At 31.4% G+C, this 115343-nt stretch carries 116 protein-coding genes, 2 pseudogenes and 2 riboswitches (2 of these 120 running past the window's edge); of the genes and pseudogenes, 84 read left to right on the top strand and 34 right to left on the bottom strand.

What is annotated here, in order from left to right; genetic code table 11:
- The 3 genes in view from FH779_RS12065 to FH779_RS12055 are tightly spaced (at most 3 nt apart) and all read right to left on the bottom strand, a layout consistent with a single transcriptional unit that may run on beyond the window.
- Window positions 1-264, bottom strand: the start of a protein-coding gene (locus FH779_RS12065) for a response regulator transcription factor (RefSeq protein WP_180904882.1). Its footprint begins 420 nt before the window's first position; the window shows 264 of its 684 coding nt (coding positions 1-264); the start codon lies at window positions 262-264; its stop codon lies beyond the left edge, outside the window.
- A 3-nt stretch (window positions 265-267) separates the two neighbouring features.
- Window positions 268-1155 (bottom strand): diacylglycerol/lipid kinase family protein, encoded by an 888-nt coding sequence (locus FH779_RS12060; RefSeq protein WP_180904881.1) that lies wholly within the window; start codon window positions 1153-1155, stop codon window positions 268-270.
- A complete protein-coding gene (locus FH779_RS12055; protein WP_221627910.1) occupies window positions 1145-3109 on the bottom strand; it encodes an LTA synthase family protein in 1965 nt (654 codons plus the stop codon). The genes FH779_RS12060 and FH779_RS12055 overlap by 11 nt, the downstream gene beginning before the upstream one ends.
- A 192-nt stretch (window positions 3110-3301) precedes the next feature.
- Here FH779_RS12055 and FH779_RS12050 point away from each other — a divergent pair, with 192 nt between their 5' ends.
- From FH779_RS12050 to purM, 5 genes are all read left to right on the top strand, one after another.
- Window positions 3302-3547, top strand: a complete 246-nt coding sequence (locus FH779_RS12050; protein ID WP_038332385.1) for a hypothetical protein — start codon at window positions 3302-3304, stop codon at window positions 3545-3547.
- Between the two features lie 194 nt (window positions 3548-3741).
- A riboswitch (purine riboswitch) is annotated at window positions 3742-3840 on the top strand.
- Between the two features lie 104 nt (window positions 3841-3944).
- Window positions 3945-7652 carry a phosphoribosylformylglycinamidine synthase gene (locus FH779_RS12045; protein ID WP_180904880.1) on the top strand — a complete coding sequence of 1236 codons (3708 nt, stop codon included), beginning with the start codon at window positions 3945-3947 and terminating at the stop codon, window positions 7650-7652.
- A 420-nt stretch (window positions 7653-8072) separates the two neighbouring features.
- Window positions 8073-8795, top strand: a complete 723-nt coding sequence (purC, locus tag FH779_RS12040; protein WP_038332381.1) for a phosphoribosylaminoimidazolesuccinocarboxamide synthase — start codon at window positions 8073-8075, stop codon at window positions 8793-8795.
- Window positions 8796-8814: 19 nt separating this feature from the next.
- Window positions 8815-10320 (top strand): amidophosphoribosyltransferase, encoded by a 1506-nt coding sequence (purF, locus tag FH779_RS12035; RefSeq protein WP_180904879.1) that lies wholly within the window; start codon window positions 8815-8817, stop codon window positions 10318-10320.
- Window positions 10321-10374: 54 nt separating this feature from the next.
- Window positions 10375-11367, top strand: a complete 993-nt coding sequence (purM, locus tag FH779_RS12030) for a phosphoribosylformylglycinamidine cyclo-ligase (protein ID WP_038332376.1) — start codon at window positions 10375-10377, stop codon at window positions 11365-11367.
- 258 nt (window positions 11368-11625) lie between these two features.
- Here purM and FH779_RS12025 read toward each other — a convergent pair whose 3' ends face one another.
- The 7 genes from FH779_RS12025 to FH779_RS11995 form a co-directional block, all read right to left on the bottom strand.
- Entirely contained in the window at window positions 11626-12579 is a 954-nt protein-coding gene (locus FH779_RS12025) for a DUF6620 family protein (RefSeq protein ID WP_180904878.1), read from the bottom strand.
- A gap of 13 nt (window positions 12580-12592) precedes the next feature.
- Window positions 12593-13612, bottom strand: coding sequence for a hypothetical protein (locus tag FH779_RS12020; RefSeq protein WP_180904877.1), 1020 nt, complete (start codon window positions 13610-13612; stop codon window positions 12593-12595).
- The gene (locus FH779_RS12015; protein ID WP_180904876.1) at window positions 13612-13860 is read right to left on the bottom strand and encodes a hypothetical protein; all 249 of its coding nucleotides are present in this window, start codon (window positions 13858-13860) and stop codon (window positions 13612-13614) included. Before FH779_RS12015 ends, FH779_RS12020 begins: the two co-directional genes overlap by 1 nt.
- Window positions 13861-13866: 6 nt before the next feature.
- On the bottom strand, window positions 13867-14067 hold the full coding sequence (locus FH779_RS12010; RefSeq protein ID WP_180904875.1) for a hypothetical protein: 201 nt from the start codon (window positions 14065-14067) through the stop codon (window positions 13867-13869).
- Between the two features lie 19 nt (window positions 14068-14086).
- Window positions 14087-15070: an SPFH domain-containing protein gene (locus FH779_RS12005; protein WP_180904874.1), complete on the bottom strand. Its 984-nt coding sequence runs from the start codon at window positions 15068-15070 to the stop codon at window positions 14087-14089.
- A gap of 80 nt (window positions 15071-15150) precedes the next feature.
- A complete protein-coding gene (locus FH779_RS12000) occupies window positions 15151-16233 on the bottom strand; it encodes a hypothetical protein (protein ID WP_180904873.1) in 1083 nt (360 codons plus the stop codon).
- Between the two features lie 22 nt (window positions 16234-16255).
- A complete protein-coding gene (locus FH779_RS11995; RefSeq protein WP_180906851.1) occupies window positions 16256-17362 on the bottom strand; it encodes an SPFH domain-containing protein in 1107 nt (368 codons plus the stop codon).
- Between the two features lie 165 nt (window positions 17363-17527).
- On the opposite strand from FH779_RS11995, the gene FH779_RS11990 reads away from it, so the two are divergent.
- The 6 genes from FH779_RS11990 (at window position 17528) to purD (ending at window position 23961) form a co-directional block, all read left to right on the top strand.
- A complete protein-coding gene (locus FH779_RS11990; RefSeq protein WP_180904872.1) occupies window positions 17528-19207 on the top strand; it encodes an AAA family ATPase in 1680 nt (559 codons plus the stop codon).
- A gap of 128 nt (window positions 19208-19335) precedes the next feature.
- The gene (locus FH779_RS11985) at window positions 19336-19836 is read left to right on the top strand and encodes an FKBP-type peptidyl-prolyl cis-trans isomerase (RefSeq protein WP_180904871.1); all 501 of its coding nucleotides are present in this window, start codon (window positions 19336-19338) and stop codon (window positions 19834-19836) included.
- Between the two features lie 159 nt (window positions 19837-19995).
- Window positions 19996-20556 carry a phosphoribosylglycinamide formyltransferase gene (gene purN / locus FH779_RS11980; RefSeq protein ID WP_180904870.1) on the top strand — a complete coding sequence of 187 codons (561 nt, stop codon included), beginning with the start codon at window positions 19996-19998 and terminating at the stop codon, window positions 20554-20556.
- Window positions 20557-20645: 89 nt separating this feature from the next.
- A complete protein-coding gene (gene purH / locus FH779_RS11975) occupies window positions 20646-22157 on the top strand; it encodes a bifunctional phosphoribosylaminoimidazolecarboxamide formyltransferase/IMP cyclohydrolase (protein ID WP_180904869.1) in 1512 nt (503 codons plus the stop codon).
- 102 nt (window positions 22158-22259) lie between these two features.
- Window positions 22260-22619, top strand: coding sequence for a four helix bundle protein (locus FH779_RS11970; RefSeq protein ID WP_180904868.1), 360 nt, complete (start codon window positions 22260-22262; stop codon window positions 22617-22619).
- Between the two features lie 49 nt (window positions 22620-22668).
- Complete coding sequence (purD, locus tag FH779_RS11965) at window positions 22669-23961, top strand: phosphoribosylamine--glycine ligase (RefSeq protein WP_180904867.1); 1293 nt, start codon at window positions 22669-22671, stop codon at window positions 23959-23961.
- A gap of 58 nt (window positions 23962-24019) precedes the next feature.
- Here the strand turns inward: purD and FH779_RS11960 are convergent, their stop codons facing one another.
- The 3 genes from FH779_RS11960 to FH779_RS11950 are packed head-to-tail and all read right to left on the bottom strand — an operon-like array spanning window position 24020 to window position 25623.
- Window positions 24020-24406 carry a hypothetical protein gene (locus FH779_RS11960; protein WP_180904866.1) on the bottom strand — a complete coding sequence of 129 codons (387 nt, stop codon included), beginning with the start codon at window positions 24404-24406 and terminating at the stop codon, window positions 24020-24022.
- Window positions 24406-24627 (bottom strand): VF530 family protein, encoded by a 222-nt coding sequence (locus tag FH779_RS11955; protein ID WP_038332359.1) that lies wholly within the window; start codon window positions 24625-24627, stop codon window positions 24406-24408. Before FH779_RS11955 ends, FH779_RS11960 begins: the two co-directional genes overlap by 1 nt.
- 51 nt (window positions 24628-24678) lie before the next feature.
- Window positions 24679-25623, bottom strand: a complete 945-nt coding sequence (locus FH779_RS11950; protein ID WP_180904865.1) for an ADP-ribosylglycohydrolase family protein — start codon at window positions 25621-25623, stop codon at window positions 24679-24681.
- Window positions 25624-25831: 208 nt separating this feature from the next.
- On the opposite strand from FH779_RS11950, the gene FH779_RS11945 reads away from it, so the two are divergent.
- The 5 genes from FH779_RS11945 (at window position 25832) to FH779_RS11925 (ending at window position 29021) form a co-directional block, all read left to right on the top strand.
- Window positions 25832-26728, top strand: coding sequence for a DnaJ C-terminal domain-containing protein (locus FH779_RS11945; protein WP_180904864.1), 897 nt, complete (start codon window positions 25832-25834; stop codon window positions 26726-26728).
- Window positions 26729-26732: 4 nt separating this feature from the next.
- Window positions 26733-26990, top strand: coding sequence for a chaperone modulator CbpM (locus FH779_RS11940; protein WP_125349027.1), 258 nt, complete (start codon window positions 26733-26735; stop codon window positions 26988-26990).
- A 67-nt stretch (window positions 26991-27057) separates the two neighbouring features.
- Window positions 27058-27972, top strand: coding sequence for a 23S rRNA (adenine(1618)-N(6))-methyltransferase RlmF (gene rlmF, locus FH779_RS11935; protein ID WP_114999549.1), 915 nt, complete (start codon window positions 27058-27060; stop codon window positions 27970-27972).
- 111 nt (window positions 27973-28083) lie between these two features.
- The gene (locus FH779_RS11930) at window positions 28084-28599 is read left to right on the top strand and encodes a c-type cytochrome (RefSeq protein ID WP_180904863.1); all 516 of its coding nucleotides are present in this window, start codon (window positions 28084-28086) and stop codon (window positions 28597-28599) included.
- Window positions 28600-28688: 89 nt separating this feature from the next.
- A complete protein-coding gene (locus FH779_RS11925) occupies window positions 28689-29021 on the top strand; it encodes a hypothetical protein (protein ID WP_180904862.1) in 333 nt (110 codons plus the stop codon).
- 66 nt (window positions 29022-29087) lie between these two features.
- On the opposite strand, the gene FH779_RS11920 is transcribed toward FH779_RS11925, so the two are convergent.
- Window positions 29088-30167, bottom strand: coding sequence for a TerC family protein (locus FH779_RS11920; protein ID WP_180904861.1), 1080 nt, complete (start codon window positions 30165-30167; stop codon window positions 29088-29090).
- A 111-nt stretch (window positions 30168-30278) separates the two neighbouring features.
- On the opposite strand from FH779_RS11920, the gene FH779_RS11915 reads away from it, so the two are divergent.
- From FH779_RS11915 to FH779_RS11885, 7 genes are all read left to right on the top strand, one after another.
- Window positions 30279-32033, top strand: coding sequence for a glycoside hydrolase family 3 protein (locus FH779_RS11915; protein ID WP_244957955.1), 1755 nt, complete (start codon window positions 30279-30281; stop codon window positions 32031-32033).
- Window positions 32034-32077: 44 nt separating this feature from the next.
- On the top strand, window positions 32078-33160 hold the full coding sequence (locus tag FH779_RS11910) for a serine hydrolase domain-containing protein (RefSeq protein ID WP_244957954.1): 1083 nt from the start codon (window positions 32078-32080) through the stop codon (window positions 33158-33160).
- A gap of 23 nt (window positions 33161-33183) precedes the next feature.
- The gene (gene bshA, locus FH779_RS11905; RefSeq protein WP_180904859.1) at window positions 33184-34320 is read left to right on the top strand and encodes an N-acetyl-alpha-D-glucosaminyl L-malate synthase BshA; all 1137 of its coding nucleotides are present in this window, start codon (window positions 33184-33186) and stop codon (window positions 34318-34320) included.
- Between the two features lie 47 nt (window positions 34321-34367).
- Window positions 34368-35537, top strand: coding sequence for a hypothetical protein (locus FH779_RS11900; protein WP_180904858.1), 1170 nt, complete (start codon window positions 34368-34370; stop codon window positions 35535-35537).
- Between the two features lie 54 nt (window positions 35538-35591).
- Entirely contained in the window at window positions 35592-36200 is a 609-nt protein-coding gene (locus FH779_RS11895) for a hypothetical protein (RefSeq protein WP_180904857.1), read from the top strand.
- A gap of 189 nt (window positions 36201-36389) precedes the next feature.
- On the top strand, window positions 36390-38828 hold the full coding sequence (gene lon / locus FH779_RS11890; protein ID WP_180904856.1) for an endopeptidase La: 2439 nt from the start codon (window positions 36390-36392) through the stop codon (window positions 38826-38828).
- An 86-nt stretch (window positions 38829-38914) separates the two neighbouring features.
- Complete coding sequence (locus FH779_RS11885; RefSeq protein ID WP_180904855.1) at window positions 38915-40693, top strand: WG repeat-containing protein; 1779 nt, start codon at window positions 38915-38917, stop codon at window positions 40691-40693.
- 46 nt (window positions 40694-40739) lie between these two features.
- On the opposite strand, the gene FH779_RS11880 is transcribed toward FH779_RS11885, so the two are convergent.
- The 4 genes from FH779_RS11880 to rlmD are packed head-to-tail and all read right to left on the bottom strand — an operon-like array spanning window position 40740 to window position 43687.
- Entirely contained in the window at window positions 40740-40979 is a 240-nt protein-coding gene (locus FH779_RS11880) for a hypothetical protein (protein WP_038332337.1), read from the bottom strand.
- Between the two features lie 15 nt (window positions 40980-40994).
- Entirely contained in the window at window positions 40995-41681 is a 687-nt protein-coding gene (locus FH779_RS11875; RefSeq protein WP_180904854.1) for a DUF6048 family protein, read from the bottom strand.
- Entirely contained in the window at window positions 41635-42252 is a 618-nt protein-coding gene (locus tag FH779_RS11870; RefSeq protein ID WP_180904853.1) for a DUF6452 family protein, read from the bottom strand. Before FH779_RS11870 ends, FH779_RS11875 begins: the two co-directional genes overlap by 47 nt.
- A 16-nt stretch (window positions 42253-42268) precedes the next feature.
- Window positions 42269-43687: a 23S rRNA (uracil(1939)-C(5))-methyltransferase RlmD gene (gene rlmD, locus FH779_RS11865; RefSeq protein WP_180904852.1), complete on the bottom strand. Its 1419-nt coding sequence runs from the start codon at window positions 43685-43687 to the stop codon at window positions 42269-42271.
- 420 nt (window positions 43688-44107) lie between these two features.
- Between rlmD and cysD the strand changes: the two genes are divergently transcribed.
- The 7 genes from cysD (at window position 44108) to FH779_RS11830 (ending at window position 52819) form a co-directional block, all read left to right on the top strand.
- Complete coding sequence (gene cysD, locus FH779_RS11860) at window positions 44108-45016, top strand: sulfate adenylyltransferase subunit CysD (protein WP_180904851.1); 909 nt, start codon at window positions 44108-44110, stop codon at window positions 45014-45016.
- A 51-nt stretch (window positions 45017-45067) separates the two neighbouring features.
- Window positions 45068-46303 carry a sulfate adenylyltransferase subunit 1 gene (locus FH779_RS11855; RefSeq protein ID WP_180904850.1) on the top strand — a complete coding sequence of 412 codons (1236 nt, stop codon included), beginning with the start codon at window positions 45068-45070 and terminating at the stop codon, window positions 46301-46303.
- 197 nt (window positions 46304-46500) lie between these two features.
- A complete protein-coding gene (gene cobA, locus FH779_RS11850; RefSeq protein ID WP_180904849.1) occupies window positions 46501-47313 on the top strand; it encodes a uroporphyrinogen-III C-methyltransferase in 813 nt (270 codons plus the stop codon).
- Window positions 47303-48961: a diflavin oxidoreductase gene (locus FH779_RS11845; protein WP_180904848.1), complete on the top strand. Its 1659-nt coding sequence runs from the start codon at window positions 47303-47305 to the stop codon at window positions 48959-48961. The genes cobA and FH779_RS11845 overlap by 11 nt, the downstream gene beginning before the upstream one ends.
- A gap of 19 nt (window positions 48962-48980) precedes the next feature.
- Complete coding sequence (locus tag FH779_RS11840) at window positions 48981-50633, top strand: NADPH-dependent assimilatory sulfite reductase hemoprotein subunit (RefSeq protein ID WP_180906849.1); 1653 nt, start codon at window positions 48981-48983, stop codon at window positions 50631-50633.
- Window positions 50584-51387, top strand: a complete 804-nt coding sequence (locus tag FH779_RS11835; protein WP_180904847.1) for a DUF2490 domain-containing protein — start codon at window positions 50584-50586, stop codon at window positions 51385-51387. The genes FH779_RS11840 and FH779_RS11835 overlap by 50 nt, the downstream gene beginning before the upstream one ends.
- Window positions 51377-52819, top strand: coding sequence for a TSUP family transporter (locus FH779_RS11830; RefSeq protein WP_180904846.1), 1443 nt, complete (start codon window positions 51377-51379; stop codon window positions 52817-52819). The genes FH779_RS11835 and FH779_RS11830 overlap by 11 nt, the downstream gene beginning before the upstream one ends.
- Window positions 52820-52877: 58 nt before the next feature.
- On the opposite strand, the gene FH779_RS11825 is transcribed toward FH779_RS11830, so the two are convergent.
- Window positions 52878-53660, bottom strand: a complete 783-nt coding sequence (locus FH779_RS11825; protein WP_180904845.1) for a hypothetical protein — start codon at window positions 53658-53660, stop codon at window positions 52878-52880.
- 355 nt (window positions 53661-54015) lie between these two features.
- On the opposite strand from FH779_RS11825, the gene FH779_RS11820 reads away from it, so the two are divergent.
- From FH779_RS11820 to FH779_RS11810, 3 genes are all read left to right on the top strand, one after another.
- Window positions 54016-54171: a hypothetical protein gene (locus FH779_RS11820; protein WP_180904844.1), complete on the top strand. Its 156-nt coding sequence runs from the start codon at window positions 54016-54018 to the stop codon at window positions 54169-54171.
- Window positions 54172-54234: 63 nt separating this feature from the next.
- On the top strand, window positions 54235-55935 hold the full coding sequence (locus FH779_RS11815; protein WP_180904843.1) for a tetratricopeptide repeat-containing sensor histidine kinase: 1701 nt from the start codon (window positions 54235-54237) through the stop codon (window positions 55933-55935).
- 14 nt (window positions 55936-55949) lie between these two features.
- Window positions 55950-56615, top strand: a complete 666-nt coding sequence (locus FH779_RS11810) for a response regulator transcription factor (RefSeq protein WP_180904842.1) — start codon at window positions 55950-55952, stop codon at window positions 56613-56615.
- Here the strand turns inward: FH779_RS11810 and FH779_RS11805 are convergent.
- The gene (locus FH779_RS11805) at window positions 56612-57523 is read right to left on the bottom strand and encodes a LysR family transcriptional regulator (RefSeq protein WP_180904841.1); all 912 of its coding nucleotides are present in this window, start codon (window positions 57521-57523) and stop codon (window positions 56612-56614) included. The genes FH779_RS11810 and FH779_RS11805 overlap by 4 nt on opposite strands.
- Window positions 57524-57535: 12 nt before the next feature.
- Window positions 57536-57922, bottom strand: coding sequence for a hypothetical protein (locus FH779_RS11800; RefSeq protein ID WP_180904840.1), 387 nt, complete (start codon window positions 57920-57922; stop codon window positions 57536-57538).
- Window positions 57923-58014: 92 nt separating this feature from the next.
- On the opposite strand from FH779_RS11800, the gene FH779_RS11795 reads away from it, so the two are divergent.
- A complete protein-coding gene (locus tag FH779_RS11795) occupies window positions 58015-58629 on the top strand; it encodes an NAD(P)H-dependent oxidoreductase (RefSeq protein WP_180904839.1) in 615 nt (204 codons plus the stop codon).
- Between the two features lie 48 nt (window positions 58630-58677).
- Here FH779_RS11795 and FH779_RS11790 read toward each other — a convergent pair whose 3' ends face one another.
- From FH779_RS11790 to FH779_RS11780, 3 genes are all read right to left on the bottom strand, one after another.
- On the bottom strand, window positions 58678-59334 hold the full coding sequence (locus tag FH779_RS11790) for an SCO family protein (RefSeq protein ID WP_180904838.1): 657 nt from the start codon (window positions 59332-59334) through the stop codon (window positions 58678-58680).
- A complete protein-coding gene (locus FH779_RS11785; RefSeq protein ID WP_180904837.1) occupies window positions 59327-59623 on the bottom strand; it encodes a YHS domain-containing protein in 297 nt (98 codons plus the stop codon). Before FH779_RS11785 ends, FH779_RS11790 begins: the two co-directional genes overlap by 8 nt.
- Before the next feature lie 169 nt (window positions 59624-59792).
- Window positions 59793-60098, bottom strand: a complete 306-nt coding sequence (locus FH779_RS11780) for a hypothetical protein (protein ID WP_180904836.1) — start codon at window positions 60096-60098, stop codon at window positions 59793-59795.
- Window positions 60099-60352: 254 nt separating this feature from the next.
- Between FH779_RS11780 and ppk2 (FH779_RS11775) the strand changes: the two genes are divergently transcribed.
- The 4 genes from ppk2 (FH779_RS11775) to rplS all read left to right on the top strand — a co-directional run bounded on the left by ppk2 (FH779_RS11775) (window position 60353) and on the right by rplS (window position 63282).
- Window positions 60353-61159 (top strand): polyphosphate kinase 2, encoded by an 807-nt coding sequence (gene ppk2 / locus FH779_RS11775; RefSeq protein ID WP_375730949.1) that lies wholly within the window; start codon window positions 60353-60355, stop codon window positions 61157-61159.
- Between the two features lie 17 nt (window positions 61160-61176).
- Window positions 61177-61995 (top strand): polyphosphate kinase 2, encoded by an 819-nt coding sequence (gene ppk2 / locus FH779_RS11770; protein WP_180904835.1) that lies wholly within the window; start codon window positions 61177-61179, stop codon window positions 61993-61995.
- A gap of 17 nt (window positions 61996-62012) precedes the next feature.
- Window positions 62013-62816, top strand: a complete 804-nt coding sequence (gene ppk2, locus FH779_RS11765; RefSeq protein WP_180904834.1) for a polyphosphate kinase 2 — start codon at window positions 62013-62015, stop codon at window positions 62814-62816.
- Between the two features lie 115 nt (window positions 62817-62931).
- On the top strand, window positions 62932-63282 hold the full coding sequence (rplS, locus tag FH779_RS11760) for a 50S ribosomal protein L19 (RefSeq protein WP_180904833.1): 351 nt from the start codon (window positions 62932-62934) through the stop codon (window positions 63280-63282).
- Between the two features lie 79 nt (window positions 63283-63361).
- Here the strand turns inward: rplS and FH779_RS11755 are convergent, their stop codons facing one another.
- Window positions 63362-64228, bottom strand: coding sequence for a cupin-like domain-containing protein (locus FH779_RS11755; RefSeq protein ID WP_180904832.1), 867 nt, complete (start codon window positions 64226-64228; stop codon window positions 63362-63364).
- Between the two features lie 84 nt (window positions 64229-64312).
- The gene (locus FH779_RS11750) at window positions 64313-65554 is read right to left on the bottom strand and encodes an NAD(P)/FAD-dependent oxidoreductase (RefSeq protein WP_180904831.1); all 1242 of its coding nucleotides are present in this window, start codon (window positions 65552-65554) and stop codon (window positions 64313-64315) included.
- 88 nt (window positions 65555-65642) lie between these two features.
- On the opposite strand from FH779_RS11750, the gene FH779_RS11745 reads away from it, so the two are divergent.
- The 31 genes and pseudogenes from FH779_RS11745 (at window position 65643) to FH779_RS11600 (ending at window position 94531) form a co-directional block, all read left to right on the top strand.
- Complete coding sequence (locus tag FH779_RS11745) at window positions 65643-67148, top strand: HAL/PAL/TAL family ammonia-lyase (protein WP_180904830.1); 1506 nt, start codon at window positions 65643-65645, stop codon at window positions 67146-67148.
- A gap of 10 nt (window positions 67149-67158) precedes the next feature.
- A complete protein-coding gene (locus FH779_RS11740; RefSeq protein ID WP_180904829.1) occupies window positions 67159-68271 on the top strand; it encodes a WG repeat-containing protein in 1113 nt (370 codons plus the stop codon).
- 22 nt (window positions 68272-68293) lie between these two features.
- Window positions 68294-69025 carry a 3-oxoacyl-ACP reductase FabG gene (gene fabG / locus FH779_RS11735; protein WP_180904828.1) on the top strand — a complete coding sequence of 244 codons (732 nt, stop codon included), beginning with the start codon at window positions 68294-68296 and terminating at the stop codon, window positions 69023-69025.
- A 5-nt stretch (window positions 69026-69030) separates the two neighbouring features.
- Entirely contained in the window at window positions 69031-70257 is a 1227-nt protein-coding gene (locus tag FH779_RS11730; protein ID WP_180904827.1) for a beta-ketoacyl-[acyl-carrier-protein] synthase family protein, read from the top strand.
- A 1-nt stretch (window position 70258) separates the two neighbouring features.
- Entirely contained in the window at window positions 70259-70507 is a 249-nt protein-coding gene (locus FH779_RS11725; RefSeq protein ID WP_114999643.1) for a phosphopantetheine-binding protein, read from the top strand.
- A 5-nt stretch (window positions 70508-70512) separates the two neighbouring features.
- Window positions 70513-71382: an LpxL/LpxP family acyltransferase gene (locus tag FH779_RS11720; RefSeq protein ID WP_180904826.1), complete on the top strand. Its 870-nt coding sequence runs from the start codon at window positions 70513-70515 to the stop codon at window positions 71380-71382.
- A 50-nt stretch (window positions 71383-71432) separates the two neighbouring features.
- The gene (locus tag FH779_RS11715; protein ID WP_180904825.1) at window positions 71433-72344 is read left to right on the top strand and encodes a dialkylrecorsinol condensing enzyme DarA; all 912 of its coding nucleotides are present in this window, start codon (window positions 71433-71435) and stop codon (window positions 72342-72344) included.
- Window position 72345: 1 nt separating this feature from the next.
- Window positions 72346-73485, top strand: a pseudogene (locus FH779_RS11710) (beta-ketoacyl-ACP synthase III).
- A gap of 3 nt (window positions 73486-73488) precedes the next feature.
- Window positions 73489-73929, top strand: a complete 441-nt coding sequence (locus FH779_RS11705) for a hypothetical protein (RefSeq protein ID WP_180904824.1) — start codon at window positions 73489-73491, stop codon at window positions 73927-73929.
- 4 nt (window positions 73930-73933) lie between these two features.
- A complete protein-coding gene (locus FH779_RS11700) occupies window positions 73934-74389 on the top strand; it encodes an ABC transporter permease (protein WP_180904823.1) in 456 nt (151 codons plus the stop codon).
- Complete coding sequence (locus FH779_RS11695) at window positions 74386-74790, top strand: hypothetical protein (protein WP_180904822.1); 405 nt, start codon at window positions 74386-74388, stop codon at window positions 74788-74790. The genes FH779_RS11700 and FH779_RS11695 overlap by 4 nt, the downstream gene beginning before the upstream one ends.
- Window positions 74774-75775 carry a BtrH N-terminal domain-containing protein gene (locus FH779_RS11690; RefSeq protein WP_180904821.1) on the top strand — a complete coding sequence of 334 codons (1002 nt, stop codon included), beginning with the start codon at window positions 74774-74776 and terminating at the stop codon, window positions 75773-75775. Before FH779_RS11695 ends, FH779_RS11690 begins: the two co-directional genes overlap by 17 nt.
- Before the next feature lie 6 nt (window positions 75776-75781).
- Window positions 75782-76507, top strand: a complete 726-nt coding sequence (locus FH779_RS11685) for an ABC transporter ATP-binding protein (RefSeq protein WP_180904820.1) — start codon at window positions 75782-75784, stop codon at window positions 76505-76507.
- 1 nt (window position 76508) lies between these two features.
- Window positions 76509-77786 carry an ABC transporter permease gene (locus tag FH779_RS11680; protein WP_180904819.1) on the top strand — a complete coding sequence of 426 codons (1278 nt, stop codon included), beginning with the start codon at window positions 76509-76511 and terminating at the stop codon, window positions 77784-77786.
- The gene (locus FH779_RS11675; RefSeq protein ID WP_180904818.1) at window positions 77761-78198 is read left to right on the top strand and encodes an acyl-CoA thioesterase; all 438 of its coding nucleotides are present in this window, start codon (window positions 77761-77763) and stop codon (window positions 78196-78198) included. Before FH779_RS11680 ends, FH779_RS11675 begins: the two co-directional genes overlap by 26 nt.
- Window positions 78198-79319: a beta-ketoacyl-[acyl-carrier-protein] synthase family protein gene (locus tag FH779_RS11670; RefSeq protein ID WP_244957953.1), complete on the top strand. Its 1122-nt coding sequence runs from the start codon at window positions 78198-78200 to the stop codon at window positions 79317-79319. The genes FH779_RS11675 and FH779_RS11670 overlap by 1 nt, the downstream gene beginning before the upstream one ends.
- A complete protein-coding gene (locus FH779_RS11665) occupies window positions 79312-79851 on the top strand; it encodes a 3-oxoacyl-ACP synthase (protein ID WP_180904816.1) in 540 nt (179 codons plus the stop codon). The genes FH779_RS11670 and FH779_RS11665 overlap by 8 nt, the downstream gene beginning before the upstream one ends.
- A 29-nt stretch (window positions 79852-79880) precedes the next feature.
- Window positions 79881-80138, top strand: a complete 258-nt coding sequence (locus tag FH779_RS11660; RefSeq protein WP_180904815.1) for a phosphopantetheine-binding protein — start codon at window positions 79881-79883, stop codon at window positions 80136-80138.
- Complete coding sequence (locus FH779_RS11655; protein WP_180904814.1) at window positions 80138-81334, top strand: beta-ketoacyl-[acyl-carrier-protein] synthase family protein; 1197 nt, start codon at window positions 80138-80140, stop codon at window positions 81332-81334. The genes FH779_RS11660 and FH779_RS11655 overlap by 1 nt, the downstream gene beginning before the upstream one ends.
- The gene (locus FH779_RS11650; protein ID WP_180904813.1) at window positions 81331-82320 is read left to right on the top strand and encodes a beta-ketoacyl synthase chain length factor; all 990 of its coding nucleotides are present in this window, start codon (window positions 81331-81333) and stop codon (window positions 82318-82320) included. Before FH779_RS11655 ends, FH779_RS11650 begins: the two co-directional genes overlap by 4 nt.
- On the top strand, window positions 82317-83087 hold the full coding sequence (locus FH779_RS11645) for a polysaccharide deacetylase family protein (protein WP_180904812.1): 771 nt from the start codon (window positions 82317-82319) through the stop codon (window positions 83085-83087). The genes FH779_RS11650 and FH779_RS11645 overlap by 4 nt, the downstream gene beginning before the upstream one ends.
- Window positions 83077-83703, top strand: coding sequence for a LolA family protein (locus FH779_RS11640; protein ID WP_394368123.1), 627 nt, complete (start codon window positions 83077-83079; stop codon window positions 83701-83703). Before FH779_RS11645 ends, FH779_RS11640 begins: the two co-directional genes overlap by 11 nt.
- The gene (locus tag FH779_RS11635; protein WP_180904810.1) at window positions 83681-84304 is read left to right on the top strand and encodes a DUF3261 domain-containing protein; all 624 of its coding nucleotides are present in this window, start codon (window positions 83681-83683) and stop codon (window positions 84302-84304) included. Before FH779_RS11640 ends, FH779_RS11635 begins: the two co-directional genes overlap by 23 nt.
- A gap of 56 nt (window positions 84305-84360) precedes the next feature.
- Complete coding sequence (locus FH779_RS11630) at window positions 84361-84732, top strand: 3-hydroxyacyl-ACP dehydratase (protein WP_038332261.1); 372 nt, start codon at window positions 84361-84363, stop codon at window positions 84730-84732.
- Complete coding sequence (locus tag FH779_RS11625) at window positions 84732-85214, top strand: hypothetical protein (RefSeq protein ID WP_180904809.1); 483 nt, start codon at window positions 84732-84734, stop codon at window positions 85212-85214. The genes FH779_RS11630 and FH779_RS11625 overlap by 1 nt, the downstream gene beginning before the upstream one ends.
- A 3-nt stretch (window positions 85215-85217) precedes the next feature.
- Window positions 85218-86401, top strand: a pseudogene (locus FH779_RS11620) (DUF2062 domain-containing protein).
- On the top strand, window positions 86394-88823 hold the full coding sequence (locus FH779_RS11615) for an MMPL family transporter (RefSeq protein ID WP_180904807.1): 2430 nt from the start codon (window positions 86394-86396) through the stop codon (window positions 88821-88823). Before FH779_RS11620 ends, FH779_RS11615 begins: the two are co-directional and overlap by 8 nt.
- A gap of 7 nt (window positions 88824-88830) precedes the next feature.
- A complete protein-coding gene (locus FH779_RS17580; RefSeq protein WP_185655226.1) occupies window positions 88831-90051 on the top strand; it encodes a lysophospholipid acyltransferase family protein in 1221 nt (406 codons plus the stop codon).
- Window positions 90026-91597, top strand: a complete 1572-nt coding sequence (locus FH779_RS11610; RefSeq protein ID WP_180904806.1) for a phytoene desaturase family protein — start codon at window positions 90026-90028, stop codon at window positions 91595-91597. The genes FH779_RS17580 and FH779_RS11610 overlap by 26 nt, the downstream gene beginning before the upstream one ends.
- Window positions 91584-93245 (top strand): C45 family autoproteolytic acyltransferase/hydolase, encoded by a 1662-nt coding sequence (locus tag FH779_RS11605; RefSeq protein ID WP_180904805.1) that lies wholly within the window; start codon window positions 91584-91586, stop codon window positions 93243-93245. The genes FH779_RS11610 and FH779_RS11605 overlap by 14 nt, the downstream gene beginning before the upstream one ends.
- On the top strand, window positions 93224-94531 hold the full coding sequence (locus FH779_RS11600; protein ID WP_180904804.1) for a phenylacetate--CoA ligase family protein: 1308 nt from the start codon (window positions 93224-93226) through the stop codon (window positions 94529-94531). Before FH779_RS11605 ends, FH779_RS11600 begins: the two co-directional genes overlap by 22 nt.
- Before the next feature lie 52 nt (window positions 94532-94583).
- On the opposite strand, the gene FH779_RS11595 is transcribed toward FH779_RS11600, so the two are convergent.
- The 5 genes from FH779_RS11595 to FH779_RS11575 form a co-directional block, all read right to left on the bottom strand.
- A complete protein-coding gene (locus FH779_RS11595) occupies window positions 94584-96146 on the bottom strand; it encodes a M20/M25/M40 family metallo-hydrolase (protein ID WP_180904803.1) in 1563 nt (520 codons plus the stop codon).
- Window positions 96147-96274: 128 nt separating this feature from the next.
- Window positions 96275-97306, bottom strand: a complete 1032-nt coding sequence (locus FH779_RS11590; protein WP_114999692.1) for a hypothetical protein — start codon at window positions 97304-97306, stop codon at window positions 96275-96277.
- Between the two features lie 242 nt (window positions 97307-97548).
- Complete coding sequence (locus tag FH779_RS11585) at window positions 97549-97974, bottom strand: Hsp20/alpha crystallin family protein (RefSeq protein ID WP_244957952.1); 426 nt, start codon at window positions 97972-97974, stop codon at window positions 97549-97551.
- A 205-nt stretch (window positions 97975-98179) separates the two neighbouring features.
- Entirely contained in the window at window positions 98180-98971 is a 792-nt protein-coding gene (locus FH779_RS11580) for a S1/P1 nuclease (RefSeq protein WP_180904801.1), read from the bottom strand.
- A gap of 65 nt (window positions 98972-99036) precedes the next feature.
- On the bottom strand, window positions 99037-99693 hold the full coding sequence (locus tag FH779_RS11575; RefSeq protein ID WP_180904800.1) for a hypothetical protein: 657 nt from the start codon (window positions 99691-99693) through the stop codon (window positions 99037-99039).
- Between the two features lie 236 nt (window positions 99694-99929).
- Between FH779_RS11575 and FH779_RS11570 the strand changes: the two genes are divergently transcribed.
- The 10 genes from FH779_RS11570 (at window position 99930) to FH779_RS11525 (ending at window position 108522) form a co-directional block, all read left to right on the top strand.
- The gene (locus FH779_RS11570) at window positions 99930-100271 is read left to right on the top strand and encodes a PadR family transcriptional regulator (RefSeq protein ID WP_038332243.1); all 342 of its coding nucleotides are present in this window, start codon (window positions 99930-99932) and stop codon (window positions 100269-100271) included.
- A complete protein-coding gene (locus FH779_RS11565) occupies window positions 100264-102060 on the top strand; it encodes a PspC domain-containing protein (protein WP_180904799.1) in 1797 nt (598 codons plus the stop codon). The genes FH779_RS11570 and FH779_RS11565 overlap by 8 nt, the downstream gene beginning before the upstream one ends.
- Window positions 102061-102207: 147 nt before the next feature.
- The gene (locus FH779_RS11560; RefSeq protein ID WP_038332240.1) at window positions 102208-102768 is read left to right on the top strand and encodes a 1-acyl-sn-glycerol-3-phosphate acyltransferase; all 561 of its coding nucleotides are present in this window, start codon (window positions 102208-102210) and stop codon (window positions 102766-102768) included.
- 3 nt (window positions 102769-102771) lie between these two features.
- Window positions 102772-103194, top strand: coding sequence for a PaaI family thioesterase (locus tag FH779_RS11555; RefSeq protein WP_180904798.1), 423 nt, complete (start codon window positions 102772-102774; stop codon window positions 103192-103194).
- Entirely contained in the window at window positions 103187-104224 is a 1038-nt protein-coding gene (locus FH779_RS11550; protein ID WP_180904797.1) for an isochorismate synthase, read from the top strand. The genes FH779_RS11555 and FH779_RS11550 overlap by 8 nt, the downstream gene beginning before the upstream one ends.
- Before the next feature lie 80 nt (window positions 104225-104304).
- Window positions 104305-105138, top strand: coding sequence for a 1,4-dihydroxy-2-naphthoyl-CoA synthase (locus tag FH779_RS11545; RefSeq protein WP_125350193.1), 834 nt, complete (start codon window positions 104305-104307; stop codon window positions 105136-105138).
- Between the two features lie 92 nt (window positions 105139-105230).
- Complete coding sequence (locus FH779_RS11540) at window positions 105231-105986, top strand: prolipoprotein diacylglyceryl transferase (protein ID WP_180904796.1); 756 nt, start codon at window positions 105231-105233, stop codon at window positions 105984-105986.
- On the top strand, window positions 105983-106216 hold the full coding sequence (locus FH779_RS11535) for a hypothetical protein (RefSeq protein WP_180904795.1): 234 nt from the start codon (window positions 105983-105985) through the stop codon (window positions 106214-106216). The genes FH779_RS11540 and FH779_RS11535 overlap by 4 nt, the downstream gene beginning before the upstream one ends.
- A 269-nt stretch (window positions 106217-106485) precedes the next feature.
- Entirely contained in the window at window positions 106486-107895 is a 1410-nt protein-coding gene (locus tag FH779_RS11530) for a radical SAM protein (protein WP_180904794.1), read from the top strand.
- Window positions 107896-107901: 6 nt separating this feature from the next.
- Entirely contained in the window at window positions 107902-108522 is a 621-nt protein-coding gene (locus tag FH779_RS11525) for an SGNH/GDSL hydrolase family protein (protein WP_180904793.1), read from the top strand.
- A gap of 32 nt (window positions 108523-108554) precedes the next feature.
- Here FH779_RS11525 and FH779_RS11520 read toward each other — a convergent pair whose 3' ends face one another.
- Window positions 108555-109328 carry a T9SS type A sorting domain-containing protein gene (locus tag FH779_RS11520; protein ID WP_180904792.1) on the bottom strand — a complete coding sequence of 258 codons (774 nt, stop codon included), beginning with the start codon at window positions 109326-109328 and terminating at the stop codon, window positions 108555-108557.
- 158 nt (window positions 109329-109486) lie between these two features.
- A riboswitch (FMN riboswitch) is annotated at window positions 109487-109614 on the top strand.
- Between the two features lie 131 nt (window positions 109615-109745).
- Here FH779_RS11520 and ribB point away from each other — a divergent pair.
- The 3 genes from ribB (at window position 109746) to FH779_RS11505 (ending at window position 112588) form a co-directional block, all read left to right on the top strand.
- Window positions 109746-110408: a 3,4-dihydroxy-2-butanone-4-phosphate synthase gene (gene ribB, locus FH779_RS11515; RefSeq protein WP_180904791.1), complete on the top strand. Its 663-nt coding sequence runs from the start codon at window positions 109746-109748 to the stop codon at window positions 110406-110408.
- 153 nt (window positions 110409-110561) lie between these two features.
- The gene (locus tag FH779_RS11510) at window positions 110562-111815 is read left to right on the top strand and encodes an MFS transporter (protein ID WP_180904790.1); all 1254 of its coding nucleotides are present in this window, start codon (window positions 110562-110564) and stop codon (window positions 111813-111815) included.
- A gap of 92 nt (window positions 111816-111907) precedes the next feature.
- On the top strand, window positions 111908-112588 hold the full coding sequence (locus FH779_RS11505) for a hypothetical protein (RefSeq protein WP_180904789.1): 681 nt from the start codon (window positions 111908-111910) through the stop codon (window positions 112586-112588).
- Here FH779_RS11505 and FH779_RS11500 read toward each other — a convergent pair.
- Window positions 112585-113430 (bottom strand): glycoside hydrolase family 25 protein, encoded by an 846-nt coding sequence (locus FH779_RS11500; protein ID WP_180904788.1) that lies wholly within the window; start codon window positions 113428-113430, stop codon window positions 112585-112587. The two genes, FH779_RS11505 and FH779_RS11500, sit on opposite strands and share 4 nt — an antisense overlap.
- Window positions 113431-113518: 88 nt before the next feature.
- Here FH779_RS11500 and menA point away from each other — a divergent pair, with 88 nt between their 5' ends.
- Both menA and FH779_RS11490 read left to right on the top strand, forming a co-directional pair.
- Window positions 113519-114445, top strand: a complete 927-nt coding sequence (gene menA / locus FH779_RS11495; RefSeq protein WP_180904787.1) for a 1,4-dihydroxy-2-naphthoate octaprenyltransferase — start codon at window positions 113519-113521, stop codon at window positions 114443-114445.
- Window positions 114446-114462: 17 nt separating this feature from the next.
- A complete protein-coding gene (locus FH779_RS11490) occupies window positions 114463-115143 on the top strand; it encodes a metal-dependent hydrolase (RefSeq protein WP_180904786.1) in 681 nt (226 codons plus the stop codon).
- Window positions 115144-115193: 50 nt separating this feature from the next.
- Here FH779_RS11490 and FH779_RS11485 read toward each other — a convergent pair whose 3' ends face one another.
- Window positions 115194-115343, bottom strand: partial view of a tetratricopeptide repeat protein gene (locus FH779_RS11485; protein ID WP_180904785.1) — the end only. 825 nt of this gene lie beyond the right edge of the window; the window shows 150 of its 975 coding nt (coding positions 826-975); the start codon falls outside the window, past its right edge; the stop codon is at window positions 115194-115196.

The following is a 115343-nucleotide window of genomic DNA, read 5'->3' as shown; positions in this document are numbered from 1 at the left end:
ATCTTTCGCTGTAATGAAAATAATGGGCGTTTTTTTATTTGGATTTTCAGTAGATCGCGTTGTTTGACAAACTTCTAATCCAGAAATATTTAACATCATCCAATCCAATAAAATAACATCAAATTTCTCGTTATTTATTTTCACTAAGGCATCTTCGCCGCTTAAACAGTGCGTTGGCGATAAATTTTCTTCTTCTAAACCTTGAAGCATAAAATTGGCAATTCCCAATTCATCTTCAACAATTAAAACTTTTGGTTTGTTCATTTTCTAATTTGGAACAATAACATTTAAAGCATTCGGGATAATCGAAACTTCAATAGAATTTTGGTTAAAAATAACAGCTTCACCATCAACTTGTGCAATGGTTTTTGTTTGTTTGGAATTGAATTTTACTGAATTAACTTGCAATACTTTTGCTTGCTTCATTTTTTCAATTCGTTTTCCTAAAACATTCGCCGAAAACTGAATTTGTTGGATAAAATTAAGCTTTTTTACCGCAAGAAAGTCTAATTTTCCATCATTTAATTTTGCATTGGGCGAAAATGAGATGCCGTAACCCGCTTCGTTAGAGTTGGAGCAGAACACAAAATAGAAATCATCATCTAATGTATGTTCGTTGTCTAATTCGATGCTAAATTTTTTCGGTTGAAAGTTGAAAATTGCTTTTGTACTGGCGGTTACATATCCCAAAAAGTTTCTTGTTTTGGTTTGTGCGTAATTGTTAATCACATCTGCATCAATTCCCAATCCCATATTGCTGAAAAAGTATTTTTCGTTGATTTTTCCTGCATCAATTTTATTGATTTTTGCATTCAGAATCATTTCAAAAGCTTTTTCAGTAGATTTAGGAATATGCAAATTAGCAGCTAATCCATTTCCAGAGCCAATCGGAATAATTCCCAAAGCAACATTGCTACCAACCAAAGCTTGAGCGACTTCGTTTATTGTTCCGTCGCCGCCACAAGCTACTATTATATCAGGATTTTTTGTGAGAACTTGATTCGTAATTTCGGTTGCATGACCAATACTTTCAGTCAAAAATGTTTCGAAATCAATATTTTTCTGACTAAAATAACTTTGAATTTCAGTTTCAATCATTCGTCCTTTTCCCTTTCCAGCAATTGGATTGATGATAAAAATGATTTTATTTTTCATTTAATAAATGATTGCTAAATAAATAATCGGCTGTTTGATAATTAGATATGATAGAACGCTCGAAAATAGGATCAACCTTTGTATCAATTAAATTTTTATCAATCCATTTGTATTGATTAATTTTCTTTTGATCGGATAAAATTGAAACATCTTCTCCTTTTTTCATTCCTAATTTAATATACGTACCAACAAAAGAACGCGATTTGTATTGCGGATCGAAAATGTCTTTTCCATAGAATTGAGATGTATACTTCCAATTAAACAACGAAAATAACGTTGGGAAAATATCAATTTGAGAAACTTCTTTTGTGACATTTTCGTTTGCATGCGATTTCAAATTATAGATAAATGCAGGAATGTGATGATTTTTTACATCAATTGCATCTTTACCCGCGCTACTTGCACAGTGATCGGCAATAAATACAAAAACGGTATTACTGAACCAAGGTTTTGTTTTCGCTTTTGTAATTAAATCTCCAATCGCATAATCGGCATATTTCACCGCACCAGGACGACCAGTTCCAGACGGAATATCAATTTTTCCATCTTCGTATGAATAAGGTTTGTGGTTAGAAGTAGACATTACGAAAGCAAAAAATGGTTGTTTTGTTTTGTATTTTTCATCGGCAACTTTGATTACTTTTCTGTAAATATCATCGTCTGCAATTCCCCAAGCATTTTCAAAAGTAACTTCATCATCATTAATATTGAAACGATTGGTGTTGATTTTATCACTCAAAACACTACCACGACCACGATCGTAAATATCAAAACCATTTCCACCATAAAACGCATTCATATTATCAAAATATCCATCGCCACCATAAAAGAACATATTGTGATAACCTTTTGCTTTGAAAACGTTCGAAATAGTATATAAGTTTTGATTATCAACACGTTTCACAATACTGTTTCCAGGAGTAGGAGGAATTGATAATGTAACAGCTTCCATTCCGCGTACTGTACGCGTTCCGTTGGCATACATATTCGAAAAATAGATGCTGTTATTTGCAATATCATTAAGGTTTGGAGTGATTGATTTTCCGTTGAATTGCTCTTGCAAAAATGAAGCGCTCATACTTTCCATCAATACAAAAATCACGTTTGGTTTTTGCTCTGCTTGTGACGGATTACTTGCTAAAATTGTTCTTCGTATTGGATTTTTGAATTGTTGATCGAAAACAGTTTTCGAATCTTGCAATTCAGATTTCATTACTGCAAAAGCATCTTCAATCGGAATAGATTTATAATGTTCGTCGTATTTTAAGTGATTATTTCGGAAAGCTGAAAAGAATGAAAAGATTCCAGCTTTAGAAATTTCATTGTTGTATCGGTTTTCAGAAGTTGAACTACTATCGTTGTTTAAAAGGAATAATGAACCAACCGCAAGTAATAAATTGAACACAAAAACGCCAACTTTTTGACTTGTTTTTGGTTTGTTATGAAATGTATTGTAGAAGAAATAACCTTTTTTTGTTGCGAAAATTGTCAAGCCTGTAATCAACACAATTCCGCCAATTAAAACAGGTAATGGATATGATTCTTGAATGTTTTTGACAACTTCGTATGTATAAATTAAATAATCGACTGCAATAAAATTGAATCGACTTTTGAATTCGTCCCAAAATGTAACTTCGGCAAAAAATGTAAAATAAATGATTACCAAATACAATGTATAAACGAAATACACGAAAATTCGATCAAATAAAGAATTGACGAATTTGTTTGGTAAAATTATAAAATAAAATGATAAGAATAACGTGAAACAGCTTACAACACTAATGTCGTACACTAATCCATAAAAAATAGTGTGTAATAACGAGCCGATATTCCAATCGAAATCGCTTTTTACCCAAATCGCAAAAATTAGGCGTAGAATAAATGAAATTAGAATAAATAACGAACTGAAAAATAGTAAAATACTGTAACGTCCTTTTAAATTATTTGTAAACATTTTGTTTTTGAATTATTGTTCAAATGTCTTGATATTTAATAGATTATTAACATGGAAAAGTGAATCTTAAGCGAATCTTAAGTTTGCGATTCTTGAATGAAAGATAGAAGCTGAAAACGTTAATAATTCGTGAAAAAATGGTTTTGATTAGAAATAGTTGTAAATTTGTAATTGGTTTATAAAGTAGGTATAATGGAAGAGATATTAATCAATGAAAAAGAAGAAAAGTTTTTAACATATTGGGAGAAAAGATTCTCTACAATTTTTAAAGACAATACAAGTTGGACAACTTTGTTTATGACAGTTAACAAAGCTACTTTTCCAGATTCATTAAATATAGAAACGTTTTGCAAAAAGTTTATGCAAGATTTCAATATGAAATTATCATATAAATATGATGAATCAGACAACGAATACGATTTGACAATTACAAGATAATTACGGAAAACGAAAAATCCTTATCAATTTTGATAAGGATTTTTTTTGTTGTAAAAAGGGACATTTGATTGATAATCATGCTTAAATTTTAAGAAAAATATTTAACCAAAAAATTAAATAAAATATTGTTGATTTAGATTTGATTTTACTAATTAAAATGTTTAATTTTGCAGTTCACTTTTAAAGGTGATTTAGTTTTTAAAGTTTACAACATTTGTATAGCTCATAATAAGGTTGAGCGTCTCTACGGCAGACCATAAAAAATTGCCACTACAAATGAATTTTTTTTCTACAAAATGAGTCTTGAACCACTCTTGTTAGAAAATAGTTTGTTTGTTGATGTAGATGATACAAATGGTTTAAACACATTAAACCAAATAGTACAGCAAACAATACAATGAACCACAGACTTTTCATTCAGAAGAAATCGAATTTTGACGTTATCAGTCAGAAGACTACAATAGAACTCAAAAACCTTGTACCTACAATTGTGTGCAAGGTTTTTGTTATTTATGATCTATTTAATATAGAAGAAAGCCAATTACAAGAGGTTCAAAATAAGGTGTTTGTCGATCCTGTGACAGACGTTGTTTTCAAATACGTAGAAGACGCAGTTAACGAAAGTATTCCTTATTCTAAAAACTATTTTGCAACCGAATTTTTACCTGGTCAATATAATCAACGCGATGATTCTTCGGAACAATGTTTAGTGTTGATGAATGTTGAAAATGTAACCGTAAAATCTGGTTTATTATATGTTTTCAATGATGATTTGTCTGCAGAAGATTTAAAGAAAATAAAAGATTACTTAATCAATCCAATTGAGTCGCGCGAGAAAGATCTTTCTAAAATGGAAATTCCAGCTAATCCAGAAGCGACAGAAGTTCCAATTATTGAAGGTTTTATTTCTGCTGACGAAAATAAACTACAAGACATTTACAACCAATTTGGGTTATCGTTAGAGATGGATGATTTAGTTTTTATTCAAGACTATTTCAAATCGATTAATCGTAATCCAACCGAAACTGAGTTAAAAGTTTTAGATACATATTGGTCTGATCACTGTCGTCATACAACTTTTGAGACGGAGATTACAGATGTTCAATTTAATTCTAAATTTAACGAAACACTTCAAAAAACATTCAATTATTACCAACAAGTTCGTCAAGAATTAGGAATTACAAAACCAATTCGTTTGATGGATTTAGCAACTGTGATGGGAAAATATCTTTCTCGTACAGGAATTGTGAAAAATATTGATGTTTCAGAAGAAATCAATGCATGTTCTATTGTCGTTCCAATCGATGTAGATGGAGTTGAGGAAGAATGGTTATTACAATTCAAAAACGAAACACATAATCACCCAACAGAAGTTGAGCCATTTGGTGGAGCTTCGACATGTGTTGGTGGAGCAATTCGCGACCCTTTGAGTGGACGTTCTTACGTTTTCCAAGCGATGCGTATTACAGGAGCTGCAAATCCTTTAGAAAAGATTGAAGATACGTTACCAGGTAAATTACCACAACGTAAAATCTCGAAAGAAGCAGCAAACGGATATAGTTCATATGGAAATCAAATTGGTTTAGCGACAACTTTTGTGAAAGAAATTTACGACGAAGGGTACAAAGCAAAACGCATGGAAGTTGGTTTTGTGGCTGGAGCTGTAAAAAAAGAATATGTCCGTCGTGAAGAACCAGTTGCAGGTGACCGAATTATTTTATTAGGTGGAGCAACAGGTCGTGATGGAGTAGGTGGAGCATCAGGGTCATCTAAAACACACGATGGTTTAAAATTAGACGATTTATCAGCAGAAGTTCAAAAAGGAAATGCAATTGTTGAACGTAAAATTCAACGTTTATTCCGTAATCCAGACGTTTTAGCATTAATCAAAAAATGTAACGACTTTGGTGCGGGAGGTGTTTCTGTTGCAATTGGTGAAATTGCACGCGGAATTAATGTTAATTTAGATTTAGTCCCACTGAAATATGCTGGATTAAACGGAACAGAATTAGCGATTTCTGAATCTCAGGAACGTATGGCTGTTGCGGTTGAGGCAAAAGATGTGGAAACATTTATCGCATTAGCAAAAGAAGAAAATCTTGATGCGACTTGTGTTGCTGAGGTAACGGGAGATGATACAATGACTTTGGTTTGGAAAGGAACAAAGATTGTTGAATTAGACCGTAAATTTTTAGATACAAACGGTGTTCGTAAACAAGCTAAAATCGAAGTTACGGACGAAGAATATACAAACCCTTTTGAGAATAAAGCTTTCAATAAAGAAGCGTTTATTGAAATGATGCAAGAGTTAAATCATGCGTCGCAAAAAGGTATGGTAGAAATGTTTGATAACAACGTTGGTCGTTCTACTATTTTGAATGCTTTTGGTGGACAAACAATGGATACGCCAGAAGATGTTTCAGTACAAAAATTCCCAACAGACGGATTTACAAATGCGGTTTCTATCGCATCATTTGGTTACAATCCTACAATTTCGCGTTGGTCAAATTATCACGGAGCTTATTTTGCGGTAATTGATTCGATGACAAAAATTGTTGCTGCTGGTGGAAATTACGCTGATATTCGTTTAACTTTTCAAGAATATTTTGAAAAATTACGTGATGAAGCAACGCGTTGGGGAAAACCATTTGCAGCTTTATTAGGAACGATTGAAGCTCAAAAACAATTCGGAATTCCTGCAATTGGAGGAAAAGATTCGATGTCGGGTTCTTACCAAGATATTGATGTTCCGCCAACGTTAATTTCTTTTGCAGTTGCGCCTTCTAAGGCTGAAAAAATTGTACAAGGAACTTTAGTTGAAAAGAATTCTAAACTTTCAGTTTTTATTCCAACATTGACTGAAGACTATTTAATCGACGAAACAAATACAAAAGCTGTTTTTGATTTTATCGGAACAATTAATGATGATGTAAAATCAATGATGACGGTTAAATTTGGTGGAATTGCAGAAACTGTAGCGAATATGGCTTTTGGTAATGAAATCGGATTTGAAATCAAGACTGATTTAGATTTAGGAAAATATTATCCAGCTTCGATTGTGATTGAACATTCAGAAGAATTAAATATTCCTGCTGAAATTGCTCAAAATTACCACGTTGTAGGTCAGACAAATGATTCAACTTCATTCAACTTTAATGGAGAAGAAATCAATTTAATTGAATTGAAACAACAATGGAAAAAAACATTCAATTCATTGTTTCCATATAAATCAACTTCTGAAACAGTTGTAGAGGAAAAAGATTTGAAAGCTGAACAAATTTGTTTTGCATTCGCAGATCAAAAAGTGGAGAATCCGAAAGTTTTCATTCCAATTTTTCCAGGAACAAATTCAGAATATGATTCAGCAAAAGCGTTCCGTAGAGAAGGAGCAATCGTTTCGACTTTGCCTTTCCGTAATTTAACACAACAAGATGTTGAAGAATCGGTAGATGCTTTTGTAAATGAAATCAATCAAGCCAATATTTTCTTTGTACCAGGCGGTTTTTCAGCTGCTGATGAGCCAGATGGATCAGGTAAATTTATTGCAACGGTTTTACGTAATGAGAAAATCAAAAATGCAATTCACAATTTATTGGAGCGTGATGGACTAGTTTTAGGAATCTGTAATGGTTTCCAAGCCTTGATTAAATCTGGATTATTGCCTTATGGACGTATTCAAGATTTAGAAGAAGATACACCAACATTAACGTTCAACGAAATTGGTCGTCACATTACACAATTAGCGAAAGTGAGAGTGAATAAATCGCATTCACCTTGGTTAAAAGGAATGGAAGGACAAGAATATTGGATTCCGTTTTCGCATGGAGAAGGTCGTTTCGTAGCAAATGAGGTTGAATTAGAAAAGTTAATTGATAAAGGACAAATTGCCACTCAGTTTGTTGATTTGGATGGGAAATTAGCTGGGAAAATGCCTTATAATCCAAATGGATCTACGTTTGCGGTAGAAGGAATTGTATCGCCTTGTGGAAAAGTTTATGGACGAATGGGACATCCAGAGCGTTACGAAGAAGGATTATTCAAGAACATTCCAGGAAATGGATATATGAATATCTTCAAAAATGCGGTGGAGTATTTTAGAGGGTAGTTTATAGATATGAGATATTAGATGTTAGATTTGAGAAAATTTAACTTCTAAAAATTAAATAAAAACTTGTCATTCCGAGCTTATCGAGGAATCTAAAAAAGATTCTTCATTACGCTAAAGCTTCATTCAGAATGACAATTGGAAATAAAATAACGAATTTCGAATCTCGCATTTCGAATTTCTAAAAAAGAAACAAACAACAAACTAATACCAATTTCGATCCTGAACCAATCGAAATTAATCTCGAAAGTTAACCTTGAACAAGTTAATTTTCAAAACAAACAACAAACACGAAGTGGACTTTTTCATTTCAAACAAAACAAAAAAAACGATGTAATGAAGTTAGAAACTAGAAACTAGAAGTTAGATGAATTTTAACTTCGAATTTCGAAAATCGAGCTTCGAAAAAAACAAACAACGATGAGCTTAACAAAAAAAGACTTCATTTACGAAGGGAAAGCAAAACAAGTTTACTCAACAGAGGAAGCAGACAAAGTAATTGTGTATTACAAAGATGACGCGACTGCATTTAATGCACAAAAGCGTGGAACTGTTGAGGATAAAGGAGAAATGAACAACAAAATTTCGACTTTAATTTTCAACTATTTGATTGAAAAAGGAGTGAAAACTCACTTCATCGAGCAGTTGAATGATCGTGAGCAATTGGTAAAAAAAGTATCAATTATTCCAATTGAAATGGTTGTGCGCAATTATGTTGCTGGGTCTATGGCTCAACGTTTAGGATTAGAAGAAGGAGCGAAATCTCCAGTTACAATCTTTGATATCTGTTACAAAAAAGATGAATTAGGAGATCCATTAATCAACGATCATCATGCAGTTTTATTAGGTGCTGCAACGTACGATGAGTTAGATGAAATGTACACACAAACAGAAGTAATTAACGAAGCGTTGAAAGAATTGTTCTTAAAAGCTGGTTTAATTTTAGCTGATTTCAAAATTGAGTTTGGTAAAGATGTTGATGGTAATATCATTTTAGCTGACGAAATTTCTCCAGATACATGTCGTTTATGGGATGTTGAAACAGGTAAAAAATTAGATAAAGACCGTTTCCGTCGTGATTTAGGTGATGTTTCTGAAGCTTATCACGAAGTATATAATCGTTTGACAGAAGTTTTAAAATAAACATTTTTTTCATTCTATAATGATTGATAAAAAATTACATAAAAGCCAATTAAAAGCTGAATATTTAACGAATTTCTACGAAAGAAATTTATTGAAAAAATATGCAGCCGATACTGTGGATAGTGTAAACGAAGAATGTGGTGTTTTTGGGGTTTATTCGCCAAAGAACATCAACACGTATTCTATTGCGCAGTTTGGTTTATTTGCGCTTCAACACCGTGGACAGGAAGCGTGTGGTGTTTCTTTCTTGAAAGATGGAAACATCAAAACGGTGAAAAAAACAGGTTTGGTATTAGACGTTTTCAAAACAATGGAAGCCGAAATTGAAGAATACCAAGGAAATGCTGCGATCGGACATACACGCTACACAACTGCTGGAGGTGGAAGTCGTCGTAACATTCAGCCACTTTACACGTACAATATTTACGGAAAACCTCATTTCTCTATTGCTCACAACGGAAATTTGATTGAAGTTGAAGAATTGAGAGCTGAATTAGAAGCAGAAGGATTACCATTTTTAGCAACTTCGGATACGGAGGTTTTATTACGTTCTATTCAAAAATATTCGCATTTAGATATTGTAGAAGCTATTCAGAAAGGAACAGAAAAGGTAAAAGGAGCTTATTCGGTTTTGTTATTAGCGAATAATCAAATGGCAGCTTTTCGCGATCCAAATGGTATTCGTCCTTTATGTTTAGGTAAATTAGATGATGCGTATGTTTTCTGTTCAGAAACATGTGCATTAGACGCTGTCGGAGCAGAGTTTATTCGTGATGTAGAGCCAGGAGAATTGATTGTTGTAAATGAACAAGGTTTGAAATCTTATTCATTAAATCAACCAACGCAACGAAATATTTGTGCTTTTGAGTACATTTATTTTGCACGTCCTGACTCGAATATAGAAGGAAATGAAATCTACGATTTACGTGTAGAATCTGGTCGAAAATTATACGAACAATCTCCTGTTGATGCCGATATTGTAATTGGTGTTCCAGATTCTGGAATTCCGTCTGCAATTGGTTATTCAGAAGCTTCGGGTATTCCTTACGAACCAATTTTGATTAAAAATCGTTATATGTCTCGTTCGTTTATCGTGCCTTCGCAAGAAATGCGTGAGCGTGTGGTAAATTTAAAATTGAATCCCATCAAAAATAAAATCAAAGGAAAACGTTTGGTTGTTTTAGATGATTCGATTGTACGTGGAACAACTTCGAAATTATTAATCAAAATCTTAAAAGAAGCAGGAGCAAAAGAAATTCATTTCCGTTCTGCTTCGCCTCCGATTATTGCGCCTTGTTATTTAGGAATTGATATGCCTTCTAAAGCAGATTTAATTTCAGGAAACAAGTCAATTAAAGAGGTTGAAGATTATTTGAATGTCGATTCGTTAGATTTCTTAACAGTTGATAATCTGATTGATTTATTAGGAAGTAAAGAACATTGTTTTGGATGTTTTACAGAAAAATATCCCGTAAATTATTCTAATGAAGAATGTAAAGCGGTAAAACCTTTGCATATAGATTAATAAGTTATACGAATTTCGAATCTCGTATTTCGAAAAAACTAAATCATAATTAAAATGAGCAATACATATAAACAAGCCGGAGTAGATAAGGAAGAAGGTTATCAAACGGTATCGAAAATTAAAGATGCAGTTGCAGCAACACACAATTCAAATGTGTTGAATGGAATTGGAAGTTTTGGTGCATTTTACCAATTAGGAGGTTACAAAAATCCTGTTTTGGTATCAGGAACCGATGGTGTAGGAACTAAACTACGTGTGGCTTTAGATTCTAAAGTTTACGATACAGTTGGGATTGATTGTTTCGCAATGTGTGCAAATGATATTTTGTGTCATGGTGCAAAACCATTATTTTTCTTAGATTATTTAGCTTGTGGAAAATTAGATTCTGATATCGCAGCAGAAATTGTAGGTGGAATTGCACAAGCGTGTAAAGAAACTGGAACAGCATTAATTGGTGGAGAAACAGCAGAAATGCCAGGAATGTACCAAGTTGGTGATTATGATGTTGCAGGATTTTGTGTTGGAGTGGTAGAGCGCGACGAAATTATCGATGGTTCTAAAATAAAAGCTGGACAAGTAATTATTGCGTTACCATCAAGTGGTTTCCATTCGAATGGATTCTCTTTGGTTCGTAAAGTTTTCCCAGATTTTAACGAAGAATTTGAAGGTAAACCTTTGTTCGAAACATTATTAGTTCCAACAAAATTATATCAAAATGATATTTTCAAAATCAAAGATGCTGGAATCGAAATGTCTGGAATTGCTCATATTACAGGAGGTGGATTAATCGAGAATGTTCCTCGTATTATAAATGACGGTTTGACGGCTGTAATAGAAAAAACAAAAATAAATGTACCAACAGTGATGCAAGAATTAGCAAAACGCGGAGGAATTGCAGAAAACGAGATGTTTGGAACATTTAATATGGGTGTCGGAATGGTTGTCATCGTTGACCAAACTGACGCTGAAAAAGTATTGAATATTATTGATGGAAGTGCGTTGATTGGAGAAATTCAAGAAGGTGCTGACAAAATTATATTGAAATAGTAGATTAAATAGTTTAAAAAAGCCGGATAAGATCTCTTATCCGGTTTTTTTGTTTTAGGTAGAATATTAAAACTCGATATCATCAGCGATTGTTCCGCCCATTTCGTTTTGAAATTGTTTTAAATATTCTTCTTTCTTTTCCATTTGATAAGTAATCATCGAAGAATAATTACCAGAACGAGTCCAAATAACAGCTTGAGCTTGAAAATCTACAATTCCGATTCCGTATTTATCTAGAATATATTGCGCACCATCTTTTCAAACTTCTATTGCAGCATCTCTTTCGGCAGCTAAATCATAAAAGAAATGTTCGTCCGTTTTCAAACGTTCTAAGTTTGGATTTGAAGCTGTATCAGCAGAAAGATTTCCGTTATTTCCTAATGTTGGATGTTCATCAATTTTTGTGAAATATTGGCTATATAAGGTCATTACAGTCATTTCTGTATCTTGTTCCATACGTTGATTCCAAATCAAACTTGCTTCGTCCCATTGCGGTTTATCAACTCCCAAAGCTTTCAAAACATCAGTTTCAGGAACATTAGAACCAATTTTCACAACTCCTGCAGCATAATCGTACAAAGAAATTCCATGAATCGGCTCTAACAAAGGATTATCTTTTGAATCTTCAAGCACTTTTGCGTCATGTTGTTGATACATTTGTTCAATTCCAATATCCGAATTTTTATCATCATATTTTTGCACAAACTTTTCTAACTGATCATTAATACGATCATACAAAGCCATTTTATTGTTTTCAGCTCTGTCATATAACTCTTGTTGATTTGGGGCATCCGTTAAAAAGGCTTCTGCATATTTCTCAAAATCATTTTCGATGTTTTTTATTTTATCATCAAAATATGCAATAGCATGTTGTTGCAAAGAATCATCGCCTTCGTAAGGTCCCATTTTACGCACTTGCTCTTTATATTTTTCAAGATCGATTTTCCAAATCGAAATCGAATTTTCAACTTTTTGACGATTATTAGAATTTAAAGCATTGTAAAAATTCTCGTAATTGTCTACATAATGTTCATCAATTTCTGGAATGATGTTACTATAATCGATGTAATCTTCAAAATAAATAGGTTCTGGTTGATAAGTACTTTCTGCAGATTCATTCTCTGAATTTGACGATTGCGTTGTGTTATTTTCTTGTAAATTTTCAATTGCTTCTTCTGCTTTATTGAAAATGCTTTTTAATTTTCCGAACATAGTTTTGAGTTGTTTAATTATAATTATTTTGTTGTTTTAATGATTGATAATGGTTTTCTAAATCAGTCAGAATTGTAGTTTTTTCTACAGCTTCTTTCATGAAATTCATACTGAGTAATTCTTTGTTTAAAAGTGTTTCAAAAGCAAGTTGATCTATTTTTTCTAAATCATTTATAGTCGAATTTTGATTGATAAATTTTGTTCCAAATTGATCGATAATACTTTGATAAAAAGCCGCTTCTGTTTCCGTTTCATGCTGAAAAGTTTGTACAAAATCATTAATTTCTCTTTTATAAACTTCTTTGTAAGAATCGGTTAATTCTGGAATTAGATTCTTTTTGATAAAGAATTGTTGTCTTGCATGTTTTTCATTGTTCAAAAATTTTTCAAAAACTGAATTTCCAGGAATTGGATAATCTAAAATCCCTGTTTTTTCTGTCGCAATTTCTCTTGCCAAATCAGGTAAAAGTGACATTCTCGTTGACGGAATAAATGTGTTTTGCGTTTGACAAAATTCGCATGTAACATAAGCAGAAACAAAATAGACTTTCTCGATTTTTAGGTTCGCTCCACATTGCGCACAACAAAAATTGTTCTTCGTTGTTTCGTATTCTACTAATAATTTTTTGAGTTTATCTTCAGAACTTTCAGCTTTTACTTGACTAAAAATATTTCCCAAAATCGAATCAATTTTATCATCAAAATCATCTAACAAAAGCGAAGTTTCATAAATCTTAGCATCATGAGAATACATATAATCATCTGCTCTTACATCTTTATCTGAGTAATAATATGAAAAAGATTTTTTCTCAATTTGCTCTTTGAAAACTTCTTTAGCTTTAACTTTTAATGTTTCATATTGCCCTGTAATTCCAGCTTTGAAATGAATAAATCTTAATTCATCCAAATCATTTATTTGTTGTCCAGCTTCTATCGTTTCAGTTTCTAATTCCAAAGCACGCTGTTCTAATTTCAATAAAAAGCTTTTGAAACGATCAATTAAGTTGTCTAATTCTACAAAATTATTTTCCATTATTCTTTCGAATTATCTGAGGTTTTAATATGTATTCCATCGTCCAATTTTCCACTAATAAATTCGTAATTGCAATAGGCGCATTTGGTAACACCATCTTGTTTTGCACGACCAGCACCGCAATTTGGGCAATCTACAGTTTCTAGCTTTGATTGATTTTTCATGAAATCTCCTCCAAGATTCGTTTGATTCTCTGCTTGAAGTTTCAATTTTTCAATCAATGATAATTTTGGCTTTTCGTCATTCATATCATTTTAATTTGCGATATTTTCTTCTTGTTTTCTTCCCATAAAATAGAGAATAGCACCAACGATAACGAACGCAATTTTAATTCCCCACGCAACGCCTTCGCCCCAATTGTAGATCCAAGCCAAAAGACGAGGAACAGCATTAAAAAAGTTCAAAACGATTGCTAATAATCCAAAAATAGCCATGTAAGTTCCAATAGTTTTCATAAAATTTAGTTTTTAGTGGTTATAATTTATCTAATAATTCAGCTTTTTTTGACTGATATTCAGTATCTTCAATCAAGCCTAAATCATAGATTTCTTTTAATTTTTTTAGTTTATCTATAACAGATTCTTCTTGATTTTGAGTAGGTTGTTGAGGTGTGTTCTGTTGAATGTTTTGTTGCGTAATTCCTTGCATCATCAATCCAAGCGCAGCTGTATCTTGCACACTTTGTTGCATCGGATTTCCATCTTTTCCAATCGCTAAAGAAGTATTGAATTGTTGAAACTTGTTCATATCATCAATCATATTCATACTACTTATTTTATCAATATTGTCGTTTACTTCTTTTGGTAAAGTCGCCGAACTAATGGTAAATTGAGTAACATCGATTCCGAATTGCTCGAAATGTGGAGCGATTAACGGTTGTATTTTTTGATTAAGCGCAGTCAAATTTCCCGCAATATCAAGCGCAGAAATATTTGCTTGAGCCAAAACTTCGGCAAAAATAGGTGCGATAAAATCACGTAATTGATGCTCTAATTCGAAAACAGTCAGGATAGGAAAAGTTCCTGCATATTTTGAAAAGAATTTTCTGACATCAGAAATTTTAATATTATAACTTCCAAAAGCTTTGATACGAATTGGACCAAATTGTGGATCACGAAGTAAAACAGGAGCAGGAGTTCCCCATTTTAAATTGACAAAATCTTTCGTCGAAAAATAATAGACGTCTGCTTTAAAAGGTGATTGAAAACCATATTTCCAACCTTTTAATTTTGATAAAATAGGAATATTTTCGGTTGCTAAAGAAAATGTTCCCGCTGAAAAATCATCTGCAAAAACCCCTTGATTAAGAAATAATGTGGCTTGGCTTTCTCTTACGATTAATTTCGCGCCATTTTTTATCTCCTTGTCTTGATCAGGAAATTTTAGCATCAACAGATTTGGATCTTGTTCTATCCACTCGATAATTTCGATAAAAGGTCCGCTTGATGATAAATTCATGGTAGTAGTTTTTTTGAGTTGTTGTATTACAAAGTTGTAAAATCGTCACTCAAAAAAACTCACTAATTTTAGCTAAATTGTTATCTAAACATCATTATTAAAATTAGTAATACAATGATTACGGCAATTACCGTAAATACAATTTTAATGGTGCTGTAAGGTCTGTCTCCAGCTATTTGACCCGTCATTCCGTTGATATAGAAGATGTAGTTTTTGTTATTGTACAAAAAAGAACTAACATAAATTGGCAATAATATGTGTTTGAATTTTATTTTATCAAATTTTGTGAACATGTCATTTATGCGTTGTTCATCTCCGCCGATATCACGTTTCACACTTTCTCGTTCGTATTGAATAAAGATATTTTTTGCCCTCGCGTAACTATCTTTCAAATCAACTTGATATTTTTCGGTAATATAACCTTCGAGATAATTCTGGTCAATTTTTACAACAGCTTTCGGATTCCAACCTCTTTGTACATTGCTTAAAATGGTAGGATTAAGACTTTTGGTTCCGCAAACCAAAACGTCATCATAAAAATTGTTTACACTGCCCGCTTTATAAGACCAATCGACACGTCTTATTTGCCTTCTATTTTTTCCAGGACCAACTGTTTCGTAATATGCATCACCGCGTTCGCCTTTGTAATCTGTAAAAGTTTCTGTGTCAAATGTCCAAAACGGAACATAAATTCCATTGATATTATCTGCTGATAAAATTGCTTTTTTTAGATTGTCTGGAGCAAACCAAAAACCATTTACCCAATTTTTCAGAATATCATTTATTTTGATTTTATCAACCTGAAAAGGCAAAACATAACTTGGTTTTATATATCGTTCTTCGTGTATATTTTCTTCAACTAAAGGCGAACCACAATACGGACACATCATCGAACGCAGATTTTCGTCTACGGTTGGTGTCGCTTTACAATTGTTGCAGGTTATAACTTTTGTTTTATTAAATTCTTCTTTTTCGTAGGTTTTGATAAAACTTTCAAAATCAATTTCATTTAATATAAAATTCTCTTGTTTAATCTCTTGCGTGCTATTGCAATAGGTACAAACCAGCAAATTTGTTCCAGCCTTGTAAACCATTGGTGCGCCGCAGGATTTGCAAGAAGTGGAAGCTGTATTATTTGCTTTATAAATTTCTTCGGTAGCCAAGTTTTCTTTTTTTAGTTGAGAATTATGCTTGAGGTAATGGAGGAGGAGTTTGACCAAATAATGAAGTTAATTCGCTCTGATTTGCGGCACTTTCCCAATTTGCCATACCAGTTTTCCAAACCAATGTGTCTTTTGTAAGTTGTCCATTTGCAATCATTTGTTTCAAAGTTGTCAAATCGAATGGACCAGTTTGTTGACCATTATTTGCAACAAAAAACGAAACTGAAGTTGACGAAATAGGAGGAGGCGTTTGATTTTGATTTGATTGATTATTATTTTGAGCGAAACCTTGCGTAAATTGATTTGCCATCGCAAAACCAGCACCCATTCCAACGCCAGCACCAGCTAATCCAGATGGATTATTTGCTGCTGCTTCCATTGCTTTTGCAGCTTTTAGTTGAGCAAATTTGTTCAAATCTATTTTATCCAAACGACTCAATTCGAAGATTTCTTTCTTGATTTCTTCTGGCATCGAAATATTTTCGATCAAAAATTTAGTCACATCAATTCCATAAGCTCCAAAATCATCCTTCATATAATTGAAAATTGCTTCGGATAATTCATTCAAATTTGCAGCATAATTTTCAATTGGTAAATTTGCTTCGCCGATTGAATCTGTAAATCGAGTAACAATCACGCTTCGCAATTGTTCATTGATTTGCTCTGTTGTAAAAGAACCAATTGTTCCAACAATTTCTTTGATAAATTTTCCTGCATCCGAAACTTTAAATGTATATGTTCCAAAAGCTCGAACTTCTATCATACCGAAACGTTCGTCGTTTAGAATAATAGGATTTTTAGTTCCCCAACGTTGATCCAGAAAAGTTTTTGTACTAACAAAATAAACTTCTGCTTTAAATGGACTATCAAAACCATATTTCCAACCTTGTAAAGTCGATAAAATAGGAAGATTTTGAGTGTTTAGCGTATAAGTTCCTGGCGAAAAAATATCTGCCAATTGTCCTTCATTAATAAAAATAGCCAATTGCCCTTCACGAACAACCAATTTTGCATTATTTTTTATTTCGTTTTGATAACGTTCAAATCGATGAACAATCGTATTTTGATTATTATCTAAAAATTCGATAATATCGATAAATTCACCTTTTATTTTTTTGAAGAAATCCATCATTTGAATTGATTTAGTTTGACTTAGTTATAAATCTAAAGTATAAAAATTTAATTAATATTTACATCATTTTTTTTAAGACTTAAATATTTATCATTTCCTTACTTCATTCAATCTTTGTATCTTTGCAGTTCATTCAAAAAACTCCAAATTCACTCATAAGTTATGCAACAATCTAAGGCTTTGGCAATTCTAAAATCTGGTCGAAATGTATTTTTAACAGGTTCTGCGGGTGCCGGAAAAACTTATGTGTTAAATCAATACATTCAGTATCTTAAACAACATGGCGTTCCTGTTGCTATAACAGCTTCTACGGGAATTGCAGCAACGCACATGAATGGTCAAACGATACATTCATGGGCTGGAATTGGAATAAAAGATTATGTTTCGGATCGATATTTAGCTTCGCTTCGCGACAAGAAATATTTTCGTGATAAAATGGACAAAGTAAAAGTCTTGATTATTGATGAAATCTCGATGTTGCACCGAAATCAGTTGGATGCGGTTGATTATGTATTGAAATTTTTCAAACAAAATGATGAACCTTTTGGAGGTGTCCAAGTTATTTTTTCGGGAGATTTTTTCCAGTTGCCACCGATTGGTGAAGAGTGGGAAGAATCGAAAGATAAATTCTGTTTTATGTCAGATGCTTGGGTGCAATCGAAAGTACATATTTGCTATTTGACAGAACAATATCGTCAGACAAATAATGCGTTAAATGATATCTTAAATGAAATTCGCTCTGGAAATATTTCGCAAAAAACGGTTGATTTATTAGAATCTCGAATCGAATATTTTCCAGATGAAATAGATTCACAAACGCGTTTGTATACACATAATATGGATGTAGATCGAATCAACAAAGGTCAATTGATTAATATTGATTCTTCTTCCAAAATATTTGAAGCAAAAGTTGCGGGAAATCCAGCTTTGGTTGAGGTTCTTAAAAAATCTGTTTTAGCAGAAGAAATTTTAGAATTGAAGATTGGAGCAAAAGTGATGTTTGTTCGTAACAATTTCGAAGTTGGTTTTGTAAACGGAACGCTTGGAAATGTATCAGGTTATACCGAAAAAGATGAGCCAATTATCAAAACGTTAGATGGAGAATTTTATGTTGTAAAACCAGAAACTTGGGCGATAGAGGACGAAAGCGGAAAAGCGTTGGCTTCATTCACACAAGTTCCGTTGCGTTTAGCTTGGGCGATTACGATTCATAAATCACAAGGAATGACGTTAGATTCTGCGTTTATAGATTTGTCGAAAGCGTTTGAAAAAGGTCAAGGGTATGTTGCACTTTCACGTTTACGAGATCTCAATTCGTTGATGTTACATGGTCTTAATCAAACGGCTTTAGAAATTGATTCGCTTGCGATGAAGGCTGATAGACGTTTTCAGGTTTTATCGAATGAAATGGATGAGTTTTTAGACGAAAAAGAATTGCAAAATTCTTGGGCTGCTTTTATTCGATATTCTGGAGGAACGTTGGATAAAAAGCAAATCGCGAAGAACATCGAAAAGAATAAAACCAAAGAAAAAGGACAAAAGAAATCTACTTACGAAATCACACTAGAATATGTGAAAGAAGGGTTGACGTTGGAACAAATTTCAGAGAAAAGAGGGTTAACTACTTCAGCAATTGTCGATCATATTGGTAAAATCAAAGAAAGTGAACCTGATTTGGATTACTCAAAATTTAAACCTTCTGATAAAATTATTGATAAAGTTCGATTGGCTTATAGTGAAATCGAATTTGAAGAGAATAAAGTTTTAAAACCAATTTACGATTATTTTAATGGTGAAATTGGTTATGAAGACATCAAAAAAGCATTACTTTTTATTGATTAAATAAAAATTGTCAGTTCAAAAATCTAAATAACTGACAAAATTGGTCAAATTATTCGAAAGGAATAATTGTTGTTAAAAGATAAGTATTAAAAATGAACGCTTTTTTAAGCATCCATAACTTACAATTTATGTCAATAGAAAACAACAATGTAGTTTCAGTAAACTACTCATTACATACCATCGAAGCGAATGGTGAAAAAGTATTTGTAGAACAATCAAATGCAGAAGAACCATTAACTTTTTTATTCGGAGCTGGAATGATGATTCCAAAATTTGAAGAAGAATTAAAAGAATTAGCAGTTGGTGATAAAAAATCATTCGTAATTACTCCAGCAGAAGGATACGGTGAAAGAGTAGAAGAAGCTGTTGCTCAATTACCTTTAGATATGTTCAAAGAATCTGGATTACCACCAGTTGGAGCAATTTTACCTTTAACTGATGATGCAGGAAATCAATTCCGTGCTTCAGTTGTAGAGGTAACAGAAGATGCTGTAATTGCAGATTTGAATCCTCCAATGGCAGGAAAAACATTAGAATTTGAAGTTGAAGTTTTAAATGTTCGTCCAGCAACTGAGGAAGAATTATCTCACGGACACGCACATGGAATTGATGGAACTCAAGGTCACTAAAAAATATTTTCAAAAGGCTATTTCGATAAGAGATAGCCTTTTTTATTTTTAATTGTGAATAAATCATTAATAAATAGATTAAATCCAAGTTATATTTTTCGGCTTGCTTCAACTAAAATCTTATCTTTGTAAAACAAACAAGATTACTTACAAACAAACATGAAAATAGCTGTATTTGTTTCCGGTGGCGGAACAAATCTTCAAAATATTATTGATGCAGTTGAAGACGGAACGTTACCAAATGTCGAAATTTCGATGGTAATGGCAGACCGCGACTGTTATGCAATAGAACGATCGTTGGATAAAGATATCCGAACGTATGTCTTAGATCGAAAAACTTTTTCGGAAGATGCCGAACATAATTTAGAAGGAGAAGAAATCGACTTAATTGTTTTGGCAGGTTTTTTAACCATATTATCTCCAGAATTTACCACGAAATGGGGCGCGAAAATGATTAATATTCATCCTGCATTATTACCAAAATTTGGTGGAAAAGGAATGTATGGAGCAAAGGTTCACAAAGCGGTTTTAGAAGCTGGCGAAAAAACATCAGGAGCAACTGTACATTTTGTGACTGCTGGTGTAGACGAAGGACAAATCATTTGTCAAGGAACTTTTGAGATCGAAGAAGGTGACGAAGTAGCAGATTTACAGCGTAAAGTTGCTGAGGTAGAAAGTGAAATCTACATCAAGGCAATCAAGCAAATCAGCGAAGCATAAAATATAGAATGCCTCAATGTCGTGTACATTGAGGTTTTTCATTTCCAATAAAATAGTAAACAAACAATAAACTTTAAAAACTAAACACAATGCAAAAACAAGCGCTAATCAGTGTTTCGGACAAGTCAAACTTGTTAGAATTTGCAAAATTCTTGGTTGAGCAAGACTACAAAATCTTATCAACTGGAGGAACTTACAAACATTTACAAGACAATGGAATTGAAGTTACAGAAGTAAAAGATGTAACTGGTTTTCCTGAGATTTTAGATGGTCGCGTAAAATCTTTACATCCTGCAATTCATGGTGGTATTATGGCGCGTCGTTCGGACGAAAACCATATGGCAACAATTGCAGAACATGGAATTAACCCAATCGATATCGTTATTGTAAATCTTTATCCATTCTTCGAAAAGATGAATACAGGTCTTTCTGAAGCAGAGATGATTGAATTTATTGATATTGGTGGACCATCAATGTTACGTTCTTCTGCAAAGAATTTTTATGATGTAACGGTTGTAACGGATGTGAATGATTATGAAGTTGTGATGAATGAAATTCGCGAGAATGGTTCAACTTCTATCGAAACGCGTAAATTATGTGCTGGTAAAGTATTCAACTTAACTTCTGCTTACGATGCGGCGATTTCTACTTACATTTTAGGAGAAGATTTCCCTCAATTTTTAGAGTCTTCTTACGAAAAAGTGATGGATTTACGTTACGGAGAAAATCCACATCAAAAAGCGGCTTATTATGTTGATAAAACAAAAAATGGTGCAATGAAAGATTTCGAATATTTACAAGGAAAAGAACTTTCTTTCAATAATATTCGTGATATGGATTTGGCTTATAAAGTGGTTTCAGAATTTGAAGAAATAACTTGTTGTGCAGTGAAACATTCAACACCTTGTGGAGTGGCGATTGGAGATAATGTTTTAGAAGCTTATGAAAAAGCTTATGAATGTGATCCAATGTCAATTTTTGGTGGAATTATAGCTTTCAATAGAGAGGTTGATGGAAAAACTGCGGTTGAATTAAATAAAATTTTCTTAGAAATTGTGATTGCGCCTTCATTTACAGAAGAAGCATTAGAGATTTTCAAACAAAAGAAGAATTTACGAATCATCAAAGTCAAAAATCCTGTTTCGGATAAAGTAACTTACGTAAAAGTTGATGGAGGATTAATTGTTCAGTCTACAGATAATCAGTTTTCAACAGATCTTAAAGTTGTAACAGAAGCTCAACCGACAGATCGTCAAATGACAGATTTAGTTTTTGCTCAAAAAATTGTAAAATGGGTAAAATCTAACGCGATTGTTGTAGCGACGAATGGTCAAGCTTACGGAATCGGAGGTGGCCAAACGAACCGTATTTGGGCGGCTCAACAAGCGATTGCACGTGCAAAAGAAAAAGTGGAAGAAGATTTAGTATTAGCTTCAGATGCATTTTTCCCTTTCCGTGATGTAGCAGATTTTGCAGCAGAAAATGGAATTAAAGCAATTATTCAACCAGGAGGATCAATTAAAGATCAAGAATCTATTGATGCTTGTAACGAACGTGAAATTCCGATGGTTTTCACAGGAATGAGACATTTTATGCACTAATTGATAATTAGTTAATCTGCTAATTTGAAAATTCGTCAATTCGAGTGTTTTTGTAGAAAATGTATCGAGAATAGAATTTTCAATTATAATTAAAAACTAAAAGTGAATAATGAAAATGTTTTGAAAGATAAGAGTTATAATTTTGCTTTAGAAATTATTAAACTTTCAAGAAATATTATTCAAAATAAAAGTGAATATATTTTAGGAAGACAATTAATGAGATCCGGAACAGCAATTGGTGCTCTTATTCGAGAAGCTGAATTTGCTCAATCAAAGAAAGATTTTATCAATAAAATGAGTATTTCGCTAAAAGAGGCAAACGAATCGTTATATTGGTTAGATTTATTAAATGATTCAAATTTGATTGAAAATAATATATATACAAATCTGAAAAAACTTAATTTAGAATTAATCGCAATATTAGTCAGCTCTATTAAAACGGCTAAAGCGAATTTAGATTAAATTTATTTTTCAATTTTCACTATTCATTTTTCATTTAAAAATTAAAACAATGGAACAAAATAATAACGCAAACCGCGAATCGCAAACTGCAACTCGCATCTTAGTAATCGGTTCAGGTGGTCGTGAACACGCAATTGGATGGAAATTTGCTGAGGACTTCAAACAAAAAGGTCAAGAAGCAGAATTATTCTTTATTCCAGGAAATGCAGGAACAGCACAAATTGGAACTAATGTTTCGGTTTCTTCGATTGAAGAAATGAAAAATTACGCGAAAGAAAATCAAATCGATTTAACTTTTGTTGGTCCAGAAGCTGAATTAGCAGAAGGTATCGTTGATATTTTTCAGAAAGAGAATTTAAATGTTTTCGGACCTCATAAAGCTGCTGCGCAATTGGAAGCTTCTAAAGCTTTTGCGAAGGATTTTATGGATAAATATGGTGTGAAAACAGCAAAATATAAGAATTTTCAAGGTCCAATGTTGGCGATTGATTATTTGAAAACACAAGAGTATCCAATTGTAGTGAAAGCCTCTGGTTTAGCGGCTGGAAAAGGAGTGATTATCTGCCAAGATTTTGAAGAAGCTAAACAAGCTGTTTTAGAAATTATGGAAGATAAAACCTTTGGTGATGCAGGAAACGAAGTGGTTATCGAAGAATATTTAGAAGGTTTTGAAGCTTCTATTTTGTCTTTCTTTAACGGGAAAAAAATCGTTCCATTTGTTTCGGCAAAAGATCACAAGAAGATTGGTGAAGGTGAAACTGGTTTGAATACTGGTGGAATGGGCGTTATCGCTCCAAATCCATTGTTTACAGACGAGCATTTCAAAATGTTCGAAGAAGAAATTATGGAGCCAACAAAATGTGGTTTAATCAAGGAAGGATTGGAGTTTGCTGGCGTTATTTTCTTTGGATTGATGATTACGACAAAAGGAGTTTATTTGTTGGAATATAACCTAAGAATGGGCGATCCAGAAACGCAAACAACTTTACCTTTGTTAGAAAATGATTTGGCTGAGGTTGTAAATAAAGCAATCAAAGGAGAAGATTTTGACTTGACTTTCAAAAATCAACATGCGTGTTGTGTGGTTATGGTTTCGGGAGGATATCCAGGAAATTACGACAAAGGTTTTGAGATTCGTGGTTTAGAAAATGTAACTTGTCCTAATTTTATTGCTGGTGCAAAATTATCAGGAGAACAAATTTTGACTTCTGGTGGACGTGTAATCAACATAGTTGGATTAGGAAATACATTAGAAGAAGCACGTGAAACTGCTTATGAAAACATCAAAAAAGTACATTTTGATTACGAATATTATCGAAATGATATTGGAGTAATTCAATAAAAAAATACAGTTTATATTATTAAAAAATGCGTTTCATTTGAAACGCATTTTTTTTAATTTATTCTGAAAATTCGACGTGATAAACATCGCTTTTATTTCGATTTATTTTTCGGTATTCAAAGCCTCCAGCTTGCGGAATAATTTCGACCAAATCAAATGATTGACAACTTTTTGGCAAACCATTGAAAATTAATGTGAAATGAAGAGATGAACCTTCTTCGATATACGTCCAATTTGGATACATCGTAATTCCGTCTGCAAAAACCAATTGACAACGTTTTCCTGATTGATTATCAATAATAAAAGTAGAAGGCCAAATACGTGCAGCATTTGCATATTCGTCTGCAGTCATACAACAATGTATAATAACCTGACTTTCCTCTTCGATATTAGTTAAGAGTTCTGAATCAATAAAAATCTTTTCTTCAAGAATAGTTGCACTCATTATTTTGCAATTTTTTTGATGTACAATTCTTCTACTTTTGCACGTGCCCAATCTGTTTTTCGAAGAAATTTCAACGATGATTTCAAACTTGGATTATCATTAAAACATCTGATGTTAATTTGATTTCCCAAACCTTCCCAACCGCCATAATAAATCACTAATTCTTCGATAATATCGTCTAAACGTTTTCCGTGTAATGGATTATTTTTTTGACTTTCCATTTTGCAAATTTACGAAAATGTTTTTGGTGAATTTAGAATAGTTCAACCTTTCTAAAATTCATATTTTTCTTCCAATTGTTCTGCTAAATGCAAAATATCATCCACTCGCGCCAATTGTTCAATCCAATTGGTCGGAATTGTTTCTGCATCATAATAAATTCCTGCAATTCCACCAGCAATACAAGCAATTGTATCGGTGTCATGCCCTAAATTCACAGCTTTCAAAACACAATCTTTATACGAATCTGTATGCAATAAACACCAAATAGAAGCTTCTAAACTATCCATAACATAACCAGTTGATTTAATTTCATCTTCTTTTAAATCAATTAGTTTTCCACTTAAAATTCGTTCGAAATATTGAAATTCGTTTTTATAAATTTCATTTTCTTCTAAGAATAATTTTAACCAAAAATTCGTATTCAGATAAGCTTCTTCTAGATTTTCGGAATCCAAGACATTCAACGCAAATTCAATATAATAAATACACGCCAAAACAGAACGATTGTGCGCATGCGTGATAGAAGAAACTTCTTTGACAATTTCACAACGTTCATCAATCGATAAATCTTTTGTGAAAATTGCTAAAGGAAGAATACGCATTAACGACCCATTTCCATTATCAGATTCGTCTGTAGAACCAGCTTCGGTTGGATTTTTTACAACTCGTAAACGATTTATTGCTTTTCGTGTAGAAATTCCCACATCAAAGACTTCTCCGTCAGCCGTCCAATAACCTTCATGCATCCACATCTGAAATTTTTCTGCAATATCATTTACATTATAACCATTACACAACGATTCTGCTAGACAAAACATCATCGAACTATCGTCAGAAAAAGTGCCTGGAGGCATATTGTATGTTCCATAACCCATCATATCTGTCACGGGATTTTGTTGTAAATATTGCCTGCTTTTAAATTCAACAGGAACTCCTAATGCGTCACCAACCGCCGATCCAATTAATATATTTTTCGAAAAATTTCTTCTATTCATAACCTTCTTTTATAAATGAAAAATAATTGTTTTTTTTGAATATATCCAAATTATTTTTGAAAATGAATAAATTAATCATAATAAATTTATTCATTTTAGATAAAATATTAAAAATTTTATAATGAATAAAAAGAATAAGTCGTATTGTCAGTTTTGAAAAAATTGGAACTGATTTTGATTAAATTATGACACAAACTTATTAATTACTATGGCTTTTATAGATTATTATACAACATTAGGTCTGCAAAAGACCGCATCACAAGATGAGATAAAAAAAGCTTATCGGAAATTGGCACGTAAGTATCATCCCGATCTTAATCCAAATAACGATGAAGCTGCACAGAAATTTAAAGAATTAAACGAAGCAAACGAAGTGTTGAGCGATCCAGAAAAACGTAAAAAATACGATAAATACGGAGAAAATTGGCAACATGGTGAAGAACATGAGAAAGCTCGTCAACAACAACAGCAACAATATCAATATAGTAATAGCGATTTTGATGGGACTGAAGGTTTTGGTGATTTCGATGGCTATTCAGATTTTTTCAGTTCGATGTTTGGACGCGAAGGTAGAAGTAGATCAACAGGTTATAAAGGGCAAGATGTAAATGCCAGTTTGACACTAAATTTGACAGATACATTGACTTCGCACAAACAAACTTTTGCGGTGAATGGTAAAAATATTCGAATTACAATTCCTGCTGGAGTAGAAGATGGACAAACGATTAAGGTAAAAGGTCACGGAGGAAAAGGTTATAACAATGGACCAAATGGAGATTTGTATATCACGTTTCATATCGAAAATAATACATCCTTTGAGGTCAATGGAGCAGATTTATCTACAATAGTTGAGATTGACTTATATGATGCGATTTTGGGTGGAGAAGCGATGATTGATACTCTTTCTGGAAAAGTAAAAGTCCCGATAAAAGAAGGAACAGAGAATAATAAAAAGGTGAAATTAAAAGGAAAAGGTTTACCAATTTATAAGAAAGATGATCAATTTGGAGATTTGTATGTGACATTTTCTGTAAAAACTCCAACTAATTTATCAGCAGAAGAGAAAGAATTATTCGAGAAATTACGTTCACTTAAAAAAGCTTAAAACCATGAAAAATGTAACGATATCTGTTATTCAGTTTAGTAAATATCATCAGATTGAACCTCAATTTGTGATTGATTTGTACAAAAATGATTTGGTTGTTTTGCACGAACGTAACCAAGAATATTTTATCGAAGAAAATGATTTAAAATTAATCGAACGATTTATTGAATTTCATTATAATTTGGGCGTTAATTTAGAAGGTTTAGAAGTGATTCATCATCTTTTGAAACAAATCGAAACGCTACAAAAACAATTAAAATAAACTAATTCAAAAACAACCTTTGCAGAAAACTGCAAAGGTTGTCTTATTTTTGCATAAATATTTTTGTATGGATACTCCCGAAAAGAAGAGTAAATTAAAAAAATTACATTCGCGCAATCGTCATTTAGCGCCTTATAATTTCGAAAAATTGTGTGCGATTTATTCGCCACTTTCCAAATATATCAAACCCAATAAAGAGAACGAACCAACGATTAATTTCTCGGATAGAGAAGCTGTAAAAGCGTTGAACAAAGCGTTGTTGAAAACATATTATGACATTGATTATTGGGAATTGCCAAAAGATAATTTGTGTCCGCCAATTCCTGGTCGCGCCGATTATATTCATTACGTTGCCGATATTTTGGGCGAAAGTTTTGATGGAGTAATTCCGCGTGGAAAAGATGTAAAAGTCTTGGACGTTGGTGTTGGTGCGAATTGTATTTATCCGATTATTGGAAATTACGAATACGATTGGAACTTTGTTGGTGCAGAGTTGGATTATGCTTCTTTCAAAAATGCGGAAGAAATTGTGAAGAAAAATGCTCGATTACGTAATAAAGTTGAGATTAGAATGCAATTTAATCCGAACAATATTTTCAAGAATATCATCAAACAAGGCGAGAAATTTGATATTACAATTTGTAATCCTCCATTTTTTAGATCGAATCAAGAAGTGATGGAGCAAACAATGCGTAAACTGAAAAACTTGGGTCAAAAATCTGATCAAAAACCAATTCAAAACTTTGGTGGAAATAATTCTGAGCTATGGTGTAGAGGAGGAGAGCGTCTGTTTATCACGAAAATGATAAAAGAAAGTGCAGACTATAAACATCAAGTAAAATGGTTTACAACATTGGTTTCTAAGAAAGAAAATGTTCGAATTTTAGAAGGAATTTTAAAACGTGAAAAAGTAAGAGATTACCGAATTGTAAATATGCAACAAGGGAATAAAATTTCGCGTTTATTAGTTTGGAGATTTTAATTGATTTATTTTTAATTCATTAAAGGTTTTATTTAAAATTATTCCAAATTTTTCTGAAGGGTTTATTCGGTTTAAGATTTGTTTTACCTTGTATAAACAAAATTATTACAAATGAAAACAAATAGAATAATGGCTTCTTTGGGAGTTTTAGCGTTGATGTTTAGTATCTTTTCGTTTACAACTTCTCGCCAAATTGACACAGGAAAAGCAATTTCAAGTTCAGAATGGAAAAACCTAAAAGTTTTACCACAAAACATTTCGGAAGATAGTTTGAAAGGTTTGATGCGTGGATATAATGCTGCTTTAGGTGTGAAATGTAATTTTTGCCACGCCGAAAATCCAGATACGAAAAAGATGGATTTTGCAAGTGATGCAAAAAAAGAAAAAGAATTTGCACGTCATATGATTGTGATGACACGTGATATAAACGCAAAAAATTTCAATTGGGAAAATGCAAAAAATCCTGAAATGATTAATGTTGTAACATGTGTAATGTGCCACAGGGGAAACGAAAGTCCTACAAAATCATTGATTGAGCCTGTAAACGTTGAGTTGAAAAACGTGAAAGATGTTGCAAAAGAAAAATTAGCTCCAGCATCTGGATCAGCGAAAGTTGAGAAAAAATAAAGAATAGAAATATAAGCTCCATTTTTGGAGCTTTTTTTATAAATTTAAGCTTGTTAACATTGTTGATATGATTAAATTTTTATGCATTCTTGTTCCTTTATCAATATTTAGTTGTAATAAAACAGAAAGAAAATTTTCAAAATGACCCAGTTACAAAAAATGGTTCTAAAGATTTAATAGTAAAAAAATATTATCATGGTTTTGGAAAGTATTCTCATCCATTATATTTATATGATGAGTTTAAAATGAAAGATTCAACTAATGTTAAAAAAGCTTATTGTATTGGATATTATAGAGATAATAGATTAGTCAAAATTGAAAAATATCTTCATCAAAATTTTGAATTTGGATTTATTTATAATTACAATCAAAATGGAGATTTAGAAAAAGTTATTAATTTACCAATTGAAGATAAAAAGTGAGATGTATAAAATTTAAAAAAGCCATTCGTAAGAATGGCTTTTTTAAATTTATTTCGAAGGAATAATCTACTCCTTAACCTCTGATTTATTCGAAATTAGCGACCAAATAATTGTTGTTAATAGAACTCCACCAATGATTGATAATGAAACTGTCGATTCGAAATGATAGAATGGCATAATAATCATTTTAATTCCGATAAAGCTCAAAATAATTGCTAAACCATAATGTAGTTTATTGAATTTATCCATTGAATTTGCCAACAAGAAATACAATGAACGTAGTCCTAAAATGGCAAAAATATTAGATGAATATAAAATAAATGGATCGTCTGGAGCAACAGCGAATATAGCAGGAATACTATCTACAGCGAAAACTAAATCAGTTACTTCAATTACCATTAAAGCGACGAAAAGTGGTGTTGCCATTTTAATTCCATTTTGTACAGAAAAGAATTTATCTCCATCAAAATTTGGTGTAACCTTAAAGAATTTGTGTACCAGTTTAACACCAAAATTTTGCGATAAATCTTGGTTTTCATCATCATCACTTGATTTCCAAGATTTGATTCCAGCAACGATTAAGAAGAATCCGAACAGTGTTAAAACGACATTTGGACGGAAGAATTGTTTTGCTGCAAAATTTGCATGAGTAGCTTCATCACCAAGATTAAAGTGCCAATCTCCAATTGAGAAAGCTGGTAAATAAGTCATTTTAATTAATTCAACTCCTGCAAAAATAAAGATTGCTCTAAAAAGAAGAGCACCTAAAATTCCCCAAAAAAGGACTTTATGTTGATATTCTTTCGGAATTTTGAAGAACCCAAAAACAAGGATAAAGACGAATAAATTATCCACGGATAAGGCTTTTTCTATCCAATATGCTGCCTGAAATTGCGAAAATTTATTGATGGCAAATGCATGTCCATCTGCTTCTTTAAAAACGAAATAAATTACACCACTAAAAATCATCGCCAAGGAAATCCAAACGACAGTCCAAGTAAGCGCTTCTTTGTTCGAAACCGCGTGCGCATTTTTATTAAAAACACCTAAATCAAGTAACAACATAATAATTACTGCAACCCCAAAAACAGTTATTAGTCCAGGATGATTCAACATGCTATCCTGTACAACACTGAAAATACTCATATAAATTTATTTAATTTGACAATTTACTATAAATTTACCAATCCTAACTCGATTGGCCTTTAAAAAATGTTTCTAAAAAAGAAAAAACAAGCAAAATTAATTTATTCCGGAATGAAAAGAGTAATCGCATACGTATTCTTAACAATTATTTTACCTATAGCTTCGAAAGCGCAACACGTTTCGCCATTGTACAAAGATTCTATTCAGATGAAATGGGTGGATGAAAAGTATAATTCTATGTCGTTGGAAGAGAAAGTAGGTCAGTTATTTATCGTTGCTGCCTATACAAACAGAGATGCGGTGCATGAGAATGATATTCAAAAATTAATTGAAGAAGAACATATCGGAGGATTAATTTTTATGCAAGATCAAGCGGCTCATCAAATTGAGTTGACAAATAAATTTCAATCGATTTCTAAAATTCCATTATTGATTGGTATGGATGCAGAATGGGGATTGGCAATGAGATTGAAAGGAGTGGAGCGTTTTCCTTGGAATATGACGCTTGGCGCTTTACGCGATAATAAATTGGTTTATCAAGTTGGAAAACAAATTGGTATACAAGCGAACAGAATGGGCGTTCAGTTTAATTTTTCGCCTTCGGTTGATGTCAATGTTAATCCAAATAACCCAATTATTGGAAATCGTTCTTTTGGTTCAAATCCTGATCGCGTTGCAGAAAAAGGAATTGCTTATATGGATGGAATGCGTGCACAAAACGTGTTATCGTCTGCAAAACATTTTCCTGGACATGGAAATACAGACCAAGATTCGCACAAAGTTTTACCTTTAATTCCAGATAATAAAGCAGATTTAGAGAAATATCACATTGCACCTTTCAAAAAAATGATTGATGCAGGTGTACAGTCAATTATGGTGGCACATCTAAATGTTCCAGCTTTAGAACCAGATCCAAAAATGCCTTCAACGTTGTCAAAAAATATCATTACAGATTATTTGAAAGGCGAGTTACAATTCAAAGGAATTGTGATTACAGATGCCTTGAATATGGATGGTGTGGCAAAAATGTTTCCTGCTGGTGATGTAGACTACAGAGCATTTGTGGCTGGAAATGATATTTTGTTGTTTTCGCAAAATGTACACGTTGGGAAACAAAAAATTATTGATGCAATTAATAAAGGTCAGATTTCTGAAGCGCGTTTAGAAGAAAGTGTGAAGAAAATTTTGATGGCGAAATATATTACAGGTTTAAATGAGGTTAGAACTTTAAATCCTACAAATGTGTTAGAAGATTTAAATTCTCCAACAAATTTAGCTTTAACAACAAAGATATTTGAGAAAGCTTCGACAGTTGTAAAGAATGAACACAAACTTTTACCAATTAAAAAATTGAATCAAAAAATTGCTTTTGTTCCGCTTGAACAAACAGATTATGATCAATTTTTGACACATTTACAAAAATATACAAATGTTGAGTTAGTGAAGATTTCAAATCCAAATCAAATCAATTTATTGAATGATTATGATGTGATTATTTCTGGAGCGTTTTTATCGAATGAAACGGTTTACAAACCTTATAAATTGTCCGATAATTCGAAAGCAATTTTGAAAGCGTTACCAAAAGACAAAAAGAAAATCTTTTCGTTATTCACAAGTCCTTACGGGTTGAAAGATTTAGATTTATCAAATTTAGACGCGGTTACAGTTCATTATCAAAATACAAAAGATGCGCAAGCAGCTGCTGCACAAGTTATTTTTGGAGCAATTGATGCAGATGGAACGTTTCCAGTAGATATCAATCAAAATTTGAAAGAAGGACAAGGAATTGTAACAAAACACATCAAACGTTTGGGATTTACTGCACCTGAAAATGTGAATTTAGGAAAAAAAAACTCTCAGAAATAGATAAACTTGCCGAAGAAGCAATTGCAAATCATTACACGCCTGGAATGCAAATTCTAGTCGCAAAAGATGGAAAAATCGTTTATGATAAAAGTTTCGGAACACAAGATAAAAATTCTTCAAAAAAAGTGAAGTGGACAGATTTATATGATGTCGCTTCGGTAACAAAGGTGACGGCGACGTTGCCTTTGTTGATGTTGGAGGTAAACGAAGGAAAATTAAACCTCGATCAAACAATTGGAGAAATTGATAATGATGCGAAGAATTCGAACAAATCTTCTTTAAAAATTCGTGAAGTATTAGCGCACCAGGCTGGTCTTAAACCTTGGATTGGTTTTTACAACGAAACTGTCAATGTAAAAAATGCACGATTATATTTAGATTTCTATTCGAGAAAGCAAGACGAAGAACATCAAATAAAAGTTACAGATAACATTTATATTATCAATTCTATAAAAGATACGATTTACGAAGATATTTATAAATCATCTTTAGGTCGTAAATCATATGAATATTCAGATTTAGGCTATTATATTTTCAAGAAAAAATTAGAAAAAGATTTTGGGAAAAATCTGAATCAATTGACACAAGAGAAATTTTATCAATCATTGGGAATGTATCGCACAACATTCAATCCAAAGGAAAAATTTAGTTTAGAAGATATTATTCCAACCGAATATGACAAAACCTACAGAAATCAACTCGTTCATGGTTTTGTACACGATCAAGGAGCTGCAATGATGGGCGGAATTGCTGGTCATGCTGGTTTATTTTCCAACTCGATTGATTTAGCAAAATTGATGCAAATGTATTTGAATGGAGGCGAATATGGTGATGAGGTTTATTTGAAGCCAGAAACTGTGGCGGAATTCACCAAACAACAATTTCATGGGAATCACCGTGGAGCTGGTTTTGATAAAATGCAACATATTTCTAAAGTTGGTCCATCAGTCGAAAGTTTTGGTCATACAGGTTTTACAGGAACTGTGGTTTGGGCTGATCCTCAGTATAATATTGTGTATATATTTCTTTCGAATCGTGTCAATGAAACTGTCGAGCCAAATTATCTTTCCATTAAAAAAGTGCGAGAAAATATTCGACAGGTAATTTATGAAGCAATTTTACCTTAAATTTGTCTAAATAAAAATCGCGAATGAAAATAGGAATTGTATGCTATCCAACCTATGGAGGAAGTGGAATTGTGGCAACAGAACTGGGAATGGATTTAGCGGAAAAAGGTCATGAAGTACATTTTTTTAGCACAAATGTTCCTGCGAGATTAAACATCAAATTACCAAATATATACTTTCATCGAATTCATGTCGAAACGTATCCATTGTTCCAATATCAGCCATATGATTTGGCGTTGAGTACAATTTTGTATGATAAAGTTTTGCATTACGAATTAGATTTGGTTCATGTACATTATGCGATTCCGCATGCGTATGCAGCGTATTTTACGAAGCAAATGTTGGCGCGAAAAGGCTATAAATTACCAATTGTAACAACCTTACACGGAACGGATATTACATTGGTTGGTAAACATCCTGTGTATAAAACGGCTGTTGAATTTTCGATTAACGAATCGGATGCCGTAACATCGGTTTCCGAAAGTTTGAAACAAGATACTTTATGTGCATTTGACATTACAAATGAGATAGAAGTTGTGCCAAATTTTATTGATAATGATCAATATTTACCAGAGAAATGTGTGTGTTGTCGTGATAATTTTGCGCAACCAAAAGAGAAAGTGATTTTGCATACTTCGAATTTGAGAAAGGTAAAACGTATTGAAGATGTAATTGGAACGTTTAATTTGATTCAGAAACAAATTCCATCGAAGTTGATTATTGCTGGGGAAGGACCTGAATGGGATATGGCGGATCAAATGATTCAAGATTTTGGGATTCAAGATAAAGTAAAAAGTCTTGGAATGGTAAGTGACTTGAATGATGTTTTGAAAGCCGCAGATTTATTCCTTTTACCATCCGAACAAGAAAGTTTTGGTTTGGCAGCGCTTGAAGCTATGGCAGCAAGTGTTCCGGTTATTTCGTCGAATGCAGGCGGAATTCCAGAAGTAAATATTGATGGACTTACTGGTTTTGTTTGCCCTGTAGGAGATATCGAAATGATGGCAGAAAAGGCAATCTATATCTTAGAAGACGATAAGCGTTTGGCAGAGTTTAGTCATCAAGCAAAAGAACAAGCAATACGATTTGATAAAACGAATATTCTTCCGCAATATGAAGAACTTTATCGCAAAGTCATCGCAAAATCTAAAATCGGGTAAATCCCGATTTTTTTTATTAGATTTATTCTTTTATTAAAACTGCATTTATGAAGAATAATATACAATTTAAACTATTCATACTATTCATATTTCTAACGAAATTTCTTTCTGCGCAAGACACTATTTATTATGATCAAGATTGGAAAAAAACTACAAAAAATAATAGTTCTTATTTTAGACCATTACCATTTAAAAAAAGTGGAAATGTTTATTTAGTAAGAGATTATTATAAAAACGGAAACTTACAAATGCAGGGTTATATCCTTAATAAGGATGATGATTCAAGTTTTGTAGGAGATGTTTTTTATTATAGAATGGATGGATTAGATAAAAGGGTGACAAGTTTTATCAATAATTCTAAAACTAAAGAACTAATTTATTATAATAATCAAGGAAAGCTATGGCAAAAAGTTTTATATAATGATGCAGGAGAAATTTCAAAAATTGAGATTTTTAAGGATGAAAAAATAGTTACTTCAGGGATAATCGAAAATAAAAAATTAGAAGGTAATTTTATCAGAATTCCATCAGATTTTTATTTAACTCCTGAGATTATTAAAAATGGACCAATTATGATTGGAGGTTCCTCAAATCCAGAATTTCGTACACTTCATAACTTTTCTCAAATTATTTTCTGGGAAAATGGGAATAAAGCTAAAGAGGTTAAATACAGTAGGAAATCAGATGCTTTATTTGATATTTCGACTACGTATTGGGATGAAAATGGTGTATTAGTTCCTGAAGAATCTATAGATCGAAAAGGTTATACAACTAATGTGTATTTTACATATTATTTAAAAAACGGATTTGCAAAATCGTATGAGATTAAAAGAAAATCATATGCGAAAACTTTCGTTACTATAGAAAATTATGATATGGATGGAAATTTAATTCAGAAATTAATTTATAAAAATGAAAGACCTTATGATGGGGTTTTTGTTGATTATAAAGATGGAGTATTTTTAAAAACAGCTACGCTAAAGGAAGGGATTTATATTGACGAACTTATCGTTAAAAATCGTGATAATATAGAATTATCGAGAGGGATTTATAAAGATGGTAAACCTTTTTCAGGTACGTTTATAACAGATGTATACGGTGAAAAAGGTTTCTCTTATTATCTTATAAATAATTATGTTGATGGTGTAATTAGTGGTAAACAACAAGAATTTGATATCTATTTTAAATTATTAAAAGAATATGAGATTAATAGTTAAAAGAATAAAAATCGGTTAATTTTCTATTTTTATACTTTCAAACTAACTCAATCTATGTTACAAAAAGTCACTTTTCCTAATCCATTTGGATTTTCAAAACCTACAAAAGAAGAAGTTTTATCATTGCAAAAGAAGTATAATTTTTCTGATGAATATGCGACTTTTTTATTGGAGCAAAATGGATTTAATGATTTACTCTTTTTTGATGCCGATTATAACAATTTTACTATAAATTATACTGGCGAAGAACCTTGGCAAATGTTTGGTGGTTTATATGGCTTGAATTCTGATTCAGGTTATTATGATTTGATAGAAGCGCAAGCTTATACTATTTTCGAATCGATATTTTTCAAAATTGGAACAGATCCTGGAGGAAATGAATTTGTTGAGGTTTTACAAGGCGATAAAAAAGGTTGGATTGGTTGCATCGATCACGATTTATATATTACGCATGATACGTTAAACTCATTTATCGAAGAAGTTGAAGAAGAAACAGATTACGAAAATTTGAACCAATTATCGCTCGAAGAATTGACTGAAATCTTGATTTCTGAAGATTTTGGAATGATGAATTTTCATGCAAAATCAATGCATCAATTCCTTACAGATTGTTTTATAATTAAAGATCAAACCATCTTGATAAAAGATTTAGAAGCAAAATAATTATTTATCCTCATTATAAACCTTTATTGAAAAACTGACAATATATTTTATTGGCACAACGTTTGTCTTATTAATACTCGCTTTTCTAAACGCTTCAAACAAGAACTATATCGTAGTTTTTTTGAAATTATGAAAAGCTTTCGTCAGTTAAAAATAGTTTTACTGACACTTTGAACGTACAAAAAAATTATGAACATAGACAATTTGTCATTAGCACAAGTAATGGAAGAAGAAATCGAATTAATTCCTTTGATGAGTAAAGACGAAGAAAGTAAGCTAAATAAGCAAGATATTTCTTCGGTATTGCCTATTTTATCGTTAAGAAACACTGTCTTATTTCCGGGTGTGGTTGCGCCAATTACCGCGGGTAGAGATAAATCTATACAACTTTTAACACAAGCTTACAAAGAAGATCGCATTATTGGAGTGCTTTCGCAGAAAGAAATTGCTGTGGAAGATCCTACACAAGACGATTTGTATACAGTTGGTACAGTTGCTAAAATCATGCGAATGATAAAGTTGCCAGATGGAAACATTACGGTGATTTTGCAAGGGATGAAGCGCTTCAAAGTCAAAGAATTTGTTTCAGATGATCCTTATTTCAAGGCAGAAGTAGAAATTTTGACAGAAAAAGTTCCAACTTCACGCAACAAAGAATATCCAATTATTATTGAATCAATTCGCGATTTAGCTTTTCAGATTGTAGAAGAAAATCCAATGTTGCCTTCGGAAGCTGCAGGAGCTATAAAAAGTATTGAAAGTAATACGTTTTTAATCAACTTTGTCGCGTCTAATTTGACGTTAAGTTTAGATGAAAAACAGTTGTTGTTAGAGATTTCTGATATGAAACTTCGTGCAATGGAAGTGATGCGTTTTATGAATGTTGAGCTTCAGAAACTGGAGTTGAAGAATACAATTCAGAATAAAGTTCGCAAAGAATTAGATCAACAACAAAAAGAATATTTCTTAAATCAACAAATCAAATCGATTCAAGAGGAGTTAGGAGGAAATTCGACAGAAGAAGAAATCAATGAAATGCGCAAACGTGCTTTAACGAAAAGTTGGAGCGAAGAAGTAGCGAATCATTTTGATAAAGAAATTAATCGTCTTTCTCGTCTAAATCCGCAAATGCCAGAACATAATATTCAGCGCAATTACCTTGAATTTATGTTGGATTTACCTTGGAATACCTTAACGAAAGATAACTTTGATATCAAGCATGCAAAGAAAATTTTAGATCATGATCATTATGGTTTAGAAGATGTAAAAGAACGTATTTTGGAGCATCTTGCAGTCTTGAAATTGAAAGGAGATATGCGTTCGCCAATTCTTTGTTTATATGGACCTCCGGGTGTTGGTAAAACATCGTTAGGGAAATCTATTTCAGAAGCGATTGGACGCAAATATGTACGTATGTCGTTGGGTGGTTTACATGATGAATCAGAGATTCGCGGTCACCGTAAAACCTATATAGGAGCGATGCCAGGACGAATTTTACAGTCAATTAAAAAATCTGAATCGTCTAATCCAGTTTTTGTTTTAGATGAGATTGATAAAATGACAGCGAGTGCGCATGGAGATCCTTCATCAGCAATGTTAGAGGTTTTAGATCCAGAGCAAAACTCAACTTTTTATGACAATTTCTTAGAAATTGGCTACGATTTATCGAAAGTATTTTTCATTGCGACTGCCAATAATATTGGAGATATTCCAAGTCCGTTACGCGATCGTATGGAGATGATTAATATTGCAGGTTATACAATCGAGGAAAAATCTGAAATCGTAAAACGTCACCTTTTACCAAAACAATTAACAGAACATGGCTTGAAAGAGAAAGATGTTGTGTTAGGTAAAAAAGAAATCGAATATTTGATTACGGGTTATACACGCGAATCTGGAGTTCGTAAATTGAATCAAAAAGTTGCGAAATTAGTTCGTTCGGCTGCAAAACATATTGCGTTGGAAGAAGAATTTAATGCTAAATATTCAATTGAAGATATTTCGAAAATCTTAGGCCCTTCTATTACGCCAGACCAATACGAGAACAACGAAGTTCCGGGTGTTGTGGTTGGTTTAGCTTGGACAAGTGTTGGAGGAGATATTTTGTTTATCGAATCTATTTTATCGAAAGCGAAAAATGGAGGGCTTTCGATTACAGGAAACCTTGGAACTGTGATGAAAGAATCTGCGACAATTGCGTTAGAATATATCAAAGCGCATGCGGATGAATTAGGTATCAAACCAGAAGTGTTCGAGAATTATAAAGTCCATATTCACGTGCCAGAAGGAGCAACGCCAAAAGATGGACCATCTGCCGGAATTACAATGTTGACGTCTTTGGTTTCGTCTTTTACACAACGAAAAGTGAAAGCAAAATTGGCAATGACAGGAGAAATCACACTTCGTGGAAAAGTTTTACCAGTTGGTGGAATTAAAGAGAAAATTTTGGCGGCGAAACGTGCAAATATCAAAGAAATTATTTTATGCGAAGACAACCGAAAAGATATCGAAGAAATTAAAGCAGAATATGTAAAAGGAATGACTTTCCATTTTGTAAAAGAAATGAAAGAAGTTTTGGAAATCGCTTTAACAAATCAGAAAGTAAAAGGAGCAAAGGTTTTGGATTAATGTGAAATCTTCTCAAAACAAAAAAAAGGAACTCAATTAGAGTTCCTTTTTTTTTGTATATTAATCAAAGAATTAATACTTCGAATATGCGTGTAGCTTTATTATTTATCTTAATATTCTTATCTGAACTTTGTTTGTCTCAAGTACAAAATAAAACGGAGATTTATTCAAGAATTTCTGAAAATGATTATTGGGGTTATGTTGATAATAGAACAAAAGAAATAAAAATTCCACTTGGTAAATATAAATTTATGAATCCTCTAGATCAAGAAAATATGATTCTTGCTAAGAAAGATGATAAAGAAGGTTATATTGATATTAATGATAATATTTTAATTCCTTTTATTTACAATGATCTAAGTGTTTTTTCTGATAATGGTTTAGCAATTGCTCAAATTAAAGATAAGTTTGGTGCAATAAATAGAAAAGGAGAGGTTGTAATTCCATTTATTTATGATCGATTAAATTATTTTTACAAATCAGGATTAGCAGTAATTATAAAAAATGGAAAATATGGATTTGTAGACAAAACAGGAAAAGAAATTGTGTCATCTATTTATAATTCTGTTGATCAATCTATGAATGATAGTATTTTATTTGTAAAGAATAAGGAAAAATGGGCAATTTTTAATAATGAAGGAAAACAATTAACTGATTATATATTTGATAATCATGCAGAGGAGGTTATTGTGAAACCTAAGAATAGTTTTGGAAATGGAACTACATATTTTATAGATGGTTCTATGAAATTGTCGAAGAATGGTAAAATTGGATTTTTAGATAAGAATTTAAAAGAAGTATTAGAGTTTGGGAAATATGATAATATTTTAATTTTCAATCAAAAAGGTTTAGCAATAGTTGAAGATAAATCTAAATATGGAATTATAAATTCTAAAGGACAAATTGTTTTAGATATTATTTATGATTCAATTTCAAATGATGGATTTTATGGAAATAAATTAGAAACTTATGTTATCAAAAAGGAAGGTAAATTAAAATTACTTTCTAAAGATTTAATTTCAATTTCTGGTGACAAATGGTTGAAAAGTATAAATTTTCGAGAAGCTGTTGTAGAAAATGATCAATATATTTTATTGTTTGAAGTTGAAGACTTTAATAAGAAAAAAGGAATATTAACTTCTGATGGACGAGAATTGGTGAAAATAGAAAACGAAGACGTTTTTTTAGTAAATGAAAATAAAATTGCTGTGATAAAAAAGAATAAAAAGATTTATTTGTTCAATATTATTCAAAAAACACTTTCAAATACTGAGTTTACAAATTACTATCATTCAACTGATGAGGGATTTATTATTTTAAAAAAGAATAAATTATTTGGAGTCGTTGATACTTTGGGAATTACTAAAATTCCACCAATTTATGGAGCAATAGAAGCTGTCTATAATAGACAAAATAATTTTATCGTTAAAAAAAATAAGAAATTTGGAATTATAGATATTAATCAAAAAATAATTGTTCCAATAGAATATTCTTCTATTTCTAATTGGGTAGAATATGGACCTGAAGAACATATTGTTACTAAAAATGGTTTATCTGGTTTGATAACTCGAGAAGGAGAGGTTTCAATACCTTGTATTTACAAAGATTTTAGTTATGCAAACGGTTATTTTTTTGTTAGTAAACAAAATAAATTTGGAGCTGTAGATAAGTCGAATAATCAGTTAATTCCATTTGAATATGATGAATTGAAATTTAATTGGAGTGATTTTTATTTTAATTATGAGAATAAACCAATTACTATAGCTGTTATAAAAAAAGGAGAGAGAATGTTAATTGATCTGAAAAATAATATAATTAAAACGAATTTATCTCAAGAAGAATGGGATAAGTTTGGATTGTATTAGCCAAAAAGGAACTCTAATTGAGTTCCTTTTTTTTTTGTATATAAATCTATAACCAAATAAAGTTTTTAGCTTTTTCACTTTCTGGATCAAACCATTCATCACTTATTTCTTGAAAAATTGGTTTTCCATTTTGATCTATTTTGATTTGAATCAAATCTCCAATAGGTGCTCCATGTAAATATCTTAATCGACCTAAAGAATCGAATTTTATTTTGTTATCATGAAGTAACTTTTCATATTTTGGAAAAAGAGAAATGTTATCTTTTGTTATTCTAATTTGATTCATAACAAAGTTTTAATCTTACTTTATTTTATAAGCAATTCCCCAAAAAACGGGCATATTAAAAGGACCGCTGTATTTTCCGTAACCTGGAATAACCAAAGGATCAATTCCTTGATCTTTTTTACCACCAATATAAGCTGCAGGATGCAAAGCTAATTCACCATAAAAATTTTTGAAAATCTCTACACGTCCACCAACCACAGCTTCTATCCAATAACTGCTTACATTCGCTTTTGGCAAACTTCCTGTTCCTGTAATCTCATTCGATTGTAAATCTCTAATCGGATAACTATTGATGGTTTGCGAATATTTAGAATACGCAATTCGTCCACCAATGTAAATTCCGTTCGATTGATTTTCTACATCTTGCGTTATAAACCAGTTTGCACCAAGTTTTGCAAAAACGCCGTCAACATCAACATTCCAATTGATTTCATTAAACTTATTTTTCTCGAAACCAGCTTCTATAACAGCATGCCACTTATTATTGATTTGATAAGAAGCATAAGCGCTAACACCTTTTTTATCGTTGAAAGCAGAAACAATCGGATTGAAAACATCTACACCGATAAAAATATCATGGTGTTTTTTCTTTGGAATAGAATCTGTAACGGAAACTTTTGTCGAATCAGTTTTATTTTCTTGACCAAATGCAAAACTAATTGCGCTCGTTAGCAAAAAGCTTAATAACAGTTGTCGAACCATCTTTAATTTCAGTATTTACAGTTTCTATTTTCTTTATCCAATTTCCAGCTCCATTTGCAGTTTTCGTCACCAATTTTACATCAACTCCTTTAAAAGTTAATCCAAAACCACAAGCTTTAGAAGTATAGCCATTTCCAAGTGTATCGTATTTTAAAATCAATCGATCACGTTTTGCAGGGATTGTTCTGATGACTTTACCCGTTATAGAATCTTTTACATCTATATCTGGACCTTGCGCTATAGTATAATAAATTTCTTTTTTTGAATTATTACGCAAAGCAATTCCGAAACTCGTTTTTCCTAAAGCAGAATTTTTTTCGATTAAGACAGTATCTTTACTCGTTCCTGTAGCTTCTCTAATTCCTTTTGTAATCGAATCATTATAAACATACGCCCAATAATAAATCGAATCTTCTAAAGGAACATTTGTTCCATCATAATACATATCAGCAACCATGCGAGGAACATCACCTTCGTCAGTACAAATATCATCGTCTTCGCAACTATAAAATGCTAAAGAAATTATAGAAGCGAAAATTGAATAAGCCAGAAAACGTTGAATATTTTTCATTTTTTTTGATTGAATTTTAAATTCGCTCTAAAAGTACAATATTTTCTACATGATGTGTTTGCGGAAACATATCAACTGGCTGAACTTTAACAATTTTATATTGATCTTTCATCAATTCTAAATCGCGCGCTTGTGTAGCAGAGTTACACGAAACGTAAACAACACGTTTTGGATTCATGAACAAAATATTTTCAACCACTTTTTTATGCATTCCATCACGTGGAGGATCAGTAATAATTACATCTGGAATTCCGTGTTCGTTGATAAAATCTTGATTCAATACATCTTTCATATCACCACAATAGAAATCGCAATTATCAATTCCATTGAATTTTGCTGCCGCTTTTGCTGCATCAATCGCTTCTTGAACAGATTCTACACCAACTACTTTTTTAGCTTTTTTCGAAACGAATTGCGCAATTGTTCCAGTTCCTGTATATAAATCGTACACTAATTCATTTCCAGTTAAACCTGCAAAATCACGTGTTAATTTATATAATTCGTAAGCTTGTTCTGGATTGGTTTGATAAAAAGATTTTGGACCAATTTTGAAATTCAAATCTTCCATCTTTTCCATAATATGATCTTCTCCAGCAAAAACTTCGATATCTAAATCATAAACAGAATCGTTTTGTTTCGGATTAATTGCATACAATAAAGAGGTGATTTCAGGGAATTTATCTTTCAAGTTTTGTAAGAAAGCTTCACGATTTTCTTTTTCTTCACGGAAAAATTGAACTAAAACCATTACTTGTCCATTCTGAGAAGTACGAATCATTAATGTTCTTAATAAACCTTCTTGATTTTTTAAATCGAAGAAATCTAAGTTATGTTCTAATGCAAAACGTTTTGCTTCAACACGAATCGCATTCGAAGGATCACGTTGTAAGTGACATTTTGTAACATCCAAAACTTTAGACCAAGCACCAGGAATATGGAATCCAACTACGTCACGGTCGTCAAATTCTTTCCCAGACTGAATTTCTTCTAACGTTAACCAACGTGCATTAGAAAAAGTAAATTCTAATTTATTACGGTAAAAATATTGTTCTTTAGAACCTAAAATTGGAACAATTTCAGCATCTAAATCTTTGAAACCTCCAATACGAACCAAATTGTTAACCACTTCGTCGTGTTTAAATTTAAGTTGCGCATCATAGCTCATATCTTGCCATTTACAACCACCGCAAACACCAAAATGCTCACATTCTGGCTGAACGCGATAAGGAGATTTTGCGTGAATTTCGATTGCTTGTCCCTCTAAATAGCTGCTTTTTTTCTTCAAAACGTGTACATCTACAACGTCTCCTGGAATCGCACCTTTTATCAGAACCGTTTTTCCTTCCTCTGTTTTACCAACTGATACACCTTTTGCACCAGCACGTAAAACTTCTATATTATTTAATATGATTTTTTGTTTCGCTTTTCTTGACATTTTGCAAAGGTAAGGAAGTCGTCGAAATATTCAATTTTTTATCTTTTTTTGGAATCAATCTTTGTATTTTAAATAATATTTTTATTTTTACAATATAAAATCTATCGGTTTTATAGATTATTATTTTGTTTGATAAATTTATTTAGAATAATTTTCATAAAATAGTGTAAAAAATAGGTTTGTTATTTAAATTATTCTATTAATTATGTTTATTTAGAAAAATAATATAATTTTGAAATCAGAAATGAAACAAGAAAAAATGAAAAATTTAGTATTTAATATGTCAATGTATATGTGTCGCTCTTTACAAGAGGAGGAATATGTTGTGATGTATTAATTACGAAAATAATAATTCATGAACTCCTCCAAAATTTTGAGGAGTTTTTTATTGTCAAAAAATAAGTTAGAAAGTTAGAAAGAATGTCAAGTCAAGAAAAAAATTATTTAAATCAGCTAGAAGACGAAGCAATCTACATTTTGAGAGAAACAGCTGCTCAATTTGAGCGTCCAGCATTGTTATTTTCAGGAGGAAAAGATTCGATTGTTTTGATTCATTTAGCTTTGAAAGCCTTTCGTCCAGGGAAATTTCCTTTTCCTTTGGTGCATGTAGATACAGGACACAATTTTCCTGAAGCGATAAAATTTAGAGATTATTTGGTCGATAAAATTGGCGAAAAATTGATTGTTGCCTCTGTAGAAGATGCTATAAAAAAGTATAATCTGAAAGAAACTGCTGGTCGTTTTCCTTCTCGTAATGCCTTGCAAACGTATGCGTTGTTAGATGTAATCGAAGAAAATGAGTTTGATGCATGTATTGGAGGAGCGCGTCGTGATGAAGAAAAAGCACGTGCAAAAGAACGTATTTTCTCGGTTCGTGATGATTTTGGTCAATGGGATCCGAAACTTCAGCGTCCAGAATTGTGGAATATTTTGAATGGAAGAATTGAAAAAGGACATAATGTACGTGTTTTTCCGATTAGCAATTGGACAGAATTAGATGTTTGGAATTACATCAAACAAAATAACATCGAATTACCAAATTTATACTTTGCTCATGAACGCGAATGTATTGTTTACAATGATAAATTAATTGCGACTTCAGATTTTATTCAGCCAAATGCAGATGATAAAGTTGTGATAGAAAAAGTACGTTACAGAACGGTTGGTGATATGACGTGTACAGCGGCTGTACCTTCGGATTCTTCTACGATTGACGATATCATTACTGATATTATTAACACAAGAATTAGCGAAAGAGGACAAACTCGTTTGGATGATCAATTGTCAGAATCAGCGATGGAAGACCGTAAAAAACAAGGTTATTTCTAAGTCAAAATTTTTTTAAACAAAACTCTATAATATCTATAGGAATTAAGTAAAATGAATACATTAAAATTTATAACAGCAGGAAACGTAGACGATGGTAAAAGTACTTTAATAGGGCGTTTACTTTACGATTCGAATAGTATTCACACCGATCAATTGGGTGTTTTAGAAAAACGTAAATCAAATGAAGACGACGAAATTGATTTGTCTTTGATTACAGATGGTTTACGTGCCGAGCGCGAACAAGGAATTACAATAGACGTAGCGTATAAATATTTTTCGACTGCAAAACGAAAATTTATTATTGCTGATGCGCCTGGACATGAGCAATATACACGAAATATGATTACAGGTGCTTCAAATTCAGAGTTGATTATTATTCTGGTTGATGCACGAAAAGGAATCACTTCTCAAACAAAACGTCATGCAAGCATTGGTTCGTTAATGGGAATTAAAAAAGCAATTATCGCGATTAACAAAATTGATTTGGTTGATTATTCGCAAGATATTTTCGAAAAGATAAAAAATGATTTTCAACAAATTCAAGATCAATTGAATTATGATGAAGTAACTTTTATTCCAGTTTCTGCTTTGGTTGGCGATAATATTGTCGAAAAATCTGCGAAAACGCCTTGGTATAATGGTGAAACATTATTGCATCAATTGGAAACAGTTTCGATTGAAACAGATAAAAATTTAGCAGCGCGTTTTCAGGTTCAATGGGTAATTCGCCCAAAAGATGAAGAACATCACGATTATAGAGGTTATGCGGGACAAATTTTGAGTGGAGTTTATAAAGTTGGGGATTCTATTAAAGTTTATCCATCAAATATCGAATCAAAAATTGTTAAAATAGAACGTCATTTGGAAGAAGTACAACATGCTGAAGCAGGAGAAAATGTTGTGATTCATCTCGAAAATAATATAGATATCAGTAGAGGAGACTCAATTGTAAAAACTTCCGAAGAACCGCAAACGACAAACGAACCAAAGGCTTGGATTTGTTGGTTAGACAATAATGCATTGCAACAAGGAAAAACGTACGTTTTGCAGCATCGTTTTCATTCGGTTCGTGCAAAAATCAAAGCAATCGATCAACAATGGGATATTAATAATTGGGAATTTATTCCATCTGAAGAAATCAAGTTAAATGATATTGGACAAGTGGTTTTGAAAACAAATCAACCTTTATTTTTCGATTCTTTTAAAGAAAATATTCATACAGGAAATGCCATTTTGATTGACGAAACAACGAAAAATACAGTCGCTGCTTTGATGTTTATTGATTAAAATTCGTCAGTTCGAGTGATTTTTAGAAATGAAATGTATAAAAATTGTATCGAGAACTAAGATGAATTTTATTTTCCATAATTTTTTATCGATACAAAATTCCACTCGAATTAATGGTTTCATTGATAAAATTATCTAAAAGCACAAAGGTTTAATATATCAACTCAATCTTATCAATCAACTAATTTATTACAAACATGCAAACAACAATAGGAAAAGTAATTTTGGCTGGCGCTGGTCCTGGAGATCCAGAATTGGTGACGCTCAAAACGTTAAATTATATCAAAAAAGCAGATGTTATTTTGACAGACCGCTTAGTTTCTCCAGTGTTAATAGACGAATATGCGTCGAAAGATGCGTTGGTTATTTATGTCGGAAAACAATGTTCGAAAGGCATTCATACGCCTCAAAAAGATATTAACGATTTGATGATTGAGTTTGCAATGCAAGGAAAATTAGTGGTTCGATTGAAAGGAGGTGACGCTTCGCTTTTCTCTAATATTTTGGACGAATTAGAAACCTTGAAAAAAAATCATGTTCCGTACGAAATAATTCCAGGTATTTCGGCTGCTTTTGGTGCTGCCGCTTACACGGGAATTCCGTTGACAGCACGCAATCATTCGAAAGGAGTTCGCATGTTGACGTTGTGCGATTTGAAATCTATTGAAGATAAACAATGGAAAGATTGGGCAAAAACATCGGATACATTGGTTTTTTATATGAGTGGACAACGTTTACAAACTTTAGCCGATCAGTTAATTTTGAATGGAATTGATACCGAAAAAGGTTTAGCAGTTATTCAACAAGCGACAACTCCAGATCAGAAAACACAAGTTTTTACTTTCGAAAATATTGTAGAAAACCATTTACCGACCTTCGATTTTGTACCAACTTTAATTATCGTAGGTCATGTTGTCAATTTGCATCAATCATTCGCTTGGTTTGATGAACAGCCAACTTCTAATTCATATTTTGATAACCATAAAACAACAATTTCTTATGCTAGCTAACGAAAAATTGAACTTAGTAAAAAGTTTAGTAAAAGAATTATCACGTGACGAAATTATTTGGACAAATGGTTATTTGGCTGGATTAGTTGCGAATCAGACACAAGATGAGCCGAAAGAACAAAAGGTTTTAACCTCAATCAAACCTACAATAATCTATGGAACTGAAACAGGAAATGCGAAGAAATTAGCCAATCAATTGCTTGGAATTTTTAAGAAGAATAAAATTCAAGCCAAAGCAATTGATGCGTTTCAATATCCACTCGAAAAAATTGAAAAAGAAGAGTTTTTAATTCTAATTTTTAGTACGCAAGGAGATGGAGATTTACCTCAAAATGCGCAAAAATTCTATGATAATTTGAGCAATTCTGACCTAAAATTGAATCAAACAAAGTTTGCTGTTTTTGGTCTGGGCGATACGTCTTATCCGTTTTTCTGTAAATCAGGAGAAGAAATCGATGAATTATTTGGAAAACTAGGCGCACAACGCGTTTTCGATTTGGTAAAAGTAGATTTAGATTATCAAGAAATTGCCGAAAATTGGTTTGCGGATATTTTAAAAACTATTCAATCAGAAGGAAGTTCAATGGTTGTACAACCTCAAAAATTGCAAAGTTCTTCTACGCAAAAAAAATCGTATGGAGGAATTGTAAAGCATAAAGTTATTTTGAACGATAGAGGTTCGAATAAAGAAACCTATCATATCGAAATAGCAGTTGATGAGCAAGTCGATTACGAACCAGGTGATGCTTTGGGTGTTTATCCAAAAAATAATCAAACCGAAATTTTAGAGATTGCAAAGCTTCTCAATGAAGAAAATCGCGCTCAAGAACTTGAAGAAAAAAATATTAGAGCACTTTCTAAAAAATCAATCGATCAATTTGCAACAATTTTGAATGTAGAAATTCTCGAAACTAAAATTGATTTAATTGATTTGTTGATAAAATATTATTCGTCTGAATCTACAATAAAATTTGATGATATTTTAAATCTTTTGCATCCAATTGCACCACGTTTATATTCGATTTCATCATCGAATGAAGCACATGATAATGAAATTCACTTAACGGTTAGTCTGAATACTTTTTTAGTTTCAGATCTACAAAAAACTGGATTATGTTCTCAGTTTTTAGCAGATTTTGAGCAAGGTAAATCCATAGAATTTTACATTCATAAAAATAAAAACTTCAAACTTCCAGATGAAAATCAATCGGTGATTATGATTGGTCCGGGAACAGGAATTGCACCTTTTCGTAGTTTTTTGACACATCGTGATGCGATTGGTGCAGAAGGTAAAAACTGGTTGTTTTTTGGTGAGCAACATTTTGTTTCGGATTTCTATTATCAAACTGAAATTCAGGAATGGCTTTCGACAGGAGTTTTAAGCAAATTAGATACAGCTTTTTCGAGAGATCAAAAACATAAAATTTATGTACAAGATCGAGTGAAAGAACAAGGAAAAGAGCTTTACAATTGGTTAAAGGATGGTGCTTATTTGTATGTCTGCGGTCAAAAAGACGGAATGAGTACAGATGTAGAAAGTGCTTTGATCGAATTAATTGCAAAAGAATCAAATCAAGATGAGGTTTCAGCGAAAAATTTTCTAGAACAATTAGAAGAAGAAGGTCGCTACCAAAAAGATGTCTACTAATCAACCAACAATTAACAAAATGAGTATAGAAAAACAATCTCCTATAGAAGGAATTAAAATAAAAAGTGACGGACTTCGCGGTACGTTAAAAGAGAGTATAGAGCTGGATAATCACACTGGAAATGTACGTGCAGATGACGAAGCTTTGGTGAAATTTCACGGAATGTATGTGCAAGATGATCGTGATAGACGAGAAGAACGTGCAGAAAAAAAGTTAGACAAATTGTATTCATTTATGATTCGTTTGCGTATTCCGGGTGGAATTATTGACGCTGATAAATGGTTGGCAATTCACGAAACTTCTGAACAATATGGAACAGGCGTTTTGAAAATTACAACGCGTCAAACCATTCAATTGCACGGAATTTTGAAACATCAATTGCGTCCAACTTTACAATCGTTTGACCAAGCAAAGTTAGATTCTATCGCGGCTTGTGGCGATGTAAACCGAAATGTAATTGCGAGTTCTCATCCGTTGGTTTCGCCAATTCACGCTCAAATTCATACATATGCAGATAAATTATCAAAACATTTGTTGCCTAAAACACAAGCGTATTATGAGATTTTTGTGGATAATGAAAAGATTTACGAACGCGAAACAGAGAAAGATGATTTGTACGAAGATCGCTATTTACCTCGAAAATTTAAAATTGCAATTGCTATTCCGCCAACTAATGATGTAGATGTTTTTGCAAATGATTTGGGACTGATTGCGATTATCGAAAATAATGAATTGAAAGGTTTCAATATCGCTGTTGGTGGAGGTTTGTCTACAACTCACGGAAATCCAAATACATATTCGCGTTTAGCAACCGAAATTGGTTTTGTTGATTCTGAAGAAAAAGTGTTGAAAGTTGCTTATGAAGTGTTGACTATTCAGCGTGATTTTGGGAATCGTGGCGATCGAAAATTAGCGAGACTAAAGTATACAGTTGATAAATTAACGGTAGATGGTTTCAAGTCTGAATTAGAAAAACGTGTTGGTTTTAAATTAGAGCCTTCTCAGCCATATCAATTTACGGAGCGTTCTGATATTTATGATTGGCGACAAGTGAATAATGGAACGTGGTATTACACTTTATTTGTGGAGAATGGAGTTGTACAGCCTAATCAGAAAGCATTTTTACATGAATTGGCTTTATTAAATATCAATAATTTCATTTTTACAGCGAATCAAAATTTATTGTTAGGTGAAATTTCGACTGAGAATAAAGCTAAAGTTGAACAGCTTTTAGAAAAATATTTTATTCACAAAGATATTAGTGAGCTTCGAAAAAATTCGATGGCGTGCGTGGCTTTACCAACTTGTCCATTGGCTTTGGCGGAAGCACAGCGTTATTTACCAGAATTAGTGACTAAAATAGAGCCTTTGTTAGAAAAACATCAACTTCAAAATGATGATATTTCTATTCGTATGACGGGCTGTCCAAATGGTTGCGGTCGTTCGTATGTTTCGGAAATTGGTTTTGTAGGGACTTCTGCTGGACATTATAATTTGATGTTGGGAGGCGATCGATATGGTGTTCGTTTGAACAAAATTTACAAAGAAAAAGTAAATGAAACTGAGATTTTGAATGAGTTAGACCAAGTTTTCGAAAGTTATACAAAAGAAAAAATAGACAATGAAACATTCGGAGATTTTACCTATCGAAAATATTTTTCGGTTAATTAAAAAACTGATGATTTTCGGATGTTTTTGTTTTGTATCGAAAAGTTTTGCTCAGAAAAATGTAACTCATCAAAATTTGTTGTGGTATGGTTACTATAATACGTTGGTGATAAACGAAAAATATTCGATTTTGAGTGAAATTCAAGAACGTCATTTTATAGATCCAAGTGCTCAACATCAATTGATTTTTAGATCAAATTTGCAACGAAAACTTGATGAAAATTGGAATGTTTCTGGTGGAATAACTTATTTTTTGCAAAGTCCAAATGATCCAAATTCCGAAAGTGATTTGATTGTTCCAGAAATTGGACCTGATATTGGTTTTGGTTATCAACAAAAGTTAAAAAAAATTACAATTAATCATCGTTACAAGGCTGAAGCAAGATTTTTTCATGATACAGAAAATGACGAATTGACAGGAGGTTTTCGTTTTTCTAATCTTCGATTTCGTTATCAATTAGGTATCGATATTCCTTTGGTTAAAGATCATAAAACCAATAAAAATAAATTGGTTGCGAAAATAAAAGATGAAATAATGGTTAATGTTGGACGAAAAATCGTGAAAAATACATTCGATCAAAATAGAATTTATGGTGCGTTGAATTATTCCTTTCATCCATCATTTTCCATAGAATTAGGATATATGAATTGGTATCAACAACGGAGTAGTGGGGTTGATTTTTATAACAGAAATATTTTCCGTTTATCGCTGTTTCATCAAATTTCGCTAAAACAAAATAAGAACAATGAAAAATAATTTATTTCCGATATTTTTAAAAACAGAGCATTTGCGCTTCCTGATTGTTGGAGGAGGAAATGTAGGATTAGAAAAGGTTTCGACGCTAATCAAACAAAATCCTTCGATCAATTTGAAAGTTGTAGCAAAGGAATTTAAACAAGAATTGAAAGATGTTTTTTCGCAATATCCATCAATTAAATACGAAACTCATACGTTCGAATCGAGTGATTTGGAAGATATAGATTTAGTGATTGTCGCAACCGATAATAAAGAAACTTCGAGAGAAGTGAAGCAAAAAGCAAATGCAAAAGGAATTTTGGTTAATGCAGCTGATCAGCCAGATTTGTGTGATTTTTATTTAGGTTCGATTGTGAATAAAGGTCATCTTAAAATTGCGATTTCCACTAATGGACAATCTCCTGTTATGGCAAAACGTTTGAGAGAGTATTTTTCTGATGTCATTCCAGATTCAATTGATGAAAACATTGAAAGTTTAAATAAAATTAGAAATAATCACAAAGGAGATTTTAATCAAAAACTAACCGATTTGAATCATTTAACTTCTTCATTTGAAGGAAAAAAATCGACTAAAAAATACAAATGTTTAGTGACCGAAATTACATTGATATTTTTTGCATTATTCTTAGGATATGCTTTGTCATCAATCGTAAGTTTTTCGGAAGCGAAAGATTTTGTGATTCACATTCCAAATGTTTTTTACATTATGTTGGCGGTTGGTTTTTTCGCTCAAATGGTCGACGGAGCCGTTGGTTTGGGATATGGTGTAACGTGTTCCACAAGCATGATGTTGTTTGGTGTTAATCTGCCTTCAATAAGTGGTAGTATTCATACTGCCGAAATGTTTTCGAGCGGAATTAGTGGTTTTTCGCATTATAGATTTGGAAATGTAAACAAAAAATTATTGTTGGCATTGGCTATTCCAGGCGTTATTGGAGCAGTTTCGGGATCATTATTATTGGTTTATTTGGGGAATAAATACGAAACCATTACTTACGGAATATTGGCTTCGTACACCTTAATCATCGGAATTCGATTAATTATTTTAGCATTCAGAAAAAAAATCGAACGCAAAAAAGTAAAACGAGTTGGGTTTTTAGGATTTGCAGGAGGATTTTTAGACGCCTTTGGTGGAGGTGGTTGGGGACCTGTCGTGACATCAACTTTATTAGCAAAAGGAAAAAAATCGAACTTAGTAGTAGGAACAGTTAGTTTAGCCGAGTTTTTTGTGACACTCTCTGCATCGTTGACTTTTTTTGCAGCTTTGGGCGTAAGTCATGGTTTTATCATTGCAGGTTTAATAATTGGAGGAGCTTTAGCAGCGCCAATTGCAGCGAAATTAGCAGGCAAAATACCTCAGAAAGTAGCTATTTTGGCTGTAGCTTTTTTAGTGATCACATTTAGTATTCGTATTCTTTTTAAAATTTTCTAAATTTTATATATCATTTCTAACAATCAAAACACTCTTCATCTCGCATGTTGAGTGTTTTTTATTGTTCATTATTTAAGACATATTTAGTTAAAATATATTTTGTGACAGGTTTCAATGTTTTACCATTTTCGGGATGTAAACCGTAATTTGTATAAAATTCTACTTCACCATTTTTCTTTGTATACCAAACTTTATCAAGTGCATTTTCAAAATTTAAAGTATCAGGTTTTGTGATTTTCTTCAATTGAAAAACAGTTTCGTTATATGGAACAGCATTCATTTGTGGAGAAGTTTCTTCGCATTCGATTTTTTCATAATGATTTTCTTTCCAAATCATACAAGACGAATTTTGATTGAATGAATTAAGAAATAATCCTCCACTAGCCAAAATAGTTGCAATGCCACTTCCAGCAATTATTTTATTTCGTTGAAGTTTTATTTTCTCAAAGAAATTATTCTTTTTTGATGGAAGATTAATTATTGATTCTTCTTCAGAAATATTATCATCTATTATTGGTTCTACCGATGCGATTTCTTCTACATTAACTTCTTTTTCATCACTTTTTGTCAGCTGATTTTTTTGATTAAAATCTCCAAAACTTTCATAATCGATATAATGTGCAAGAATATTTAATAAATCAGGACTTATTTCCTTCTTTAAATTATTTTCTTTCACGAAATCATCAAAATGTCGAGAGAAAGATTTGCTTGTTATAGGATAATTATAATCATCTGAAATTACTTTTTCTAAATGAACAGACATTCCATTTTTACTTGAACTCCCACATTCATTTTTTGCTTTCTCAAAAACTTTTTCGAATAGATCTTTTTTCGTAGACATTTCACTTTTAATTCTTTTACAAAGTAGACAAATTTTGGACAAAATAAATTACGGTTTCCCGTAAAACGGGCTGTCCAATAATTGTCCAAAACTTGTCCATTGTTTGTCTAACAGCGACTTTGTGTTCTGTATTTACTTTGCAATAGAAATCAAAACAAAAACAAAAAACTTGATTTCTGAAAACGTAGTCTCGAAAATAGTTGAGGTGATTTGAAGGGAAGCATTTTTCCTGAATTGTTCTCAAGGCTACAAAAAACTTCCCACTAAAGAAGCGCTTCTTTTTTTCTCGTGTACACTACTCGCAATCTGTTTTGTGAGGAAGAGCACCTATATCAAAAAATTAAAAATTTAAGCTATGTTACAATTATTATTCGCTTTATTGGGATTCTTTTTTCCAAATCAAAATGCAAACACAATTTCACAAGATCAACATCCAGTTGTACAAACTTCATCAGATAGTATAGATGGTGATACAAATGGTGAAACAGGAAGTACACCTCCAAAAAAATAAACTAAATGCGGATAGAGAAATCTATCCGTTTTTTATTTAGCTTTATTAAGTAAATACAATGATTTGAGAAAAATTTTATTTTTTGGTATTATACTTCTAATAACTTCATGTCAACAATCTAATAACAAAGAGATTGAACGTGATAATTTAGATAATAAAGCTTACGATACAGCTTGGGATTTTTATGAAAAAGAGGTGTATGATAGTGCTTATGTTTATTTTAATAAAGCATATTCAGAGTTTATTAAGAATATGAATAAGAATCAAGCAGCGAAATGTTTGATTAACATGGGATATATAAGTTATTATAAAGGAGATTGGTTTGGTAGTCAAGAATTGAATATAGAGGGAATAAAATTATTAAATCCTCAAATAAAAAGTGAAAAAGAAACGTTGTCAAGTGCATATAATAGTTTAGGACAGAGTACTCACGAATTAGGAATTTATAAAGAAGCTATAAATTATTATAAAAAAGCAATAGATTTTTCTACAGAAAAAGATGTTTATATTATCAATCAAAATAATATTGCAAATAGTTATCGTTATGATAAGCAGTATGATGAAGCTATAAAGATTTACCAGGAATTACTAAAAGATAAGAATACAACTGAAAATCAAAAAGAATATGCGCGAATTATTGATAATTTAGGATACACGAAATGGTTAAAAGACAATAAATCAAATGTTATAAATGAATTAAATAAAGCGTTAAATATTAGATTAAAGGAAAATGATTTGTGGGGACAAAATGCAAGTTATGCGCATTTAACAGATTATTTTTCAAATTTGGATCATAAAAAAGCATTGGATTACGCTCATAAAAGAAAACAAATTGCTTTCGAAAATAAGAGTGTAGGCGATAAATTAGAAGTTTATCAGCAACTAATTTTATTAGAAAATCCTACAAATGCAAAACAATATTTTGAAGCTTACCAAAAGCTAAACGATAGTATTCAGTTAGAACGTAACAGAGCGAAAAATCAATTTGCGTTGGTGCGTTATGATTCGGAGAAAAATCGTGCAGATTTTTTGAAAGCCGAAGCAGAAAACGAAAAGAAGAAAAATGATATTTTAAAACTTTATATTCTAATCGGTTTATTGATCGTCCTGTTTGTTTTTGGATATTTTTTGTACAGAAAAAGAAAGCAAAAATTAGAGCAAGAGAAAGTTTTGTTGCAACAAGAAAAGGTTTTGGAAGTCAAGAAAACGGAACTGAAATATTCGAAGAAAGTACACGATAAAGTGGCGAACGGAATTTATCATGTGATGTCTGATATTGAGAATAAATCAGAATTTAATCGTGATGAAATCTTAGATAAATTGGAAGTTGTTTATGAAATTTCGCGCGATATTTCTTATGACAAAATCGATGAAAATCAACAAGAAAATTTTGCCGAAAAATTAGCACAATTGATAAGTTCTTATGATTCGGAACAAGTCAAAATATTTTTGATTGGAAATGAAAAAGAACTTTGGAAAAAAGTAAAAGATTATGCTAAAACAGAGGTTTTCTTGGTGATGCAAGAATTGTTGACAAATATGAAAAAACATAGCGAAGCTTCACGAGTTATATTAAATTTTAAAGAAGAAAATCAGCAAATTATCATCAATTACTCGGATGACGGAATTGGAATTTCTGATTTAAAACCTAAAAATGGTTTGCAAAATACGGTTTCACGTATTTCTAATCTAAACGGAGATGTTATTTTTGAAACTGAAAATGTGAATGGTCTAAAAATTAAGATCAAATTTCCAATTCAATAACCTAAATAAAAAGTATGTTTAAAAAAGTATTAATTGCAGAAGATTTTGAGAGTTTTAATATTTCGGTTCAGAAAGTTTTAAAAGATTTACATGTAGAAAATCCTGATTATGCTTTTTATTGTGATGATGCATTCTTGAAAGTAAAAAAAGCATTACACGACAATCAACCTTATGATTTATTGATTTCTGATTTGTCTTTTGAAGAAGATCATCGCGAGCAAAACTTGAAAGGAGGAAGAGATTTAATTGAAGCAGTAAAAGCGATTCAGCCAAATTTGAAAGTGATTGTTTTTTCGGTAGAAAAGAAAGCGGATATGGTAGATAATCTTTTCAAAGAATACCATATAGATGGGTTTGTGGCGAAAGGAAGAGAAGATTCTAAAGAGTTGAAAAAAGCGATACAAACTGTTTTTGCGGGCGGAATGCATTTGGAATTGGATATGAAACGTAGTATAAAACAAAAAAATACGTATGAAATTACTTCGTATGATGTCACGTTAGTTTCTCTGCTTTCGAATGGAATTTTGCTAAAAGATATTTCAAATCATCTAAAACAAAATAATATTAAACCAGCAAGTCAAAGCAGTGTAGAAAAGAGATTGGGCTCATTAAAAGATTCATTACAAATTTCAAGTAATCATCAATTGGTTGCATTTTTTAAAGATTTGGGAAGTATTTAACCCAAATCTTTACACCATTTATCTACAAAAATCTGTTGCAATTGCTCAATTTCTTTTTCGTAAATCGTATTTTTTCGGGAACCAAAATAGAGTGTATTTTCCAACGGTTTTTCACCTTGCCAAACCAATTTTATTTTACCAGAATTTAGTGCTTCTTGACATAAAAAGTCAGGAACAATAGAAAAGCCATTTCCATCACTCAAACAACGAATAATAGAACTGATATTTGGAACGATATAATTAGGTTTGAAATCTGGATGTTCTTTAAAATTTTCCATCCAAAAATGTTTCAAATGCTCTATATCGGCGGCTGTGCTGTACCAAAGATTGTTTTTTAAGTCATTTTTTAGAGCTTTATAATCTTTGTGGTTTAAACTTTTTTCGATTGAAGTTAAATCTGTATTGTTTCCTGCGATCAAAATTATTCTTTCTTTCGAAAAAGGATGATAACAAAGATTTTTGTGGGTACTTTTTTGAGGTGTGATAACCAAATCTAATAAACCATTATCCAAATCTTGATGCATCAATTTATAATCTCCAAATTTGATGATTAGGTTAAAATCTAAATCAGAAACATGCTCTTCTAATGTATATTGAAAAGTTTCAAAACACATTCCGATGCTGATTGTTGCACGATCTTTATCAGCTCGTTTATGAAAATGTTGCTCCGCAGCAGCTAATTTTTGAATCGGTTCTAAAATAAAATTATACAAAATTTTTCCTTTTTCAGTCGGAACCATTTTTCGCGCCGATCGATCAAATAATTTGTAGCCCGTATAGGCTTCTAACGAATTGAGATGTAAGCTAACACCAGGTTGCGAAATAAATAATTGTTGCGCTGCAGCAGATAAAGTTCCAGTTTCATAAATTGCTTTAAACGTTCTGAACCATTCAAAATTTGATTGCATAATTTCTAAATTTTAATTTTCGTCATAAGGTAAATCCTCAGGATTTACATCAATATAATCGGGTTTTGGTAAGGTCGAAAGTCGATACGCTTTTATCGTTTTCAACTCCAATAAATTTGCTTTTACAATACGATGCATTCCGTCCATCAATTTTCCATCAGGACAAATAATTATTGGATAATTTAAGTCTGAATCATTAACCAATTTTATATGTTGTGTGATAGAACGACATGTCGGAGAATCTCCTTCTTCATTATACCAATAGGTTTCTTCAAACTCTTTTATTTTAGTCAAATCAATATTTTCGATTTCTAATTCCTTTGTTAGAGAAATTAGATTGTCTACATCCCACGCATATAATTTGTTATCAATTGTTCTAAAATGATATTGTTTTCTCATTCTATAATAATTATGATACAAATATATAATTTGAGTTATTTTAATAATAGAAAAACTTGTCGGAATTTTGTCTTATCAAAAAAGAAAATACAATGAAAAATGTTTTTATCATAAACGGCGGTCTTAAATATGCACATTCAGGCGGAAAGCTAAATCATTCTATTACAACTTGGTCAAAAGAAGTTTTAAAAGATTTAGGATTAAATATTCGAATAACAGATATTAATGATGAATTTGACCCAAAAGAAGAAGTTGAGAATTTTAAATGGGCAGATTTGATTATTTATCATGTGCCAATTTGGTGGTTTCAAGTTCCTTTTCGATTAAAGTTTTACATAGATGATGTTTTTACAGCAGGACACAATAATGGAATGTACGCAAGTGATGGCCGTTCACGAAAAAATCCTGCAATTAATTACGGAAAAGGTGGATTGATGCACGGAAAAAAATATATGGTAACAAGTACTTGGAACGCGCCAGAAGAAGCTTTTACGTTAGAAGGTGAATTTTTTGAGCAAAAATCTGTTGATGAAGGTGTTTTATTTGGATTTCATAAAATGAATGAATTTACAGGAATGACAAGATTGAATAGTTTCCACTTTCATGATATCGAGAAAAATGCAACGCTAGAGCGGATTGAAGCTTATCAAAATGAATACAAATCATTTTTGAAAGCTGAAATAGAGGATGAGTTTGCTGTGATTTAGAAAATTATAATTAAAACAAAACCCTCCATTTTAGGAGGGTTTTAAATTTTATTCTGCAAGAAGTTTTTTAATATCTTCTTTTAAAAATTCTATTTCAGGATGGTATTTTCCACCAAGAGAAGGTTCTTTTCCTTCAGGGTCTTTATAATTCAGTCCCGAATAAAACAACATTGGAACACCCATTTTATCATATCGACTTCTGATATTTCCTTGTTTATCAACCAATGCAAGTTTTCCACTATGATTTAGACCTTCGGCAGTTGTTTCATCTTTTCCAACATAAATATTGAATTTATCCGAAAGTTGTTCAATATTTTCTCGATTCGAAGTTAAATAATGCCAATTCGGAGATTTTACACCAATTTGTTTTGCATATTCTAACAATCGAGCAGGTGTATCTCGTTTTGGATCAATCGTAACCGAAATAAAACCAAGGTTTGCATCATTTATTTCATCTTCTATCGAACGTAAATTATGGCTCATCACAGGACAAATCGTTGGACAACTTGTAAAGAAAAATTCTACAACGTACACTTTTCCTAACATATCACGATTTGTAATCGTTTGATTATTTTGATTCGTCATCGAAAATTCTGGAACTTTCATTACGGTGTAAAGTTCGTCTTTTGGCTTATTTTTTAACCAAAAAACAGTTCCAATAACGCCTAAAATAATAACAATAACGGCTATTAATTGTTTATTCATGAATATGTTTTTCTGGATTTTTTAGAAATTCTTCTTTGCACATTGTCGAACAAAAACCATACGTTTTTCCTTGGTAATTAGCTGTATCACTCAAATGTTCCGCAGTTTTCATTCCGCAAATTGGATCAACTTCGTTCACAACCGCAACATCCAATTTAGTTGCTGCTTTCATTTCTTCGTGAGAAACATGTTTTACTTCAAAATTCTCTTGTTTTGGTTGCTCTTTGTTACAAGAAAATAATGCAAACCCTACTACGATTAAAGTGAATATATTTTTTAAGTTTTTCATTTTAAATTGTTTATTTGTTTTTAATTAAATTAAAATTCGTCAATTCGAGTGATTTTTAGAAATATTACTTCGATAAACTAAGTACAAGTATTTCTAAAAATTGTATCGAGAATTAAGATGAATTTTATTCGAATTGACGGTTTTTTTCATCGAAATCTAGAAATAAAAACTAAACAATTGGCGGATGAAAAACTAAACGAATAATATAATCAGAATTAATATCTAGATAATAATCAGTTGATAATTTATTTTTTTGCGTAAAATATTTTTTTGGAGAAATAATTTGTTTTTGAGGAACAATCGCATCTAAAATTTTGACCGAATTTTTGACAAAATGATTTTCTGACTGATTCTTTTCACTTTTCGAAATTTCATCTTTCAAATAGCAAAAACCATTACAAAGTAATTCAGGTTTTTCTCGATTTTCACAAAGTTTATTTGCGATTTCTTTATAATTCAAAACATAATCTATCATCGGCATTAAAGGACGAAATGCGATAGAAAATATGAGTGATATGAAAAATAGTATGCGCAAAAAACTAATTTATTGACAAATTTAACCAAATTGATTGAGGTTGAATATGATAAAATTTATGATTTTAAAAGAAAGATTTATCATAATCTTCACTTTTATGTTCTGTAAAATTTTTACCTTAAAAAAGATTTTACAATCTATAAATATTTATGAAAAAAAGTAAGATTTTAGATTTTACAACAACCGAAGAACTAATGCATTTTTTAGTTGAAAATCAAGAAGAAAATCCTCTCTATAAAAATGTGATAAAGAAGTTTGAATACGAAAATGAGTTACTAAAACTGCAATCAGAATTAGTAAATCTTCAAAATTGGATTTCGACAGAAAAGAAAAAAGTTGCAATCATTTTCGAAGGGCGAGATGCTTCAGGAAAAGGAGGAACAATTCGCCGTTTTCGCGAGCATCTTAATCCGCGTTCTATGCGTGTTGTTGCATTGAATAAACCTACAGAAGTCGAGCAAAATCAATGGTACTTCAATCGTTATATCAAAGAATTACCAAATGCTGGGGAAATTGTTTTTTTTGATAGAAGTTGGTACAACAGGGCGGTTGTAGAGCCAGTTATGGGGTTTTGTACAGAGCAACAATATGAGCAATTTATGGTGCAAGTTTCGGAATTTGAACATATGTTGTACGAATCAGGGACATATATTATCAAATTGTGGTTTTCTGTGACGAAAGAGGAGCAGCAAGCACGTTTTGATTCGAGGTTAAATAATCCGCTTAAAAAATGGAAATATAGTCCAGTTGATGCTAAAGGACAGGAACTTTGGGACGAATTTTCGCATTATATCAATCAAATGTTTACGCGTACGCACAACTCTTTTTCGCCTTGGATTATTGTCAATGCAAATGATAAAAATACTGCAAGATTAGAAGCTATTCGTTATGTGCTTTCTTTGTTTAATTATAAAGGAAAAGAGGATGCTGAAGTAAATTTGATGGTGGATCCAAATGTGATTGAGCGTTATTATCGAATGGTAAAAGAACTAAATCATTAATTTTAGATAGTAAGAAAATGGAGTTAAAACCGAAAGATTTAAAATTAATCGAAACAAAAAAAGGTCTTGTTGGACTTTTGCAATCTGATCATGGGAAATTGAATTTTGCGAAAGCCTTGCGTACTGTAAAATATGAAAATAGGATAGAGCAATTACAAGAAGAATTGATAAAATTACAAACTTGGGTAGCCGAAAATAAACGGAAAGTAGTGATTGTTTTTGAAGGCCGAGATGCAGCTGGAAAAGGTGGCGCAATTCGTCGAATTGTAGAACATTTAAACCCTCGTGAGCATAGAATTATAGCACTTCCAAAGCCTAATGAAGTAGAACGTGGACAATGGTATTTTCAACGTTATGTTCGTCAACTTCCTCGTGAAGGAGAAATAGTCTTTTTTGATCGTTCTTGGTATAATCGTGCTGTTGTAGAACCTGTTAATGGTTTTTGTTCTAATGACGAATACGAAACGTTTATGAACGAAGTGAATGATGTCGAAAAAATGTGGATTAATTCAGCAATATATTTGATTAAAATTTATTTTTCGATTACAAAAGAACAACAAGCAAAACGTTTTGCAGATATTGTAAATTCACCAACCAAACGATGGAAGTATAGTTCTGTTGATCAAAAAGCGCAAGATTTATTTGATGTTTATTCCGCTTATAAAGATGTAATGTTTGAGAAAACAAATACAGATGTTGCTCCTTGGAAAATCATTGATGCCAACAAAAAGTACAAAGCTAGAGTAGAATCGATGGAATATATTTTGTCTAAAATACCTTATGAAGATAAAAATAAACGTATTTTGAAACATCAAAACTTAGAAGAAGAAAATTAATCATCAAATCTATAATTATGGCCGAATTTGATTTAAACGATTTAGAAAAAATAAATAATAAGCAAGAAATCATTGATTTTTTGGTTAAACATGATATTATAAAAGAAAAGAAGTTCAAAGAACAACTTGCTTATGAGAAAGAACTGAAGGAACTTCAAGAAAAATTGTTAGAAATACAATCTAAAGTTATTCAGGAGAATAAACGTGTATTAATTATTTTCGAAGGTCGAGATGCGGCTGGAAAAGGAGGAACAATTTCGAGAATAACAGAATTTCTAAATCCAAAAAAATATCGTGTTGAAGCATTACCAAAGCCGACCGAAATAGAACAAGGACAATGGTATTTTCAACGATATTTTAAAGAATTACCAAATGCAGGAGAAATCGTTTTTTTTGATCGTTCTTGGTACAATAGAGCGGTTGTCGAGCCAGTTTTTGGATTTTGTACAGAAGATCAACATTCAAAATTCATGAAACAAGTTGTAGAAGTAGAGAAGCTTTTGCAAGATGATGGAATTATTCTGATTAAAATTTTTCTTTCAATTTCGAAGGAAGAACAAGCAGAACGATTACAAGAGCGAAAAGATGACGAAATGAAACAGTGGAAATTAGGAGCATTGGATCAAAAGGCACAAGAGTTATGGGACATTTATACCAATTATATCGATAAAATGTTTCAACAAACAGGAACAGAAAGTTCGTCTTGGCTAGAAATTGTGACAGATGATAAAAAAGCTGCTCGACTTTTAGCGATGAAATCAATCATTGCTAAATTAGAAAATAAAACTTTTGAAAATGAATTAGTAAAAATTCATTCATAAAAGAAAGAGAATCATTTGTATAATCAAGATTTTTGATTAATTTTGCACCCACATTGTTCAACCTCTGACGAAAGACGTTTAAGTTGCTCAATTCTAATAAATTGAAATTATAATAATGGAAAATTTAGTAAAATACGTACAAGAGAAATACGTAGCTAATAAAGAGTTCCCAGCTTTCGCAGCAGGTGATACTATTACAGTTTATCAAGAAATTACAGAGGGTGGAAAAACTCGTGTTCAGTTCTTTAAAGGGGTTGTTATCCAAAGAAGAGGACAAGGAACTACAGAAACTTTCACAATCCGTAAAATGTCTGGAGATGTTGGTGTAGAGCGTATCTTCCCAGTTAACATGCCAGCGTTACAAAAAATTGAAGTAAACAAAAAAGGTAAAGTTCGTAGAGCTCGTATCTTCTACTTCAGAGCATTACGTGGTAAAAAAGCTCGTATCAAAGACGCTGCTTACTAAAAACTGCTTTTTTAGGAAAAATATAAAATCCGTTCGATTATCGAACGGATTTTTTTATTTTAATAATTTTTTAAAAATCTTATTTCTCTATCCCATAATACTTATGACTTTTCTTTATCGCCCATTTTTCTTTGAAGTTAATCCATTTTCCTTGAAATAGTTTACGCATTAATTTATCGGTGTAACGCATAATAAAAACATGATAAACTGTATTCATTACTTGGAAAAACTCATTAGGAAAAGCACGTAAAGACATTGAGAATCCTGCTTCTAAATAGCGATTATAATGCCAATAACCACGCGGGATAAATAGCGCATCACCGTGATTCATGACAAAATCAAAACCTTTTGCGTGTTTTAAAGCAGGGAATTTTTCGTAATCGGGATGATCATAATCGATTTCGTAAATGGTATGTACCGAAAGTGGTACTTTATATAAAGCTTTGGATTGTTTTGGATCAAACAATAAAATTTGTTTATCTCCTTGAAATTGAAAATGAATAAAATCGGTCATATCTACATCATAATGCATCAAAACTTTTGCTTCACTTCCTCCAAAAAAAAGAGTAGGTAAACGCTCAAAATACTTTAAACCAAGATCAGGGTAAGTAAAATTTTTGAGTAATTCGGGAATTTTATCTTTGATAATAAAAAAGAAAATTCTTAAATCAGAGGGCTCTTTTTTGATTAAATCCACATACTCATTAAACTTCATATGCGTTGCAGGAGTATCCGAGCTTTTGTTAGCATCAGCAGGTTTGCTGTCATATAAAGGCACAATTTGTTCTCCAGCTTTTTCTTTGATATAATCGAGATTCCATTTGTCAAAATCCTTCCAATTCTTCGCATAACCTTTCAATAACAAAGGTTTTCTTTTTTTGAGATAATTTTTGATAAAATCTTCTTTCGAAATTGATTCAACTGTATCAATAGCTTGAAATTGCATACGTTTTAAAGTATTGGATTACTCAAAAATAGAGAATCTATCTGAATTAAAAACAAAAAAGCCAACATATTGTTGACTTTTCATTTATTCTGTTTCTTTAACCATTCGAATCAGATGCGCCATATTCCGGATGACGCTATAATGTTTTTTAACAAATGGATTTTCTTTGTTCCAAACATATCCTGCTAAAACAGCACAAATTTTTTCTTTGACATCAGGATTTTCAGGTTGATGGAAAAATAATTCTTGCAAATTTCCGGTATACCATTCTTGTACATAAGTGGTAAAAACATCGATTCCTTCTTTCATATAATCTTCGTAATCGGTTTGCCAATCAACTTTTTCACCATTTATTTCTTTAATAGCAAGTTTCGCAGCTTTCAAACCACTTTCTGTTGCGAAACAAACGCCAGAAGAGAAAACAGGATCTAAAAACTCGGTACTATTTCCTGTTAAAACATAACCATCGCCAAACATTTTAGTTACCGCAGCAGAATAATTTTTTAACCAAATTGGATTAAATTCAAATGGTAAATTACCAAAGCGATTGACGTAAAAATCGGATTTTTGAATTGCATTTTGCAAAGCTTCCGTTGTATCTTGATTGGTTGATAATTGATTAATATAATCTGTTGGGCCAACGATTCCGACACTTGTTTTTCCATTCGAAAAAGGAATTACCCACAACCAAACTTTTGTTTCGATAATATCAAATGAAATCTGCGTTCCCTCTCGACCTTTAGGGCGACGAACATCATCAATATGCGTGAAAATTGCTGAATGAGGATTTAGTTTTGATGGGCTATCAATATTTAATAATCGTGGTAAAACACGACCATATCCACTCGCATCAATTAAAAATTTTGCATTGATTTGATAAGTTTCTCCATTTTGTTTTTTAACAGTTGTAATCGAGTTTTTTCCTTCAAATTGAACATTAATTACCTCTTCATTAAAACGTAAATCAGCACCTTTGTCTATAATTGCATCAGCTAAAGTCATGTCAAAATCAGCGCGTGGAACTTGCCAAGTCCAATCTTTTCCTTTACCAAATTTTTTACTGAAATCGAAAATACAAATCTGTTCACCTCGAATAAATCTCGCACCAGGTTTTACTTCGAAATTTTGTTTCTCTAAATATGGTAACAATCCAGCTTCTTCGAAATGATCCATAGAGCGAGGGATTAAACTTTCACCTACAACAATTCTCGGAAATTGAGTTTTTTCTAAAACAATAACTTTAATGTTTTTTTCTCTTAAATAGGCTGCTGCAACCGATCCCGAAGGTCCTGCACCGATGATTAAAACATCTGTATTTTCAATCATGACTTTTTGTATAGTTTTTTAATTATTTTTGCAACTGATTGAGGGAGTAAATAACCAAAATCGATAAATCTTTTACCTAATCAATAACATGACAAAATTAACAATTGACACTATAGAAAACATACTTTTTGAGAATAAAAAATTATTGCTCGATAAATCAACATTTGATCGTGTGGAGAATAGTTTTAAATTCCTGAAAGAATTTTCAAAAAATAAAATAATTTACGGCGTAAATACAGGTTTTGGACCAATGGCACAATATCGTATTGAGGATGAAAATACAATTCAGCTTCAATATAATTTAATCAGAAGTCACTGTACAGGAATTGGAGAACCGTTGACGTTAGATCAAACAAAAGCTGCGGTTATTGCACGTTTTAATACGCTTTCATTGGGATATTCTGGGATACATCCTTCAGTTTTAGTATTGATGCAAGAATTAGTGAACCGTGATATTTTACCTGTTATTTATCAACATGGAAGTGTAGGAGCGAGTGGAGATTTGGTTCAATTGGCGCATTTAGCTTTGACATTAATTGGAGAAGGTGAAGTTTTTTATCAAGGAGAAATCAAATCGACGAAAGAAGTTTTTGAACTTGAAAATCTTCAACCAATAGAAGTTCATATTCGCGAAGGTTTATCAATTATGAATGGAACTTCGGTAATGACGGGAATTGGAATGGTTAATTTGATAAAAGTAAATCAATTAATTAATCTTTCGATTACGTTAAGCTCGATGATGAATGAGATTGTTCAATCTTTTGATGATCATTATTCAAAACCATTGAATGAAGCTAAACAACATGCTGGTCAACGTTATATAGCGAATAAAATGACCGATTTTTTGAATGACAGTAAATTAGTCAAAAAACGTGCTGATGAACTATATCAAGAGCGTACCGAGAAAATTTTTGAAGAAAAAGTACAAGAATATTATTCGTTGCGTTGTGTTCCTCAGATTTTAGGACCAATTTATGATACATGGAATGCCGCGAAAGAAGTGTTAGAAAATGAAATAAATTCGGCAAGTGATAATCCAATTATCGATGTAGAAAATCAAACTGTTCATCATGGTGGAAATTTTCATGGCGATTATGTTTCATTAGAATTGGATAAATTAAAATTAGCTGTTACGCGTCTATCAATGCTAAGTGAACGTCAATTAAACTATTTAGTTAATCCAAAAATCAATAATATTTTACCTCCTTTCGTTAATTTGGGAACGCTTGGTTTTAACTTTGGTTTGCAAGCTGCTCAATTTACGGCGACTTCTACAACGGCAGAAAATCAAACACTTTCTACGTCGATGTATGTGCATAGTATTCCAAACAATAACGATAATCAAGATATTGTGAGTATGGGGACAAATGCAGCGACGATTTGTGCAAAAGTGATTGATAATACGTTCGAAGTGTTGACGGTTCAGAGTTTGGCTGTAACGCAAGCGATAGAATTTTTACAAATACAAGATAAATTATCTTCGAAAGGAAAAGCTTTTTATGATTCGATTCGTAAAATTGTTCCTGCGTTTAAAGAAGATGAGGTGATTTATCCTTATCTTAAGGAAGTGAAAAATTATTTACTGAAATTTTAAAAATATATTGATGAGAAAATATCTTTTATTATCATTTTTAACTGTCTTTTTTGAAATATTATCTGCACAGAAATTAGCATTAGTAAAAACAAAAAATAAAATTGGATTTATTGGTGAAAATGGACAATATTTAATAGAACCTCAATATTCTGATGCAAAGGATTTTTCAGAAGGACTTGCTGCAATTAAAAAAGGAAATTTTTGGGGATTTATTAATAAAGAAAATCAGTGGGTAATAGAGCCTCAATATTCCAATGCAAAGAAGTTTAATTCAGGAATAGCAATGGTTGAGATTGATAAAAAATGGAGATACGTTAATACAAAAGGTGAACAACAAAATTATCCTTTAACTGATAAAGTATATGATTTTAATGAAGGTGTTGCATTTATCCGAAAAGGAGATTTGGTCGGTTTAATTGACTATAATGGAAATGTACTTGTTGAGCCAACATATCATGTTATTAGAACTTTTATAAATGGATATGCGAAAGTAGCATTGAACAAAAAGTGGGGTGTAATTGATACAAAAGGAAATTTGATTGTCAACTTAGAATATGATGATGTTGGAGAATTTAATCAAGATGTTGTTTGGGTAAAAAAGGGAGCTGATTTTGGAATTGTTTCCAATAATCAATTTATAGCTATAGAAGGAGTAGATTTTATTGGGAATTTTAACTCTGCTTCATACACTTTTGCTCGAAAAAATCATAAGTTTGGTTTTATAAATAAAAAAGGAGAGTGGATAATAACACCTATTTTTTCTAATGCAAAATCATTTTCTAATGGGTTGGCTCCTATTGAAGATAAAGGTAAATGGGGATTTATTAATGAACAAGGAGAAGTCGTTATTCAACCAAAATATAATAATGCAGAAGTTTTTAGTGAAATAGGATTAGCTCCAGTAAAAGAAGGTAGTAAATGGGGATTTGTCAATAAAGAAGGTAAATTAGTCATTCCTGCTTTGTATGACATCTCTGTAAGTTTCGGATTTTCACAAAAAGATAAAGGGTTCAATGGTAAATTAGCTCGAGTAAAGAAGCAAGGAAAGTGGGCTTTTCTTGATGAGAATGGAAATGTATTAGCAGATCAATGGTTTGATAATGCTGAACTTTTTAATGATTAAAAAAAAATAGATTTTATAAAGCATGAAATGTGCAATTGTAACAGGTGGTTCTCGTGGAATTGGAAAAGCAATTTGTTTGAAAATTGCCGAAGAACATGATTATCATCTTTTGATAAATTATAATTCGAATGAAGCTGCTGCGTTAGAGACTTTGAAAGAAGTGGAAGCATTAGGTGGTACAGGAGAAATTTTAAAATTTGATGTGGCTGATGCAAATCAAACACAACAAGTTTTAACAGAATGGACAGAAAAAAATACAGATGCAATTGTAGAAGTTATTGTTAACAATGCAGGGATTACGAAAGACAATTTGTTTATGTGGATTTCGCAAGATGATTGGTCAAATGTTATTAATACGAGCTTGAATGGTTTTTACAATGTAACTCACTTTTTTATTAATCCATTATTGAGAAATAGATTCGGAAGAATTGTTAATATAGTTTCTGTTTCTGGATTGAAAGGAACGCCAGGACAAACCAATTATTCTGCTGCAAAAGCTGCTGTAATAGGAGCGACGAAAGCATTGGCACAAGAAATAGCAAAACGTAATGTAACGGTGAATGCTGTAGCACCAGGTTTTATCGAAACGGATATGACAGATGAATTGGATCAACAAGAATTAAAAAAGCTGATTCCAGCCAATCGTTTTGGAAAAGACGAAGAAGTTGCCGATTTAGTAAGCTTTTTGGTTTCTAAAAAATCGAGTTATATCACGGGAGAAGTTATTAATATAAATGGAGGAATTTATTCTTAGATAAAATGAGCCAAAGAGTCGTAATAACAGGAATGGGTATCTATTCTTGCTTAGGAACATCATTAGAAGAAGTAACAGAATCTTTACATCAAGGAAAATCAGGGATTATTTTTGATGAAGAACGCAAAGAATTTGGCTTTAAATCTGCTTTGACGGGAACTGTTCCAGCACCAGATTTGAAACCTTTTTTGAATCGTAGACAACGAATTACAATTGGTCAAGAAACGGAGTTTGCGTATATGGCAACTTTAGAAGCATTGAAAAATGCTAATTTGACGGAAGAATATATCAAGACTAACGAGGTCGGAATTATATATGGAAACGATAGTGTTTCGAAAGCAATTATTGATGCAATAGATATTGTTCGCGAGAAAAAAGATACAGAATTAATTGGTTCTGGAGCTATTTTCAAATCAATGAATTCTACTATAACGATGAATCTTGCGACAATTTTTGAGTTGACTGGAATCAATTTTACAATTAGTGCAGCTTGTGCGAGTGGTTCGCATTCGATTGGTTTAGGTTATATGATGATCAAAGATGGTCTGCAAGAGATGATTATTTGTGGAGGAGCGCAGGAAATCAATAAATATGCAATGGCAAGTTTTGATGGTTTGGGTGTTTTCTCTGAAAATGAAGAGCATCCTGAGAAAGCTTGTCGTCCTTTCGACAAAAACCGTGATGGTTTGGTGCCGAGTGGAGGTGGAGCAACATTGATTTTAGAAAGTTATGAATCTGCTGTAAAACGTGGTGCGCCAATTATTGCTGAGGTTTTGGGTTATGGTTTTTCATCAAACGGTGGACACATTTCTACGCCAAATGTAGATGGACCAGCAATTGCGATGAACAGAGCGCTGAAACAAGCAAAAATTTCGGCTGATGAAATTCAGTATATCAATGCACATGCGACTTCTACGCCAGTTGGTGATGCAAACGAAGCAAAAGCGATTGACCAAGTTTTTGGAAAAACGAAACCTTTTGTAAGTTCTACAAAATCGATGACGGGACACGAATGTTGGATGGCAGGAGCAAGTGAGATTATTTATTCTAACTTAATGATGATGAATAACTTTATTGCACCAAATATTAATTTCGAAGAAGCAGACGAAGATTCAGCTAAATTAAACATTGTTAAAGAAACCTTAAATAAAGAATTTGATGTATATTTGTCGAATTCTTTTGGATTTGGTGGAACAAATTCTGCCTTAGTAATTAAAAAATTTAACTCCTAATATGGTGAAAAGTCAAATCGCTGAAAAATTAAACGCTATCTTAATTGATGAATTTGAGGTTGATCCTTCTGTGATTTCAGAGGAAAAAAATATTAAAGAATCTTTAGATTTAGATAGTTTGGACTATGTTGATTTAGTGGTAATCATTGAATCTAATTTCGGTGTGAAATTAATTAAAGAAGATTTTCAAAATATGATAACTTTTGAAGATTTCTACGCAATTGTAGAACAAAAGTTAGAAAATAAATAACAGATATGAAACAATGGGATGGTCGTTCTAAAGGAACGGTCCTGGGATACAAAATATTTGTCAATGTTATGAAAAAGCTCGGAATTAAGGCTGCTTACTCAGTCTTAATTTTTGTAGCTTTTTATTATTTTATAACGACTTATAGCAGCAACAAATCTATTTACGAATACTTTCGTTATCGATTAAATTTTTCGGTTCTCAAATCAATTTTAAGTGTTTACAAAAGTTACTATACTTTTGGACAAACTTTGATTGATAAAACAGCAATTAATGCAGGTTTGCGTAACAAATATTCGTACGAATTTGATGGAATAGAATTATTGAAAAATCTATTGGGTCAAAAACAAGGTGGAATCTTAATTAGTGCGCATGTTGGTAATTTCGAAGTAGCTGAACATTTTTTTGCTGACATCGATTTTGATTGTCAAATCAATTTAGTTACAACAGATTTAGAACGAAATGTTATCAAAGAATATTTAGAAAGTATTTCGATGAAACCTTCGGTAAAGTTTATCTTGATTCAAGAAGATTTATCACATATTTTCGAAATTAATAATGCGCTTAGTCGAAACGAATTAATTTGTTTTACGGGAGATCGTTATTTTGAAGGAAATAAAACGATGTCAGAAGTTCTTCTTGGAAAAGAAGCAAATTTTCCTGCAGGACCATTTTCTATTGCTTCTCGCTTGAAAGTGCCTGTCGCTTTTGTGTATGTTATGAAGGAAAAAAATCTACATTATCATTTATATGCGCGTCAAGCAAATTTCAAACATCGTGATGCAAATGCACTTTTGAAAGAGTTTTGCGTCAATCTTGAAACTATTGTAAAAAAATATCCTTACCAATGGTTTAATTATTTCGATTTTTGGAAGTAAATTAGAGCAGAATATGAATTTTCAAACCACTAAAAAACCTAAACCTTTACATGAAATGCAAAGTATTAGTTGTTTATTACTCGCAGTCAGGACAGTTAAAAGAAATTGTCGATCAAACAACATATGATTTAGTTCAAAACCAAGATATTAATTTAACGAAATACAAAATAGAAATGGAAGAGGAGTTTCCTTTTCCGTGGGATTTTTATTCTTTTTTTAATGCTTTTCCAGATAGTTTTCTTCAAAAAGATAAGAACATTAAACCAATTCCGACAGAAATCTTGAATCAGAAATATGATTTGATTTTACTGTATTATCAAGTTTGGTTTTTATCGCCATCTATTCCAATAAATTCGTTTTTAAGGGATAAACAAACACAACAAATTTTAGAAAATTCTAAAATAATTACAATTAGTGGTTCGCGAAATATGTGGTTCTTGGCACAGGAAAAAATCAAAACAATCTTGAAAGAACGCCAAGCAAAATTAGTTGGAAATATTGCATTGGTCGATCATACGCCAAATTTAGTAAGCGCCATGACAATTGTAAATTGGATGTTTTCGGGCGTTAAAAAACGAATGTTCAATTTATTGCCTTTGCCAGGAATTAGTGAAAAAACTATTCAGGAAAGTAGAAGATTTGGTAAAATTATTCTAAATTCAATCCAAAATAATAATTACTCTAATCTACAAGAAAACTTAATTCAATCTGGAGCCGTTGAGGTAAAACCTTTTTTAGTTTCTGTGGATACAAAAGGAAATCGAATGTTTAAAGTCTGGTCTAAAATTATTGATTCTAAACAAGGTATACAGCGAGAAAAGTATTTGAAATTCTTTTATTATTATTTAATTTTAGCTATTTGGATAATATCTCCACTAGTAAATTTGTTATATATTATATTTTATCCGTTCAACTATTTTAAATACAAAAAACAGGTAAAATATTTTCAAGGAATAGAATAATATGCAAAATGTATATATAACGAAAACGTCGAAGTTTTTGCCAAATCAACCAATTTCAAATGATGAAATGGAAGATTTTTTAGGAAAAATTAATCAAATTCCTTCAAAAGCTCGTAGAATCGTTTTAAGAAATAATGGAATCAAAACGCGTTATTACGCTCTCGATAAAACTGGAAATGTCACACATTCTAATGCCGAATTGACGAGTAATGCAATAACAAATTTATTTGATGCACAGTTTACAAAAAATGAGGTAGAAGTGTTGTCGTGTGGGACTTCAACGCCAGATTTGTTGTTGCCTTCTCATGCAGCGATGGTGCATGGTTTATTGCAAAATAATGTTTCGATAGAGTTAAATTCTTCTTCGGGAGTTTGTAATTCGGGAATGAATGCGCTGAAATTTGGCTATCTTTCAGTAAAGTCGGGTAATTCTAAAAATGCAATTTGTTCAGGTTCTGAGCGAGTTTCTACATAGATGAAAGCTGAAAAATTTGAGCATGAACTTGAGAATTTGAAAGAATTAGAAGAACAACCAATTATAGCATTTAAAAAAGATTTTTTACGTTGGATGTTATCGGATGGTGCCGCAGCTTTTTTATTGCAAAATCAACCAAACGAAGATTCTATTTCGCTTAAAATTGAATGGATGGAATCTTATTCTTACGCGCACAAATTGGAAACGTGTATGTATGCCGGAGGTGATAAATTACCAAATGGAGAAATGAAACCTTGGAGCGATTTCTCTTCGAAAGAATGGTTGAAAGAATCCGTTTTTTCATTGAAACAAGATGTCAAAATTCTGAATGATAATATTTTGATAAAAGGTGTAGAAAGCATGAAAGCTGCAATGGATAAACATCAATTATCTTCAAATGAAATTGATTATTTATTGCCGCATGTGTCGTCAAATTATTTTGTTCAAGGTTTATATGACGAATTTTGTAAGAAAGACATTCATATTCCGTTAGAGAAATGGTTTATGAATTTAAGCAAAGTTGGAAATGTGGGTTCAGCGTCTGTTTTTTTGATGCTTGACGAACTTTTTCAAGACGGAAACCTTAAAAAAGGAGATCGTATTATGCTTTGCGTACCAGAAAGTGGTCGTTTTTCGTATTCGTACGCTTATTTAACAGTCGTTTAAAAAATGAATAAAATACAATTACCCAATCATACGATAGAATTTATCAAACAATTGATTCCACAACGCGAACCAATTATAATGGTAGATGCTATTTTTGAATATGAAGAGGGAAAAGTTGTTGGAGGCTTAACGGTCAAAAACGATTCGATTTTTGTCAAAAATAATCAATTGATAGAATCTGGAATTTTAGAACACATGGCACAAACAGTTGCTTTGTATACAGGTTATCAATTTTATATTCGAAATGAATCGGCTCCAACTGGATATATTGGCTCGATGAAATCAATAGAGATTAATCGTTTGCCAAAAGTGAATGAAAATTTAACAACAACAGCAACTATTTTGCACGAAGTAATGGGAGTGACTTTGGTTTCGATTGAAACAAAGATAGAAGGAGAAGTAATTGCAAAAGGAGAGATGAAAACAGTGATTGCAGAAACATAATTTTATGAAAGTAAATCAGCAAATTGATATTCAACAATTTCTTCCGCATCGTGAACCAATGCTTTTTGTAGACACGATTTCTTGGATTGAGAAAACCTATGTTGAAGCTTTATTTACGATAAAATCGGATCAATTATTTATTCAGAACGAATATTTTACTGAAGTCGGTTTATTGGAAAATATGGCGCAAGTTTGTTCGACAATTATCGGACAAAACTATTTTATCAATTTTTCTGATGTACACAAAGGCGATGTAATCGGCTTTATTAGTACGATTAAACAAGCCGAAATTATGCAATTACCAAAAGTTAATCAAACCATTATAACAAAAGCAACGTTGTTAGAAGTTTTTGATTACGATGAATTTACAATTAGTTTGATGCAAGCAAAAGTTATCTTGAATGACGAAGTAATTGCGATAGCTACAATGAATTTAATGCTTCAAAACCATAAAAAATGAAACAATCAGAAGTACCACAAGATAAAGGACATCTCAAGGATTTCAACGAAGTTTATTACGCAATTGATGAACAGGGAGAGTTTTCTCAAACATTGAGTGCGGGTTGGGAAGCAAAAAATATTGTTCAATCCGAAACTTTAAAAATTTTGGATGAACGCACAGAGGAAGCAAGACAAAAAGTAATGGATGGAAAAGCAAGTCCAATTTTATATTTCATGGAATTGAAACGCATGGATTGGGAAATTTTGTCTAATTATGTCGGAATTTGGAAGATTTTTGTCAAAAGACATGCAAAACCAACTGTTTTCTCAAAATTAAAAGAATCAACACTAAAAAAATATGCCGAAGCTTTTGAAATTTCGGTTGATGAATTAAAAAACTTTGATGGAAACCATAACTGATTTTAAACATTTTCAATCAGCACATTGCGAAAATGGAGTTGCCTCCAACTTATTAAAAAATAAAGGAATTGAGATTTCAGAACCGATGATTTTTGGGATTGGTTCTGGTCTTTTTTTTGTGTTTTTACCTTTCTTAAAAGTTAATCATGCGCCTGCGATTAGCTATCGTCCAATGCCAGGAATGATTTTTAATCGTGCAGCTAAGAATCTTGGTATAAAGGTTAAACGTCATAAATTTCGCTCTACAAAATCAGCTCAGACTTTCTTAGATGAGCAACTTTTAGCCAATCGACCTTGCGGTTTACAGGTTGGTGTCTACAATTTGACATACTTTCCTGAAGAATATAAATTTCATTTTAACGGACATAATTTAGTTGTTTTCGGAAAGCAAGATCAAACGTATTTAATCAGTGATCCTGTGATGCAAGAAACGACAAAATTGACTGAAAATGAGTTAGAAAAAGTTCGTTTTTCGAAAGGAGTTTTAGCACCAAAAGGACATTTATATTATCCTGAATTTATTCCAGAAAATATAGATTTTGAGAAAGCAATCAAAAAAGGAATCAAGAAAACGTGTCGCGAAATGTTAGCGCCAGTTCCGATTGTTGGTGTTCGTGGAATTAGAATGGTTGCGAAACGAATCAAAAAAATGCCAAAGAAAATTGGGAACGCAAAGACAAATTATTTTCTGGCACAAATGATTCGAATGCAAGAAGAAATTGGAACAGGAGGTGGTGGTTTTCGATATATTTATGCTGCTTTTTTACAAGAAGCTTCGCAAAAATTGAATCAACCAAATTTGAATGATTTTGCCTTAGAAATATCTGAAATAGGAGATAAATGGCGAGATTTTGCTCTGAATGCATCAAGAGTTTATAAAAAACGGAACAATTCGCAAGATATTTACGATGTGATTTCGGATCAATTATTGGAATTAGCCGATTTGGAAGAATCGTTTTTTAAACGTTTAAGAAAAGCAATTTAGCCACAGATGATTGAAATTGAAAAACTATATAAAAAATATAAAAATTCTGATGTTTTTGCGTTAGAAGATTTTTTTTTGACGATAAAACAGAACGAAATTCACGGTTTACTTGGTCCAAACGGAGCAGGAAAAACAACCTTGATGTCGATACTTTCTGGATTGATTAAACCAACTTCTGGTAATGTTGTGATTCAGAATTTAAATCAAAAAACAGATTTAAAAAAGATTCAGAAAATCATTGGAATTGTTCCGCAAGAATATGCATTGTATCCAACTTTGACGGCAAGAGAAAATTTAGAATTTTTTGGGAAAATTTATAAAGTTCCTTCAAAAGAATTACACGAAAAGATTCATCTTTTGACTGAAAAAGTAGGAATGAATAAGTTTTTAGATATAAAAATTGATTCTTTTTCGGGAGGAATGAAGCGTCGTATTAATTTATTGGCAGGAATTCTTCATCAGCCAGAAATTCTCTTTTTAGATGAACCAACTGTTGGCGTTGATATTCAATCAAAAATTGCGTTATTGGATTATTTACAAGAATTGCATCAGCAAGGAATGTCGATCGTTTACACATCGCATCACATGGCAGAAGCCGAAGATTTTTGTACGCAAGTTACGATTATGAATCAAGGAAAATCGATTGTAACAGCTGAACCGAAAGAATTAATCAAGCAAGTAAATGCGTATAATTTGGAGGAAGCTTTTGTTAATTTAACTAAATTATCTTGATATGTTGAGCCAACTTTTAGCATGTATTAAGAAAGAAATTTTGTTACTCATTCGCGATATTGGCGGATTGGTGATTCTTTTTATTATGCCTTTGATTTTGGTTATTAAGGTGACTAAAATTCAGAAAAGTACTTACGATTCTTTTGCAGAAGCGAGTATTCCGGTGCTATTTATTGATCATGATCAAGATAGTATTTCCGCACTTGTAAAAAAACATATTTCAAATTCAGGAAATTTAAAAATTGTAACTGAATTAAATGGAAAAAAATTAACGGAAGATGAACTAAAAACTGAAGTTTTTAAAGGTAAATACCAAGTAGGAATTGTAATACCAGCGCGATTGTCAAAAGATTTGAATTATAAAATCAATCAAAATGTTGAGAAAATTCTGAACGAATTTGCTTTTGATAGCACGCAAGTGAAATATAATCAACAAGTTAATCCAAAGACGATTAAATTATACTTTGATCCCGCGACTTCGCTGGCTTTCAAAGAAAATGTGTCGAATGTTTTGGATAAATTAATTACAGATACCGAGAATAAAAGTATTTACAAAGCATTTCAACAAGAAATGGGATCTGATGATTTAGGCTTTCAAAATGAGAAGTTTATTCATTTTCAAGAGATTGTTCCTGAAGATTCTAAATCAGTTTTGAAACCAAATGTTACACAACATAATGTGCCAGCATGGACATTATTTGCGATATTTTTTATCGTAGTTCCGCTGTCAATCAATATTGTAAAAGAGAAAAGTTTAGGAACACACATTCGATTATTAACAAGTCCAATGCCTTATTCTGTGCAAATTATAGGTAAAACGATTACGTATTTAATCATAAGTTTACTACAATTTACCATGATTTTATGTGTCGCTAAATTAGTTTTTCCATTAATTGATTTACCAGGTTTCAAAACGGATGGCATATTATTTTCGATTTACGGATTAACTGTATTCGCTTCTTTAGCAGCAATTGGATTAGGACTTTTAATTGGTACAATTGCGAAAACTCAAGAACAATCTGCACCTTTTGGAGCGACTTTGGTGGTTATTTTAGCTGCAATAGGCGGTGTTTGGATTCCAGTTTTTGCGATGTCAGATTTTATGCAACATTTCGCGAAAATATCACCGATGAATTGGGCACTTGATGGCTATTATAGTTTAATCCTGAGAAATCAATCTTTTCTTCAGATAGTTCCGAATATTATTTTGTTAACTTTGTTCTATATTATTACCTTGTTTGCCGCTATATATTATGATAAGTTCAGAAGAGAAGATTAAAACATTAGTACATAATTCCAATTTCGCAGTACGATTTAATGAAACCGATCCGTTGGGAATCGTGTGGCATGGGAATTATATTACGTATTTTGAAGATGGAAGGGAAGCTTTTGGGCGTCATTTTGGGATTAGTTATTTGGATATTCAGAAAAGTGGATTTGTAACACCAATTATTAAGTCGATTTGTGAACACAAATTTCCGTTGAAATATGGTGATATATGTAGAATAGAAACGACTTTTGAAGATACTTTGGCAGCAAAAATGATTTTTAAATTCAAGATTTTCAATCAAGATGAAAAGTTAGTTTGTATTGGAGAAACAATTCAAGTTTTTTTAGACAACGAAGGAGATTTAATGTTAACATTACCACCATTTTTTGAAGAATGGAAGAAAAAAGTAGGATTGTTGTAATGGAAAAAGTTTACATTAATCGTGCGAATATTTTAACGCCTTTCGGAAATTCTATTCAAGCGAATTGGAATGAATTAGTGAAAGGAAATTCTGCTGTTTCTGAAATTGATTCTTTTGGACATTTAAAAAATTTTTATGCTGGAAAAATTGATGATGAAATTTTCTTAAATTTAAAAGAGCAAGTTGAAGATAATCAGATTTATACTCGATTAGAATTATTTGGGATTTTAGCTCTTCAATCTATTATTGATAAATCCAAAATTTCACAACGAACTGCTTTTGTAATTTCAACAACAAAAGGTAATATTGATCAACTTTTTGATTCGTTAGAAAAAGCTTCAATTCCAAATTTTGCAAAGAAGATTGCAAACTATTTTGGATTTAAAACTGAACCAATTATTGTTTCAAATGCTTGTGTTTCGGGAGTTTTAGCGGTTAATATAGCAAAGCGTTTCATCGAAATGGATGAGTTTGATGATGCATATGTTTTGGCTTTGGATGAGTTGACAAATTTTGTTTTGACAGGTTTCAATTCATTTCAAGCAATGGATTTTGAGTTGTGTAAACCATTTGACAAAGATAGAGTAGGTGTGAATTTAGGTGAAGCTGCCGTTTGTGTTTATCTTTCTAAAAATCAAGAAAAGAATAGTTTTCAGATTTTGGGTGAAGCTTCAATTAACGATGCAAATCATATTTCTGGACCATCTCGAACGGGTGAAGGCTTGGTGTTGAGTATAGAGTCGGCGATGAAGGAAGCGAATATTTTATCAAATGAAATAGATTATATTTCGGCTCATGGAACGGCCACTTTGTATAATGATGAAATGGAAGCAATTGCTTTTAATCGTTTACAAATGGAATCGATTCCGACAAATAGTTTTAAAGCTTTTTATGGACATACATTAGGCGCTTCTGGATTGTTAGAATTGATTATTTCGATGAAGCAATCACAAGAAAATTTGATTTTGAAAAGTCATAATTTCAATGAATTAGGAGTTTCAGTTCCATTAAATGTTTTGAAAGAAAATCTTCAAAAAGAAGTCAATATTATTTTGAAAACTTCATCTGGTTTTGGAGGAAGTAATGCTGTAATTATTCTAAAAAAAGTTCAGAATGACTAAAGTTGAGATTAAAAACGAACAAGTTTGGTTGAATGATGAACTTTATTTTGAAGATTCTTCAGGAGATTTTGGTATATTTTCGAAAAATTTCTTCAAATCTTTCGAGATTGATTATCCAAAATTTTATAAAATGGATCATCAGAGTGAATTAGCTTTTTTAGCTGCCGAAATTTTATTGAAAGATGAAAATACATTGAACGAAAATCAAGATATTGCATTGGTTTTTGCAAATCGAAATTCGAGTTTAGAATCAGATTTGAAAGATCAACAAAGTATTCAATCTACGGATGAAATTTTTCCGAGTCCAGCAGTTTTTGTTTACACATTAGCAAATATTTGTTTGGGTGAGGTGAGTATTCGTCATCGATTGAAAACCGAAAATGCTTTTTTTATTTCGGAAAATTTTAATGAAGAACAATTAAAAAAGTATGCGAATTATTTAATTCAAAAAAATAAAGCAAAGAAAGTTGTTTTGGCTTGGATAGATTATTTACAAGGTGATTACGAAGCGAAAATGTACTTAATAGATTAAAAACAATATTAGTTAACAATAAAAATACTATGGAAAATTTAATTAACGATTTGAAAGTTAAAATCATTGAAATTTTAAATCTTGAAGATGTATCAGTAGAGGATATCAAAAATGATGATCCTTTATTTGGAGATGGTTTGGGATTAGATTCAATCGATGCTTTGGAGTTGATTGTTTTATTGGATAAAGAATATGGAATCAAAATTACAGATCCAAAAGAAGGAAAAACGATCTTTCAATCGGTAGGAGTAATGGCAGATTATATTGAGAAAAATAGAACAAAATAATGCATAAAAAAGTTGCAATAACAGGAATGGGAATTATTTCGGCAATTGGTAAAAATGTCGAAGAGAATTTCGATTCATTAATTCATCAAAAGCATGGCTTATCACGCCTCGAAAATTTTGATTCTATTCATAAAAATGAAATTTTTGTAGGAGAAATTAAATTATCGAACGATGAATTAGCAACTTTTTTAAATTTATCTCCAGAGAATAATTTCTCTCGAACAGTGATGTTAGGACTAATTGCTGTGAAAGAAGCTCTGCAAAATGCAGGAATCGAAAACGTAAATGAAGTCAGAACTGGATTGATTTCTTCGACAAGTGTGGGAGGAATGGATAGGACAGAAAATTACTTTTTGGATTATGAAAATTTGCTTGAAAAACAAAAGTACATTTCGAGTCATGATGCTGGCGCTTCTTCCAATCAAATTTCAAATGAAATCGGTTTGAAAGGCTTTGTTTCGACAATTAGTACTGCTTGTTCTTCGGCTGCGAATGCGATTATGTATGGCGCGCGCTTGATTAATTCAGGTAAATTGGATCGAGTGATTGTTGGCGGAACGGATGCATTGTCAAAGTTTACCATGAATGGATTCAAAAGTTTGATGATTCTGAGTGATGAATTTAATCAACCTTTTGATGAAAATAGAAAAGGTTTGAATCTTGGTGAAGCAGCTGCTTATTTGGTTTTAGAATCAGAAGAATTTGTTCGAAAATCAAATAAAAAAGTCCTTGGTTATTTGATTGGTGCAGGAAATTCGAATGATGCATTTCATCAAACAGCTTCTTCTGAAAATGGAGAAGGAGCGTATTTGGCGATGAGAAAAGCATTTGAATCAGCAATTATTCAACCAACTGAAATCGATTATATCAATGTTCATGGAACTGCAACAAACAATAATGATTTAACAGAAGGACGAGCTTTGAAGAGAATTTTCGGAGAAAATGTACCAAATTTCAGTTCTACAAAACCATTCACAGGTCATACATTGGCTGCTGCTGCGAGTGTAGAAGCAGTTTTTAGCTTGTTGAGTCTTCAACATAATCTTGTTTATCCAAATCTTAATTTTCAATCTCCGATTGAAGAGTTGAATATCTTTCCTACCACAAAACTGGTAAAGAAAAATATTAAATATGTGTTATCAAATTCGTTTGGTTTTGGAGGAAATTGTTCAACTTTAATTTTTTCTAAATCATGAAAGAAGTATTTGTAAACGGATTAGGTTTTGTAAATTCGCAATTTATAGATGAAATTACGAATGATTTTCTTCCTTTAGAAACTTCCATTACAAAGGCAAAATCACCTTCTCTTAAAGATATGATTTCGCCAGCGATGAGCCGTAGAATGGCTTCTGGAGTAAAAATAGGAATTTATTCTTCTCTAAAAGCTTTGAATGATGCAGGAATTGAACAACCAGAGGCAATAATTACAGGAACGGCTTTAGGTTGTTTGGTAGATTCTGAAAAGTTTTTGACAAATATTATTCAAAATAAAGAAGAGTTTTTAACTCCAACGGCTTTTATTCAATCTACGCATAATACGGTTGGCTCTCAAATTGCTCTGCATCTTGGTTGTAATGCATACAATTTTACGTATACAAATGGTTTTAATTCCTTTGAAAATGCGCTTTTAGATGGTTTTTTACAAGTAGAAAATCAAGAAGCAAATAACGTTTTGGTTGGTGGAATTGATGAAATTGGAGAACGAACGTATCAATTGTTACAATTAATTGGTGAAATAGAATCAAAAGATAATCAAGGAATTAAATATAGTGAAGGCGCACATTTTTGTGTTTTATCTAATAAGAGAAATGAAAACTCTTATGCGAAAGTTTTAGATGTTTTTATTTTAAATCAATATGAAGATTTGTATTCCGAAATTCTAAAATTTATTCAATTGAATCATATGAATTTAACCGATATTGATACGATTATTTCTGGTGAAAATTTATTGAATATTAATGATTTAAATAAAATAGAGTTATTTGAATACAAAGAATTTATTGGAGAGTTTGGAACTTCTTCTGCTTTCGGATTTGTGTTAGGATGTGAATTGCTGAAAAATCAAATTTTACCAAATCAATTCAAAATGAATGATGTAAAAGCTGAAAGTTATAAAAATGTACTTTTGGTGAATGGGCATAAAGGCCAGGATTTAAGTTTAGTATTGCTTCAATCGATATGAACAGAGTTGCTACAATCCTTTTTGTAATTATACTAATCTGTTTATCAATTGGTTGTTTTACAAAAGGTTTGTCTTTTTTTTATTTATTGATACCTTTTTTTGTTTGGTTAACATTGACAATTTTTGGTGCTTTTGAAATTCGATTCAACTATTTTTTGAAAGCTTATTATCGAGGGAATAATCATACTGAAAAAATAATTTCTCTAACTTTTGATGATGGACCAACAGAATTTACGCCGAGAATTTTATCGATATTAGAACAAAATAATGCAAAAGCAACTTTTTTTTGCATTGGTAAACAAATCGAAAATTATCCTGAAATTTTTCAAAAAACTCATCAGTCAGGGCATTTGATAGGAAATCATACTTTTCATCATTCTTCTAAAAATGGTTTTTATTCTGCTGAAAAAATTGTTGAAGAAATCGTTTCTACCAATCAACTTATTAAAGAAAAAATAAACGTTACAACTAAAATTTTTAGACCACCTTTTGGTGTAACGAATCCACATATAGCAAAGGCTTTAAATAAAACACAACATAATGTAATTGGTTGGAATATTCGTTCTTTGGATACGGTTATCAATGATGAAAAAAAATTATTGAACCGAATTACTCGTCAAATAAAGCCTGGTTCTATTATTTTGATGCATGATACTTCGGACAAAACGGCGAATGTTTTAGAGCAATTATTTGTATTTTTACAAAAGGAAAATTATAAAGTAGTTCCGTTAAATGAACTCTTGAAAATTGATGTATATGAAAACTAAAATCTTCATTTTATTTGCTTTTTTTCACTTGACAATTTTTGCGCAAGAAAGTAAAATGAGTAATGTTGAAATTGAAAATTTCAAAAAAGATATTATAACTGATTCTAAGAAAATACAGACGTTGACGGCTGATTTTACACAATATAAAGTGATGAGTTTCTTGGATAAACCAATTGTTTCGAAAGGGAAATTGTATTTACAAAATCCGAAAGCGATGCGTTGGAATTATACTCAACCGATTGATTATAATGTGATTTTTAACAATGGAAAAATCTATATTAATGATGAAGGAAAAAAATCGAGTGTAGATTTGCAAGGAAATAAAAAATTTGAAAAATTAAATCAATTAATTGTAGGAAGTGTAAGTGGAAATTTGTTTGATACAAACGATTTCATTATAACTTTTGCGAAAACTGATAAATCTCGAATTGCGAAATTGCAACCAAAATTAAAGGATGTAAAAAAGTACATCAAAGAAATTCAGTTGACATTTTATTCTGGTCAATCAACGGTTACAGAAGTTAAATTAATTGAACCTTCGGATGATTACACAAAAATTTTATTTACCAACAAATCTTTAAATAAAACAATCAATGCGTCTGTTTTTAATCCTTAGTTTTTTCATTTTAACTTCTTGTGGTACGGCTTACAAAATTGCTGATATACAAGAACAACAAAAGGATGAAAGGGAGTTTTTGAACCCATATTTTAGTTCAATTGATAAAGAATATAGTTACCGTTTCAAGATTACGTTCATGAAAAAGGAAATGAAAGGTAATTTTGTTGTGAAAAAATTGGGTTATAACTCGCATCGTGTGGTAATGACGTCTGATTTTGGGAATACGTTATTTGATTTGTCAGTCACAGACCACGATTATACCTTGAATTATGCGATGCCAGATTTGAATAAAAAAATGGTTGTAAAAACTCTTGCAGATGATTTACAAGCTATTTTTAAAAATGATTTTCAAGTTGATGAGCGTATAAAAACGACAAATCAAACGATTTTAAAATCAAAAGAAGTGAGTTTAATTTTTGCTAAGAATGAATCAAATTATTTTCAAGAATTGGTTCATTTAAAGAATAATAAAATAAAAACAATTAACCAATTTTCGACAGATTTAACAGATTTTCCAGAACAGATTTCAATTAAACATAACCACTTCAATTTAAGTATTACACTTACAAAAGTAAATATACAATTAGAGGAAGAATAAACTAACGTACAAATCATCTTTTTTTAGATTATATTTGTAATTCAAAACTATTACAAATGCTTATTCCTAATCTATATACCATTAAAAATACTGAAAAAATTGATGAAAATAATTTTAAAGTTCAAATTGAATTGAATCCAAATCATCAAGTTTTCGAAGGTCATTTTCCAAATAATCCAATTACACCTGGTGTTTGCATGATGCAGATTATAAAGGAAATAACAGAAGGTTTTGTTTCGAAAGATTTGTTTTTGTCTAAAGTTTCGAATGTGAAATTTATGGCGACAATAAATCCGTTTATCAATCCTATTTTGGATTTGAGTTTGAATGTTGTTTGTGAAAATAATGAAGTGAAAGTGAAAAATTCTTCATTTTTTGAAACGACAAATGCGTTGAAATTTAGTGCAATTTATAAAGTTTTGGATTAATGAAAACTCTATTATCTATCTTTTTATCGGTTTCATTTTTCTTTGGATTAACTTTATCCGAATTGAGAACAGATTTTGAAAACGCTTCGAAATCATCAAATAATGTATCTATTTTGTATAATAAATTAGATGATTATTCGGGTGATAATCAAACAATTATTGCATATAAAGGAGCCTCTAAAATTCTGAAAGCAAGGTATATAAAAGATAAAGAAACAAAGAAACAATATTTTACGGATGGAGCAACTTTGATCAATAATTCGATAAAAAAGGACTCGAAAGATGTTGAAAACCGTTTAATTCGATTGATTGTGCAAGAGAATATTCCAAAATTTATCAAGTACAATCAAAATATACAAGAAGATAAAACATTCATTGTCGAAAATTATAGTTCTGCACCAAAAGAAGTAAAAACTTTGGTGAAATCTTACGCTAAAAAATACAATACTTTTACAGCGCAGCAGCTGAAAAAACTAAATTAATCAATGGATTTTTCGATTATTCGACATAAAATAGACGAACAAAAAGTTTGTGTACTTATTCCGACTTACAACAATCATAAAACATTGAAACGTGTGATTGATGGAGTTTTGGAGTACACGAATCAAATTATTGTTATAAATGATGGATCGACGGATTCTACTTCCGAAATTTTAAAAGATTATCAGAATCAGTTTATTGTAGTTGAACTCTCTGAAAATAAAGGAAAAGGTAATGCACTACGTATTGGTTTTAAAACTGCGCGAGAAAAAGGCTACCATTATGCATTGACAATCGATTCGGATGGTCAACATTTTCCGCATGATATTCCAAATTTTATTACAGAATTAGAGCAAAAAAATAAGCCTGTTTTAATTATTGGAAGTCGTCAAATGGAGCAAGATGGCATTCCGAAGAAAAGTAGTTTTGGAAATAAGTTTTCTAATTTTTGGTTTTGGTTTGAGACAGGAATTAAGCTGAATGATACACAATCTGGTTATCGTTTGTATCCATTGAAATTTATTCCGAAAAAGTTTTGGACAAATAAATTCGAATTCGAAATTGAAATCATTGTACGAACAGCTTGGAAAGGAATTGAGGTAACGAATATTCCAATTGATATTTTGTACGATCCAAACGAACGTGTTTCACATTTTCGTCCATTTCAAGATTTTACGAGAATTAGTATTCTGAATACTTTTCTGGTTTTTTTGACGATTTTTTACATCAAACCACGTAATTTTTTCTTCAGTTTCAAAAAAAAAAATATTCGAACATTCATTAAAGAGGATATCTTAGGAAGTAATGATAGTAATAAAGTAAAAGCGCTTTCAATTGCTTTGGGGATTTTCCTTGGAATTGCACCATTTTGGGGCTTTCAAACTTTTTTATCCATTTTTTTAGCATCAATGTTTCGCCTAAATAAAGTCATCAGTTTCTTTTGTTCCAATATTAGTATTCCGCCAATGATTCCGATAATTATTTATCTTTCTTTGTTGACAGGTGGATTTATTTTGCAGGACAATTTTCATTTGGATTTGAGTTTGGTTTCTTTCGAAATTATTAAGAAAAATCTTCTTCGTTACATTGTAGGAAGCCTGGTTTTAGCAATTTTTGTAGTATTGTTAGTGGAATTGTAAGTTATTTTTTATTAACTTATTTCAGTCAAAAGACAATTAAGAATGCATAAATTTTTCTATAACATATTTTTAAAAATCAGAGCGAATAAATGGTTGAGTGTATTATTTTTTATTCTCTTTTTAGTTGGTTGTGCTTTTTTTGCAAATCGACTAAAATTTGAAGAAGATATTACGCGAATCATTCCGAAAGATGAGAAAAATGATGCAATAGCAAAGGTTATTGCTCAATTAAAATTTACGGATAAAGTTGCGGTGATTATCGAAAAAGAAAAAGCTGGAACATTGGATGATATGACGGCTCAGGCAACTGATTTTTTAGATAGTATTCAACCGTTAAATAACTATTATAATGACATTCAAGGGCAGTATGATTTAGATAATTTTGCTTCGACTTTTGATTTTGTTCATCAAAATTTACCACTTTTTTTAGAGAAAGAAGATTATAAAACGTTAGAGCGAAAATTGTCTAAAGATTCGATAGCTTCTATTGTTGAAAGTAATTATAAAAGCTTGATTACCCCGACTGGAATTGTTTCGAAAGAGTTTATGTTGAAAGATCCGCTTGGATTGACTTTTGTTGCGTTAAATCGTTTAAAAGAAAAGAATTTGACGGATGATTTCGAGGTTTACAATGGATTTATTGTAACGAAAGATCATTCGAAATTATTTCTTTTTATCAATCCTAAATTTTCAGGAAGTGAAACAGAACATAATACCGAATTTGTCAATCGTTTAGAGGAAATTCAACAACATTTAAATCCTGAATATAGCGGGAAATCAACATTAAGTTATTTTGGTTCAAGCTTTATTGCAGTTGCGAATGCAAAGCAAATTAAACAAGATATTATTACAACTGTTTTGATTTCGATGATTACATTAATGGTGATTTTAATGGTTTTTTATCGAAAAATTTACATTCCAATAATTATTTTTATTCCTTCCGTTTTTGGTTTTTTCTTTGCTTTGGCACTTTTGTATTTTATTCAAGGTACAATTTCTGCAATTTCATTGAGTATTGGAGCAGTTTTATTAGGAATAACGATTGATTATTCGTTGCATATCATGACGCATTATAAGCACAATAGTGATTCAAAGACTTTATTTAAAGAGATTACAAAACCGCTTATCATGAGCTGTACAACTACAGCGATTGCATTTTTGTGTTTACTTTTTGTGAAATCGGATGTGTTGAAAGATTTAGGAATTTTTGCTGGAATAACAGTTATTGTTTCTGGTGTTTTTTCTTTATTGATTATTCCACATTTATATCATCCAAAACAAGATGCGATTGAAAATAATTCTTCAATAATCGAGAAGTTAGCGTTCTTTTCATTTCATAATAACAAGATATTGATTGGTGCTTGTGTTCTTTTGATTATTGTGAGTTGTTTTACGTTTAATAATGTCAATTTTGATAAAGATTTATCTAAATTGAATTACGTTCCAACCGACCAAAAAATAGCCGAACAAAAGTTAGAGACTTCGTCTAATTCTATCTCAAAATCATTGTATGTTGTAAATTATGGAAATAATGTCGAAGATGTTTTAAATCAAAATATAGCGTTAACAAATAAGTTGCAAAAAGCAGAAGGTAAGGATGAGATTTTAAGTTATAATTCCATTCAATCGTTAGTTTTGCCAACTTCTGTTCAACAAGAAAAAATAAAAGACTGGGAAAATTTCTGGAATTCAGAGAAAGTGAATTTTGTGAAGAATGAATTTATCAAGGATGGAAAAAAATATGGTTTCAAAGAAGAAATTTATAATCAATTTTTCTCAATTTTTGATAAAGCATATCAACCTTTAAAATTAGAAGATTATCGCGCGTTTAATCCATCGCTTTTTGAAGAATTTGTTTCGCAAAAAAATGGTTTTTATACGATTTCTACTTTAGTCAAATTAAAGGAAGAAAGCCGAGAAAATTTCATCAAACAATATCATAATAAAGAAACAATTGTAATTGATCGTAAACAGTTAAACGAAAACTTTTTAGGAAACCTAGTAACAGATTTTAATAATCTTGTCAACTATTCGTTTATTGCTGTTTTATTAATATTGTGGTATTTTTTCCGACGTATCGAATTGGTGATTATTAGTGCGATTCCTATCGCATTATCAGGTTTGGTTACAGCTGGATTGATGGGACTTTTTGATATTAAACTTAATATTTTTAGTAGTATTGTTTGTACGTTGGTTTTTGGTCATGGTGTCGATTTTAGTATTTTTATGACGAGTGCTTTACAAAAAGAATATACGACTGGAAAAGATGAAATGCCTACTTATCGAACTTCGATTTTGTTAGCAGTTATCACGACAATTTTAGCAATTGGAGCGTTAATTTTTGCTAAATCCAGCTTTAAAATCAATCGCATCAGTTTCTTTGGTTGGAGTTGTAGCAGCACTAGTGATTACATTTATTTTCTACCCAATTTTATTTCGATTTTTTATTTCGAATCGACCAAAACAAGGTAAAAGTCCAATGACGTTGTGGTTGGCAATACAAAGTGGAATTTTCTTTATTTATTTTGGATTATTTGGTACAATAACGTCTTTGATCCTTCGATTTTTGATGCTTATTTTACCAATCACGAAAGAAAAAAAATATAAACTTTTTGGTTGGGGAATGTCAACTTTTATGAAATCTGTGTTGATGTTAAAACCAACGGTTGTCAAGAAAATTATTAATCCAAATCAAGAAGATTTTAAGAAACAGTCAATCATAATTGCGAATCACACTTCGTTCTTGGATACGTTGGCGATTGGAATGTGTACGCCTAAAATTGTTTTTTTGGTAAATGATTGGGTTTATAAATCGCCGATTTTTGGTGAAGCTGTGAAAATGGCTGGTTTTTATCCCGTTTCAAATGGTGTTGAAAATAATATTGAAGAGATTAAAACTCGAATTGGGAATGAGTTTTCGTTGATGATTTTTCCTGAAGGAACGCGTTCTCGAACAAATAATATCAATCGTTTTCACAAAGGTGCATTTTATTTGGCGGAGAAATTGCAACTTGATATTTTACCAATTTATATTCATGGGAATTCTGAGATTATTCCGAAAGGAGAATTTTTAATTTTTGATGGACATATTTATTCAATAATTGGTAAAAGAATTGCTTGGAATGATGAAAATTATGGATCAAATTATTCGGAGCGAACGAAAAAAATCAGTAAAGAATTTAAAGTTAATTTTCAAGAAATTCGAAATCAACATGAAGATGAAAATTATTGGAAACAGAAATTATTTTTAAGTTTTTTGTACAAAGAATCTGAAATAATTCAAGTTGTAAAAAAGGATTTTAGTTTGAATAAATCTGTTTATCATCAACTGAATAATACATTTACGAAAGATGAAAAAATAGTTCATTTTTCGAATGATTTTGGACAAATTGATTTTCTATTATTGATGCAACAAGCCAACCGAAAAATAATAACGTTTGTAAAAGAGGAAGAAAAGCGAGAGGTTGCTGCAACAAATTATATTACAAAAATCCGTTCGTTAGAATATCGTTCTAATTTTAACGTTATAGATGAATATACGACGCTTTTAATTTCAACTGATATTGAGAATATTTATCAAGAAACAATAAATCAATTTGAGAAAATTGTTGTTTTAAAGAATAGAAATATTGACGAATCACTTTTTACAAGTTTTGTCCAACAAACAGAAACAAATGAATACACAGTTTACACAAAATAATTTTGAACCTCATTACGATGTAGTAGTGATTGGTAGTGGTTTGGGTGGACTTGTTTCTGCGCTTATTTTGGCAAAAGAAGGGAAGAAAGTTGTGGTATTGGAAAAGAATAATCAGTTTGGAGGAAATTTGCAAACTTTTGTTCGAAATAAAACAATTTTTGATACTGGCGTTCATTATATTGGAGGTTTAGATAAAGGAGAAAACTTGTATAACTATTTCAGTTATTTGAATATATCCGACAAATTGAAACTACGTCAGTTGGATAAAAATGGTTTTGATATGATTTCGTTTGATGATGATTCTCAGGAATATCCAATAGCGCAAACGTATCAGAATTTTGTTGATCAATTAGCTCATCTTTTTCCTAAAGAACAAGAAAATTTAATCCAATATAGTAATAAATTAGAAGAAATATGTTCTGCTTTTCCAATGTATAATTTGAATATCGGAACTTTTGCTGATGAAGAAGATTTTTTGTCGATTAATGCGAAAGAATACATTGATTCTGTTTTTACAGATGAGCGTTTGAAAGCAGTTCTGGTGGGGAATAATTTTCTTTATGTAGGACAAGCAGAGAAAACGCCTTTGTACATACATGCGCTTTCGGTTAACTCTTATATACATTCGGCTTGGCGATGTGTAAATGGAGGAAGTCAAATTGCGAAACTTTTGATCAAAGAATTAAAGAAATATGGCGGTGAAATTTATAAATACCAAGAAATAAGATCATTTGTTCAGAACGAAAATGAAGAAGTAATTGGTTGTGAAACAACAAAAGGAAAAAGTTTCTTTGGTGATTTATTCATTTCGAATATTGACATTAAAAAAACAATAGACATGTTAGGCGAGCGTAAGTTTGGTAAACCATTTTCTCGACGTGTCAAAAGCTTGGAAGTAACGCCATCTGCATTTACTATTTATATTGTTTTTAAGCCTAAAAGTTTTTCCTATATCAATCATAATATTTATCATTTTAACTCAATAAATGATGTATGGGATAGCTACGAAAAACCTACAAACGATTGGCCAAATACATACATTGCAACATTTAGTATGGATCAAAAAGATGAAGAATATTCGGAAAGTATGACGGTTATGACATATATGACGTTTGATGAAGTACAAAAATGGGAAGAATCGTATAATGTTGAGACTAACGATAATTATGGGAAAAGAGGAGAAGAATATGAAGAATTTAAACGTCAGAAAACTGAATTAATCATTCGTAAATTAGAGAAAAAATTTCCTGATATTAGAGAAAAAATTTCTTCAATTCATACTTCTACGCCTTTATCTTATCGCGATTTTATTGGTTCTGAAAAAGGAAATATGTATGGGTATTTGAAAGATAGTAATCATCCGATGAAAACATTTATTTCACCAAGATCTAAAGTGAAAAATGTGTTTTTTACTGGCCAAAATGTCCGTGTTCATGGAGTTTTGGGTGTAACGGTTGGTGCATTTGTAACCTGTTGTGAAATCCTTGGCGCTGACTATCTAATGAACAAAGTTCATCGTGAAATAAAACTAAATGCGAATGAATAAAACCATTTACTTTTTTACGCTTATTTTTTTTACGCTTATATCTTGTGGTGTTAGAAAAAGTTTAGAAAATCGTCCTGATTTGTCTACTTTTCAATCAAAACAATACAGTAGAAATGAAATCAATGATTCACTTTTTTATATTGAAAATAATTTTTTAAAGAAAAATAAAACGCAGAATTGGGAACTTTTTGTTTCCGGAGATCCGTTAGAAATTGGTCAAAAAACAGGCGTTTTAACGAAAGAATTATATGCTTTTCAAGAGCAATCTTTTATGAATTTGATAACTGATTTTATTCCTTCTGAAAAACGCAGAAAATTTCTTTTTAAAGTACTCAAATATTATAATCGAGATTTACATAAATATGTCAACAATGAATATAAAGCACAAATTTATGGACTTTCTGAGTCTGCAAATAGCCGCTACGATTCGTTAATAGACAAATATAATCGTAATCTTTTTTTACATGGGGCGCACGATATAGGACATGCTATGCATGATTTGATGTTGGTTGGTTGTTCATCTTTGGCTGTTTGGGATAATAAATCTGAAGATGGAGGCTTGTTGATTGGTCGCAATTTTGATTTTTATGCAAATGATGATTTTGCGAAGAATAAAATAGTTTCGTTTGTCAAGCCAAATTCTGGTTATCCCTATATGTCGGTGACTTGGGGCGGAATGATTGGTGTTTCGTCTGGAATGAATTTGGAAGGGCTTACAGTAACGATAAATGCTGGAAAATCTTCTATTCCACTTAAAGCAAAAACGCCCATTTCTCTCGTTGCTTTAGAGGTTTTACAATATGCCTCAACGATTGATGAAGCGGTTGAAATAGCAAAAACTAAAAAGGTTTTCGTCTCTGAGAGTATGATGATTGGTAGTGCAAAAGATCATCGTGTTGTGTTGATAGAAATTTCTCCTAAAAAGTTTGGTGTTTATGAAGTTCAGAATCAACCTTATTTAGCTTGTACGAATCATTTTCAGAGTGATGTTTATTTGGATGATAAGCGAAATAATACGCAGAAAGAGGAAAGTCATTCGGTTTATCGTTTTGAAAAAATTGAAGAGCATCTTTCGAATGAAAATAAACTGAATCCAACTAAAATGGTTGATTTATTACGAGATACAAATGGTTTGAAAAACACCAAATTAGGTTACGGAAATGAAAAGGCTTTGAATCAATTATTAGCGCATCACGCAGTTGTTTTTCAACCAGATAAACGATTGGTTTGGGTTTCATCAAATCCATATCAATTAGGCGAATTTACAGCTTATGATTTGAATAAAATTTTTAATGATTCTATTTTAAATTATACGTTAAATGTAGATAGTTTGAGAATTGAAAAAGATATGTTTGTATTATCTGATGATTATTCTAATTATGAAAAATACCGTGAGCAAACGCATGAAATCAACAAGTTGATAAAAGAAAATAAGAAGATTGAGGAAACTTTTTTAACAAGTTATATTCAGAATAATCCTGATTTTTGGTTGGTTTATGACAAAGTTGGCGATTATTATTTTCAGCAGAAAGATTATCAACAAGCGAGTTTTTATTATAAATTAGCATTGACAAAGGAGGTGACTACAGTTCCTGATCGAAATAAAATTCAGAAAAAATTATCCAAATGTTCTCGAAAAACGCGTTAACATCCATAGAACTTCAATCTATAGAAGAGATTAAAGAATTTCAAAATCAGAAACTTCAAGAACAGATTAAATATCTTGCGACGCATTCCAAATTTTATCAAGATTTATTCAAAAAATATCAAATTGATTGGCAATCTATTCAAACAACAGAAGATTTAAAATTAATTCCTGTTACAACAAAGAATGATTTACATCAATATAATTTTGATTTTTTATGTGTTCCGTCAACTGAAATCATTGATTATTCCACAACTTCTGGAACGTTAGGTGATCCTGTAACCTTTGGTTTAACGGATAAGGATTTGGATCGTTTAGCAACAAATGAAATGAATTCTTTTCAACGAATTGGTGTTCAAAAAGGTGATGTTGTACAGTTGATGACAACGATTGATCGTCGTTTTATGGCTGGTTTGGCGTATTTTCTTGGTTTGAGAAAAATAGGCGCAGGCGTTATTCGAGTTGGCGCTGGTGTTCCGCAATTGCAATGGGATTCTATTCTAAAATATCAACCTAAATTTTTGGTTGCTGTTCCATCTTTTTTATTGAAAATGTTAGATTATGCAGAGAAAAATAATATTGATTATCAAAATTCATCTGTAAAATCGGTTTTGTGTATTGGTGAATCGTTGCGTGATAAAGATTTGAATTCGTCTTTGTTGACGCAAAAAATAAATTCGAAATGGAATATTAAACTTTTTTCGACTTATGCTTCAACCGAGATGGGAACCGCGTTTACAGAATGTGATGAATCGGTAGGAGGACATCATCAGCCAGATTTGATTATCACAGAAATTTTAGATGAGAATAATGAAGTTGTACAAGATGGTGAATTAGGCGAATTGACAATTACAACTTTAGGAATAGAAGGAATGCCTTTGTTGCGTTTCAAAACAGGTGATTTGTTAAGAAAACATTCCGATAAATGTAAATGCGGGAGTAATTCGTATCGATTAGGACCAGTTGAAGGTAGAAAACAACATATGATAAAGTACAAAGGGACAACTTTGTATCCGCCAGCTTTACATGATATTTTGAATCATTTTGATGAAATCAAATTACATTTAATCGAAATTTATTCGAACGAATTCGGAACTGATGAAATTTTAATTCGATTAGTTTCGACAGATGAAACCGATGATTTTTTAGCGAAAATAAAAGATTATTTCAGAGCAAAATTACGCGTAACGCCTTCTATTAAATTTGAAACTTTTGAAGAATTACAACCAATTGTTTTCAAACCAGAAAGTAGAAAACCAATTACGTTTGTTGATTATAGAGAAAGTTAAATAGATAAAATAAAAAAGTCCACTGAAAGCGGACTTTTTATTTGAAAATATTTTATTTTAAATAAGTGTCAGAATTTCTTGCAGGGCTTTTAACCTCTGGCCATTCTTGCTGTTTTCCATCTTTACCAGTAGGTAAAACACGACGCTCACGACTTACTAAATCTTTTTCTTGATCTGCCATCATAGTTAAAGTTGCACTCAAAATTGCATTTGTTTGTACTTCCTCAAAAACGATTTTATCATACGTATCTTTGTTTGTGTGCCAAGTATACGTACCGTAACCCCAATTTAACGAACTAAGTCCGAAAGCTGGCGCTCCTGCAGCGATAAAAGATGCATGATCCGAACCTCCACCACTTGGCATTCCAGGGAAATCTGTCTTGATTTCTTTCGTAATAAAATTAGGAACAGCTTGTAACCAACGCGTCATATATTCGTATGATTTTTCGTATCCAGAACCGTTGATGTTTACTACACGTCCAGTTCCATTATCTTGATTAAATACAGCTTGAGTGTTTTTAATAATTTCTGGATGATCTTCTACAAAAGCACGAGAACCATTCAATCCTTGTTCTTCACTTCCCCATAAACAAATCAAAATTGTACGTTTGTTATTTGGATATAATTTTTTGATTGTACGAATCGTTTCCATCATTGTGATAGTACCAGTTCCGTTGTCTGTCGCACCTTGCGCACCATCCCAAGAATCGAAGTGAGCAGAAAGAATAATGTACTCGTTTGGTTTTTCTTTTCCTTTAATTTCTCCAATAATATTGAATGTTTTCGCAACTCCATTGTGTTTAGATTGTGCATTAACAGTCAATTTCGGAGCAGTTCCATTTTCAGCTAAACGATATAACATTCCGTAATCTTCATTAGAAATATCTAACATTGGGATCGTTTTCGTTTTTGCACCAAAAATTCTATTTGCACCCATAATTCCTGTCCAATAAGAAATTGCAACTGCTGCAGCTCCATTTTTCTCAAAAACTTCTGGAAGTGTATTGTTGTTGTAACCTGTTACTTTGATAGAATTTGCCCAAGCTTCAGCTTCAGCTTTTCTTGTTTCAGTAACTTTTTTATACAAATCCTCTAAACCAAAATCTTTGTATTGATAATCAGAACGTCCATATGATTGGTTTTGAGACATCAAAACAACTTTTCCTTTTACAGAAGGTAACCACGCATCAAATTCGGCTTTTGTTTTGAAAACTGGCATTGCGATAGCATCTGCATTCACAGCTTTTTTAGTTGCTGGTGACCATGCTAATTGAGTAGCTTCGATAGATTTTGCTCTTGGATACGTCATATCAACATGCGTTATTCCGCGCTCCCATGCTTTCCATGTTCCATAATCTTCACGGCGGGCATCAATTCCCCAAGATTTCAACGTTTTAATTGCCCATTCTCCTGCTTGATCCATTTGTGGAGTTCCTACTAAACGAGGTCCGATTCCGTCTAATAATTCGTGCGAAATTTTCTTCAACTGCGAATTATTTTGAATTTCGGTTACAAAACTTTGTACAGTTGGGTCTAATTTTTCTTGTGCTTGCGCATGTACCGCAATAGACGATAATACAATTGTAGAGTAGGTTAATGTGTTAATCAATTTCATAATTAAAGTAATTTCGTGTGATAAATTTTACAAATTAGGTCTAAAATAGAATATTTTGTGAAATAAAAAAAGACATCTACGGATGTCTTTCATGTATTTGTGTTTTTTTGAAAATATAATATTGTTTTTTAATTATCTTTCATCTTAATGAATCGATTATTTTGCAGTACAAATATTTTATCAGGGTTATACGCATGACTCTTTTTTGATTCTTCATTTAATGGAAAAACCGTAATTGCTAAAACAGGAAAATCATTGAAACTAAATATTTGTAAATTAATATTTTTATACAAATATTCGTCCTGAGAAAAATTTGCATCAAGTAAATTGTAATAATTAATTAATTCGATATCGCTCATAATACTTTCGGTTAAATTTTCTGGATGATAACCAACAAATAATAAACCTCCCTGACCATGTAGCATTGCATAAATATTTTTTTCAATTTCTTTCGGACAATTCTTTTCTAAAAACTGAACATAATCAAAATCTTGATAATGAAAAAGATGATCGTAAAGACAATCTAGAATAAATTCGCGGTTCGAAATATTATTTATAAAAAATTGTCTTGTTGAGTTATTCCACAAAAAAGGTGTGTCTAAAATTTCAAAATGATTATCTTCAATATCAAAATTTGAGAATAGATATTTATTTAATTTTATTGCATCTATTTGTTCTTCAAAACCTAAGTTTTTCAGTAATTTATATTCGATTATTAAATGATTAAGTTGTTCAGAATAATTAATTTGTTCAAAATTTTTTAAAGAATAAATTTCATATTCGTTGTCTTTTTTTAAAGTATCGAAATCTTCATTTAAAACAAAAGACAAACTAATTCCGTAAGGAAAAATAGTTTCATTTGGAGTGATAAAAATAGCTTCTTGATTAACTAGTTTTAAACGTTTGTAATTATTTCCGTTAGGATAATTGATTTCAGTATTTATTCGATCAATTGCTTTTGGTTGAATAAAATTACTTTCAATTTGTAGCAAACCTTCATTTGAAATAATTTCGATGTAATTTTCAAGAAAACTAAAAGCATCCAACCTGTTTTTTAATCCATTATCCGAATTAAATTCAGTTATTTGAAATTCTTTTGAGCTTGTGCAAAAACGTGTTTTTACAACATAAGTTATTGTAGATAAAATGTTTTTGTGCATAGTTGAATTTTAGTCTTTTGTAAATGTAAAAGATTAGTTTTTAATAATTTTCACTAAAAAGCACTTTTTTCTAAAAATTATTAAGTGTTTTTGTTAAGAACTTTTTCATTCCGTTTTCGATAAAATAGTTACTTTTTTGAACATTGTTTTTGAGGAAATGATAAAATTATAAATTTGATTTAAACAAAAATCCTCAACTCCGAAGAATTGAGGATTTAATAACCAACTAAAATTAACTATATCTATGAAATTTGTATGCTACGTTTTTCTTTTGGTAAAGCTTCTTCTTTTTTAGGTAAAACTAATTGTAAAATTCCGTTTACATAAGAAGCTTCTATTTTGTCTTCGTTTATGGTTTCTGGCAATGTAAATGCTCTTTTGAAACTTGAAAAATTAAATTCTTTTCTCGAAAATTTTTCATCTTTTACTTCTTCATTTTGTTTAAATTCTGATGAAATTTTCAAAATATTTTCATCAATTTCAATTGAGAAGTCTTCTTTGTTTAAACCTGGTGCAGCTAATAAAATCTCGAAACTATCTTCATTTTCTTTGATATTTACTGCAGGAAATTGATTTTGAGAATTTACAAAAGTTTCAAATTTTGGACGCATTGCGTTTTCAAATCCAAAAGGAAAATAATTTGCTCTGTTTTTTCTAACTGTATTCATGTCTTGTATGTTTAAATTTTTGATTTCATTGTTCATGTTTACTTCTTTTCAAATTACATGCAAAATGATTTTATCGGACAAAATGACTTGTTTTGTAAGGTTGGTTATGTCAAAAAGTCCGAACATTAAATTTAACGCATAAAAAATCCTGAAAAATTGACTTTTCAGGATTTGAATTTATTTTAGAATGATCTAAAAATCTATTTTATTTGAATACATCGTCTAAAACTTTTGCTAAACGAATTCCTCCTTTTAACAATTGATCTTCGATGATAAATTTATTATCAAAATGGTAACGGTAACCTAATTTATCGTCCATTTTTACTCCTGCATAGATATTGTTTGCAAGAATGTACGAACCATAAATCCAATCAGCATAAGTACCTTCTTTCATTGCTTTTTGACGTTCTTTTGACGCAATATCCAATAAATTAGAATATTCTGTGTAAGAATAGTTTTCGTAATCTACCAATTTAGAATCCCAAACGGTGTGGATATTTACTTTATCACGGAACCATTCAACTTTGATACGATTTCCTCCCAAATCATCTGGGCGACCAACGTGAAGTGGTTGATGTGCATCACCAAGAATGTGAATCAAGAAATATAAATCGTGTTGTTTTTGCTCGATTGTAAGGTTTTTATTGTTTTTTAATTCATTCATTAAAAACAAACCTTTTTTGTACATGTTTTCATTTGAAGTTTGCTCTAAAGCAGCATCAAATTGTTGACGATTTAAATCTCCAGGAATGTTAACATAGTGATAAGAATCTGCATGTTTCCAAGAATCATCAGACTTGATAAAATCTGGCCAGTTTGCCCAATAAGCTAACTTTTGTGGACCAATAATTTTTGTAATTTCTTTACGAGTTTTCTTGCTAATGTGTTGTTCTGCAATTTGAGAAACCACTCGGTGACCTGTTAATCCCCAAGCTAAAGCACTTTCTGAAGCCAAAAATGCACCTAAAAGCATTGCGCTTCCTATAATTTTTTTCATTGTGTGAGCTCGATTTTTGACAAAGGTAAGGAAAGTTAATTATTGATGAATTATGATTAATGCTATTAAAACAATGTTTGATTATATATTAATGGGAATAATTCTAAATCAAAAGGACTATTAGTATTTGTACAAAATATAAGAGGTAAATCTTCGTAAGTAATCAAGCACCAACTTAAATCATCAGGAAAAAGAAAGTAATTAGAATCGAAATCTGAATTTTTTTGAAAATCAAGATATTCTGAAATTAAAACATTACTATTCCTTTGCTTATAATTTTCTTCCCAATAAAATTCCTCGATATTGCTGATATATAAATGTAAGGTTTGAGAATTTATAATTTTATTTAATCCTTTATCTATACAATCAATTGTTTGATTCTCTAGAAATTCAATTGCCGGATTATCTTTAAAATTATCTAAAATATTTATATTTTTTTCAAGTTTAAGTTTTTGAGAAAGTTCATCAAGATTTATTTCTCTGTAAAGATTACTTTTTTGAGGATTAAGAAATAATCCAAATTCTCTTTCAATCTTTATTCTTTGGTTGATTTCTTCTATGGTTAAGTTATTTGATGGATATTTTTCGAAAGGAAAATCATCTATAATTCCAATTTTCCAATGAATCATATAATATTTTTTAAATAAATCTGGAATAATATCAGTTAACGTTTCTATATTTTCGTTGCTTTTATAATCTTTTATCCAAGAGAATTGATCCATAATTAGCTTTAATTATTCTCTAAATTTAATAAAAATCGTCTTTAAAAGTTCTTTTTTTGGAGATTTAGAAATTTTCTAAAAAAAACTTTAAAAAAATATTAATTCAACAAACCTTGATAAACAGACCGATTGTTGTATTTTTTATTTATAATACTAAAAATAATTCAGTACTTTGTTTTGCATAATACTAAAACTTTTATATATATTTGTATAACAAAATAAAACAAGCCGTTCTTATGAATATAGAGAAAACAAAAGTTCAGATGCGAAAAGGTGTACTGGAATATTGTATTCTCAGCATTATCAAAAAAGGGGATGCGTATGCATCTGATATCATAGACGAATTGAAAAAAGCAGAGATGATTGTTGTTGAAGGAACATTATATCCGCTTTTGACAAGACTTAAAAATGATGACCTTTTACAGTATCGCTGGGAAGAATCAACGTCAGGACCACCTCGCAAATATTATGCACTTACAGAGTTAGGTGAAAATTTTTTAAAAGAATTAGCTGAAACTTGGGAACAGTTAATTGAAGCCGTGAATAAAGTAACCACAGAAACGCACAAAAATGGATAAAACAGTATCAATAAGTATAGGAGGATTTTCTTTCGTGTTAGACGAAATCGCCTATAATAAATTAAAGACCTATTTACAAGATGTAAAAACTTCTTTGAGAGGTACGGAAGGTGTAGAAGATATTATTGAAGATGTAGAAATCCGTATTTCTGAATTATTTCGTGAACGATTAAAATTTAGAGAAGTCGTAAATGAAGATGATATCAATTTTGTAATTGCAACAATGGGACATCCAGATCAATACAAAGTTGAAGAAGATGAAGAGAACGAAAAAACGTCTACAAATTCATCATACAATTATTCGTCAAATAATCAATCGTATGGAGGACAACAAACAAGTGCGAAACGTTTGTACCGCGATCCAGATGATACAATTGTAACAGGATTATCTGCTGGTTTGGCGCATTATATGGGCGTTGATCCTTGGTTTGTACGTTCTATTTGGTTAGTTCTAGGAGTTTTAGGAATTTTTACAGCAGGTGTATCGTTTTTCTTAGTAGTGTTCTGTTATTTTATCTTGTTAATTTTTGTTCCAAAAGCAAAAACAACATCAGAAAAGTTACAGATGTACGGACAACCAGCAAACATTGATACATTAAAAAAAAACGTAGAACAAGCCAGTGAAGCTGTTGTAAGTGGAAGTAAAGAATTGAGTAATAAATTAGGAGGAGCCTTTGGCGTTTTTGGTCGAATTTTACTTTGGTTCATCGGATTTATCATTTTAAGTTCAGGAATTGGATTAATCATTGGAGGATTCTTTTTCTTCTTTACAACTTGGACAGAAATGCCAACAGAATTATTCGGTTACCTTGTTGAAGAGGAATGGATGAGTATGGCAGCCAAAATATTTGGAGGAATATTAATGGTAATTCCAGGTGTTTTATTGACAATTTTAGGTGTAAAATGTTTCTGGAATAAAGTTAAAGTAAGTAAAGCTGTCATTTTTGGATCAATCGCTCTTTGGTTTGTTGCATTATTTGCAATCATTGGAATTTCGGTAAGTACAGCAAGTAAATTTAGAAGTAATGTTGAAATGACCGAGGATAAAATTTTAAATATCCCATCAGATACACTTCAAATTCAATTTGTAAACAACGAAGACGGTAACTACAAATACAGCGGTTTTAATAAATTAGAACAATTGATTGACGAAAATGGAAATTTAGTTATTCCGATTTATAAGACATTTGATATCGAAGAAAGCAATGATAATAACATTCATTTAGAAATTCGTTACTCATCAAAAGGTGGAAGTAAAGAGGAAGCAAAGCGTAATTTAGAGTCGATCAAATACAATTATCAATTGAATGGAAACAAGTTAAATTTAGATAATTTCGTTAAAATTCCTAAAGATGGTAAGTTTAGAGAGCAAACAGTTGATATCAAAATTTATGTTCCTAAAAATAAAGTAGTATTTGTTAAAAAATCTAATTCAGTAAATTTGCGTTCTGGACAATATGACACAGATTATATTAACGATGTGAATAACAATTATTTTGGATATAATGGAAAAAAATTCGTATGTTTGAATTGTCAAAAAGATTCAGATTCTGAGGACGATATCAATCTTGATTCAGAGGATCTAAACATAAATGTAAACGACGGAAACGATTCGGCGAGAGTTAGAATCGATAAAAATGGTATTCGTATCGAAAGTAAAGATGGTTCAGTAGGACTAAATTTACCAAGAACCGAAAACAAAAAAGAAAAATCAAACCAAGAAATACACTATAAAGATGATACAGATTCTATTAACATTAACTACAGAAATCATTCAAATAATCGTTGATTTCTTTGCGTAGACTTAAGAAGTATTTTAATTAATAATATTCAAAAAGAGACATTTCATTTCGGAATGTCTCTTTTTATTTTTGGTTACTTTGACTAATATCCGTTTCGAGTTTTGTATGTTTGCAAATGCATAAAGCATCATTTTATGAAAAAAATTTTAGGTAAACTTTTGTACTCATTAGGAGGTTGGAAATTAGATAATCATCTCGATTTATCGAAAGTAGATAAATGCGTTTTGGTTTGCGCTCCGCACACTTCCAATTGGGATTTTTACTACACTATTTTGGCTTTTTGGCAAATGGGAATTCCAATGAAAATGTTTATCAAAGATGCTTGGACAAAGCCTTGGTATGGATATTTTATCAAGAAAATGGGCGGAATCGGAATTGATCGTTCTCAACGACATAATATGGTTGATTTTGCTTCAGATATTTTAAAAAAATCAGATAAATTATATTTAATCAATACACCAGAAGGAACACGTTCTCGTGCAGAAAAATGGAAAAATGGATTTTTCTATATCGCACAAAAAGCAGATGTTCCGATTGTTTTGGCTTATTGTGATTTCAAGAAAAAACGAGCTGGAATTTCAAAAATTGTGGATACAGAAAACAGAACTTTAGAAGATGTGATGGATGAAATTCAAGATTTTTACAAAGATGTTACGGCGAAACATCCAGCACTTTATAACCCAAAAATACATTAAATCATGAACGAACAAGATATTTTACAGAAGTTCAACGAAATGTCGAAAAATACATTACTTGAAACTTTAGATATAGAATTTACGGCAGTTGGAGAAGATTTTTTATCAGGAAAAATGCCTGTAACGCCTAAAGTTCATCAGCCTTTTGGTTTGTTGCACGGCGGCGCTTCTATCGTTTTGGCAGAAACATTGGGAAGTACTTTGTCTAATGTTATTCTAAATTCTGATGATTTTGTGGCGGTTGGTCAACATGTTGACGCAAATCATCTTCGTCCAAAAAAGGAAGGAATAATTTTTGGGCATGCAACAGTTGTAAAACAAGGTCGTACTTCGCATTTGATTAAGATTGAAATCAAAGATGAAAACGATAAATTAATCTGTTATACACATTTAACAAACGCCATTATTTCTAAAAAACATGTTTAAAAAATTTCAAGATAAACTTGAAAGATTAATCCAGAATCAAAAACCATTTCTACTTTTTAGAAAACCAAATTCTACACAAGTGGAGTTGTGGGAAAATAAAAGTTTAGAATCGGCTAACAAGTTTATTTGTAATAGTTTCGATAATACAAAATTGATTGAATTTAATGATGATGAGGTTATAGAAATTTCGATTGATGAATTACCAAATTTCGAACTTTCTCTACCAGAATCTGATCAAAATGAAGCTATTTCGTATGAAAATTATATTAATTTAATTCAAAAAACAGTTCAAGAATTACAAAGTGATTCACCAACTAAAAAAATTGTAATTAGTCGAATCAATTCACTTCCAGAAACGAATATTAATTTAGTTGAAACGTTCAAAAATTTGCATCAACATTATCCAAATGCCTATGTGTATTTGCGATTTGATGCAGAAGAAGGTTGTTGGATTGGAGCTTCGCCGGAGCTTTTATTGAAAGAAAATAACCAATTTATACAAACTGTTTCTTTGGCTGGAACAAAAGCAAAAGAAGATGAATGGACAGAGAAAGAATATCACGAACAACAAGTGGTAACCGATTATATTTCGTCAACTTTAGAACCTTATACATCTTACATCGATGTTGATGGTCCATTTTCTGTAAATGCTGGCTTTTTTGAACATTTGAAATCATTTATTTCAGCTCAATTAAAAGACAAATCGCAGCTATATGATTTGTTGAAAGCCTTGCATCCAACACCTGCTGTAGGAGGAATGCCAAAAGATCTTTCAAAAGATTTTATCTTAAAAAATGAAGGATATGATCGTACTTTTTATGCTGGTTTTATGGGCTTTCAAAATAAAACAGAATCAGAGTATTTTGTGAATCTTCGATGTGCGAAAATCTTTTCGAATAAAGTTAATTTATATGTTGGAGGAGGTATAATGCCTGATTCTATTCCTGAAAATGAATGGCGAGAAACAGAACTGAAATCAAAAACAATAGGAGAGTTGTTGGTGAAATCAAATCTAAAAAATAACCTATAGTTTTATTAACTTTATTCTTAATTAATAGAAAAGCCTTAATTTCGAAAAGTTAAATTTTTAATCAAAAAACAAAATATATAATGGCAACAATCAATTGGCAAACGGTAAAGGAGTACGAAGATATCACGTTCAAGAAATGTGATGGTGTTATGCGTATTGCGTTTAATCGTCCTGAAGTTCGTAATGCATTTCGTCCGAAAACTGTTTTCGAATTATTAGATGCTTTTCAATTAGCAGAAGAAGATCGTGAAGTTGGTGTAATTTTATTAACAGGAGAAGGACCATCTGCAAAAGACGGTGGTTGGGCTTTCTGTTCTGGAGGAGATCAACGTGTTCGTGGTGCAAAAGGTTATGAAGGACAAGATGGTGTTGGACGTTTAAATATTTTAGAAGTTCAGCGTTTGATTCGTTTTTCGACTAAAGTTGTTGTAGCTGTGGTAAACGGTTGGGCAGTAGGTGGAGGACATTCTTTGCACGTGGTTTGTGATATGACATTGGCTTCTAAAGAACACGCAATTTTCAAACAAACTGATGCAGATGTAGCTTCATTTGATGGTGGTTACGGTTCGGCTTATTTGGCTAAACAGGTTGGTCAAAAACGTGCACGTGAAATCTTTTTCTTAGGATTGAATTACTCTGCACAAGAGGCTTACGATATGGGAATGGTGAATTTAGTTGTTCCACATGACGAGTTAGAACAAGTTGCTTTTGATTGGGCACAAGAAATTTTAACAAAATCGCCAACGGCAATTAAAATGTTGAAGTTTGCATTCAATTTAGTAGACGATGGTTTAGTTGGACAACAAATTTTTGCTGGAGAAACAACACGTTTTGCATACGGAACAGAGGAAGCTGTAGAAGGTCGTAATGCGTTCTTAGAAAAACGTCCAAGAGATTTTTCTAAATTTAGATAAGAAAATTTTCGAAATATAAAAAAGCGATGTTTAACATCGCTTTTTTATATTTCTATAAAATCAATTACATTTACCCAAAACCTAATTAATTTGTGACAATAGATTTTCCTGTTTCCATCGAAATTTTTGGACATTCAGTCTTAATTCATCCTATTTTCGAATCGGTCGGAATTTTTATTGCGATGCGTTATTATGCATTTCTTCGAAAACGTAACAAATCAAGTTTGTCTACAATTCAATCTTTCGGTATTATTATTGGCGCTTTAGTTGGTGCACTTTTGGGATCCAAAATAATTGGAACATTAGAAAATCCTCAAGCTTTTTTGGATGCAGAAAATCAATTTCTCTTTTTCTGGACAAGTAATACAATTGTAGGAGGATTGACCCTTGGTTTAATTGGTGTTGAGTTAACAAAAAAAATAATTGGTCACAAAGAAAGTACAGGCGATTTGATTGTTTTTCCATTAATTTTAGCGATGATAATTGGTCGAATCGGGTGCTTTTTAACAGGTGTTTACGAACAAACGTATGGAATAGAAACAACTTCAATTTTTGGAATGAATTTAGGCGATGGATTGATGCGTCATCCTGTTGCTTTGTACGAAATTGTTTACCTTCTTTTGCTTTGGATAGTTTTGAAGATTATTCAGGAAAAATATATTTATCCTTCTGGATATTTGTTTCAAATCTTTATGTTGGCTTATTTTTTATTTCGTTTTTGTTTAGATTTTATCAAACCAATTCATCCATTATTTTTAGGTTTAAGTTCTATACAATTAACATGCGTTTGTGTCATAATTTATTATATCTTTAAGTTATTACAAACTAAACCTAAATACATAAAATGATCTACGCAGTTATTTTTGCAGAAGGCGGTCTTGGAAGTGATTTTATTTATATTATCATTGCGATTTTGTTAGTGATTGCGATTATTGGTGGTGCTGTTGGTACATTAATTTCACTAATTATTAACTCAATTTCTGGACATAAAAAAGAAACAAAATATTATTTAATGGTTTTCGGAATGTGTGCTTTGATAACACTTATTATTTCGGGAATGGTTTGTGGTTCAATGTAAATCTTAGCCAATGTTAGCAGTTATTTTTTTACAAAATTTTATAAGTGAAGGAACTATAGAGTTTATTTTTTTTCTTGCTGTATTAGCTGTAATTCTTATAGCTTTTATAGGCTCAAGTTTTATTACTTTAATTTATAAATTAATTCAGAAAAATGTTAATCGAAAACGATTAATAGTATTATTTTTTATATTATTTATTAGTTTAATCATCTTGATATCAACTATTTTATTTTTTGTTATAAAAGATTTCATGTTTTCAAATTCATACTATGCCGGTTAGAAATTATACCTATTACGATTATACAATAAGTCTTTGTCCAGAATGTTTGAAACGAGTTGGTGCAAAAATTATCATTGAAGACGAAAATGTTTTTATGACAAAACGTTGTCCAGATCACGGTTTCTTCAAAACAAAAATTGCAACTGATGTCGATTATTACAAAAACATCAGAAATTATAACAAAGCTTCGGAAATGCCTTTGCATTTTGGGACGGATGTCGAATATGGTTGTCCGTACGATTGCGGTTTGTGTGTCGATCACGAGCAACATTCGTGTTTATCAATTGTTGAAGTGACAGATCGATGCAATTTAACATGTCCAACTTGTTACGCCATGTCGTCGCCACATTATGGTTCTCATCGTAGTTTGGAGCAGATTGAGGCGATGTTCGATACAATTGTTAAAAATGAAGGCGAACCAGATGTAGTACAAATTAGCGGTGGTGAACCAACAATTCATCCACAATTTTTTGAGATTATGGAAATTGCAAAATCAAAACCGATTAAACATTTGATGTTGAATACAAACGGAATTAGAATTGCAAATGATCCTGGTTTTGCCGAAAAATTAGCAACTTATGCGCCTGAATTTGAAATTTATCTGCAATTTGATTCATTCAAAAAAGAAGTTTTAGAAGATTTTCGAGGAAAAGATTTGACAGATGTTCGAATGAAAGCTTTAGAAAAATTGAATGAATTAAATCTTTCTACAACTTTGGTTGTTGTGTTGCAAAAAGATAAAAATATTGATGAAATAGGGAAGATTATTGATTTTGCGCTTAAACAAAAATGTGTGCGTGGCGTGACGTTTCAACCTGTCGAAATTGCGGGAAGAAATAGAGATGATTCGGCTCACGAAAAAATTACATTAACAGAAGTTCGTCAAGAAATTATTGATCAATATCCACTTTTCAATTCAGATGATATTATTCCAGTTCCGTGCAATCCAGATGCTTTGGCGATGGGTTATATGCTGAAATTGAATGATGAGGTAATTCCGCTTACACGTTATATTAATCCTGCGGATTTGTTGAATAACGAATCGAAAAATACAATTGTCTACGAACAAGATGAACAATTGAAAGTACAATTATTAGACATTTTTAGTACAGGAATTTCTGTTGATAAAGTGCAACCAAAAGTAAATCAATTACTTTGTTGTTTACCAGAAGTTTGTGCACCTGAATTGGATTTAGATTACGATAATTTGTTCCGAATAATCATTATGAATTTTATGGATGCACATGATTTTGATGTTCGTGCTGTTAAAAAATCTTGCGTACATATCGTCAACAAAGATTTGAAATTAATTCCATTCGAAACAATGAATTTATTTTATCGCGACGAAAAAGCTGCTTATTTAGAAGAATTGAGAAAAGAGGATAAAGTGTTGTTTTAGATGATGATGACAAATTGCTTATTTTTTGGTGATAGTATTACTTACGGCGAATATGACGGGGTTTTGGGAGGTTATGTAGAAATTTTGAAACGTTATTGTCATACAGAATTTTATAACAACAATGCAAATGAAGTCAATTGTTTTAATCTTGGAATTGGAGGTGAGACAACAGAAGGTTTAATGAACCGATTTGAAGTTGAGACAAAAGCACGTCTTTCTCCTGATGAAAATCTAATTTTCTTTTTTTATGGCGCAAATGATTTAGCTGAAAGATATGATGTAGAATTGGTTTCACTCGCTAATTTTGAATCAAATCTTTTTGAAGTAATTTCTCAAGCAAAAGAATTTACACCTAACATTTATGTGATAAGTATTTTACCAATTTCTAAAATGGTTGATGGAATAAAAGTTCCTGAACGTAAATTTCGTACAACTCAGAAAATTGAATTATATAATCAGAAACTAAAAGAAGTAGCGCTTCAAAATCAAATAGAATTTATTGATATTTTCTCACGTTTTAATTCAACTAAAGAAAAATATCTTTCAAAAGATGGTATTCATCCAAATGAAAAAGGATATCAATTTATTGCAAATCAAATAAAACCGATTGTTGAAAGGTATTTGTAAAAAGCACCTTTAAATAAGGTGCTTTTAATGATTTATTTTTTTAAAAATTTTGCTGAAGAATTACCTATTTTATAAATATAGTTTCCATTAGATAAATTTTGAACATCTATAGAAATTTTATTTTCAATAGGATTAAAGTCTTTTTTTAGAATCAATCGTCCTGATATATCATAAATTTCTACATTGTTTGCACCATTTTTAGGATTAACAATATTTAATGTTGATTGTGCAGGATTTGGAAAAGCTTGTAATTTAGAATTTTCTTTTACTTCTTCAATTGATAAAGACGAAGTAGGTAATAAGTAAACTTCTTGATATATATCTAAATAATCTTGTTTATTTACTTGTGAAATTATTAATTTATTTTTATTTGATTTTTCATCAAAAAATACAGTTGGATAGTAAGAAGAATAATTAGGAGAATTAGATAAATTTTTTATAATTTTCCCGTTTTCGTCAATAATTAAATATTTATAATCACTATCATTTCTTATCTCTACAATAAATTCATAATTATCATCTGTATTGAAAATATGTTTAGAGACAGATAACCAACGATCATATATATCATATGAAAAATGTAAAGAGTAATCACTTGGCATATCAACACTAATTGTTTTTATAATTGAATAATCAGAGTTATATAAAACAAGTTTATTATCATTTGTTGCTGAAACATAAGTAATATCCTTATTGTTATTTATAACAGAAACATATTCATTTTTAGAAAAAGTTTTTTCTAATGTAATTTGTGCAAATGAAATTGTAGAAGCCAATAATGCTCCAAAGAATAAATTTTTTTTCATAAATCTTTTTTTCAAAGATATAATTTAATAAATTTTAAAGGTAAAAAATTGTTTATCTTTTATCTTTATTCATTATAAATAACTCATTTTGGTTTTGTAACTTTGTTCGTGAAAGTTTATGGTAATTTTTCAAATAAAAAATTAGTATTAACAAACGAAATTTTCTTCGGGGCAAGGCGAAATTCCTTACCGGCGGTTATAGTCCGCGACTCCTTTAACTTTGTTATGGGACTGATTTGGTGAAACTCCAAAACCGACAGTATAGTCTGGATGAGAGAAGAAAATTGAACACAACTGAAAGTCATGAGTGATAAGTATTAAGTTCTGAGTAAAAACTCATGACTCACAACTTTGAACTTATTACTTAACAATGTGTTTCGCCCTGAAGTGATGTTTCATGATAAAAACAAAAATCAAATGAAAACAATCACACAATTTGGCTCAACAGCCAACGAAAGAATTGCAAATGCAATTAAAGATCTACAAAACGGAAAAGGAATTTTATTAATTGATGATGAAAACCGCGAAAACGAAGGTGATATCATTTTTCCTGCTTCCACCATTACAGCACCAGATATGGCTTTGATGATTCGCGAATGTAGCGGAATTGTTTGTCTCTGTATTTCGAAAGATAAAGCAAATGAGTTGGAGTTAAATCCGATGGTTGTGAATAACAATTCGCGCTTTCATACAGCATTTACAGTTACGATTGAGGCAAAAGAAGGTGTAACAACTGGTGTTTCTGCTACGGATCGTGTACAAACGATAAAAACGGCAATTCATCCTCAAGCAAAACCGACTGATCTTAATCGTCCTGGACATGTTTTTCCTTTAATCGCTCGTCCAAAAGGCGTTATGGAGCGACGTGGACATACAGAAGGAAGTATTGATATTGTGAAATTGGCAGGTTTGGGAAATGAAGCTGTTTTGTGCGAATTGACAAATGTTGATGGTACAATGGCGAAAGTTCCTCAAATTATAGATTTTGCCGAAAAACATGAAATGACAGTTTTGACAATTGAGGATATTTACGAATATCGTCTTCAATTAGAGGAGAAAAAACAATTAGAATTCGCTTAAATTAAACACTAAAATACATCATAAACTTTCAAAAATCTTCGGGTAGAAATACGCGAAGATTTTTTTTGATTTTATACAAATTTATTATCCAAAATCAAGGTAGTTTTGAATAAAATCAGTGTACATTTAAAAACTTAAAATTCAAATTACAAAATGACATCAGAGGAGAAAGTTCCATCCGTTTGGAAAAATAAAGAATTTATTCCATTCATATTTTTAAGGTTTTCCTTAATATTTGCTTTATTTATTCAGAGTACATCTGTTGCTTACGAAATTTTTAAAGTCACTCAGAAAGAAATTTTTCTTGGATTAATTGGTTTAGCAGAGTTTTTACCAATTCTTTTAACTGCTTTTTATGCGGGACAATTGGTTGATAAATTGGATAAACGGATGATTTTGGTACGAAGTATTGGTTGTTTTATGACTGCATCTTTTGTCTTGATGATTGTAAATTTTCCGTCAGTTCGGCAAGCAATTGGAATTCCTGTTTATTTAGGAATTTGTTATTTTGCATTTTTCATTTTGGGATTGACAAGATCTTTTAGCGGACCAGCTTTGTTTGCCCTTTTAGCTTTAGTTGTTCGCAAAGAAAACTACACAAAAGCAATTCCAGTTTCTTCGTCTGCATTTATGATTGGATCAGTTTTAGGACCTTTAGCAGGAGGAGTTATTTTAGCAAAATTTGGTATTGAAGCTGCTTTGATAACCGCTTTTACAATTATGTGTATTTCGATGGTCATGATATTGTTGATCTCTAAAAAACCAGCAGAATTATCTGAATCAGAATCGACAGAATCACCAATGACACGTATCAAAGAAGGTTTGAGATTTATTTGGGGAACACCAATTATCTTAGCTGTTTTGAGTTTGGATATGTTTGCGGTTTTCTTTGGTGGAGCAGAATCGTTGTTGCCAGCTTTCGTAGAAAAAGTACTGAATCAAGGTTCTGAAGCTTTTGGTTTATTACGTTCAGCACATGGAATTGGATCTATTATAATGATGTTTTTCTTGTCGATGATTCCAAGTTTATTGAAAGGAAATGTTGGACCAAAATTATTGGGAGCAGTCGCAATGTTTGGTGTTTGTATTATTTCTTTTGGATTTAGTCAAAATCTGTATTTATGTTTTGTTATTTTGATGTTTGGAGGTGCTTTTGATGCAATTTCGATGGTAATTCGTCAAAGTATTTTACAAATCAAAACGCCCGAAAATTTGAAAGGTCGTGTTTCATCTGTCAATTCAATATTTGTGAGCTCTTCTAACGAATTAGGAGCTTTAGAAAGTGGAATTGCCGCAACATTTTTAGGGTTAGTTCCAGGAATTATTTTTGGCGGAACAATGACAATTTTAACTGTAATTTTTATTGCTTTTTTCATCAAACCTATTCGAAAAGTAACTTTAGAATAAAATATTCATATAAAAAGAAGTAAAGGTTTTAAAATAAAGAAAAGCGAATCAAACGATTCGCTTTTTTGTTATCTTTAAGAAAATAATTATCAATGAAATCTATTGTTTACTTTTTACTTTTAGGATTTGGTTTGTTGAGTTGTAAGCGAGAATTATCGCAAGAAGAACGAGATAAATTGCATCAAGATTCGATTAATCAAAAGATTTTAGCAATGGGAATGAATGCAGATTCTTCGTTTTCTTATAGAAAGTATAACAAAGCTTTAAATGATTATTATAGTAAAGATTCTTTAATACCAGAACCTTCTTTTGATTTTGCCGAAGATCAATTTATATTTTATAATGATACTTTAATCTACTATTATAATAATGAGTTTCCTTATGATGATTTTTGTGGAACTCCTTCTTTTCAAGCTGAAAGGAATAAAGAAATTTATGAAGAATTTAAAGTTAAAAAGAAAGATCTAATTCTAATAAAATCGGATACAATAATTGATTTTATTAAAAGAATAGAACAGAAAACTGAAAAAGATAAAAGAATTCCAAAATCTATTATTATAGGAATAAATAAAGATTCAATTAAAAGTAAAGAGCTCCAAAAATTAAGAAAATATTTGATCAATACAGATTTTAGATATGTTTTTCGTCCACTTTCAACGCGCGAACGTTTGGTAGCCGATGCGAAATTCAATAATACTTCCGAAGATTTTTCTAAAATAAATTGGGATAGTGCTTATCACGAGGATTATAAGAAATTTTATCCAAAGAATTAAAGCGTCAATCCTTCCAAATCATCAATGGTTCCGTTGTAGATATTCACATCAACTTTATAACGTTTTACGCCATCTATGGTTGCTTTTTCGGTAAATTGCCAAAAATCCCAATGACCTTTCATTTCTTGCACCCAAAAATTGTAATTGGCAATCCAAATAATATAACCATCAAAATGATCTTGCAAATAATCTTCGAAATATTTGTCCGACGTATAAATAATCGGTTTGATATCGTAATGCTCTTCAACAATTTTGCACCAATTCTTAATTCCTTCCACCAAACGAACCATAGATTGTGTTCTCGGTAAGGTTTCAATATCCAAAACTGGAGGCAAATCGCCATTTTCTAATTTTACTTTTGCAATAAAATTCTGCGCTTGTAAAGTCGAATTTTCGTCTGGACGATAAAAATGATAAGCACCACGCAAAATATTATTTTCTTTTGCACCTTCCCAATTATCCTCAAAAGTCTCATCAATAGACGAAGTTCCCATTGTAGAACGGATAAAAGCAAAATTTATAGGATACAAATTGTAAATCGTATGCATTTTCGTCCAATCAATTTTTCCTTGATAATGCGAAACATCAACACCAAAAGTTTTGAGATAATATTTATCCATCACCTCAATATTTCGAATGTCAAATTTTGTAACTTTATCATCAACCAATTTTTCGCCTTTCAGCGATTTTTCTACAACCGAAAAATAGTAATGAATACCATGGCGATAACGATACGCAAAATAAACAACGCACAAAATCAGCAAACTAATTACATAAGTCGAAAGTTTGATTTTTTTTAATGTATTAAAAATAGATTGTTGTGTTTTCTTTTTACGAGGCATTTTAGTAGTTGAAATAGATAAATTCTATGCAATATTACTTCAATTTTCGATGATAAAAAAAGTAAAATCTTCATTATCTTTGTTCAGTATGAAAAAATGGATATTAGCCGCAAGGCTTCGCACATTACCACTTTCTTTGAGTGGATTATTATTGGCTGGATTTATTGCAAAATCAGAAGGAATCTTTCGAAATGATATATTTTTCTTATCACTTTTAACAACTTTGGCTTTCCAAATTTTATCAAATTTCGCAAACGATTATGGCGATGCGGTAAAAGGAACAGACGCAAATAGAGTAGGAGAACAGCGTGCTGTAGCATCTGGATTGATTACACAAAACCAAATGAAAGTTGCCATCGGAATTATGGTTGCGATTTCTTTAGCTTGTGTTGCTGCATTGTTGTATGTATCTTTTTATCCAAATGATATGAAATACATTTACATTTTTCTTGGCTTGGGTGTTGCGTCTATTTTTGCAGCAATGGCTTATACAATGGGAAAAAAACCATACGGATATATTGGTTTAGGAGATGTTTTTGTGTTCTTATTCTTTGGAATTTTAGCTGTTGCGGGTGGAGAATTTTTATATTCTAAAGTTTTTCAATGGCAAATTTTATTACCTGCAGCTTCGATGGGATGTTGGAGTGTAGCAGTGTTAAATTTGAACAATATGCGCGATGTGAAAAATGATGTCAAAAACAATAAAATTACGGTTGCATCAAAATTAGGATTTCAAAAAAGTAAATATTACCAAATGGCTTTAATGACGATTCCTTTTGCATTAAGCGCATTATATGTAACGATGTCACCACTTAAACAAGGTAAATTATCTGGTTTTGTATTTTTAATTTTAATCTTTTTTGCGAACGCCATTCGTCGTCAAATTTTCGCAGTAAAAGACCCAAAAGATTTCGATCCATTCTTGAAACAAGTAGCAATGTTAGCTTTATTTTTCGCTGTATTATTAGGATATAGCTTAATCGGTTTCGATTTTATTGATACTTTAATTCGTTAATCACAAAAAAATATATAATGAAAATTCAATACTTAGGACATGCCTCGCTTGCGATTGAAGCAAACGGCAAACACATTGTTGTTGATCCATTTATTACACCAAATGAATTAGCAAAAAACATCGATTTCAAAAGTTTAAAAGCGGATTATATTGTCATTACGCATGCGCATCAAGATCATGTGTATGATGTGGAAGAATTGGCAAAACGAACAGGCGCTTTGATTATTTCGAATGCAGAAATTGCTTCTTATTATTCGGAAAGAGGTTTGAAAGCACACGGAATGAATACGGGCGGTAAATTTAGTTTTGACTTTGGTTCGATTCAATCGACGATTGCATTTCATTCGAGTTCATTTGCTGATGGAACGTATGGAGGAGATCCGAATGGCTACATTATCGAAAGTGAAGGAAAGCGTGTTTATATCGCTGGTGATACAGCTTTGACATACGAAATGAAGTTGATTCCAGATACAATTGGACAACTTGATTTAGCAATTTTACCAATCGGAGATAACTTTACGATGGGTGCAAAAAGTGCTTCTATTGCTGCAGAATATGTGCAAGCAACTAAGGTTTTGGGTTATCATTACGATACATTTCCACCAATTAAAATTGATAAAGCAGAAGCGAAATCTATTTTCTTTTCGCGTCATATTCAATTGATTTTATTAGAAGTTGGTGAAGATTTAACAGTTTAAGAAATTCTTTACAACATATAAAAGCTCGAGATAATCTCGAGCTTTTTTTATTATTCTCCAATGTGAATATTATTTTTTTTCAAAATTTCCATAAATTTTTCTTCTTGATTATTCTTTTTCATCGCTTGATATGCAACCGAAATTACCGTTTCTGCATCAGATCTGTATGGAGAGTTATTTTCAATGTATTTATTATAGGC

The sequence above is a fragment of the Empedobacter falsenii genome (assembly GCF_013488205.1).
Lineage (GTDB): Bacteria > Bacteroidota > Bacteroidia > Flavobacteriales > Weeksellaceae > Empedobacter > Empedobacter falsenii_C.
This window is presented reverse-complemented; position numbering and strand designations above follow the sequence as displayed.

Coding starts and splice junctions, on each gene's coding strand:
- FH779_RS12055 (WP_221627910.1), bottom strand. CDS start 3,109: ATGTTTACAAATAATTTAAAAGGACGTTACAGTATTTTACTATTTTTC.
- FH779_RS11610 (WP_180904806.1), top strand. CDS start 90,026: ATGAATACACAGTTTACACAAAATAATTTTGAACCTCATTACGATGTA.
- FH779_RS11590 (WP_114999692.1), bottom strand. CDS start 97,306: ATGCACAAAAACATTTTATCTACAATAACTTATGTTGTAAAAACACGT.
- FH779_RS12010 (WP_180904875.1), bottom strand. CDS start 14,067: ATGAAAACTATTGGAACTTACATGGCTATTTTTGGATTATTAGCAATC.
- FH779_RS11835 (WP_180904847.1), top strand. CDS start 50,584: ATGAAACATTCGGAGATTTTACCTATCGAAAATATTTTTCGGTTAATT.
- rplS (WP_180904833.1), top strand. CDS start 62,932: ATGGAAAATTTAGTAAAATACGTACAAGAGAAATACGTAGCTAATAAA.
- menA (WP_180904787.1), top strand. CDS start 113,519: ATGAAAAAATGGATATTAGCCGCAAGGCTTCGCACATTACCACTTTCT.
- FH779_RS11990 (WP_180904872.1), top strand. CDS start 17,528: ATGCAACAATCTAAGGCTTTGGCAATTCTAAAATCTGGTCGAAATGTA.
- FH779_RS11945 (WP_180904864.1), top strand. CDS start 25,832: ATGGCTTTTATAGATTATTATACAACATTAGGTCTGCAAAAGACCGCA.
- FH779_RS11680 (WP_180904819.1), top strand. CDS start 76,509: ATGTTGAGCCAACTTTTAGCATGTATTAAGAAAGAAATTTTGTTACTC.
- purN (WP_180904870.1), top strand. CDS start 19,996: ATGAAAATAGCTGTATTTGTTTCCGGTGGCGGAACAAATCTTCAAAAT.
- FH779_RS11745 (WP_180904830.1), top strand. CDS start 65,643: ATGACAAAATTAACAATTGACACTATAGAAAACATACTTTTTGAGAAT.
- bshA (WP_180904859.1), top strand. CDS start 33,184: ATGAAAATAGGAATTGTATGCTATCCAACCTATGGAGGAAGTGGAATT.
- FH779_RS11580 (WP_180904801.1), bottom strand. CDS start 98,971: ATGAAAAAAATTATAGGAAGCGCAATGCTTTTAGGTGCATTTTTGGCT.
- FH779_RS11795 (WP_180904839.1), top strand. CDS start 58,015: ATGAAAAATGTTTTTATCATAAACGGCGGTCTTAAATATGCACATTCA.
- purD (WP_180904867.1), top strand. CDS start 22,669: ATGGAACAAAATAATAACGCAAACCGCGAATCGCAAACTGCAACTCGC.
- ppk2 (WP_180904835.1), top strand. CDS start 61,177: ATGGAGTTAAAACCGAAAGATTTAAAATTAATCGAAACAAAAAAAGGT.
- FH779_RS11520 (WP_180904792.1), bottom strand. CDS start 109,328: ATGAAAAAAAATTTATTCTTTGGAGCATTATTGGCTTCTACAATTTCA.
- FH779_RS11780 (WP_180904836.1), bottom strand. CDS start 60,098: ATGATAGATTATGTTTTGAATTATAAAGAAATCGCAAATAAACTTTGT.
- FH779_RS11575 (WP_180904800.1), bottom strand. CDS start 99,693: ATGGATCAATTCTCTTGGATAAAAGATTATAAAAGCAACGAAAATATA.
- FH779_RS11660 (WP_180904815.1), top strand. CDS start 79,881: ATGGAAAATTTAATTAACGATTTGAAAGTTAAAATCATTGAAATTTTA.
- FH779_RS11595 (WP_180904803.1), bottom strand. CDS start 96,146: ATGAAATTGATTAACACATTAACCTACTCTACAATTGTATTATCGTCT.
- FH779_RS11915 (WP_244957955.1), top strand. CDS start 30,279: ATGAAAAGAGTAATCGCATACGTATTCTTAACAATTATTTTACCTATA.
- FH779_RS11560 (WP_038332240.1), top strand. CDS start 102,208: ATGAAAAAAATTTTAGGTAAACTTTTGTACTCATTAGGAGGTTGGAAA.
- FH779_RS11490 (WP_180904786.1), top strand. CDS start 114,463: ATGAAAATTCAATACTTAGGACATGCCTCGCTTGCGATTGAAGCAAAC.
- lon (WP_180904856.1), top strand. CDS start 36,390: ATGAACATAGACAATTTGTCATTAGCACAAGTAATGGAAGAAGAAATC.
- FH779_RS11755 (WP_180904832.1), bottom strand. CDS start 64,228: ATGCAATTTCAAGCTATTGATACAGTTGAATCAATTTCGAAAGAAGAT.
- FH779_RS11880 (WP_038332337.1), bottom strand. CDS start 40,979: ATGAATCAAATTAGAATAACAAAAGATAACATTTCTCTTTTTCCAAAA.
- FH779_RS11715 (WP_180904825.1), top strand. CDS start 71,433: ATGAAATGCAAAGTATTAGTTGTTTATTACTCGCAGTCAGGACAGTTA.
- FH779_RS11570 (WP_038332243.1), top strand. CDS start 99,930: ATGAATATAGAGAAAACAAAAGTTCAGATGCGAAAAGGTGTACTGGAA.
- ppk2 (WP_375730949.1), top strand. CDS start 60,353: ATGCATTTTTTAGTTGAAAATCAAGAAGAAAATCCTCTCTATAAAAAT.
- FH779_RS12005 (WP_180904874.1), bottom strand. CDS start 15,070: ATGAATTTATCATCAAGCGGACCTTTTATCGAAATTATCGAGTGGATA.
- purF (WP_180904879.1), top strand. CDS start 8,815: ATGATTGATAAAAAATTACATAAAAGCCAATTAAAAGCTGAATATTTA.
- FH779_RS11740 (WP_180904829.1), top strand. CDS start 67,159: ATGAGAAAATATCTTTTATTATCATTTTTAACTGTCTTTTTTGAAATA.
- FH779_RS11820 (WP_180904844.1), top strand. CDS start 54,016: ATGTTACAATTATTATTCGCTTTATTGGGATTCTTTTTTCCAAATCAA.
- FH779_RS11995 (WP_180906851.1), bottom strand. CDS start 17,362: ATGGATTTCTTCAAAAAAATAAAAGGTGAATTTATCGATATTATCGAA.
- FH779_RS11530 (WP_180904794.1), top strand. CDS start 106,486: ATGCCGGTTAGAAATTATACCTATTACGATTATACAATAAGTCTTTGT.
- FH779_RS11555 (WP_180904798.1), top strand. CDS start 102,772: ATGAACGAACAAGATATTTTACAGAAGTTCAACGAAATGTCGAAAAAT.
- FH779_RS11805 (WP_180904841.1), bottom strand. CDS start 57,523: ATGCAATCAAATTTTGAATGGTTCAGAACGTTTAAAGCAATTTATGAA.
- FH779_RS11825 (WP_180904845.1), bottom strand. CDS start 53,660: ATGTCTACGAAAAAAGATCTATTCGAAAAAGTTTTTGAGAAAGCAAAA.
- FH779_RS11725 (WP_114999643.1), top strand. CDS start 70,259: ATGGTGAAAAGTCAAATCGCTGAAAAATTAAACGCTATCTTAATTGAT.
- cysD (WP_180904851.1), top strand. CDS start 44,108: ATGTCAAGTCAAGAAAAAAATTATTTAAATCAGCTAGAAGACGAAGCA.
- FH779_RS11800 (WP_180904840.1), bottom strand. CDS start 57,922: ATGAGAAAACAATATCATTTTAGAACAATTGATAACAAATTATATGCG.
- FH779_RS11855 (WP_180904850.1), top strand. CDS start 45,068: ATGAATACATTAAAATTTATAACAGCAGGAAACGTAGACGATGGTAAA.
- FH779_RS11790 (WP_180904838.1), bottom strand. CDS start 59,334: ATGAATAAACAATTAATAGCCGTTATTGTTATTATTTTAGGCGTTATT.
- FH779_RS11690 (WP_180904821.1), top strand. CDS start 74,774: ATGGAAACCATAACTGATTTTAAACATTTTCAATCAGCACATTGCGAA.
- FH779_RS11875 (WP_180904854.1), bottom strand. CDS start 41,681: ATGGTTCGACAACTGTTATTAAGCTTTTTGCTAACGAGCGCAATTAGT.
- FH779_RS11585 (WP_244957952.1), bottom strand. CDS start 97,974: ATGAATACAGTTAGAAAAAACAGAGCAAATTATTTTCCTTTTGGATTT.
- FH779_RS11960 (WP_180904866.1), bottom strand. CDS start 24,406: ATGAGTGCAACTATTCTTGAAGAAAAGATTTTTATTGATTCAGAACTC.
- FH779_RS12015 (WP_180904876.1), bottom strand. CDS start 13,860: ATGAATGACGAAAAGCCAAAATTATCATTGATTGAAAAATTGAAACTT.
- FH779_RS11685 (WP_180904820.1), top strand. CDS start 75,782: ATGATTGAAATTGAAAAACTATATAAAAAATATAAAAATTCTGATGTT.
- FH779_RS11600 (WP_180904804.1), top strand. CDS start 93,224: ATGTTCTCGAAAAACGCGTTAACATCCATAGAACTTCAATCTATAGAA.
- FH779_RS12045 (WP_180904880.1), top strand. CDS start 3,945: ATGAACCACAGACTTTTCATTCAGAAGAAATCGAATTTTGACGTTATC.
- FH779_RS11635 (WP_180904810.1), top strand. CDS start 83,681: ATGCGTCTGTTTTTAATCCTTAGTTTTTTCATTTTAACTTCTTGTGGT.
- FH779_RS17580 (WP_185655226.1), top strand. CDS start 88,831: ATGACGTTGTGGTTGGCAATACAAAGTGGAATTTTCTTTATTTATTTT.
- FH779_RS11675 (WP_180904818.1), top strand. CDS start 77,761: ATGATAAGTTCAGAAGAGAAGATTAAAACATTAGTACATAATTCCAAT.
- FH779_RS11655 (WP_180904814.1), top strand. CDS start 80,138: ATGCATAAAAAAGTTGCAATAACAGGAATGGGAATTATTTCGGCAATT.
- FH779_RS11670 (WP_244957953.1), top strand. CDS start 78,198: ATGGAAAAAGTTTACATTAATCGTGCGAATATTTTAACGCCTTTCGGA.
- FH779_RS11920 (WP_180904861.1), bottom strand. CDS start 30,167: ATGAGTATTTTCAGTGTTGTACAGGATAGCATGTTGAATCATCCTGGA.
- FH779_RS11645 (WP_180904812.1), top strand. CDS start 82,317: ATGAACAGAGTTGCTACAATCCTTTTTGTAATTATACTAATCTGTTTA.
- FH779_RS11830 (WP_180904846.1), top strand. CDS start 51,377: ATGAAAAATAATTTATTTCCGATATTTTTAAAAACAGAGCATTTGCGC.
- FH779_RS11535 (WP_180904795.1), top strand. CDS start 105,983: ATGATCTACGCAGTTATTTTTGCAGAAGGCGGTCTTGGAAGTGATTTT.
- FH779_RS11640 (WP_394368123.1), top strand. CDS start 83,077: ATGAAAACTAAAATCTTCATTTTATTTGCTTTTTTTCACTTGACAATT.
- FH779_RS12025 (WP_180904878.1), bottom strand. CDS start 12,579: ATGTTCGGAAAATTAAAAAGCATTTTCAATAAAGCAGAAGAAGCAATT.
- FH779_RS11895 (WP_180904857.1), top strand. CDS start 35,592: ATGTTACAAAAAGTCACTTTTCCTAATCCATTTGGATTTTCAAAACCT.
- FH779_RS11630 (WP_038332261.1), top strand. CDS start 84,361: ATGCTTATTCCTAATCTATATACCATTAAAAATACTGAAAAAATTGAT.
- FH779_RS11785 (WP_180904837.1), bottom strand. CDS start 59,623: ATGAAAAACTTAAAAAATATATTCACTTTAATCGTAGTAGGGTTTGCA.
- ppk2 (WP_180904834.1), top strand. CDS start 62,013: ATGGCCGAATTTGATTTAAACGATTTAGAAAAAATAAATAATAAGCAA.
- FH779_RS11565 (WP_180904799.1), top strand. CDS start 100,264: ATGGATAAAACAGTATCAATAAGTATAGGAGGATTTTCTTTCGTGTTA.
- purC (WP_038332381.1), top strand. CDS start 8,073: ATGAGCTTAACAAAAAAAGACTTCATTTACGAAGGGAAAGCAAAACAA.
- FH779_RS12060 (WP_180904881.1), bottom strand. CDS start 1,155: ATGAAAAATAAAATCATTTTTATCATCAATCCAATTGCTGGAAAGGGA.
- FH779_RS11870 (WP_180904853.1), bottom strand. CDS start 42,252: ATGAAAAATATTCAACGTTTTCTGGCTTATTCAATTTTCGCTTCTATA.
- FH779_RS11840 (WP_180906849.1), top strand. CDS start 48,981: ATGAGTATAGAAAAACAATCTCCTATAGAAGGAATTAAAATAAAAAGT.
- FH779_RS11910 (WP_244957954.1), top strand. CDS start 32,078: ATGCAAATTCTAGTCGCAAAAGATGGAAAAATCGTTTATGATAAAAGT.
- FH779_RS11505 (WP_180904789.1), top strand. CDS start 111,908: ATGAAATCTATTGTTTACTTTTTACTTTTAGGATTTGGTTTGTTGAGT.
- FH779_RS11955 (WP_038332359.1), bottom strand. CDS start 24,627: ATGGAAAGTCAAAAAAATAATCCATTACACGGAAAACGTTTAGACGAT.
- fabG (WP_180904828.1), top strand. CDS start 68,294: ATGAAATGTGCAATTGTAACAGGTGGTTCTCGTGGAATTGGAAAAGCA.
- ribB (WP_180904791.1), top strand. CDS start 109,746: ATGAAAACAATCACACAATTTGGCTCAACAGCCAACGAAAGAATTGCA.
- purM (WP_038332376.1), top strand. CDS start 10,375: ATGAGCAATACATATAAACAAGCCGGAGTAGATAAGGAAGAAGGTTAT.
- FH779_RS11940 (WP_125349027.1), top strand. CDS start 26,733: ATGAAAAATGTAACGATATCTGTTATTCAGTTTAGTAAATATCATCAG.
- rlmD (WP_180904852.1), bottom strand. CDS start 43,687: ATGTCAAGAAAAGCGAAACAAAAAATCATATTAAATAATATAGAAGTT.
- FH779_RS11550 (WP_180904797.1), top strand. CDS start 103,187: ATGTTTAAAAAATTTCAAGATAAACTTGAAAGATTAATCCAGAATCAA.
- FH779_RS11695 (WP_180904822.1), top strand. CDS start 74,386: ATGAAACAATCAGAAGTACCACAAGATAAAGGACATCTCAAGGATTTC.
- FH779_RS11720 (WP_180904826.1), top strand. CDS start 70,513: ATGAAACAATGGGATGGTCGTTCTAAAGGAACGGTCCTGGGATACAAA.
- FH779_RS11930 (WP_180904863.1), top strand. CDS start 28,084: ATGAAAACAAATAGAATAATGGCTTCTTTGGGAGTTTTAGCGTTGATG.
- FH779_RS12050 (WP_038332385.1), top strand. CDS start 3,302: ATGGAAGAGATATTAATCAATGAAAAAGAAGAAAAGTTTTTAACATAT.
- FH779_RS11750 (WP_180904831.1), bottom strand. CDS start 65,554: ATGATTGAAAATACAGATGTTTTAATCATCGGTGCAGGACCTTCGGGA.
- FH779_RS12020 (WP_180904877.1), bottom strand. CDS start 13,612: ATGGAAAATAATTTTGTAGAATTAGACAACTTAATTGATCGTTTCAAA.
- FH779_RS11605 (WP_180904805.1), top strand. CDS start 91,584: ATGCGAATGAATAAAACCATTTACTTTTTTACGCTTATTTTTTTTACG.
- rlmF (WP_114999549.1), top strand. CDS start 27,058: ATGGATACTCCCGAAAAGAAGAGTAAATTAAAAAAATTACATTCGCGC.
- FH779_RS11625 (WP_180904809.1), top strand. CDS start 84,732: ATGAAAACTCTATTATCTATCTTTTTATCGGTTTCATTTTTCTTTGGA.
- cobA (WP_180904849.1), top strand. CDS start 46,501: ATGCAAACAACAATAGGAAAAGTAATTTTGGCTGGCGCTGGTCCTGGA.
- FH779_RS11810 (WP_180904842.1), top strand. CDS start 55,950: ATGTTTAAAAAAGTATTAATTGCAGAAGATTTTGAGAGTTTTAATATT.
- FH779_RS11700 (WP_180904823.1), top strand. CDS start 73,934: ATGAAAGTAAATCAGCAAATTGATATTCAACAATTTCTTCCGCATCGT.
- FH779_RS11545 (WP_125350193.1), top strand. CDS start 104,305: ATGGCAACAATCAATTGGCAAACGGTAAAGGAGTACGAAGATATCACG.
- FH779_RS11845 (WP_180904848.1), top strand. CDS start 47,303: ATGCTAGCTAACGAAAAATTGAACTTAGTAAAAAGTTTAGTAAAAGAA.
- FH779_RS11950 (WP_180904865.1), bottom strand. CDS start 25,623: ATGAATAGAAGAAATTTTTCGAAAAATATATTAATTGGATCGGCGGTT.
- FH779_RS11615 (WP_180904807.1), top strand. CDS start 86,394: ATGCATAAATTTTTCTATAACATATTTTTAAAAATCAGAGCGAATAAA.
- FH779_RS11525 (WP_180904793.1), top strand. CDS start 107,902: ATGACAAATTGCTTATTTTTTGGTGATAGTATTACTTACGGCGAATAT.
- FH779_RS11665 (WP_180904816.1), top strand. CDS start 79,312: ATGACTAAAGTTGAGATTAAAAACGAACAAGTTTGGTTGAATGATGAA.
- FH779_RS11730 (WP_180904827.1), top strand. CDS start 69,031: ATGAGCCAAAGAGTCGTAATAACAGGAATGGGTATCTATTCTTGCTTA.
- FH779_RS11650 (WP_180904813.1), top strand. CDS start 81,331: ATGAAAGAAGTATTTGTAAACGGATTAGGTTTTGTAAATTCGCAATTT.
- FH779_RS11985 (WP_180904871.1), top strand. CDS start 19,336: ATGTCAATAGAAAACAACAATGTAGTTTCAGTAAACTACTCATTACAT.
- FH779_RS11885 (WP_180904855.1), top strand. CDS start 38,915: ATGCGTGTAGCTTTATTATTTATCTTAATATTCTTATCTGAACTTTGT.
- purH (WP_180904869.1), top strand. CDS start 20,646: ATGCAAAAACAAGCGCTAATCAGTGTTTCGGACAAGTCAAACTTGTTA.
- FH779_RS11500 (WP_180904788.1), bottom strand. CDS start 113,430: ATGCCTCGTAAAAAGAAAACACAACAATCTATTTTTAATACATTAAAA.
- FH779_RS11510 (WP_180904790.1), top strand. CDS start 110,562: ATGACATCAGAGGAGAAAGTTCCATCCGTTTGGAAAAATAAAGAATTT.
- FH779_RS11900 (WP_180904858.1), top strand. CDS start 34,368: ATGAAGAATAATATACAATTTAAACTATTCATACTATTCATATTTCTA.
- FH779_RS11705 (WP_180904824.1), top strand. CDS start 73,489: ATGAATAAAATACAATTACCCAATCATACGATAGAATTTATCAAACAA.